General features: G+C 65.2%; 103 protein-coding genes, 1 tRNA gene, 3 pseudogenes and 1 riboswitch (1 of these 108 only partly in view). Of the genes and pseudogenes, 69 read left to right on the forward strand and 38 right to left on the reverse strand.

Translation table 11 applies throughout. The features are described 5' to 3' along the window. The 9 genes and pseudogenes from ACO07J_RS02265 to ACO07J_RS02305 all read left to right on the forward strand — a co-directional run. Positions 1-397: pseudogene (locus ACO07J_RS02265) on the forward strand (hypothetical protein); the annotation flags it as partial. Positions 398-402: 5 nt separating this feature from the next. Continuing rightward, entirely contained in the window at positions 403-1,317 is a 915-nt protein-coding gene (locus ACO07J_RS02270) for a polysaccharide deacetylase family protein (RefSeq protein ID WP_422025896.1), read from the forward strand. After that, positions 1,317-2,549 carry an ABC transporter substrate-binding protein gene (locus tag ACO07J_RS02275; protein WP_422025898.1) on the forward strand — a complete coding sequence of 411 codons (1,233 nt, stop codon included), beginning with the start codon at positions 1,317-1,319 and terminating at the stop codon, positions 2,547-2,549. The genes ACO07J_RS02270 and ACO07J_RS02275 overlap by 1 nt, the downstream gene beginning before the upstream one ends. A gap of 56 nt (positions 2,550-2,605) precedes the next feature. Then, positions 2,606-3,697, forward strand: coding sequence for a polyamine ABC transporter substrate-binding protein (locus ACO07J_RS02280; protein WP_422025900.1), 1,092 nt, complete (start codon positions 2,606-2,608; stop codon positions 3,695-3,697). A gap of 77 nt (positions 3,698-3,774) precedes the next feature. Beyond that, positions 3,775-4,704, forward strand: a complete 930-nt coding sequence (locus tag ACO07J_RS02285; RefSeq protein ID WP_422025902.1) for an ABC transporter permease — start codon at positions 3,775-3,777, stop codon at positions 4,702-4,704. Beyond that, entirely contained in the window at positions 4,701-5,516 is an 816-nt protein-coding gene (locus ACO07J_RS02290) for an ABC transporter permease (protein ID WP_422025904.1), read from the forward strand. Before ACO07J_RS02285 ends, ACO07J_RS02290 begins: the two co-directional genes overlap by 4 nt. Positions 5,517-5,528: 12 nt before the next feature. After that, on the forward strand, positions 5,529-6,629 hold the full coding sequence (locus tag ACO07J_RS02295) for an ABC transporter ATP-binding protein (protein WP_422025906.1): 1,101 nt from the start codon (positions 5,529-5,531) through the stop codon (positions 6,627-6,629). Continuing rightward, complete coding sequence (locus ACO07J_RS02300) at positions 6,622-7,329, forward strand: DUF1989 domain-containing protein (protein WP_422025908.1); 708 nt, start codon at positions 6,622-6,624, stop codon at positions 7,327-7,329. The genes ACO07J_RS02295 and ACO07J_RS02300 overlap by 8 nt, the downstream gene beginning before the upstream one ends. 142 nt (positions 7,330-7,471) lie before the next feature. Further along, positions 7,472-8,563 (forward strand): cache domain-containing protein, encoded by a 1,092-nt coding sequence (locus ACO07J_RS02305; protein WP_422025910.1) that lies wholly within the window; start codon positions 7,472-7,474, stop codon positions 8,561-8,563. Here ACO07J_RS02305 and ACO07J_RS02310 read toward each other — a convergent pair. Both ACO07J_RS02310 and ACO07J_RS02315 read right to left on the reverse strand, forming a co-directional pair. Then, the gene (locus ACO07J_RS02310) at positions 8,560-10,521 is read right to left on the reverse strand and encodes a glycosyltransferase (protein ID WP_422025912.1); all 1,962 of its coding nucleotides are present in this window, start codon (positions 10,519-10,521) and stop codon (positions 8,560-8,562) included. The genes ACO07J_RS02305 and ACO07J_RS02310 overlap by 4 nt on opposite strands. 3 nt (positions 10,522-10,524) lie before the next feature. Continuing rightward, positions 10,525-11,700, reverse strand: a complete 1,176-nt coding sequence (locus ACO07J_RS02315; RefSeq protein ID WP_422025914.1) for an HlyD family efflux transporter periplasmic adaptor subunit — start codon at positions 11,698-11,700, stop codon at positions 10,525-10,527. Between the two features lie 295 nt (positions 11,701-11,995). On the opposite strand from ACO07J_RS02315, the gene ACO07J_RS02320 reads away from it, so the two are divergent. The 14 genes and pseudogenes from ACO07J_RS02320 to ACO07J_RS02385 all read left to right on the forward strand — a co-directional run bounded on the left by ACO07J_RS02320 (position 11,996) and on the right by ACO07J_RS02385 (position 23,671). Then, entirely contained in the window at positions 11,996-12,574 is a 579-nt protein-coding gene (locus ACO07J_RS02320; protein ID WP_422025916.1) for a hypothetical protein, read from the forward strand. 129 nt (positions 12,575-12,703) lie between these two features. Next, a riboswitch (cobalamin riboswitch) is annotated at positions 12,704-12,912 on the forward strand. A gap of 152 nt (positions 12,913-13,064) precedes the next feature. Next, positions 13,065-14,087, forward strand: a complete 1,023-nt coding sequence (locus ACO07J_RS02325) for an ABC transporter substrate-binding protein (RefSeq protein ID WP_422025918.1) — start codon at positions 13,065-13,067, stop codon at positions 14,085-14,087. After that, positions 14,084-15,145: a FecCD family ABC transporter permease gene (locus ACO07J_RS02330; RefSeq protein WP_422025920.1), complete on the forward strand. Its 1,062-nt coding sequence runs from the start codon at positions 14,084-14,086 to the stop codon at positions 15,143-15,145. The genes ACO07J_RS02325 and ACO07J_RS02330 overlap by 4 nt, the downstream gene beginning before the upstream one ends. Beyond that, positions 15,142-15,906: an ABC transporter ATP-binding protein gene (locus tag ACO07J_RS02335; protein ID WP_422025922.1), complete on the forward strand. Its 765-nt coding sequence runs from the start codon at positions 15,142-15,144 to the stop codon at positions 15,904-15,906. The genes ACO07J_RS02330 and ACO07J_RS02335 overlap by 4 nt, the downstream gene beginning before the upstream one ends. Before the next feature lie 18 nt (positions 15,907-15,924). After that, positions 15,925-16,350: a pseudoazurin gene (locus tag ACO07J_RS02340; RefSeq protein ID WP_422025924.1), complete on the forward strand. Its 426-nt coding sequence runs from the start codon at positions 15,925-15,927 to the stop codon at positions 16,348-16,350. 286 nt (positions 16,351-16,636) lie between these two features. Beyond that, the gene (locus ACO07J_RS02345) at positions 16,637-17,743 is read left to right on the forward strand and encodes a CobW family GTP-binding protein (RefSeq protein ID WP_422025926.1); all 1,107 of its coding nucleotides are present in this window, start codon (positions 16,637-16,639) and stop codon (positions 17,741-17,743) included. Then, positions 17,740-18,948 (forward strand): annotated as a pseudogene (locus ACO07J_RS02350) (GTP-binding protein). The gene ACO07J_RS02345 and the pseudogene ACO07J_RS02350 overlap by 4 nt, the downstream one beginning before the upstream one ends. Continuing rightward, entirely contained in the window at positions 18,945-19,577 is a 633-nt protein-coding gene (locus ACO07J_RS02355; protein ID WP_422025928.1) for a DUF1826 domain-containing protein, read from the forward strand. The pseudogene ACO07J_RS02350 and the gene ACO07J_RS02355 overlap by 4 nt, the downstream one beginning before the upstream one ends. Next, complete coding sequence (locus ACO07J_RS02360) at positions 19,574-19,870, forward strand: DUF6525 family protein (RefSeq protein WP_422025930.1); 297 nt, start codon at positions 19,574-19,576, stop codon at positions 19,868-19,870. The genes ACO07J_RS02355 and ACO07J_RS02360 overlap by 4 nt, the downstream gene beginning before the upstream one ends. A gap of 172 nt (positions 19,871-20,042) precedes the next feature. After that, positions 20,043-20,717, forward strand: coding sequence for a zinc uptake protein ZrgA (gene zrgA / locus ACO07J_RS02365; protein WP_422025932.1), 675 nt, complete (start codon positions 20,043-20,045; stop codon positions 20,715-20,717). Next, positions 20,714-21,415, forward strand: a complete 702-nt coding sequence (locus tag ACO07J_RS02370; RefSeq protein WP_422025934.1) for an ABC transporter ATP-binding protein — start codon at positions 20,714-20,716, stop codon at positions 21,413-21,415. The genes zrgA and ACO07J_RS02370 overlap by 4 nt, the downstream gene beginning before the upstream one ends. Continuing rightward, complete coding sequence (locus tag ACO07J_RS02375; RefSeq protein ID WP_422025936.1) at positions 21,412-22,662, forward strand: ABC transporter permease; 1,251 nt, start codon at positions 21,412-21,414, stop codon at positions 22,660-22,662. The genes ACO07J_RS02370 and ACO07J_RS02375 overlap by 4 nt, the downstream gene beginning before the upstream one ends. Then, positions 22,659-23,171, forward strand: coding sequence for a DUF3299 domain-containing protein (locus ACO07J_RS02380; protein WP_422025938.1), 513 nt, complete (start codon positions 22,659-22,661; stop codon positions 23,169-23,171). The genes ACO07J_RS02375 and ACO07J_RS02380 overlap by 4 nt, the downstream gene beginning before the upstream one ends. 41 nt (positions 23,172-23,212) lie before the next feature. Continuing rightward, positions 23,213-23,671, forward strand: a complete 459-nt coding sequence (locus tag ACO07J_RS02385; RefSeq protein WP_422025940.1) for a DUF3299 domain-containing protein — start codon at positions 23,213-23,215, stop codon at positions 23,669-23,671. A gap of 63 nt (positions 23,672-23,734) precedes the next feature. Here ACO07J_RS02385 and ACO07J_RS02390 read toward each other — a convergent pair whose 3' ends face one another. The 3 genes from ACO07J_RS02390 to ACO07J_RS02400 are packed head-to-tail and all read right to left on the reverse strand — an operon-like array spanning position 23,735 to position 28,632. Further along, positions 23,735-24,376 carry a VOC family protein gene (locus ACO07J_RS02390; RefSeq protein ID WP_422025942.1) on the reverse strand — a complete coding sequence of 214 codons (642 nt, stop codon included), beginning with the start codon at positions 24,374-24,376 and terminating at the stop codon, positions 23,735-23,737. Beyond that, positions 24,373-28,071: an AAA family ATPase gene (locus ACO07J_RS02395; RefSeq protein WP_422025944.1), complete on the reverse strand. Its 3,699-nt coding sequence runs from the start codon at positions 28,069-28,071 to the stop codon at positions 24,373-24,375. Before ACO07J_RS02395 ends, ACO07J_RS02390 begins: the two co-directional genes overlap by 4 nt. Before the next feature lie 12 nt (positions 28,072-28,083). Beyond that, a complete protein-coding gene (locus tag ACO07J_RS02400; protein WP_422025946.1) occupies positions 28,084-28,632 on the reverse strand; it encodes a GNAT family N-acetyltransferase in 549 nt (182 codons plus the stop codon). Positions 28,633-28,816: 184 nt separating this feature from the next. On the opposite strand from ACO07J_RS02400, the gene ACO07J_RS02405 reads away from it, so the two are divergent. From ACO07J_RS02405 to ACO07J_RS02445, 9 genes are all read left to right on the forward strand, one after another. Continuing rightward, on the forward strand, positions 28,817-28,966 hold the full coding sequence (locus ACO07J_RS02405; protein WP_422025948.1) for a hypothetical protein: 150 nt from the start codon (positions 28,817-28,819) through the stop codon (positions 28,964-28,966). Further along, on the forward strand, positions 28,966-29,919 hold the full coding sequence (locus ACO07J_RS02410; protein ID WP_422025950.1) for a homocysteine S-methyltransferase family protein: 954 nt from the start codon (positions 28,966-28,968) through the stop codon (positions 29,917-29,919). The genes ACO07J_RS02405 and ACO07J_RS02410 overlap by 1 nt, the downstream gene beginning before the upstream one ends. A 114-nt stretch (positions 29,920-30,033) precedes the next feature. Then, a complete protein-coding gene (locus ACO07J_RS02415) occupies positions 30,034-31,170 on the forward strand; it encodes a hypothetical protein (protein WP_422025951.1) in 1,137 nt (378 codons plus the stop codon). A 66-nt stretch (positions 31,171-31,236) separates the two neighbouring features. Continuing rightward, entirely contained in the window at positions 31,237-31,866 is a 630-nt protein-coding gene (locus ACO07J_RS02420) for a GNAT family N-acetyltransferase (protein ID WP_422025953.1), read from the forward strand. A gap of 22 nt (positions 31,867-31,888) precedes the next feature. Beyond that, complete coding sequence (locus ACO07J_RS02425; protein WP_422025955.1) at positions 31,889-32,530, forward strand: GNAT family N-acetyltransferase; 642 nt, start codon at positions 31,889-31,891, stop codon at positions 32,528-32,530. Between the two features lie 25 nt (positions 32,531-32,555). After that, the gene (locus ACO07J_RS02430) at positions 32,556-33,455 is read left to right on the forward strand and encodes a PhzF family phenazine biosynthesis protein (protein ID WP_422025957.1); all 900 of its coding nucleotides are present in this window, start codon (positions 32,556-32,558) and stop codon (positions 33,453-33,455) included. After that, positions 33,452-34,372 carry a prephenate dehydrogenase/arogenate dehydrogenase family protein gene (locus ACO07J_RS02435; protein ID WP_422025959.1) on the forward strand — a complete coding sequence of 307 codons (921 nt, stop codon included), beginning with the start codon at positions 33,452-33,454 and terminating at the stop codon, positions 34,370-34,372. The genes ACO07J_RS02430 and ACO07J_RS02435 overlap by 4 nt, the downstream gene beginning before the upstream one ends. After that, positions 34,369-34,764 carry a hypothetical protein gene (locus ACO07J_RS02440; RefSeq protein WP_422025961.1) on the forward strand — a complete coding sequence of 132 codons (396 nt, stop codon included), beginning with the start codon at positions 34,369-34,371 and terminating at the stop codon, positions 34,762-34,764. The genes ACO07J_RS02435 and ACO07J_RS02440 overlap by 4 nt, the downstream gene beginning before the upstream one ends. A 202-nt stretch (positions 34,765-34,966) precedes the next feature. Next, positions 34,967-36,265 (forward strand): MFS transporter, encoded by a 1,299-nt coding sequence (locus ACO07J_RS02445; RefSeq protein WP_422026306.1) that lies wholly within the window; start codon positions 34,967-34,969, stop codon positions 36,263-36,265. Between the two features lie 180 nt (positions 36,266-36,445). On the opposite strand, the gene ACO07J_RS02450 is transcribed toward ACO07J_RS02445, so the two are convergent. From ACO07J_RS02450 to ACO07J_RS02460, 3 genes are all read right to left on the reverse strand, one after another. Beyond that, complete coding sequence (locus tag ACO07J_RS02450) at positions 36,446-37,279, reverse strand: alpha/beta fold hydrolase (protein ID WP_422025963.1); 834 nt, start codon at positions 37,277-37,279, stop codon at positions 36,446-36,448. A gap of 130 nt (positions 37,280-37,409) precedes the next feature. Next, positions 37,410-37,613 (reverse strand): hypothetical protein, encoded by a 204-nt coding sequence (locus ACO07J_RS02455; protein ID WP_422025965.1) that lies wholly within the window; start codon positions 37,611-37,613, stop codon positions 37,410-37,412. A gap of 104 nt (positions 37,614-37,717) precedes the next feature. Then, entirely contained in the window at positions 37,718-38,500 is a 783-nt protein-coding gene (locus ACO07J_RS02460; protein WP_422025966.1) for an alpha/beta fold hydrolase, read from the reverse strand. A 378-nt stretch (positions 38,501-38,878) separates the two neighbouring features. On the opposite strand from ACO07J_RS02460, the gene ACO07J_RS02465 reads away from it, so the two are divergent. Further along, positions 38,879-39,787 carry a LysR substrate-binding domain-containing protein gene (locus ACO07J_RS02465; protein WP_422025968.1) on the forward strand — a complete coding sequence of 303 codons (909 nt, stop codon included), beginning with the start codon at positions 38,879-38,881 and terminating at the stop codon, positions 39,785-39,787. Between the two features lie 11 nt (positions 39,788-39,798). Here the strand turns inward: ACO07J_RS02465 and ACO07J_RS02470 are convergent, their stop codons facing one another. Then, complete coding sequence (locus tag ACO07J_RS02470) at positions 39,799-40,704, reverse strand: LysR family transcriptional regulator (protein WP_422025970.1); 906 nt, start codon at positions 40,702-40,704, stop codon at positions 39,799-39,801. A gap of 100 nt (positions 40,705-40,804) precedes the next feature. Between ACO07J_RS02470 and wrbA the strand changes: the two genes are divergently transcribed. Next, positions 40,805-41,428, forward strand: a complete 624-nt coding sequence (gene wrbA, locus ACO07J_RS02475) for an NAD(P)H:quinone oxidoreductase (RefSeq protein ID WP_422025972.1) — start codon at positions 40,805-40,807, stop codon at positions 41,426-41,428. Positions 41,429-41,471: 43 nt separating this feature from the next. Here wrbA and ACO07J_RS02480 read toward each other — a convergent pair whose 3' ends face one another. The 3 genes from ACO07J_RS02480 to ACO07J_RS02490 all read right to left on the reverse strand — a co-directional run bounded on the left by ACO07J_RS02480 (position 41,472) and on the right by ACO07J_RS02490 (position 44,781). Then, entirely contained in the window at positions 41,472-41,951 is a 480-nt protein-coding gene (locus ACO07J_RS02480; protein ID WP_422025974.1) for an Lrp/AsnC family transcriptional regulator, read from the reverse strand. A gap of 217 nt (positions 41,952-42,168) precedes the next feature. Then, entirely contained in the window at positions 42,169-43,812 is a 1,644-nt protein-coding gene (locus tag ACO07J_RS02485; protein WP_422025976.1) for a GMC family oxidoreductase, read from the reverse strand. 189 nt (positions 43,813-44,001) lie between these two features. Next, entirely contained in the window at positions 44,002-44,781 is a 780-nt protein-coding gene (locus tag ACO07J_RS02490) for an SDR family oxidoreductase (protein WP_422025978.1), read from the reverse strand. A 264-nt stretch (positions 44,782-45,045) separates the two neighbouring features. On the opposite strand from ACO07J_RS02490, the gene ACO07J_RS02495 reads away from it, so the two are divergent. From ACO07J_RS02495 to ACO07J_RS02545, 11 genes are all read left to right on the forward strand, one after another. Further along, positions 45,046-45,375, forward strand: a complete 330-nt coding sequence (locus ACO07J_RS02495; RefSeq protein WP_422025980.1) for a nuclear transport factor 2 family protein — start codon at positions 45,046-45,048, stop codon at positions 45,373-45,375. Positions 45,376-45,506: 131 nt separating this feature from the next. Then, complete coding sequence (locus ACO07J_RS02500) at positions 45,507-46,421, forward strand: LysR substrate-binding domain-containing protein (protein WP_422025982.1); 915 nt, start codon at positions 45,507-45,509, stop codon at positions 46,419-46,421. A 68-nt stretch (positions 46,422-46,489) separates the two neighbouring features. Continuing rightward, positions 46,490-48,097 (forward strand): FAD-dependent oxidoreductase, encoded by a 1,608-nt coding sequence (locus ACO07J_RS02505; protein WP_422025983.1) that lies wholly within the window; start codon positions 46,490-46,492, stop codon positions 48,095-48,097. Next, positions 48,094-49,656 carry an ABC transporter substrate-binding protein gene (locus ACO07J_RS02510; RefSeq protein ID WP_422025985.1) on the forward strand — a complete coding sequence of 521 codons (1,563 nt, stop codon included), beginning with the start codon at positions 48,094-48,096 and terminating at the stop codon, positions 49,654-49,656. Before ACO07J_RS02505 ends, ACO07J_RS02510 begins: the two co-directional genes overlap by 4 nt. A gap of 67 nt (positions 49,657-49,723) precedes the next feature. Continuing rightward, a complete protein-coding gene (locus ACO07J_RS02515) occupies positions 49,724-50,680 on the forward strand; it encodes an ABC transporter permease (protein ID WP_422025987.1) in 957 nt (318 codons plus the stop codon). 5 nt (positions 50,681-50,685) lie between these two features. Continuing rightward, positions 50,686-51,516, forward strand: coding sequence for an ABC transporter permease (locus ACO07J_RS02520; protein ID WP_422025989.1), 831 nt, complete (start codon positions 50,686-50,688; stop codon positions 51,514-51,516). A 2-nt stretch (positions 51,517-51,518) separates the two neighbouring features. Beyond that, positions 51,519-52,514, forward strand: coding sequence for an ABC transporter ATP-binding protein (locus ACO07J_RS02525; RefSeq protein WP_422025991.1), 996 nt, complete (start codon positions 51,519-51,521; stop codon positions 52,512-52,514). Further along, positions 52,511-53,461: an ABC transporter ATP-binding protein gene (locus tag ACO07J_RS02530; protein WP_422025993.1), complete on the forward strand. Its 951-nt coding sequence runs from the start codon at positions 52,511-52,513 to the stop codon at positions 53,459-53,461. Before ACO07J_RS02525 ends, ACO07J_RS02530 begins: the two co-directional genes overlap by 4 nt. Beyond that, the gene (locus ACO07J_RS02535) at positions 53,458-54,204 is read left to right on the forward strand and encodes an SDR family NAD(P)-dependent oxidoreductase (RefSeq protein ID WP_422025995.1); all 747 of its coding nucleotides are present in this window, start codon (positions 53,458-53,460) and stop codon (positions 54,202-54,204) included. The genes ACO07J_RS02530 and ACO07J_RS02535 overlap by 4 nt, the downstream gene beginning before the upstream one ends. A gap of 45 nt (positions 54,205-54,249) precedes the next feature. Continuing rightward, positions 54,250-56,292, forward strand: coding sequence for an FAD-dependent oxidoreductase (locus ACO07J_RS02540; RefSeq protein ID WP_422025997.1), 2,043 nt, complete (start codon positions 54,250-54,252; stop codon positions 56,290-56,292). A 90-nt stretch (positions 56,293-56,382) separates the two neighbouring features. Then, positions 56,383-57,111, forward strand: a complete 729-nt coding sequence (locus ACO07J_RS02545; RefSeq protein ID WP_422025999.1) for a haloacid dehalogenase type II — start codon at positions 56,383-56,385, stop codon at positions 57,109-57,111. A 137-nt stretch (positions 57,112-57,248) separates the two neighbouring features. Here the strand turns inward: ACO07J_RS02545 and ACO07J_RS02550 are convergent, their stop codons facing one another. The 3 genes from ACO07J_RS02550 to ACO07J_RS02560 are packed head-to-tail and all read right to left on the reverse strand — an operon-like array spanning position 57,249 to position 60,246. Continuing rightward, a complete protein-coding gene (locus ACO07J_RS02550) occupies positions 57,249-58,025 on the reverse strand; it encodes an ABC transporter ATP-binding protein (RefSeq protein ID WP_422026001.1) in 777 nt (258 codons plus the stop codon). Beyond that, positions 58,019-59,074, reverse strand: a complete 1,056-nt coding sequence (locus ACO07J_RS02555; protein ID WP_422026003.1) for a FecCD family ABC transporter permease — start codon at positions 59,072-59,074, stop codon at positions 58,019-58,021. The genes ACO07J_RS02550 and ACO07J_RS02555 overlap by 7 nt, the downstream gene beginning before the upstream one ends. A gap of 41 nt (positions 59,075-59,115) precedes the next feature. After that, positions 59,116-60,246: an ABC transporter substrate-binding protein gene (locus tag ACO07J_RS02560; protein ID WP_422026005.1), complete on the reverse strand. Its 1,131-nt coding sequence runs from the start codon at positions 60,244-60,246 to the stop codon at positions 59,116-59,118. Positions 60,247-60,655: 409 nt separating this feature from the next. Between ACO07J_RS02560 and ACO07J_RS02565 the strand changes: the two genes are divergently transcribed. The 6 genes and pseudogenes from ACO07J_RS02565 to ACO07J_RS02590 all read left to right on the forward strand — a co-directional run bounded on the left by ACO07J_RS02565 (position 60,656) and on the right by ACO07J_RS02590 (position 65,843). After that, positions 60,656-61,753 (forward strand): tyrosine-type recombinase/integrase, encoded by a 1,098-nt coding sequence (locus ACO07J_RS02565; RefSeq protein ID WP_422026006.1) that lies wholly within the window; start codon positions 60,656-60,658, stop codon positions 61,751-61,753. Further along, complete coding sequence (locus tag ACO07J_RS02570) at positions 61,737-62,282, forward strand: hypothetical protein (RefSeq protein WP_422026008.1); 546 nt, start codon at positions 61,737-61,739, stop codon at positions 62,280-62,282. The genes ACO07J_RS02565 and ACO07J_RS02570 overlap by 17 nt, the downstream gene beginning before the upstream one ends. Further along, the gene (locus ACO07J_RS02575) at positions 62,269-62,736 is read left to right on the forward strand and encodes a hypothetical protein (protein ID WP_422026010.1); all 468 of its coding nucleotides are present in this window, start codon (positions 62,269-62,271) and stop codon (positions 62,734-62,736) included. The genes ACO07J_RS02570 and ACO07J_RS02575 overlap by 14 nt, the downstream gene beginning before the upstream one ends. A gap of 89 nt (positions 62,737-62,825) precedes the next feature. Then, on the forward strand, positions 62,826-63,020 hold the full coding sequence (locus ACO07J_RS02580) for a helix-turn-helix transcriptional regulator (protein WP_422026012.1): 195 nt from the start codon (positions 62,826-62,828) through the stop codon (positions 63,018-63,020). A gap of 3 nt (positions 63,021-63,023) precedes the next feature. After that, complete coding sequence (locus tag ACO07J_RS02585) at positions 63,024-63,674, forward strand: helix-turn-helix domain-containing protein (protein WP_422026014.1); 651 nt, start codon at positions 63,024-63,026, stop codon at positions 63,672-63,674. Between the two features lie 888 nt (positions 63,675-64,562). Beyond that, positions 64,563-65,843 (forward strand): annotated as a pseudogene (locus ACO07J_RS02590) (IS3 family transposase). Here ACO07J_RS02590 and ACO07J_RS02595 read toward each other — a convergent pair. The 3 genes from ACO07J_RS02595 to ACO07J_RS02605 all read right to left on the reverse strand — a co-directional run bounded on the left by ACO07J_RS02595 (position 65,788) and on the right by ACO07J_RS02605 (position 68,401). Next, entirely contained in the window at positions 65,788-66,189 is a 402-nt protein-coding gene (locus ACO07J_RS02595; protein WP_422026016.1) for a Rieske 2Fe-2S domain-containing protein, read from the reverse strand. The pseudogene ACO07J_RS02590 and the gene ACO07J_RS02595 sit on opposite strands and share 56 nt — an antisense overlap. Before the next feature lie 258 nt (positions 66,190-66,447). Then, positions 66,448-66,735 carry a hypothetical protein gene (locus tag ACO07J_RS02600; protein WP_422026018.1) on the reverse strand — a complete coding sequence of 96 codons (288 nt, stop codon included), beginning with the start codon at positions 66,733-66,735 and terminating at the stop codon, positions 66,448-66,450. Between the two features lie 493 nt (positions 66,736-67,228). After that, positions 67,229-68,401, reverse strand: a complete 1,173-nt coding sequence (locus tag ACO07J_RS02605; protein WP_422026020.1) for an MFS transporter — start codon at positions 68,399-68,401, stop codon at positions 67,229-67,231. A gap of 117 nt (positions 68,402-68,518) precedes the next feature. Between ACO07J_RS02605 and ACO07J_RS02610 the strand changes: the two genes are divergently transcribed. Then, entirely contained in the window at positions 68,519-69,001 is a 483-nt protein-coding gene (locus tag ACO07J_RS02610) for an Lrp/AsnC family transcriptional regulator (protein ID WP_422026021.1), read from the forward strand. Between the two features lie 12 nt (positions 69,002-69,013). Here ACO07J_RS02610 and ACO07J_RS02615 read toward each other — a convergent pair whose 3' ends face one another. After that, positions 69,014-69,925 (reverse strand): LysR family transcriptional regulator, encoded by a 912-nt coding sequence (locus tag ACO07J_RS02615; RefSeq protein ID WP_422026023.1) that lies wholly within the window; start codon positions 69,923-69,925, stop codon positions 69,014-69,016. A gap of 131 nt (positions 69,926-70,056) precedes the next feature. On the opposite strand from ACO07J_RS02615, the gene ACO07J_RS02620 reads away from it, so the two are divergent. Then, on the forward strand, positions 70,057-71,064 hold the full coding sequence (locus ACO07J_RS02620) for an NADP-dependent oxidoreductase (RefSeq protein WP_422026025.1): 1,008 nt from the start codon (positions 70,057-70,059) through the stop codon (positions 71,062-71,064). A gap of 12 nt (positions 71,065-71,076) precedes the next feature. After that, positions 71,077-72,081: an NAD(P)H-dependent flavin oxidoreductase gene (locus tag ACO07J_RS02625; RefSeq protein WP_422026027.1), complete on the forward strand. Its 1,005-nt coding sequence runs from the start codon at positions 71,077-71,079 to the stop codon at positions 72,079-72,081. Between the two features lie 166 nt (positions 72,082-72,247). Here ACO07J_RS02625 and ACO07J_RS02630 read toward each other — a convergent pair whose 3' ends face one another. The 4 genes from ACO07J_RS02630 to ACO07J_RS02645 form a co-directional block, all read right to left on the reverse strand. After that, positions 72,248-72,880 carry a tyrosine-type recombinase/integrase gene (locus ACO07J_RS02630; RefSeq protein WP_422026029.1) on the reverse strand — a complete coding sequence of 211 codons (633 nt, stop codon included), beginning with the start codon at positions 72,878-72,880 and terminating at the stop codon, positions 72,248-72,250. A gap of 248 nt (positions 72,881-73,128) precedes the next feature. After that, positions 73,129-73,530, reverse strand: coding sequence for an ester cyclase (locus tag ACO07J_RS02635; RefSeq protein ID WP_422026031.1), 402 nt, complete (start codon positions 73,528-73,530; stop codon positions 73,129-73,131). A gap of 3 nt (positions 73,531-73,533) precedes the next feature. Beyond that, on the reverse strand, positions 73,534-74,304 hold the full coding sequence (locus tag ACO07J_RS02640) for an MBL fold metallo-hydrolase (protein ID WP_422026033.1): 771 nt from the start codon (positions 74,302-74,304) through the stop codon (positions 73,534-73,536). 15 nt (positions 74,305-74,319) lie between these two features. Next, positions 74,320-74,862, reverse strand: a complete 543-nt coding sequence (locus ACO07J_RS02645) for a cysteine hydrolase family protein (protein WP_422026035.1) — start codon at positions 74,860-74,862, stop codon at positions 74,320-74,322. A 235-nt stretch (positions 74,863-75,097) separates the two neighbouring features. On the opposite strand from ACO07J_RS02645, the gene ACO07J_RS02650 reads away from it, so the two are divergent. Together ACO07J_RS02650 and ACO07J_RS02655 are read left to right on the forward strand one after the other, a co-directional pair. Continuing rightward, positions 75,098-75,904 carry a GlxA family transcriptional regulator gene (locus tag ACO07J_RS02650; protein WP_422026037.1) on the forward strand — a complete coding sequence of 269 codons (807 nt, stop codon included), beginning with the start codon at positions 75,098-75,100 and terminating at the stop codon, positions 75,902-75,904. A 68-nt stretch (positions 75,905-75,972) separates the two neighbouring features. Further along, entirely contained in the window at positions 75,973-76,743 is a 771-nt protein-coding gene (locus tag ACO07J_RS02655) for an SDR family NAD(P)-dependent oxidoreductase (protein ID WP_422026039.1), read from the forward strand. A 276-nt stretch (positions 76,744-77,019) separates the two neighbouring features. Here the strand turns inward: ACO07J_RS02655 and ACO07J_RS02660 are convergent, their stop codons facing one another. The 4 genes from ACO07J_RS02660 to ACO07J_RS02675 all read right to left on the reverse strand — a co-directional run bounded on the left by ACO07J_RS02660 (position 77,020) and on the right by ACO07J_RS02675 (position 83,164). After that, positions 77,020-77,349: a copper-binding protein gene (locus tag ACO07J_RS02660; protein WP_422026041.1), complete on the reverse strand. Its 330-nt coding sequence runs from the start codon at positions 77,347-77,349 to the stop codon at positions 77,020-77,022. A 33-nt stretch (positions 77,350-77,382) separates the two neighbouring features. Next, positions 77,383-80,562 carry an efflux RND transporter permease subunit gene (locus ACO07J_RS02665; protein ID WP_422026043.1) on the reverse strand — a complete coding sequence of 1,060 codons (3,180 nt, stop codon included), beginning with the start codon at positions 80,560-80,562 and terminating at the stop codon, positions 77,383-77,385. Next, the gene (locus ACO07J_RS02670) at positions 80,559-82,742 is read right to left on the reverse strand and encodes an efflux RND transporter periplasmic adaptor subunit (RefSeq protein WP_422026045.1); all 2,184 of its coding nucleotides are present in this window, start codon (positions 82,740-82,742) and stop codon (positions 80,559-80,561) included. The genes ACO07J_RS02665 and ACO07J_RS02670 overlap by 4 nt, the downstream gene beginning before the upstream one ends. A gap of 86 nt (positions 82,743-82,828) precedes the next feature. Then, complete coding sequence (locus ACO07J_RS02675; RefSeq protein WP_422026047.1) at positions 82,829-83,164, reverse strand: hypothetical protein; 336 nt, start codon at positions 83,162-83,164, stop codon at positions 82,829-82,831. A gap of 280 nt (positions 83,165-83,444) precedes the next feature. Between ACO07J_RS02675 and ACO07J_RS02680 the strand changes: the two genes are divergently transcribed. After that, positions 83,445-85,796 (forward strand): heavy metal translocating P-type ATPase, encoded by a 2,352-nt coding sequence (locus ACO07J_RS02680; RefSeq protein WP_422026049.1) that lies wholly within the window; start codon positions 83,445-83,447, stop codon positions 85,794-85,796. 96 nt (positions 85,797-85,892) lie between these two features. Here ACO07J_RS02680 and ACO07J_RS02685 read toward each other — a convergent pair whose 3' ends face one another. From ACO07J_RS02685 to ACO07J_RS02700, 4 genes are all read right to left on the reverse strand, one after another. Next, positions 85,893-86,198, reverse strand: a complete 306-nt coding sequence (locus ACO07J_RS02685) for an SHOCT domain-containing protein (protein WP_422026051.1) — start codon at positions 86,196-86,198, stop codon at positions 85,893-85,895. Between the two features lie 119 nt (positions 86,199-86,317). Continuing rightward, positions 86,318-87,223: a c-type cytochrome gene (locus ACO07J_RS02690; protein WP_422026053.1), complete on the reverse strand. Its 906-nt coding sequence runs from the start codon at positions 87,221-87,223 to the stop codon at positions 86,318-86,320. Positions 87,224-87,225: 2 nt separating this feature from the next. Next, on the reverse strand, positions 87,226-87,840 hold the full coding sequence (locus tag ACO07J_RS02695; RefSeq protein ID WP_422026055.1) for a c-type cytochrome: 615 nt from the start codon (positions 87,838-87,840) through the stop codon (positions 87,226-87,228). Positions 87,841-87,896: 56 nt separating this feature from the next. Beyond that, complete coding sequence (locus tag ACO07J_RS02700; protein WP_422026057.1) at positions 87,897-88,229, reverse strand: hypothetical protein; 333 nt, start codon at positions 88,227-88,229, stop codon at positions 87,897-87,899. Positions 88,230-88,428: 199 nt separating this feature from the next. Between ACO07J_RS02700 and ACO07J_RS02705 the strand changes: the two genes are divergently transcribed. From ACO07J_RS02705 to ACO07J_RS02715, 3 genes are all read left to right on the forward strand, one after another. Next, positions 88,429-88,502, forward strand: a tRNA-Gly gene (locus ACO07J_RS02705). A gap of 179 nt (positions 88,503-88,681) precedes the next feature. Then, positions 88,682-90,478 (forward strand): ABC transporter transmembrane domain-containing protein, encoded by a 1,797-nt coding sequence (locus ACO07J_RS02710; RefSeq protein ID WP_422026059.1) that lies wholly within the window; start codon positions 88,682-88,684, stop codon positions 90,476-90,478. Between the two features lie 96 nt (positions 90,479-90,574). Beyond that, positions 90,575-91,027, forward strand: a complete 453-nt coding sequence (locus tag ACO07J_RS02715; protein WP_422026061.1) for a YHS domain-containing (seleno)protein — start codon at positions 90,575-90,577, stop codon at positions 91,025-91,027. Between the two features lie 13 nt (positions 91,028-91,040). Here ACO07J_RS02715 and ACO07J_RS02720 read toward each other — a convergent pair whose 3' ends face one another. From ACO07J_RS02720 to ACO07J_RS02735, 4 genes are read right to left on the reverse strand one after another with little or no spacing between them, the layout of a single operon-like run. Beyond that, positions 91,041-92,351 carry an aspartate aminotransferase family protein gene (locus tag ACO07J_RS02720; protein WP_422026063.1) on the reverse strand — a complete coding sequence of 437 codons (1,311 nt, stop codon included), beginning with the start codon at positions 92,349-92,351 and terminating at the stop codon, positions 91,041-91,043. Between the two features lie 12 nt (positions 92,352-92,363). Continuing rightward, a complete protein-coding gene (locus ACO07J_RS02725) occupies positions 92,364-94,775 on the reverse strand; it encodes a GcvT family protein (RefSeq protein ID WP_422026065.1) in 2,412 nt (803 codons plus the stop codon). Next, complete coding sequence (locus tag ACO07J_RS02730) at positions 94,772-97,162, reverse strand: GcvT family protein (protein ID WP_422026067.1); 2,391 nt, start codon at positions 97,160-97,162, stop codon at positions 94,772-94,774. The genes ACO07J_RS02725 and ACO07J_RS02730 overlap by 4 nt, the downstream gene beginning before the upstream one ends. After that, entirely contained in the window at positions 97,146-98,663 is a 1,518-nt protein-coding gene (locus ACO07J_RS02735; RefSeq protein ID WP_422026069.1) for a trimethylamine methyltransferase family protein, read from the reverse strand. The genes ACO07J_RS02730 and ACO07J_RS02735 overlap by 17 nt, the downstream gene beginning before the upstream one ends. A gap of 82 nt (positions 98,664-98,745) precedes the next feature. Here ACO07J_RS02735 and ACO07J_RS02740 point away from each other — a divergent pair, with 82 nt between their 5' ends. From ACO07J_RS02740 to ACO07J_RS02775, 8 genes are all read left to right on the forward strand, one after another. Beyond that, complete coding sequence (locus ACO07J_RS02740) at positions 98,746-99,732, forward strand: LysR family transcriptional regulator (RefSeq protein WP_422026071.1); 987 nt, start codon at positions 98,746-98,748, stop codon at positions 99,730-99,732. A 26-nt stretch (positions 99,733-99,758) separates the two neighbouring features. Further along, positions 99,759-100,040 (forward strand): hypothetical protein, encoded by a 282-nt coding sequence (locus ACO07J_RS02745; protein ID WP_422026073.1) that lies wholly within the window; start codon positions 99,759-99,761, stop codon positions 100,038-100,040. 162 nt (positions 100,041-100,202) lie between these two features. Then, entirely contained in the window at positions 100,203-100,772 is a 570-nt protein-coding gene (gene rfbC / locus ACO07J_RS02750) for a dTDP-4-dehydrorhamnose 3,5-epimerase (RefSeq protein ID WP_422026308.1), read from the forward strand. Next, complete coding sequence (gene rfbB / locus ACO07J_RS02755; RefSeq protein ID WP_422026075.1) at positions 100,769-101,815, forward strand: dTDP-glucose 4,6-dehydratase; 1,047 nt, start codon at positions 100,769-100,771, stop codon at positions 101,813-101,815. The genes rfbC and rfbB overlap by 4 nt, the downstream gene beginning before the upstream one ends. A 2-nt stretch (positions 101,816-101,817) precedes the next feature. Then, on the forward strand, positions 101,818-102,672 hold the full coding sequence (gene rfbD / locus ACO07J_RS02760) for a dTDP-4-dehydrorhamnose reductase (protein WP_422026077.1): 855 nt from the start codon (positions 101,818-101,820) through the stop codon (positions 102,670-102,672). Further along, entirely contained in the window at positions 102,669-103,544 is an 876-nt protein-coding gene (rfbA, locus tag ACO07J_RS02765; protein WP_422026079.1) for a glucose-1-phosphate thymidylyltransferase RfbA, read from the forward strand. The genes rfbD and rfbA overlap by 4 nt, the downstream gene beginning before the upstream one ends. 28 nt (positions 103,545-103,572) lie before the next feature. Further along, the gene (locus ACO07J_RS02770) at positions 103,573-104,940 is read left to right on the forward strand and encodes a glycosyltransferase family protein (RefSeq protein WP_422026081.1); all 1,368 of its coding nucleotides are present in this window, start codon (positions 103,573-103,575) and stop codon (positions 104,938-104,940) included. 55 nt (positions 104,941-104,995) lie between these two features. Next, positions 104,996-106,819 carry a hypothetical protein gene (locus ACO07J_RS02775; RefSeq protein ID WP_422026082.1) on the forward strand — a complete coding sequence of 608 codons (1,824 nt, stop codon included), beginning with the start codon at positions 104,996-104,998 and terminating at the stop codon, positions 106,817-106,819. A gap of 337 nt (positions 106,820-107,156) precedes the next feature. On the opposite strand, the gene ACO07J_RS02780 is transcribed toward ACO07J_RS02775, so the two are convergent. The 3 genes from ACO07J_RS02780 to ACO07J_RS02790 all read right to left on the reverse strand — a co-directional run bounded on the left by ACO07J_RS02780 (position 107,157) and on the right by ACO07J_RS02790 (position 110,886). Then, the gene (locus ACO07J_RS02780) at positions 107,157-108,320 is read right to left on the reverse strand and encodes a hypothetical protein (protein WP_422026084.1); all 1,164 of its coding nucleotides are present in this window, start codon (positions 108,318-108,320) and stop codon (positions 107,157-107,159) included. A 225-nt stretch (positions 108,321-108,545) separates the two neighbouring features. Beyond that, positions 108,546-109,181 carry a response regulator transcription factor gene (locus ACO07J_RS02785; RefSeq protein WP_422026086.1) on the reverse strand — a complete coding sequence of 212 codons (636 nt, stop codon included), beginning with the start codon at positions 109,179-109,181 and terminating at the stop codon, positions 108,546-108,548. Positions 109,182-109,377: 196 nt separating this feature from the next. Beyond that, positions 109,378-110,886, reverse strand: a complete 1,509-nt coding sequence (locus tag ACO07J_RS02790; protein WP_422026088.1) for an ATP-binding protein — start codon at positions 110,884-110,886, stop codon at positions 109,378-109,380. A gap of 555 nt (positions 110,887-111,441) precedes the next feature. On the opposite strand from ACO07J_RS02790, the gene ACO07J_RS02795 reads away from it, so the two are divergent. Continuing rightward, positions 111,442-113,580, forward strand: partial view of a hypothetical protein gene (locus ACO07J_RS02795; RefSeq protein WP_422026090.1) — the 5' portion only. It continues 627 nt past the right edge of the window; 2,139 of the gene's 2,766 nt are visible here — the first part of the coding sequence; it begins with the start codon at positions 111,442-111,444; its stop codon lies off the right edge, out of view.

A 113,580-nucleotide genomic window follows, 5' to 3' on the forward strand; every position in this document is an offset into this window, starting at 1 on the left:
CGACCCGCGCGTCGACCGGCGGGTCCGTGCCCGGCTGGCGCAGGGGCGGGCCCAGGGAGCCGGGGCGCGCGCCGCGCTCGAGGCGGCCCGGGCGACGGCCCGCCTGACCCTTGCAGACGAGTTGGGCGATGCCTGCATGGTCTTCCCGACCGTGCCGATCCCTCCGCCGCGCCTGGCCGACATGCAGGCCGACGATGCGGCATTCGCGCGTTGCAACACGCTGGTTCTGCGCAACACCATGCTGGGCAGCCTGCTCGACACGCCGGCCATCTCGGTGCCGTTCCATGGCGGCGGGGATCATCCGATCGGCCTGCAGTTTTCGATGGGGGCGGGCCGCGACCGGCCGCTTCTTGCGCTGGCGCGGGGCGTCGAACGGCAATTCCAGGACATGAGGTGAGCCAGATGACCAAGGAAATTCTTGTATCCTACGGCGTGGATTTCGACGCGGTGGCCGGATGGCTCGGCTCCTACGGGGGCGAGGATTCGCCCTGTGACATCTCGCGCGGTGTCTTCGCCGCGGAGCGCGGCGTGCCCCGGCTGCTCGAACTGTTCCGCCGCGAGGGTATTCGGGCCACCTGGTTCGTGCCCGGCCATTCGGCCGAAAGCTTTCCGCGCCAGACGCACGAGATCATCGAGGCCGGCCATGAAATCGGGCTGCACGGGTACAGCCACGAGAACCCGCTCGACATGAGCCGCGATCAGGAAGAGGCGGTGATGGCGCGGGCGCTGGAGATCCTCGTCGGGTTGACCGGCGCGCGGCCCCGCGGCTACGTGGCCCCCTGGTGGGAGTTCAGCCCGCGCACCGCAGAGCTGCTGCTGGCGCATGGTGTGGATTACGACCACTCCATGATGCACCGCGATTTCGAGCCCTACTGGCTGCCGGTGGGCGAGGACTGGACGAAGATAGATTTCAGCCGTCCGGCCGAGGCATGGATGAAGCCCTACACGCCCGGCAAACCCTCGGGGCTGATCGAGATCCCGGCCAGCTGGCTGCTCGATGACATGCCGCCGCAGATGTTCATCAAGAGCTATCCGAACAGCCACGGCTACGTCACCCCGCGCCAGGTCGAGGAGCTCTGGCGGGAACAGTTCGACTGGGTTTACCGCGAATACGATCACGCCGTCTTTCCGATGACCATTCACCCCGACGTGTCGGGCCGTCCGCAGGCGCTTTTGATGCACGAGAGGCTGATCGCCTATTTCCGCAGCCATCCGGGCGTGCGGTTCGTCACGCTGGGCGAGGTCGCCGACGACTTTGCCGCGCGGGAGCGGGCGGGGCGCGGCGTCGGGCCGGTCAGCATCGGGGCGGGCCCGTGATGGGGGCGCCGCGCGACACCATGTCGGCCGGCCCGGCCGCCCCTGCGGTGCATCGCGGGCGGGCCATGCTGCGGGTGCTGGGCACCTCGGTCAGCCTGATCGAGCCGATCAGGCGGCGGTGCGAGGACGACCTGGGCATCGACGTGGAGTTCATCGTCGAAGATGGCAAGAACGCCCAGCGGATCGCGGCACTGCATCCCGAAACCTTCGATATCTACGACCAGTGGTTCCACAATATCGACCTGGTCTGGCCGGCCCGGTCGATGCAGCCGGTGCGGCTGGACCGGATCGAGCGGTGGGACGAGGTGAACGATCTGCCCAAGCTGGGCCGGATCGACGAAGGGGCCGCGCCCGCACCGGGCGGGAACCCGGCGCAGCGGCTGTATGTCCAGCCGAACGGCGAACTGGCGAGCCTGCCCACCGACGAAATCTCCATGCTGCCGACCGTTCACAACGCCGACAGTTTTGCCGTGGCGGCCGACGATCCGCAGGCCGAACGTCCCGATGCGGCGCGGTCCTGGGCCTCGCTGCTGGCGCCGAGGTTCGAAGGGCGCGTTTCCGTGCAGAGCGATGCCGCGATCGGGCTGGTGGACCTGATCCTTGCCGCCCGCGCCGCCGGCTGGGCCGAGTTCGCCGACCCCGGTAACCTGACGCTCGAGGAGATAGATTACCTGCTGGGGCGGCTTGTCCACCTCCGCCGCCGCGGTCATTTCGCCGAGTTCTGGACCACCGAAGCCGAGGCCAGCGCCCTGCTGGGCGCGCGCCGCGTCAGCGTGTCGAGCATGTGGTGGCAGGGCGCCATCGCCCTGCGCCGGCGGGGCATCGCGGTGCGCATGGCGGACCCGGCCGAGGGGTTTCGCGGATGGTATGGCGGGCTGGCCCTGTCGCGGGCGCTGAACGGCCGCCAGCGCGACGTGGCCTATGCCTATCTCAACTGGTGGCTGGACGGGTACGCCGGCGCGATGATGACGCGCAACAACGCGCATATCTCCAATCCCGGAAGGGCCCGCGCCCACCTCCGGAGTGCCGAGTGGGATTACTGGTACGCCGGGCTGCCTGCCCGCGAAGACCTGCGCTGTGCCCAGGGCCGCGTCATCGTGCGGCGGGGCGATCGCTATCCGGGTGGCAGCTATACCGACCGGATGCGCCGGATCGCGATGTGGAACGTCGTCATGGACGAGCACAACTACCTCGTCCGGCGCTGGAACAAACTTCTCAATCCAAAAGGGTGAAACACAGGGAGGACCCGAAAATGACGGAACGAAAAACCTTGACCCGCAGGGGTTTGATGAAAGGCGCGGCCGCGGCGATGCTGGCCACGACCGGGCTGACGGGCCTTGCGCCGCGAAGGGCCGATGCCGGCACGACCGAGCTCAACATGCTGTCTTGGTACGGCCATGCCGAGCCCGAGATGATCGCCGCCTTCGAGGAACGGCACAACGTCCGGATCAACAAGAAATACTATGTCGGCGGTGACCAGATGCTGGCGCTGCTGGCGCAGTCGCCGCCGGGCACCTATGACATCGTGCTGAGCGACCGGGAATACATCGAACAGCTTGCGGCGGCCGAGATGATCGAACCGCTCGACCCGGCCGATTACCCGTTCGACGATTTCTTCCCCGAGTTCCAGAAGATGCCCGGCCACTGGCAGGGCGATACGCTGCTGTCGGTGATGATCCGCTTCGGCTATCTCGGGCTCTCCTACAACGAGGAGGCGCTCAGCCCCGAGGACGTGCGCAGCTACGAGATCCTCTGGAACGAGCGGCTGGCCGGCAAGGTCGGTCATTTCGACTGGCACCTGCCGAATTTCGGCACGGTCAGCAAGGCCCTTGGCCATGATGCGCCGTTCGACCTCGATGCCGGCCAGTGGCAGGCGGTGCAGGACCGGACCTTTGCCCTGAGATCGCAGGCGGCGGGGTTCTTCGACTATGGTGGCGTGCTGTCGTCGCTGCGCTCGGGGCAGGTGCTGGCGATGCCCGGTATCGGCGACTGGATCACCGGCGTGCTGCGGCGCGACGGGGCGCCGGTCACCACCGTCATTCCCGACGAGGGCGGGCTGTTGTGGGCCGAGTCCCTGTCGATCGGGCGCGGGTCGCGGCACCCGGAGCTGGCGCGGGAATTCATCCGCTACGTGCTGTCGCCCGAAGGGCAGGTGAAGACCGCGACGCTCGAGGCCTACCCGGCGCTGCTGCCGACGAAATCGGGCTGGACGGCGCTGGCCGACCGGAACCCGGAGGAGGCCGAACGCCAGGGCATGGTGCTGAACGGCGCGAACGCGCTGGACGTGCTGCGCGACGGGCGGATCAGCCTGCGCGCCCTGCCAGTGCAACAGTCGCTCGAGGACTGGAACGAGGCCTGGTCGACCTACAAGAACCTGTGAAACCGGCGCGGCCCCCGTGCACCGCTGCGCCGGGGCCGCGCGATCCGCCAATACCTGCATCTGTCGAGGAGGGCATCATGCACGCAACCAACGCCACCCTGCCGCCGGAGGAGCGCACCGCCCCGCCAGGAGCAGACGGCGCCATCTTCGCCCGGCTGTTTCGTTCCGCCCGGCTCTATGCCGGCAGCTTCGCGCTGCCCGTCCTTGTCTGGCAGCTGATCTTCTTCGTGGCGCCCCTGTGCTTCCTCGTGGCGATGAGCTTCTGGGTGGTGCAGTCCTACCGGCTGGTTCCCGATTTCGACACCGGCAACTGGGCAAGGGTGCTGGGCATGAAGGTGTTCTGGGATGCCTATGCGCGCACCTTCGCCATGGCGGCGGGCGCGGCGGCCCTGATCAGCGTGCTGGCCTTTCCGGTCACCTGTTTCCTGGCGTTCCGCCTGTCGCCCGCCGCGCGGCGGCTGGCGATGCTGATGCTGGTGGTGCCGTTCTTCACCAGCTACCTGGTGCGGGCCTATACCTGGCAGGTGTTCCTGGCCGATGACGGGATCGTCAACGCGGCGCTGACCGCGATCGGCCTGCAGGACCTGGCGATGCTGAACACCGTCTTCGGCACCTTCGTGGGCTACGTCACCCTGTGCCTGCCGCTGGTCATCCTGTTGCAGCTGATGAGCGTGGCAAGCGTCGACCGCACCTTGATCGAGGCGGCACGGAACCTGCGCTGCTCGCCGATGCGCACGGTCTTCCGGGTGGTCATTCCGGCAAGCCGCGTGGGCCTGACCCTCGGCGCCACTTTCTGCTTCATCCTCGTCTTCGGCGATTTCGTCAGCCCGACCTACCTTGGCGGCGGCAACGCACCGACGCTGGGCATCCTGATCACCGACTTCACCAAGGCCGGCAACCAGTGGCCGCGCGCCGCGGTGGTGGCGATCACCATGATCGCAACCCTTCTGACCGTCGCGTTCCTCGCCGTGCGCTTCGCCTACAGGAAAACGGGAGAGACGGCATGAAAACCGCATCCGCATGGAATGTGACCGGCCGGGCGCTCGGGCTTTACACCGTCCTTGCCTACGGCTTCCTGTTCGCGCCGATCTTGGCAAGCTTCGTCTTCTCGCTCAATGCCGCGCGGTTTCCGACGCTGCCGCTCGCCGGGTTCTCGACCCAGTGGTACGCGGCGGTCTGGGCCGACACGGCGGTCTGGCAGGCCTTCGGCAACTCGGCCCGGATCGCGCTCACCACGGGTGTGCTTGCCACCCTGTTCGGCTTCGGCGCGGCCTATACCGACTACCGCTACAATTTCATCGGCAAGTCCGCCTACCTTGCGATTGCGCTGCTGCCGCCGACGGTGCCGGTGATCATCCTGGGGCTGGCCATGCTGAGCTTCCTGTCGCGCATCGCCCTGTCGGGGCAGGTGGTCTCGGTGATCATCGCGCATGTGGTGCTGGCCACGCCTTTTGCCATGGCGGTGATCCGGCTGCGGCTGTCGCAGATGGACACCGCGCTCGAGGCCGCGGCGTGGAACCTGGGCGCGTCGCCCTGGCAATCGCTGCGGCACGTGGTGCTGCCCTTCGTCTGGCCGGCGCTGGTCTCGGCGCTGTTCCTGACGATGGCGGTTTCGTTCGACGAATATGCCATCGCGTGGTTCGTCTCGGGCCTGAACGAGACGGTGCCGGTGCGGATCCTGTCGATCCTGCAGGGCAGCGTCAGCCCCGAGATCAACGCCATCGGCAGCATCGTCTTCACCACGTCCATCTGTCTCGTGGTGCTGGCGCAGGTGATCTACCTGCGGTCCGCGCCGGCGAAGACGCAAGACACCAACTGAGAGGAAGCGACCATGACCCCCGTCCTTCAAATCGAAAACGTCACCAAGACCTTCGGCAATTTCACCGCCGTCTCCGACGTCTCGCTCGATATCGAGCCGGGCGAGTTCCTGGCCATCATGGGTTCCAGCGGATCGGGGAAATCGACCCTGCTGCGCCTGATCGCGGGGCTGGAGCAGCCCAGCAAGGGGCGCATCCTGCTCAACGGGGCCCCGACCGAAAACCTTGCCGTGCACGAACGGGTCACGCCGATGGTCTGGCAGAGCCTCGCGCTTTTCCCCTTCCTGACGGCGGTGGAGAATGTCGAGTTCGGCCTGCGGATGCAGGGGATCGGCAAAGCCGAGCGCCGGGCGCGGGCGATGACCTGGCTGGACCGGATGGAGATCGCGCATCTCGCGCAGCGCAATGTCGACGCGCTGTCCGGCGGCCAGCGTCAGCGCGTGGCGCTGGCCCGTGCGCTGGTGACGGAGCCGCCCGTGCTGTTGCTCGACGAACCGCTCAGCGCCCTCGATGCGCACCTGACCGTGCGGATGCAGTCGGTGCTGACGAACCTGCAGCGCGAGCTGGGGATCACCTTCATCTACGTCACCCACAGCCATTCCGAAGCCTTCGCCATGGCCGACCGCGTGGTCATCATGCGCGACGGGAAAATCGAGCAGATCGGCGCCCCGAAGGAGCTTTACCTGCGCCCGTCCTCGCGGTTCGTGGCCGAATTCCTGGGGTCGAACAATATCTTCTCGGGCACGCTCGAGGTCGATGCGGCCGGGCGGCGGGTGCTGAACACCGGCGACGGTCCGATCCGCATCCCCGGCGAGGGCGCGACCGATTCAGGGGCGCCCGGCGGGCCGGCCGATCTGGTGGTCTCGTCCGACCGGATGGTGATCGGCGAGGGGGCGGCGCTGGGCAACCGGCTGACCGGCCGGGTCGTGGGAGAGGAGTTCGTCGGATCGGGGATCAACCTGTTCCTCGAAACCAGCGCCGGCAGCGAGATCATCGTGCAGGTGCCGCAGCGAGAGATGGACCGGGTGACGATCTCGCCCGGCGACGACCTGACAGTGGGCTGGCCGGTGGAGGACGGGCACCTAATCTTCAAGGGGGAAGCCGGCCATGCATGATGCGTCGTCACGGTTTGATCCGGCCCGCCCGGACGGGCAGAACGCCACGCTGACCCTTGCGATTTCGGCCCACGGGCGCCCCGAGATCGGCGAGACCTATGACATCCCTGCGCGCTGTGGCCGTGCCGTGCTGCTGGAGGCGGGGGAGACCCTGTCGATCGTCAATCCCGGCGGCAGCCAGGTCTGCGATTTCTGGGCGTTCCGCGCCGATGACATGCGCGAGTTCCTGTCGATGGAGCATCTGCGCACGGCGCTGGGCCGGACGATCCCGCGGGCGGGCGACGTGCTGGTCAGCAATCGTCGGGCGCCGCTGATGCGCCTGGAGGCGGACAGTTCCCCGGGCGTGCATGACACGATCATCGCCGCCTGCGATGCGGAACGGTACTGGCAGCTCGGCGCCGAGGGGTATCACGACAACTGCACCGACAACCTGCGCATGGCGTTGCTGGCGATCGGGCGCGAGGCGCCGGAGATCCCGTCGCCCTTCAATATCTGGATGAACGTACCGGTCTTGCCCGACGGCTCCTTCGAATGGAGCGCGCCTGTAAGTGCGCCCGGGGATGTCATCGAACTGCGCGCGCTGGCCCGCTGTGTCGCGGTGATGTCCGCCTGTCCGCAGGACATGACGGCGGTCAACGGCGCGGCCCCGCCGGGGCCGCTGGCTTTCACCGTCACCGCGACGGGGGACGCGGCCACATGAGGCGCCGGGGCGTGCCGAGAGTGAGCCAGCCACCCGGGGCCGCGCACCGGGGTTGACTAAGTTCCGCCCCGTGGAATGATGTACGGCATGAAACCCTGCGAGCGCGCCTCGCGGTTTCGTGACCGTATGGAAATGGTGCCCCATGTATCTCAGAAACGCTCTCTACACATGCATGTTTGCCGGTGTCGTGGCCCTGTCTGCCGCCATCCTCGTGGTCCTTCCGGATTTCGCGAAGACCACCCAGAGGCAATCGCTTGAACGCGCGCTGACGGCGCGCTCCGCCTCGATGGCGCTCGAACTGGGGCGGCGATTGCATGCGGAATGGGAGGAGCTTGGCGTTCTCGCCGAGCAGATTTCGGGGATCGACCCGCAACTGGGGCGCGCGTTTCTCGAGGGGGTGGCCGGCAGCAAGAACGTCTCGTGGGCAGGCTTCGCCGGAACCGACGGAATCGTCCGCTTTGCCGCGGACGGTCTGCTCGAGGGCGAGTCGGTGGCGCAGCGCCCCTGGTTCGCGGCCGGCCTCAACGGCAGCTATGCCGGTGACGTGCACGAGGCCAAGCTGCTGCAATCCATCCTGGCGCCCGACGCGACGGACCCGCTGCGCTTCATCGACCTTGCCCGCCCCGTGAAGGACGATGCCGGCCGGGTGCGCGGCGTTCTGGCGGTGCATATCGACGCGGGCTGGCTGCAATCCTACCTCGCCGAAGCGGCTGCGACGCGCGAGATGGATATCTTCCTGATCGGGCCGGAAGGGCAGGTTTCCGTCTCGACCGCGCCGCTCGACGGCGAGGCCATGTCGGTAAGCGCCATCCGCTCGGCCAGCGCGGGGGCGGCGATGATCGGCGTCGAGGAATGGCCGGACGGCAACACCTACATGTCGGTCGTGCTGCCCGAGATCGCCTACCAGGACCTGCCCAGCTTCGGCTGGCGGATGGTGGCGCGGATCGACGTTGCGGATTTCGCGTTCACCCGGCACACGATCATGACGCACGGCCTGGCGCTGGGCCTCGCCGCGGCCGCCATCTTCGCGATTGTCTGTTTCATGTTCTCGACCGTCTTCCTGCAACCCCTGATCCGGCTGACGGACGTGGCCGACCGCATCAGCCGCGGCGAGGACGCATATCCGGAGGAAACGCGCAGCTCGGCCGAGGCCGCGAAACTGGCGGCCTCCCTGTCGCGGCTGAGCGATGCCCGGGCGGGGGACAGGGCCGGGGGCGATGCCGGCCCCGCCTAGCGGGTGAAGGCCAGGCGGCGGGCCAGGTCCCGCAGCAGGAGCAGGCTGCGCGCGCCGGCGATGCCGGGCACGTTGTCTTCGGCATAGAGCTTGAGGTCGAGCGCATCCGCCTGCTCCGGCGTGGTCAGAAGCTGCAGCCGCGAGCCGTCATGGGCGGCGCCGAGGCTTACCGCCTCCAGCGTGCCCACCTCCTCGATCCGCAGGCTCACGACCTGGCCTGCCGGCAATTCGAGCCCGCGCAGCCGCACGTCGCCGGTGGTCAGGGCGGTGATCCAGACCTGCCGCGCCTTGCCGTCGATGACGAGATCGGCCCGCTCCGGCGCGTCGGCCACGTGGCGCTCCTTGCGGGGCAGCTCGATGCAGACGATGATCGTGAAGGCCAGCACGAAGATGTTGTAGAGCGTCCAGAACAGCACCACCGCCTTGCCGTCGCCGGCATCGAAGAAGGCGAACCGGTCGCTGACCATGCCCAGCGTCAGGCCGGCCAGGGTCAGCAGCAGGATGATCACGAAGGGCGCCATCAGCTGCCACTGCACCTGGATCTTTGCCCTGTCGCCGCCCTTGGCCGTAACCTTGAACGGGTGGCCGTGGGGGCGGAACAGCCCGACAAGCGCGGCCCGGCTGATCTGGAAGGCGCCGACAAGCTGGCTGACATCGTTGATGATGGGCACGACGTTGCCCCTCGAGACATGGTTGAGCGCGACCAGTGTCCAGAGGTAGTAGACGCCGAAGTAGCTCAGCACGTCGGGCACGCGGGCATCGACCACGACGACGTTGAAGTACCAGTAAAGCAGCGGATAGACGAGCGCCGCGATGCGAAAGGGGAAGGTGGTGAGCCAGTAGATGCCCGCGTCCAGCACGCTCCACCGGTCGCGCGGGCGGATCTTCGATCGCGACAGGGGGCCGACATGGCTGCGCGCGATCTGCATCATGCCGAGGCACCAGCGTCCGCGCTGGGTAATGTATTCCTTGAGCCCCTCGGGCGCGAGCCCTTCGGTCAGCGCCTCGTTGAGGTAGACGGTGCGCCATCCCGCGTTCTGCAGCACCACCGTGAGCATGAAATCCTCGGTCACGCTTTCGGTGGGGAAGCCGCCGATATCCTGGATGGCCTTCCACCGCACCACCGAGGACGTGCCGCAGCAGAAGGCGATGTCCCAGGCATCCCGGCAGGCCTGCATCGTGTCGAAGAAGAAGCGCTGCTCGTCCGGGTAGGAGCGCGAGAGGTTCAGGTTGTGCTGGATCGGGTCCGCGTTGAAGAAATGCTGCGGCGTCTGCACGAGGCCGACGGTCGGGTCATGGAACAGCGCGAGCGTCCGGCTGATGAAGCCGCGATGCGGTACGAAATCCGCATCCAGGACGGCGATGAAATCCGGCGGATCATCCGCCATGACTTTTAGCGCGTGGTTGATGTTGCCTGCCTTGGCATCGCGGTTGTCGGGGCGGCGGATATAGTCGATGCCGCGTTTCTCGCAGTAATCGCGCAGCCAGTCGCGCTTGCCGTCGTCGAGGATGTGGATGGTCTTGTTCTCGTGGCGCAGGCCGAGCGCGCCCACGACGGTGCGGTCGAGCACCTCCTCTTCCTCGTTGTAGGTGGCGATCATGATCGCCACGCGGGGCGCGGGGCCCTCGCCCCACCAGCCGAGGTTTTGGGTCGCCTCCTCCTTCCGGTCCTTGGTGCGCGACAGCATGACGAAGGCCGAGATCGAGCCGAAGACCGCGGCCATTTCCAGTGCCAGAAGCGACCAGCTTGCCGCCCAGTCCCATGTCAGGCCGAGGGGCGCGACCGTTTCCGTGGCCCGCCACCAGATATACCGCAGCGCAAGCAGGACCGAGACCGCCAGAAGCACCGAGCGGTGCAGCGTGCGGCCCGGATCCGCAAAGACCGGCACGAGCAACGCCAGCCCCGCCACGAGCAGCAGATGCATGTAGCTTGCGCCGGTTTCGCCCAGGTAGAGCATGGCTCAGAGCCCGATGTTGCGAAGCCAGTCGAGCGGCCGGCGGTCAAAGAAGACCCGGCCGGTTCGGCCCACCGCACAGCGCAGGGTTTCGTCCGCGTTGAGCCCCGGCACCGAGAGCGCCACATCGTAGCGCTGCAGGTGGCGCTCGCTGGGCGCCACGGCCAGGTGCCGATAGATCGTGGCGGCCCCCGCCCCGGCGAGCCGGATGACCGTGCCCTCGAAATTCGGCCCGCCGCCCGCGGGCCGGAACACCGCCTCCTGTCCGACGGTCAGGCTGTTGTAGACCGCCTCGGTGACCGAGGCGGTCACGATCACCGACCGGCAATCGAGCAGTTTCGCCACCGGGTCGCCGCGCTGCACGTTGGTGCCCGAGGCCTCGAGCACCTCCCACAGGCGCCCGGCCACCGGCGAGCGGACCTCCACCGTGCCTGCGCGGTTCGTCTTCAGCCGCTCGGACTCGAGCCGTGCCGCATAGGCACCCCGACGCGCCTCCGCCTCGGCCAGCAGCGCGGACTGCGCGGCCAGTTCGCTTTCCAGCTCGGTGATCCGCTGCTGGGCATTCGGGGCATCGTTGTAGCCATCGCCCAGGAACGCTCCGTCCTCGGCAGAGGCAAGTTCATTCTCCAGTACCGCGATCCGTTCCCGGACGGCATTGATCCAAAGCTCCTGCAGCCCGACGGCGTCGGGTTCGGCCTCGCGCTCGACGCCGGCCTCGGCCGGGGGCGCGATGTCGAAGGCCGGCGGAAAATTGCCGTCCTCCAGCAGGGTCAGCCGCTCCCGCGCGAAATCGAGCCGCAGGCGAAGTTCGGCGATTCGCCGGGTGCGGTATGTCTGCGCGCGCGCCTCGAGCCTCTCGATGATCTTCGCGGTCTCGTCCCGCAGGCTGGTATGGCGCGCAATCGCGGCCTCTGCAAAGCTCAGCTCCATCACCAGGTCGTCCTGCCGAACCGCGTCGACCCGTTGATCCCGCACCGTCCCGAGAACCTCGCCCCTGTCGAACGAGGCGCCAAGGGGCCGCGCGCTCAGCTCAAGATCGCCGGCGATTGGGGTGCGGACGGTGACGAGCCGCGCGTTGATCGTCGCATCCGCGCTCGCGCCCGTGATCTGCTCGCCCACGATGACCCAGAGCGCAAGCGCCACCATCGCCAGGCCCAGTAACAGTCTCCAGAATATTTTCATTGTCCTGCTCGCATCCAACCTTGCCGGCAGCCCGGCGTGAAATCGCACCGCACAGTCGCTCCACCCATCCTATCGATAGTGCATCTGATCCGCCCGGTCCATGTGGTTCGAGACAGGTCAAGCGGGAACCGGCTATACCTGAGCTTGCAAAGAAGCTATGCTTCGTGTCAACGAAATGGGACGTAATCCGGCTCGCGTGACGGACCAAACCGGGCATGGTCTGCCGGACCGCCTACCGCACGCGGAACGCGGCGCCCGTTGCGACACGAGGAACAGGCAGGACAGGGCCATCGAGGTGACATATCGAAAGCGGCGCGCCACGCTCGCCATTGCCGCCATACCCGTGATGTTCGCGGCGACCGAGCTGCGGGCGGATGGCGAGTTCTTCCAGTTCGACACCGGTCCGGACACCACGACCGCGGTCGTTTCGGTCGAGCGCGGGCCGTTGGCCTTCGGGCTCGTCTACAGCGATTATACCGGGCCCGAAGACCTCAATCTTTCGGTCACCTACAAGTTCAACCTAGGCACGCCAGTCACTTTCCGCGCCGGCCCGACGCTTCAGCACGAAGGGCTCGACACCCTCAAGGGCGGGTTGCGGCTCGTGGCGGAGCATTACCAGCCCACGAGTTTCGGCAGCGTCTTCCTGCTGGGCGAATTCTCGACCATCGACCGCAGCTACTTCGCCCTGGCCGCCTTCGGCCTGCGCAACCCCAAGGTGACCTTCGAGCTCAGCCATCTCGGCGACGACGACGGCTTTCGCGACACGGTCGCCGCCCTGGCATTCGGGATCCCCAACACCAAGGCCAGCCTGCGCCTCGGCCACAAGATCGAGACCGACGAAACCTTCGTCGGCATTTCGGTCAACACGTTCTGAGCGCCGGCATTCCCGGGCGCGGCCCGGGCAAGGCGGGCCGTCGGTCGTCCGCTCCTCGTTCGTTGTCGGACCGCTTCCGCCCAATGATCCGCCGGTCCGCCGAACCGTCTTGACCCGGCACCGCGTTCCATGCTCCATGGCGCCGTCGGTTTTCCGAGAGGAAATGAAAAGGGAACACGGTGAGGCGTAGCCATCAGGCACCGAGACCGTGACTGCCCCCGCAACTGTGAGCGGTTAGCGACGCCGGACAACGTCACTGTTGCGCCCAAGCGCGACGGGAAGACCCGGCCAAGCGATGACCCGCAAGTCAGGAGACCTGCCGGCATGTCAACCGTAACACCGGGCGGGGTTGCCCGGGGGAAGGACTGCCGATGGACCGCCCGAACCGCCAGCCGCGCGCAATGCGCATCGCCACGCGCCACCTGTCGCTCCACGACCGCACCTCACCTGCCAGCCCGATTGCCCGGATTTCACCAATCCGGAGATCATGATGAAACACCTCTGTCCTGCGGCCGTCTTCGCCGCATGCCTGGGCCTTGCCGTGTCGGCCGCCCATGCGCAATCCACCAGCTACCCGCTCACCGTCGAGAATTGCGGCCGGCCCATCACCTTCGATGCCGCCCCTGAAACCGCGGTGACGGTGGGGCAGTCGGCCACCGAAACGCTCTACTCGCTGGGCCTCGCCGACCGTGTCGTGGGCACCTCGGTCTGGTTCAACCCGGTCCTGCCCGAATACGCGCAGGTCAACGAGGCCATCGAACGCCTCGCCGACAACGACCCCAGCTTCGAAAGCGTCGTCAACAAGAAGCCCGACCTCGTCGCCGTGCAGTATGAATGGCATGTGGGCCCCTCCGGCATCGTCGCCACCCGCGACCAGTTCCACGAGCTGGGCATTCCCACCTACATCATGCCCGCCGACTGCGACACCAAGGACAACACCACCGGCGGCGACGGCACCCGCACCGGGGCCTTCTCGACCGACTCGGTCTACAAGGGCATCCGCGAGCTGGCCGCGATCCACGACGTGCAGGCCGCCGGCGAAGAGCTGGTGCGCAAGCTTCAGGCGCGCGAGACCGCCGCCATCGACCTGGCCCGGTCGCTCGACCTGCCCGACGGCATCTCGGCCGCCTTCTGGTTCTCCTCCGCCGACCTGGAAATCGACCCCTACGTCGCCGGGCGCAAGGGCGCGCCGGGCTACATGATGGACAAGCTCGGCATCGAGAACGTCATCCAGTCGGACGAGGAATGGCCCACCGTGGGGTGGGAGACCATCGCCCGCGCCGATCCCACCGTGCTGGTCATTGCCCGGATGGACCGCCGCCGCTTCCCCGCCGACGACATCGAGAAGAAGATGGAGTTCCTGCGCACCGACCCGGTCGCCAGCCAGATGACGGCGGTGCGCGAGAACCGCATCGTGGTGATGGACGCCCACGCCATGAGCGCCACCATGCGCACCATCTTCGGGCTTGAAACCGTGGCCGAGGCGCTGGCCGGGTTCGATTTCGGCCAATGAGCGAGGCGATCGAGATCACGGCGCGCGGGCCCTTTCGCGCGGCATGGCACTGGGGGTGGATCGCGCCCCCGGTGCTCTTCGTGGTGCTGATCCTGGGCGCGGCCATCGGCGAAACCGCGATTCCCGTCACGACCGTGCTGCAGGTGCTGGGCAACAAGCTCTTCGGCCTTGGCTACGCGGTCGACCGGATCGACGCCGGCATCGTCTGGGAGTACCGGCTCAGCCGCGCCATGGTGGCGGCCTGCTGCGGGGCGGGGCTGGCGCTGTCGGGCGTGGTTCTGCAGGCGCTCCTGCGCAACGCGCTGGCCGATCCCTACCTGCTGGGCATCTCGGCCGGGGCCTCGACCGGGGCGGTGGCCGTCACCATCGCGGGCCTGGGCGCGGGGGCGGTTTCGCTGTCGGCCGGGGCCTTCGCGGGGGCTGCGCTGGCCTTCGTGATGGTCGCGGCGCTGGCCCGTGCCGCCGGTGGCGGGGCAGGGGTGCGCGCGGCCGGCGTCATCGTGCTGGCCGGCATCGCCGGCTCGCAGCTCTTCAACGCGCTCACCGCCTTCATCATCGCCAAGTCGGCCAATGCCGAACAGGCCCGCGGCATCATGTTCTGGCTGATGGGCAACCTCTCCGGCGTGCGCTGGGACGACGTCATCGTCGCCATCCCGGCGGTCGCGCTGGCGGTGCTCACCTGCCTCTGGCATGTCCGCGCGCTCGACGCCTTCACCTTCGGCACCGATAGCGCGGCCTCCCTCGGCGTCGCGGTGCGCCGGGTGCAGGTCACCCTGATCGGCATCGCCGCGCTGGTGACGGCGGCGATGGTCTCGATGGTGGGCTCCATCGGCTTCGTCGGCCTCGTCATCCCCCACGCCATGCGTTTCGTCGTGGGCGTCCGTCACGGGCGACTGGTCCCGGCCTCGGCGCTGGCGGGTGCGGTGTTCCTCATCGCCTGCGACGTGATCTCGCGCATCCTCGTGCCGGGGCAGGTGCTGCCCATCGGGGTGATCACCGCGCTGGTCGGCGCCCCCGCCTTCGCCCTGATCCTGATCCGTGGAAGAACCTCCCGATGAGCCTGAGTTGCCAATCCCTCGGCTGGTCCGTCCGCCGCCAGCCCATCGTGCAGGACATCACCCTCGACGTGCGGCGGGGCGAAACCCTCGGCCTGATCGGTGCCAACGGCTCGGGCAAATCCACCCTGCTGAAGATGCTCGCCGGCATCCGCACCCCCACCGCCGGCCGCGTCACGCTGGACGGGCGCGACCTCGCCTCCTATCCGCGACGGCAGATCGCGCAAAGCATCGCGCTGGTCGAGCAACAGGCCGAAACCGGCGACCGCATCACCGTGCGTGACGCCGTCGAACTGGGCCGCACCCCGTGGCTCTCGGCGCTCCGCCCCTGGTCGGAGGAGGACGAGGCCACCGTCGCCCGCGCCATCGCCGCGGTCGAGATGCAGGGCTTCGAGACCCGCCACTGGACCACCCTCTCCGGCGGCGAGCGCCAGCGCGTCCACATCGCCCGGGCGCTGGCGCAGGAGCCGCAGATCCTCCTGCTGGACGAACCCACCAACCACCTCGACATCCACCACCAGCTGTCCATCCTGTCGCTGGTCGCGCGCCTTCCCGTCACCAGCATCGTCGCCCTGCACGACCTCAACCAGGCGATGGAATGCGACCGGCTGGCGCTGTTGCAGAAGGGCCGCCTCGTCACCCTCGGCCCGCCCGAAGAGGTGCTGACCTGCGATCGCCTTGCCGACAGCTTTGCCGTCACCGCCAGCATCCTGACCGACCCGGCCGACGGCGCCCGCGTGCTGCGCTTCCACAAGCCCGCCTGATCCTTTGAAAGGCCCCCGATGAAACCGCTCCTCGCCCTCCTCGTCGCTCTGCCGTCCCTCGCCATGGCCGAGCTGCACGAGGTGAAGATGCTCAACCGCAACGCCACCGGCGCCATGGTCTTCGAGCCCGATTTCGTCGCCGCCCGACCGGGCGACACCATCCGCTTCCTCGCCACCGACCCCGGCCACAACGCGGCCTCCATCGCCGGCATGCTGCCCGACGGGGCCGGGCGGTTCATCGGCAGGATCGACGAGGAGATCGAGATCACTCTCGAGGCGGAAGGCCTCTATGGCGTGAAATGCTCGCCCCACGTCATGATGGGGATGGTGATGCTGATCCGGGTGGGCAACGCGCCATTGTCGCCCGACGCCCTGCCCCAAGACCTGCCCACCCGCGCCCGCGACCGGTTTCAGGCGATCCTCGCCCGCCAAACCGCCGACTGAGCGGCGCGCCCGGCCGCCCTGAAGGTAGGCCGCGTTCTGCGTCGCCTAGACGGCATCGTCCGCGGTGTCACCGAATCCCTCGGTCGATTGCCCGCCTCGTCCGCCCGTACCGAAATTGCACCGACGTGATACCGACAAAATACCGACGTTATACCGACGTTGGTTTTCCGCCCAAAAGGCCGGGCCGGATCCGCCGTGTCGCCAGCTTTCGGATACCGGTGACTTGTCATGTTATTTCATATCATGTACATCGGCATGAATGTTATAAGATAACACGGAGGCCCGGATGCTACGGCACGCTGCGACCGACACTCGCGTACCCGTAACCCTTCTCACGGGTTTCCTCGGCGCGGGCAAGACGACCGTCCTGAACCAGCTGCTGGCCAAGCCCGGCGCCGCGCGTGTCGCGGTCATCGTCAACGAGTTCGGCGAGGCCGGGCTCGACCACGACCTGATCGAAGCGGTCGACGAAGAGATCGTTCTGATGCAATCCGGCTGCCTGTGCTGTTCAGTCCGCGGCGACCTCAGCCGCGTGATCGGCGATCTGTTGGCGCGGCGCGCGGCCGGCACGCTCGACTTCACCCGCGTGGTGATCGAGACGACCGGGCTCGCCGATCCGGGGCCGATCCTGCAGACTTTCAATGTCGATCCGGCCCTTGCCGGACAGGTGCGGATGGACGGGGTGGTGACGGTCGCGGATGCCGCGACGGGGCCGGGAACGCTCGACCGGCAGTTCGAGGCCGTGTCGCAGATCGCGATGGCCGATCTTGTCATTCTCAGCAAGGCAGACCTTGTCACGCCAGAGGCCGCCGCGCGTTTCGAGACGCGGATTGCCGGGCTCAAGCCGGCCGCGCGAATCCTGCGGGCGGTGCGGGGACAGGTGCCGGAAGGCTCGCTCTGGGGGCTGTCGGCGCTGAGGCCGGGGGCGAAGCCCGAGGATGCGATGGCGTGGCTGTCGCGGCCGGAGCCCGTGACGGACCCGCTGGCCAACCTGTCGGGCCTGACTCGCCGGATGGAAAGCAAGCCGCACCACTCACCGCACGATGACCGGATCGGCTCGGCCTCCGTTGTGCTGGACGAGCCGGTTCCCGACGTCGCCTTCGACCTCTGGCTCGAAAGCCTCGTCGCGCTGCGCGGGCCGGACATCCTGCGGATCAAGGGCATCGTGCATATCGAGGGCCTGCCGAAACCCTTCGTGTTCCACGGGGTCCAGCATGTCTTCGACCCGCCCGTGGCCGTCGAAAACTGGCCCGGCGGCGATACGCAATCCCGGATCGTGGTGATCGCCCGCGACATCACCCGGCCGGAGCTTCAGCAAAGCCTCGACAACCTGCGCTCGCGCTTGCCGCGCGTGGCTGGAACCGAAACCAAAGAAGAGGGCCTCATGCCATGACCGATACCAGACTTCCCGTGACCGTGCTTTCCGGCTTCCTCGGCGCCGGCAAGACCACGCTTCTGAACCGCGTGCTCAACAACCGCGAGGGGCGGCGCGTTGCCGTGATCGTCAACGACATGTCCGAGGTGAACATCGACGCCGATCTCGTGCGCGCCGATACCGAGCTGTCGCGGACGGACGAGACGCTGGTGGAGATGTCGAACGGCTGCATCTGCTGCACCCTGCGCGACGACCTGCTCGACGAGGTGCGCCGCCTCGCCGCCGCCGGGCGGTTCGACTACCTGCTCATCGAATCCACCGGCATATCCGAGCCGCTGCCCGTGGCCGCGACCTTCGACTTCCGCGACGAATACGGCGACAGCCTGTCCGACGTGGCCCGGCTCGACACGATGGTCACGGTGGTCGACGCGGTGAACCTGCTGAACGATTACGCCAGCCACGATTTCCTCCGCGACCGGGGCGAGACCATGGGAGAGGCCGACGAGCGCACGCTGGTGCACCTGCTGACTGACCAGATCGAGTTCGCCGACGTGGTGATCCTCAACAAGGTGGCCGATGCCGGGCCGGAGAAGACCGACGCCGCGCGCAAGATCATCCGCAGCCTGAACGCCGATGCGCGGATCATCGAGACGAACCACGCGAACGTGCCGGCGGGCGAGATCCTCGATACCGGGCTTTTCGATTTCGAGAAGGCGCACGAGCACCCGATGTGGGCCAAGGAGCTCTATGGCTTCGCCGACCACGTGCCCGAGACCGAGGAATACGGGGTCAGCTCCTACGTCTTCCGGGCGCGGCGGCCGTTCGATCCGCAGGGGATCCATGACGTGCTGAACGGGCCGCTGCCGGGGGTGATCCGCGCCAAGGGGCATTTCTGGATCGCCACCCGGCCCGAGTGGGTGGCCGAGTTCTCGCTGGCGGGCAGCCTGTCGACCGTCGCGCCGCTGGGCACATGGTGGGCCTCGGTGCCGAAGGAACGCTGACCCGATCACCCGCAGGCACGCAGCTACCTGGCGAACCACTGGCAGGAGCCATGGGGCGACCGGCGGCAGGAGATCGTCTTCATCGGCGCCGGGATCGACTGGCCGGCGCTGAAGCGGACACTGGAGTCGGTGCTGGTGCCGGAAGAGCGCGCGCCGGGCCCCGACGCGCTGCCCGACCTGGCCGATCCCTTCCCGCAATGGCGCCGGTCGGAGGCGGCATGACCCTGGTTCGGACCGTCGCGGAGCAGGTGGTTGCCGGGCTGGAAATCGTCCATCGGACCGAGGACCTCGAGGTCATCCGGCAGGACGGTGTGGCGGCCGCACTATGGCACCGCACGCCCTTGCCGACGTTCCAGACATGGCTCGACGGGCTGCATCCGGATCACCTGCCATCGGCCCGCGTCATCTTGCGCCCGGCTCAGGTGCGTGCCGCCGTGGCATCCCTCTGCGACGGCGCAGGCACACCGCCCGGGCCGGAGCGCGACCTGCTGGTCGACGACATCGCGGCACTGGCCGACATCTTCGCGCCCCTTGCGAAAGCCCCCTATCTGCGACTGCGGCTCGACTGGGTGAGCGGCAACGCCTGCGGCCGGTTCCATGTCGACGCGGTGACGACCCGGTTGATCTGCACCTATCGCGGGACGGGCACGGAATATGGCGAAGGGCAGGGGGGTGACGCGCCGCGCGAGGTTTTCAATGCGCCCACGGGGGCGCCGCTTCTCCTGCGCGGCAAGCTCTGGCCCTACGGTGGGGGCGGCGGTGTTCTGCACCGCTCCCCGCCGATCGACGGAACTGGCGAAACCCGGCTCGTGCTGGTGCTCGACCCGGTCGCTTGTCCGGAGGCGCGATGATGAGCAACCTCGGTGCCACATCCCTGAACCGCCAGCGGCGCGCCCGCGAACCGATGCGCGAGTTTGACCGGCTGCCCCCGCATCTGCGCCAATGGCTGGCACAGGCGGCCCTGCCGTGGTCGCCTGCCTCCTGCCGAAAGATCTGGCGCGCGGCGGAGGCGGAGGGGGCCAGTGTCGGCGACGTGCTTGCGAGGCTCGAACGGGCCGAGCAGAAGACACTGGCAAGAATTGGCCACCCTGAGTCCCGCCTGCCTCGCCAAGACCAATTGCGCCGCAGGAAAGATATGTTATAAGCTAACAAGATCGGGTTGGCAGGTGGAAAACGATGAATGTGGAAGGGGCGGGTCGCCAGGATCATAACCTGAAGCTGCACGGAAAAATCCACCGCCCGATGCTCGCTTGCGACACCCTGCGGGTGAGCGCCTGACCCCATAGCATCCCTGATCCCTATCAGAAGGACATGACATGAAACGCACGACGCTTGCCATCTTTGCCGCAACCATGGCCACCCCGGCGGTGGCGGAGGAGACACGCGGGATGGGGGCGCATGTGCATGGCGTCTCGACCGTCGAGATCGCCGTGGAGGATGGGGTGCTGGAACTCGACCTGCGCGCGCCGGGCATGGATATCGTGGGGTTCGAGCACGAGGCGACCTCGCCCGGGGACAAGGACGCCGTCGAGGACGCGATCCGGGTGTTCCTGTCGCCCGAGGATATCGTCACGCTTCCGGAAGGGGCAGGCTGTCGGTTGACGGAGGTACTGGCGCATTTGCATTCGGGCGGGGATGACCATGGGCATGATCACGGCCGTGCCGGGGAAGAGGGACATGATCACGACCATGGCGAGGGTGAAGATCACGATCATGAGCATGAGCATGAGGAGGGTGGGGATCACGACCACGACTCCGAGCACGTCCATGCCGACGGCGAGGATCACGCCCATGACCGTGGCGCGGGGCATAGCGAGTTCCATGTCCGCTACCGGTTCACCTGCGAGGACGGGGCGGCGCTGACCTCGGTCGGGTTCCCGATGTTCGGCCAGTTCGAGAATGCCGGGAAGATCGAGGTGCAATACGTGACCGGCACCGGTGCCGGGGCTGCGGAGCTGACCCGGGGGTCGGCGGTGCTGACCTTCGAATGACGCCCGAGGCGCCGGCGCTGTCCCTCAAGGACGTGCGGTTCCGCTGGCCGGGGCGCGCGTCGTTCGGGCTGTCGGTGGCCGAGTTCCGGGTGGCGCCGGGGGAAAGCGTGCTGCTGATCGGGGAGAGCGGATCGGGGAAGTCGACGCTGTTGTCGCTGATCTGCGGGATCGTGACGGCGGAGGCCGGGCAGGTATGTGTCGGGGGCACCGATATCGCCGCGTTGCGGGCCGGGGCGCGGGACCGTTTCCGGGCCGAGCGGATCGGGGTGATCTTCCAGCAGTTCAATCTTCTGCCATATGCCTCGGTGACCGACAACATCCTGTTGCCGCTGCGGTTCGCGCCAGAGCGGCGCAGGCGCGTCGCGGATACCCGCGCCGAGAGCGCGCGGCTGTGCGCGGCGCTGGGCTTGGCCGAGGATATTCCGGGCACCGCCGCCGGGCGGCTGTCGGTCGGGCAGCAGCAGCGGGTTGCCGTGGCGCGGGCGCTGATCGGGGAGCCGCCGCTGATCGTGGCGGACGAGCCGACATCGGCGCTGGATGCCGCCACGCAGGACAGTTTCCTCGGGCTCTTGTTCGGGCAGGTCGCGGCGACCGGGTCGTCGCTTCTGATGGTCAGCCATGACGAGCGGCTGGGCGGGCGGTTCGACCGGGTCGTGCCGCTGGCCGAGATCGCCCGGGCGGAGAGGCGGGCGGCATGATCCTGCGGCTGGCCATCGGCTCGCTTCTGGCGCGGGCGCTGACCGTGGGGATGACGGTGCTGGCGATTGCCCTGTCGGTGGCGCTGTTCCTCGGGGTCGAGAAGGTGCGCACCGGGGCGAAGGCGAGCTTTGCCGACACGATTTCGGGCACCGACCTGATCGTGGGGGCGCGGTCGGGGTCGGTGCAGTTGCTGCTGTACTCTGTCTTCCGGATCGGCAATGCGACCAACAACGTGACATGGGAAAGCTACCTGGATATCGCCGCGCGGCCCGAGGTGGACTGGATCGTGCCGATCTCTCTGGGTGACAGCCACCGGCAGTTCCGGGTGATGGGAACGACGCCGGCGTTCTTCGAGCATTACAAGTATCGCGGTGGGCGGTCGCTGGACCTGTCCGGGGGACACGGGCTGGAGGATCTCTATGACGCGGTGATCGGGGCCGAGGTGGCCGAGACACTGGGCTACGCGGCGGGCGACCCGATCGTGGTGTCGCACGGTCTGGCGTCCTTCACCGACCATGACGACCAGCCCTTCCGCGTGGCCGGCATCGTCGCGCGGACGGGCACGCCGGTCGACCGGACGGTGATCGTCAGCCTCGAGGCGATCGAGGCGATCCATGTCGACTGGCGTTCCGGCGCCAAGATCCCGGGGCGGACCACGCCGGTCGAGCAGATCCGGCAGATGGACCTGACACCCAAGGCGGTGACGGCGGCGCTGGTGGGGGTGGAATCGCGGCTGCAGGTCTTCGGGTTGCAGCGGTGGATCAACGAATATCCCGAGGAGCCGCTGCTGGCGGTTCTGCCGGGCGTGGCGCTGCAGGAGCTGTGGCAGATCGTGGGCGTGGCGGAGACCGCGCTGCTGGCGGTGTCGGCGATGGTGGTGGTGACGGCCCTGCTGGGGATGATGGCGATGATCTTCTCCTCGCTGAACGAGCGGCGGCGGGAAATGGCGATCTGGCGGGCGATGGGGGCGCGGCCGGCGACGATCCTGGGGCTGCTGGTGCTGGAGGCGGCGCTGATGGCGGCAGCGGGGGCGGTTCTGGGGCTGGGGCTGCTTTATGGCGGGCTTGTCATCGCGCAGCCGCTGGTCGACAGCGCCTTCGGCCTGTGGCTGCCGATCGGGCTGCCGGATGGGCGGGAACTGGCCGTTCTCGCAGGTGTGATCGTGGCGGCAGGGTTTGTAAGCCTGTTGCCGGCACTGAGGGCCTATCGCCTGTCGCTGGCCGATGGCATGATGGTGAGGATATGACGCAGAGCTTCCTTTCCCGCCGGGCGTATCTTGCGCTGATGGCCGCCGCTGCCGCCCTGCCGGGGCGGGCGGTGGCGAGCGGGTTTCGCGAGATCACCTGGGAAGACCTGATCCCGCCGGGCGTGCCCTATGGCGAGATCGTAGGCCTTGGCCAGATCGACGAGGCCAACGACACCTGGAACCCGGAATACGACGCCAACGGGAAGAAGGTGAACACGCGGCTCAACGGCAAGGCGGTGAAGCTGCCGGGGTTCATGATCCCCTTCGACGTGACCTCGGCGGGGGTGACCACCTTCATGCTGGTGCCATATGTCGGTGCTTGCATCCACACGCCGCCGCCGCCGCCCAACCAGCTTGTCTTCGTGACCACGGCGCGGCCGTGGCCGGGCGACCGGATGTGGGATCCGGTCTGGGTCTACGGGCGGTTGTCGGCGCAGCCGCTGACGACGCAGATCGCCGACGTGGGTTACCGGATGACGGCGCAGAAGATCGAGGCCTACGAATGGTAGCGTACCGTCCCACACGTCGCGCCATACTCGGGGGGCTGGCCGTGCTGGCCACTGCCGGCCCGGGCCTGGCGGAAACCATCGTCGACCTTGGCTGGAAAGACCTGCTGCCCGAAGGCGAAACCCCGGTGCCACCGGACCTTCAATCGCTTCTGCCGCACGACGAGAGCGCGATGGCGGCCGGCCAGCCGGCTTCCTCCGGCGTCAGGACTGACTGGAACGGGCAGATCGTGCGGATGTCGGGGTTCATCGTGCCCATTGACTTCGACGGCAGGGGCGTGACCGCCTTCATCCTCGTGCCTTATGTCGGCGCCTGCGTGCACGTGCCGCCGCCGCCCGCGAACCAGCTGGTGCTGGTCACGGCGAGCGAACCTTACCCGTCGGATCGCTTGTTCGAAGCGGTCACGGTGACAGGCATGTTCGGAACTGCGGCCACCTCCACGCAACTGGCCGATATCGGTTACGCGCTCTCGGCGGAAGACATCGAGCCTTTCCGGTATTGACCCCCTGATATCGCAACCTCTGCGAGGCGGTCGCCCTTTGCGCGGAGCATAGGGTAGCCCGACCTAGCAGATGTCGTCGAGATGCACAGGCGGCCCGCCCGATAGCCGCGTGATCGCGAGGCTCAATGACCATCGCGGCGCGGTCTCGACTGAAAGCATGGTGCGCCTGGCCAGTTCGGCAATGGCCGGCCCGGGCCGGTAGCCGGGCGGATGGCGCAGGATGATCCGCTCGACCCGGCCAAGCCCGGCGCTTCGCTGCAGCGCTCCGGCGCGGCCGTCCGTCCATTCGGAAGGGGGCCTGTCGCCGGGAGAGCGGAACACGAAGGGAACCGCCGGGTCATCGCTTTCGGTCGCGACGGCAATGGAGGCGCCGGCGGGCAGGAAGGGCGGCTCATAATCCCAGGTGTCGACCTCCATCGCTCCGTCCGCCGCGTCGCGCCAGGCGATGCCGACAGGGCAGACAGAGGCGTCGCCGGAGCCGCGCCGTATCAGCGCCGTGCGGGCCACGTGCGGATGCCGGTCTGCCGTGGCATCTTCGACCCGGAGGAGCTCGAGATAGGTATTCTCGAAGCAGTAGCAGACATTCGCGGTTCCCTGCCCTGGGTGGTTTCGCCGGAAAGAGGGTACAAGTCCCTCCATGTCCAGCCGCTGCTGCAACGCGGCGGGGTCGCGGGGGAAGACGAAGACGTGGTCGATCCGTGTCATCCGCCCATGCCGAGCGCGTCAATGAGGTCGGCCACGCGGGCATGCGCGGGCAGTTCCGCGGTCGCGTAACCCTCCTCTGCCTGGATGGCATCTGCCGCTTTCGTCGCGGCGGCGGCCTTGTCGTCATCGTGGCCTTTGAGACGGGCGGCCATTTCGCGGAGCAGCTTGATACGGATGATCGGCATGTCCGCCGCCTCGGCGTCCTGCAGAACGTCCTGCAGCTGCCGGACCGAGCCCTTGGCCTCGTTCCGGACCGCGCAGGCCACGGCGGCCCTGGCCTTGATCTGGGCGATCTGAAGCAGCGTCGCATCCGCGAGGGCCAGGAAGCCCTGCAACTCTTCCAGACCTTCCTCGAACGCGCCGGAGGCCAGCTTGAGCTCCGCCATATCCGCTTCGGCCCATGCCACGTAGGCCGGCGTGTCGGCGCGCTGCCCGATCTCCCGCGCGGCGGCATAGGCCTGCATGGCGGGCTCTGGCGCGTCGGAGAACACGCAGATATCGGCGAGCCCCCGCATGGCGATATAGCGATCCACCGGCCTGTTCGTCTCTGCCGCCGTTTCGGCTGCCAAGCGTATGTCGCGCCAAGCCGCTGCGCCGTCCCCCAGCGCCGCGTGGGCGCGTCCGGTGTGGAACTTCAGCATGACGTGCCGCGTCACCAGAAGACCGTCCTGCACGTGCCGGCGCTGATCCCAGGCCGTTTCGTGGGGGCGGATCGCCTGAAGGGCCGCGCGCATCCGGCCATGCAGCGCGTAGGTCTGGCACCGGGCGAGGACGGCCTCGGCCACGAGCCGGGCGTCTCCCATGCGGGAGGCCGCCGCTTCTGCCTTGCCGGCATATTCCAGGCCGGTCTGCGGCTGGCCATCGTCGGTGTGAATGTAGGCGCGGTGGATACAGACCTCGGCCAGTTTCCGGTCGTCGCCGAGCTGCCTTGCGATGGCTTCGGCCCTTTTCAGGCCTTCCACGGTGCGCGCCTTCTGGCCCAGCGGCCACAGCAGGGCCCGCCGCCAGGACAGGATGCCGGCTTCCTCGCGGAGGAGCTGGTCGCTTGGGGGAAGCTGTTCGATGGCCTGCAGGGCAAGGTCGGTCATGCGGTTTGCAAGCGCGTAGGCGGATCGCGTGGCCGCGTCTTTCGCGGCCCGCATCGCCAGGTCGAGCGCGCGGTCCGGCAGGTCGCCCCGAAGGGCGTGGCCGGCAAGAACGGTGTCATCCAGCCCGGACGTCTGCCCCGGGTCGTCGCGGAGGCGAACCACGCCCGCGTGAAGCGCCGTGCGCCGGCTGGCCGGTATGCCCTGGTAGGCGGCGTCCAGCACGAGGGCGTGCTTGAAGGCGTAGGACCGCTGCGGAAAGGTTCGAATGCGGTAGAGCAGGTCGGCATCGGCGAGGGTCGACAGGGCGGTTTCGTAGGCATCGGGGCGGAGGCCGCTGAGGCTTGCCAGCAGATCGTCCGTCGGGGCGGAGCCGAGGACCGCAGCAGCCTCGAGGGTCTGGCGAGCGGCGGCGGGCAGCGCGTCGATGCGGTAGGAGAGGATGCCGCGCAAAGCGATCGGTATCCCGGTGCTTGAGGTGTCTGGAATAGAGGAGGGCGGGGCCGCGTCGAACAGGTCCGGCGCCGCCGTGGCGGCCCGGGAGAGTTCCTCGAGAAACAGCGGCACGCCATCGCCGCGTTCGAGGATCGCGGTGCGGACGTTGCCGGGCAAGGCCGACCCTTCCAGAAGCGCCTCGGCTTCGTGACGGTCGAGGGGGCGCAGGGGCAGGCTTCGGACGGTTTCGTGCCCCAGCCAGCTTTCGGCCTTGCCGGGCCGCCGGGTGACGATCACCATCGGGCCCTCCACCCCCAGCGACAGGACCAGGCGCTCGACCAGGAGCTGCGCATCGTCGTCTGCCCAGTGCGTATCCTCGATCAGAAGCACGCTTTTCCGGTCGCAGAGCGCCGCGATGATCGTCAGGAGGGCATCGGCAAGGGATTGGAGCCTGCGGTTGCGCGACAGGTCGAGCCATGCCCGCTCTGGCCCGGCGAGCCCCAGCAGACCGGCGATGGGCGGCTGAAGCGTTTCGGCAAGCCCCGGGTCGCCCAGCCGTTCGCGCAGAATGCCCGGCAATGCCGCGGCCGACGGCTCCGACTCCATGCGCAGCAGGGCCCGCACCATGTCGCGGAAGCAGGCGATGCCGCCGCCCGCCTCGCCGCGCCCGAACTGGACGCGCATCAGAGTTGTCGGCTCGTACTGCCTGATGAACTCGTGGGCGAGGCGCGACTTGCCGATCCCGGCTTCGCCCATGATGGCCACGACGCGCGGGCCGTGATGGTCCGCGACCTCGGCCAGCGCCGAGAGTTCGCGCGCCCGCCCGCCGAACCGGCTGAGCCCGCGGGCCACACGGATATCGAAGCCGCTGCGCGCGGAGGTTTCGCGTTCGAGCCGCCAGGAGGGTGCGCCGTCGGGGCCCGGGGCCGGCGCGACATCGGAAAAGACGAACGCCCCCCGGCAGGCGGCCTCGACCTCCGGGGCGACGCGGACCTCGCCGGGTTGGGCCATGTCGGCGAGGGACTGCGCCACGTGCGCGAGCGGGTAGGTCGCCGATTGCGGGCCGACCAGCCCGGTGCCGGCGTTGATGCCGACGGCGCAGTCCTGCCGGGCGATCTCGAAACCGGCGAGCGCGGCGGAGAGGGCGGGGCTTTCGTCGGGGCGATGTGCGCCGAAGACGGCCGAGAGCTGGTGTCCGGCCCGGCCGATGATCTCTCCGCCCTCGCGCGCGACCGCGACCTCGATGTCTCGAATGGCCTTCTGGCTTCCGGCTTCGGCGTTTTCCGGATCGGGGTCGCGCAGGGCCGCGCGCAGCCGCTCTGAGCGGATGTGGATCACCGCGAGGTTGCGCAAGTGGGTGATGAAAGGGCTGCCGGGCGGGGGCGGCATTGGTTTCGCGCCCGTCTCCGGTTCGGCAGGGGCCGTGTCGTCCGGGCGGGTCTGCGGCGTGCGGGGGGGGGCCGACTCCTTTTCGCGTGCGGCGCGGATGGCCTGGTAGAGCGCGGTGGTCTGGTCTTCCACGGAAACGGAAAGGTCGTCACGGATCCTCTGGCTGATCTGGCGAAAGGCGGCAAGGCCCGCATTGCGCCGGCCTTGTCGCCAGAGCGCTGTCATCAGGTCCCGCAGCGCCGCCTCGTCGTAGGGTTCCACGGCAAGGCGGGCCCGCGCATGACCTTCCAGGTCGACGAATCGCCGCTCCGAAAGCGCCGTCGCCGCCGCGGCCTCGTGCCAGTCGCACAGGCGGCGGCGCAGTTCGGCGCGGGCCGTGTCGATCAGGTCTTCGATCTCGGGCTCGAAGCCCGAAAGCCCGTCGAGCGGAAGGCCGCTCGGGATGTCGGCCGCCGGGGCATCTTTGGCGTCGAGCGCATCCGCGTCGAGCACCACCGCAGCGCGCCTTAGCTTGACCCAGCCCGTCGTGGTCTCGATTGCCCCGGAATGTTCCGTGCCGAGCGCCCCGCGCAGCCGGAACAACGCCTGCCTAAGCGACGCCCGCGCCTGTGCGTCTTCCTGCTCGGGCCAGAGCAGCGCGGCGAGGTGGGACCGGCTGAACGCCTTTTCGGGCGAGAGTGCGAGAAGCGCCAGTATCAGTTCGACGCGGCGTGTCGGCATCCGGACGGGCACGTCGTGGATGCGGGCCTCGAACACGCCGAAAAGGTTGATCCTGAGTTCCTGCATGACCAGAGCCTATCACGCGGAGGTCGCCGGTTGGATCGGGTCCCTGAGCCGGGCCATGATCAGCGCGTCGCGATAGGCGCCGTCGACCACCACGAACCGTCGCAGGCGCCCCTCGACCTCGAAGCCGAAACGCTCGTAGAGCCGGATGGCGGCGTCGTTGCCCTCCCAGACATAGAGTTGCAGGCGTGTCAATTGCAGCCAGCGGTCGGACAGGTCGACCAGGGCCTCCAGCAGCGCGGGGCCCACGCCACGCCCGCGAAAATCCGGGTGGGTGGCGACCATGTCGACCTCTGCGCCGTGCCGCTGGCGGGGCCTGTCGGGCCAAGTCTCGAGCTCGGCATATCCGGCAACCGCGCCATCGATCTCGGCGACGAGCTTCACCTTATGGGGATCGTCGGCAATGCGCGCGGCGACCTGTGTGTCGGCGTGGAACGGCAGGCGCTGGGTTCCGAGGTTCACGTGGCGGGCATTGAGAATTTCCAGAACGGCATCGTGGTCGCTTGCACGCACATGCCGGATTCTCGGCGCGGCGCCGGTGCCGGGTGTCTGTTCATTTGCCATGGCCGAACCTTCTAGCTGGGGACAAAGCCGCTGCGTCGCACCGATTTATTGGCGCCTGCGCGTGAACCGGTAAAGCGTTTAATTCCCGCGGCCATCCGTTTTGACGCAGTTGTAACGCTTCGAAAACGCGAGGGGTCACGCGCATGGCCGACAGAGGGGTCGTCAACAAACAGAGAGACGATCCATGCGATTCCTTTTCAACCCGTTCCGGCACAGGAACAACGTCATCCTGCCGTTCAGCCCGCACCTGAGACGCGATATCGGGCTGTCCGAAATCGACCGATCCGACTGGCTGATCGGCCGTCAGATCTCTTCGGTGCGAGGGTGGTTGTAATGCTTGCCCTTCATCGCAATCGCCTGCCGCAGGCCGACGGCACGCCGCTGCTCACCGTTTCCGGCCTCGAGACGACGCTTATCTTCCTCGATGGGCTGGACCTGCCGTGCTTCGCCTCCTACCCGCTGCTCGACACCGTCGAGGGGCGCCGGACGCTGCGCGCCTATTTCGAACGGCACCTCGCCATCGCGGCGGATCACAACAGTGGTTTCCTGCTGGAATCGCCGACCTGGCGGGCCAGCCGGGATTGGGGGGCGCAACTGGGCCACGGTCCGGCTGACCTCGAACGGCTGAACAAGGCTGCCATTGCGCTGCTGGCCGAGATCCGGCGCGATGCGGGGGCCGTGGCCCCGATCGTCATCTCCGGCAATATCGGCCCGCGCGGCGACGGCTACCAGCCCGACACCGCGATGTCGGCGGACGAGGCCCAGGCCTTTCACGCCGAACAGATCGGGTGGTTCGCCGAGACCGCGGCCGACCTCGTGACCGCGGTCACGATCTGCACCGTGAACGAGGGCGCCGGGATCATCCGCGCCGCTGCGGCCGCCGAGATGCCGGTGGTTCTGTCCTATACGACCGAAACCGACGGCCGGTTGCCCGACGGCACCCCGCTGGGCGACGCCTTCGAGCAGACCGACATGATGACCGCCGGGGCCGCCGCCTATTACATGATCAACTGCGCCCATCCCGATCACTTCCGGGCCGCGCTCGAGACCGATGCGGCCTGGCTCAAGCGGGTCTGGGGCGTGCGCGCCAATGCCTCGCGGCTCAGCCATGCCGAGCTTGACGAGGCCGAGGAGCTTGATGCCGGCAACCCGGCGGAACTTGGGCGCGACTATGCCCAGCTCAAGCGCGTGCTGCCCAACCTGCGGGTCTATGGTGGCTGCTGCGGTACCGATCATCGCCACATCGAGGCGATGGCCGATTGCTGCTTCCAGCATCAGATCGCCTGACCGCTCGGAGGAGGCAGGTGCGCCGGCCCGAACAGCCTTCGCACCTGCCTCAGGCGTCGGGGGCAGAGCAACCTTTCCATTCTTCGATAAAGAAAATCCCGAAAGACACACCTCATGAAACATACTTTTCTCTCGACAGTGGCGCTTGCCGTCCTTCCCAGCGCCGGCCTGGCGGACCAGGTCTTTACCCAGGACGTGATCATCGACAGCAACCTGCTTTGTGTCGGCACCGCCTGCGGCGACGGCGAAGACTCCATCCCGTCCGCGCGTGCCGGCCTCAAGGTAAAGGATATCAACGGCGCCATTCGCTTCGAGGACACGACTGTCGCTGATAACTTCCCCAAGCGCAGCTGGCAGCTTTCGGCCAATGAAGAGGGATCCGAGGGCCAGGAGGCGTTTTTCCTGACCGACCTCACGGAGGGAACGACCCCGCTATGGGTGTCGGGCGCGGCACCGTCCAATGCCCTCTATATCAAGGATAACGGTTCCATCGGGCTCAATACCGGCATTCCGCAAGCCGACTTTCATCTCGTTTCGAACTTCAATGCCGCCAGGGTCCGGCTGGAAGAGCGGCACGGAACGCCCGGGCGCTGGGATCTGGTCGCAGGCAGCAGTGCGTTCGCCGTGATCAACGGCGATACTTCTCAAACGCCCTTCCGGATCCAGTACCAGGCGCCCAGCAGGTTGCTCGAGCTTGCGGCGAACGGCAACGTGGGGATCGGCACGGGCACCCCGCAGGCACCGCTCGAGATCAGCGATGACGAGACGTTCAGCTTCTTCCGCATCACCGCCACGGACGCGCCCATCAACCAGTCTGCCGACGTCGTCTTTACCGAAGGTCCCCTCCGCACCGGCGAGTTCCGATACAATATCGTCGACGGCGACGGGCCGGAAATGCGCCTGAACGCCGATGGCGACATGGTGTTGACGGGGACGCTGACAACGGCCGGGCCGACCTGTGCCGCGGGCTGCGATGCCGTGTTCGAACCGGATTACGACCGGCTGTCTATTACCGAGCACGCGTCGGAGATGTGGGAAAAGGGATACCTGCCCGCAGTGGGCCCCACCAGGCCCGGCGCGCCGTTGAACGTTGCGGAGAAGCTGGGCGCCGTCCTGAACGAGCTGGAACATGCGCATATCTACATCGAGCAAGTGCACGAGGATCTTGTCGACCAGCGGGCGCGCCTCGACCGGCAGGACAGGCTGATCTCCTCGCTTCTGCAGCGGTTGGAGACGGTCGAGCAAATGTAAGGCCCGGGCGGCGGCCCCGGGGCGGGGCCATCCCGATCAGAACACCATTCGACAAAGGACATACCCATGACCTCTTACGCCGAACCTCTCGAACGGCGGCCGGATAAGGCCGGCGACACCCGCTCGATAGCGAACCACGACGCCATCCTCGGCACGCTGACCGCGGCCTTCGAGACCGATCCCCCCGTGCGGTGGATGTATCCGGACCGGGCCGACTACCTGACACATTTCCCGGCTTTCGCAACGGCCTTCGCCGGCCCGGCCATGTCCGATGACACGCTCGTCAGGGTCGAAGGCGGGGTTGCGTTGTGGATCGCGCCGGGGGCCGAGCCCGACGAGGCCGCGCTCGTCGAGGTCGTCGAGCGCTCGATCCCCGGGCCGCGACAGGAGGAGGTCTTCGCCGTGTTCGAGGCGATGGGCAACGTCCACCCGCGTGAGCCGCACTGGTACCTGCCGATGATCGGTGTCCGGCCTGACCGGCAGGGCAGAGGCCTGGGCGGTGCGATGCTGCGGCCCGTTCTGGCGCGGTGCGATGCCGAGGATATTCCCGCCTATCTCGAGGCGACGACGGAACGCAATCGCGCCCTATACGCCCGTCACGGTTTCCAACTGACCGCAACGATCGAGGTCGCGGGCTGCCCGCCGCTCTACGCGATGCTGCGACAGCCGGCGCGCATCGCGGCGACACCCGTTTGAACACCACGATGGAGGGGAACCAATGATCCGGAGCACGTTCGACATTCGATGGGCAAGGCCCGTTGACGCAGCCGAAATCGCGCGGCTCTTCCTGATGTCGTCGGATGGTCTGGCGGCCTATATCTGGAGCCGGCACGCGCGGGAGGACGAACCGGTCGAAGCGGTCGGCGCGGCCCGCTATGCCCGGACGGGTGCGGCCTTTTCCTACGAGAACTGCCTGTTGGCGACACGCGGCGACGAGGTGCTGGGGATGGTCCACGCCTTCGAGATGCCGGAACCGGAAAACGAGGCCGCGGCGCCCGACAGAGTGCTGGCGCCCTATGCGGAGCTCGAGGATCCGGGGTCGCTTTATATCTCGGGGCTGGCCGTTCACGCGCCTTTCCGTGAGCATGGCGTCGGCGGCACGCTCCTCGATTACGTCGAGGCGCTGGCACTCACCCGGGCGCTGCCGCGGCTGTCGCTGATCTGTTTCGAGCAGAATGCCTTGGCGCGGGACTTCTACCTTCGTCGCGGCTTCAACGTGGCGGACCGCCGTCCGCTCGTTCCCCATCCCTGCCTTCATTACACGAAGGGGGACGCGCTGTTGATGGTGCGGCCCTTGATGGAGGCACCGCACACGCCCGAAACCCGCCTGCCTGATGCCGCCGTCGCGAATACAGATTGAACCGTAGAAGCAAGAGGATACGCAAATGACGTCCATCGAAACCACCGCGGCCGACATGACCGCCGACCTGCGCAACATCCGTCGATACGCCGCGTTCTCGGAGGGGGACCGGGGCGGCAACCCGGCCGGCGTGATGATCGCGGAGGAGCTGCCCGCAGCCGACGAGATGCAGCGGATCGCGGCGAAGGTCGGCTATTCCGAGACCGTCTTTGCCGCGCGCGAGGCGGATGGCCATTGGCGGGTGCGCTACTTTTCCCCCGAGGCCGAAGTTCCGTTCTGCGGCCATGCCACCATCGCGCTCGGTGCGGCTCTGGCGGAAACGGTTGGCGCCGGTGTCTTTCCGCTGCGGTTGAACAGTGCCCAAATCACCGTCGAGGCGTCGTCGGACGACACCGGGACGCAGGCGGCGCTTCAATCGCCTCCCACGCGCAGCCGGCCCGCCGCGGAGGACCTCGTGGCCGAGACGCTGTCGCTCCTGTCGATGGGGCACGACGATCTCGACCCGCGCATTCCGCCCGCCGTCGCGGAAGCGGGGGCGACCCACCTGGTGCTCGCGTTGATGACACGCGAGAGGCTGGCGGCAATGTCCTACGATTTCGAGCGCGGGAAAGACCTCATGCTCGCTTGGGAACTGGGCACGATCTGCCTCGTACACGCCGCCTCGAGGGCGGAATTCAACGCACGGAACATCTTCGCCTCGCACGGGGTCTACGAGGATCCGGCCACCGGGGCCGCGGCGGCGGCCTTTGCCGGGTACCTGCGCGATCTCGGATGGCCTCACCAGGGCGAGGTCGCGATCCGGCAGGGCGAAGACATGGGAGCTCCGTCCCGCATCACGGTCGGTATCCCGTCTGCCGCGGGGTCGTCGATACGCGTGTCGGGCCGGGCCCGGTCGATCGGGGCCGAGCCGGGCGGCAGACCGTGACCCGGAGACGCCCCACCGCCCTCGGGGGCTCGGGATTTCCCCAGCGCCCCGGTCAGGACTTTGGAAAGACCACGGTGGGTATCGTCGGGTTCGGAGCGTTCGGCCGGCTGATCGCCAGGCACCTCGCCGCGCATTTCGACCTCATGGCATACGATCCTGCACCGGGTTTTCGCGAAAGTGCGGTCAGCCTCGGCGTCACCCCCGTAGACCTCGAGACAGCGGCGCGGTGCGATGTCGTGGTCCTCGCGGCGCCTGTATCGTCCCTTGAACGGGTCGTTCGCGATATCGCCCCTTTCTGCCGGCCCGGTGCGCTCGTGATCGACGTGGCTTCGGTCAAGGTCTGGCCCGTCGCGGTGATGCGGGACACTCTTCCCGTACACGTCCGGATCATTGCGACGCACCCCCTGTTCGGCCCCGAAAGCGCTGGAGACGGCATTGCTGGGCTGAAAATCGCGGTGTGTCCCGTTCGCGGCCCCTGCCAGTGTCTCCTGTCTTTCCTGCGTGAGCGATTGCAGCTCGAGGTGATCGAGACAACGCCCGAGGCCCACGACAGGGAGGCGGCCACGGTCCAGGGGCTGACCCATTTCATCGCGAAGCTGTTGTCGGAGATGGGCCCCATGCCGACACGGTTGACGACCGCCAGCTTCGATCTTCTGGTACAGGCCATCGCGATGGTTCAGGAGGATTCGCCAGAGGTGTTCCAAGCGATTGAAACGATGAACCCTTACGCGCAAGGCGTTCGGCGCGAGTTCCTCGAACGTGCCGTGCAGCTCGATCGCTCCCTTTGCACCGGGACCAACCTGGCCGAGGATCGCCCCGGCCCGGCGGAAGACGGCGACGCGTGCCTTCAAGGCCGTGCCGTGCCGGACCGCTCTCGGCAACCTCTGCAAAATCAACGAAAGGATTCCGTGACATGACCCCCCGACGCCTTCAACTATGCCTCGCCGCCATTTTCCTGCTCCTCGGGATGTGGTGCCTTCTGTTCCCGGCCATGGTTGTGCGCGTCACCTTCCGGCCTGACCTGGCGACGGCCACCGAACAGGCGCGATTCCTTATGGGCTGCTTCGGCGCGCAGGCGGTGCTCTGCGGCACGATCATCGCGACGGCACGCTTCACGCCGATGACCTTCCTTACCTTCGGGCTTGTCGGCTCGGTTCCCTTCTTCGTCTTCAACATCTGGTTCTGGCTCGTCGAACCGGTGCTGAATTCGTGGATGCTGCTGGACCTCGCCGGCAATGTGGGGATCCTCGTGACCGGGGTCAGGGGGTGGCGCCTTTCCCGAAAGGAACAGGCGGCGGGCGCTGGGTGAAGGTCGCCCTTCGGCGCGGCCATCGAACGACGGCCCGGAACGACCCGCCTGGCCGGTATTCGCGTCGGAGCGTCGTTTCGTCAGCCAGGTGCATTTGATAAATGTGGATTGCATCGCGCTGTCATTGGTGCAGAGGGTGACACGGGCCGGCTCTCCCGGCTTTCAGATTTTCAATCGCCAACCGGAAAGTTATTGTGTCGCCGTGATTAAAAGCCTTCTGCCCTTGACTGCTCTCCTGATGGGCTCGGCGTTCCTCGTGTTCGCCGGGGGTGTCAATGGTCTGATCCTGCCGATCCGTGGCGAGGCGGAGGGGTTCACGGCGGCCTCACTGGGTTTGCTTGGCACAGGGTGGGCTGTCGGCTACGTGGCCGGGTGCCTGCGCACTCCCGTACTTGTTGCACGGGTCGGGCACATTCGGGCCTTTGGCGCGATGTGTTCGATTGCCGCGATCGCCGTGCTCCTGTCGCTGCTGCTTATCACGCCGTGGGTCTGGATTCCGGTCAGGGCATTGTCCGGCTTCTGCTTTGCGGGCGCGGCGATGATCGTGGAAAGCTGGCTGAATGAACGGTCAGACGCCAAGTCGCGCGGGCGCGTGTTCGGCATTTACACGATGGTCAACCTGGCGGCCACGACCGCCGGACAGATGGTGCTTACACTCGGCGATGCCACCGGTTTCCTGTTCTTCGTTCTCGCCGCGATGGTCTACTGCATGGCGCTGCTGCCTACCGCAATCAGCGCCACCACCACGCCCCGGCCACTGACAAAGGTCTCGCTTGACCTGCGAAAGCTCTGGCGAAACTCCCCAATCGCCGTGTTCGCCGTATTGATGGTCGGCGTTTCCAATGCGTCCTTCGGCACGTTGGCGGCGGTGTACGGGGCGCGTATCGGGTTGTCGCTTGCCGACATCGCGCTCTTTGCAAGCCTCCCGATATTGGCGGGTGCGGCGAGCCAGATCCCCGTCGGTATCGCGTCCGACCGGTTTGATCGCCGCAAGGTGCTGATTGCCGTCGCGGTGGTCGCCATCTTAACGGACTCGCTGTTTCTCTTCACGGGGCCGAGGCAACCGGGTGTCGTGCTTGCGCTTGCCGGGATGTTCGGGGCAACGGTGTTTGCGATGTATCCCCTGATCGTCGCCCATGCCAACGATCACGCTGAACCCGGGGCATTCATTCAGGTAAGCGGTGGGCTGTTGCTTGTCTACGGGATCGGTTCGATCTTCGGTCCGACGATGGCAGGGTTCGCGATGACGTCCTTTGATGAGACGATGCTCTTCGCCGTCACAGGCGGGGCGCATGTGTTGCTCGTGCTGTTCGCACTCCTCCGGCTGCGTATCGCGCCTGCTGTTTCATCCGCCGACAAGGTCGTGTTCCAGGCAAAACCGCTCGCCCGCGCCTCGACCCCCGAAACGGTGGCCCTTGCCGCAAACCAAGCCGTCCTCGATGCAGAACAGCCGCAAACGCGTTCGAAAGATCATGAACGTCTGCAAGAGGGCAGAGAGTGAGCGTGGTCGCCTAGGTCGCGTGGCGGATGCCGCTTCCCGCCGTGTCGATTGTCTTGCGTAAGGTCCATTGTTCAAATCTTCCGCGCCCCCCGTGCCAGAGGGGAGAACGTGCTGGCCAAGCCCGAAAGAGCTTCCCCCGCGGGAGCCGGGGGAAGCTTGGCAGGCAAAGCCCGCGCCTCGTCAAGCGGACTGCAGGAAATTCAGGATGTCCGCATTGATGGTTTCGGCCATCGTCGCCGCCATGCCATGAGAGGCGCCGTCATAGATCTTGAGTGTCGCGTTGGGCATGATTTCGACCGTCCTCGCGGCAGAGGCGTCGATGGGCACGACCTGGTCGTCGCTGCCATGCATCACCAGGGTCGGCAGAGGGATCGCCTTGAGGTCCTCGGTGAAGTCGGTTTCCGAGAAGGCCTTGATGCAGTCGTAATGCGCCTTGGCGCTGCCCTGCATCCCCTGACGCCACCAGTTGCGGATCAGGCCCTCGCTGACCTGTGTGCCGGGCCGGTTGAAGCCGTAGAACGGGCCCGATGCTACGTCGAGGTAGAACTGCGGCCGGTTCGCGACAAGCGCCTCGCGGAAGCCGTCGAACACCTCGAGCGGCGTGCCATCAGGGTTGCTGTCCTTCTTCACCATCACCGGCGGCACGGCGCCGATCAGGACCAGTTTCGAGACGCGCCCGGGCTTGGCGCGGGCGGCGTAATGCACGACCTCGCCACCACCGGTGGAATGGCCCACATGCACGGCCGCCTTAAGGTCCAGCGCGTCGGCCAGGGCGATGACATCGGCGGCGTAGGTGTCCATTTCGTTGCCGGTTTCCGTCTGGTCCGAGCGGCCGTGGCCGCGCCGGTCGAAGGCGATGACCCGGAAACCCTTGCCGAGGAAATAGAGCATCTGGGTGTCCCATTCGTCGGCCGTCAGGGGCCAGCCGTGGTGGAACACGATGGGTTGCGCATCGCGCGGGCCCCAATCGCGGTAAAAGATCCGTGTGCCGTCATTGGCGGAAATATAGGTCATGGTCTGTGGTCCTTTGATGGAGGGGGATGTTTCGGCCCGCAGGCCGGAGGCGGTCAGGAAAGGCGTCGATGCCGCGAACAGCAGGCCCGCGCCACCGGCAAGCGCAGTGCGCCGGGTCATGGGGGCATGTTCAGGTGCGGTCACGGCGTCGCTCCGTCACGATGGTTTCGCATGGATCGGAGCCGGGCATGGTGCAGGCCCGATCCGTGCGCATTTGAATGCTGGAAAAGCTGTCCACGTTGACGATGCAGGCGGCGACGAAAAACGCCGCGACCGAGATGAGGACGAGGATGACACTCCACGAGAATATGGCGGCCCCGCTTGTGTGGTACATGGTCTGGCTCCTTTGCCGGGGTTAAATTCCCGGCGTGACGTTTCCGGGTGAACAGGTTGCAGGTTCATGCGGCGAGGCCGGCCCCGCCGCATGAGCATTCGCCGTCAGTTGTTGCCGGCCGAACGGGCGGCCTCGTCGATCACGTCGGCGACTTCACCCGGTTTGGTCAGGAAGACGACGTGACTGCCGGACACTTCGACCGACACGGCGCCGATCCGGTCGGCGGTGTGGCGCAGAAGTTTCGGATCGATGGCCTTGTCCTCGGTCGCGATGACGGCCCAGCTCGGCTTGTCCTTCCATGCGGCGTGTTTCACCGGCGTTCCGAAGATATCCATGTTGATGGGCACCTGGCTGTCGCGGAGAAAGGCCGCGTCCGCATCGGAGGTGTCGCCGGCAAAGCCGGTCTTGAATTCGTCGAGATTGACGAAGCCGAAGCCGTCCTCGCCGGTTTCGATGATGAACTCGGGCGGGGCGGGGATGTCGGCGAACTGGCCGCCCGTGGTCTCGCCCACGTCGGGGGCCAGCGCGGAGACGTAGACGAGGCCCGCGACCTTGGGGTTGATGCCCGCCTCGGTGATGACCGTACCGCCGTAGGAATGCCCGACGAGGATCGAGGGGCCATCCTGACGGTCAAGGATGCGGTCAGTGGCGGCCACGTCATCTGCGAGGGAGGTCAGGGGGTTCTGGACGATGCTGACACGATAGCCGCGCGCGGTGAGGATGTCGTACACGCCGCGCCAGCCCGACCCGTCGGCGAAGGCGCCGTGAACGAGGACGACGGATTTGACCGGCTGTTCGGGCGGGATCGTTTCCTGTGCGCTTGCACTGGCGGTGAAGGTCGCGGCGGCGGCAGCAGCGGCGACGGCAGTCCTGAGTTTCTTGGACATATGAGGTTCCTAAGCTTGATATTGAGAGAGGTTCTTAAAGGCCGTGGGAGGGCGGCTTTCCGGATTAATTTCTGGATTCCACCCCGGTCGCGGGCGTCGGCATGGTAGCGTTTTGCCGCTGACATGTGCTTTCAAGTTTGCCGTATGATTTGGCTCAAACTCTGCGTAGCGATCGGAATTCGGTATGAAGAATGGCAAGGAATACGTCCGAGATGAAAGATTCCTTCATGTCCGGTTCTTCCGAATCGCGATCATCCGGGTAAGCGTCTGTGTGGTCTGCTCCTTTCGGTTCAATTGATGTGTGCCTGTAAATTATCCCTTTGACGCCGTTTATATAATCGGGATAAATTGGGATGTTGACTTGCGAAAATCGGGACAATGAAAAACTACAAGCTGACCGACTTCGATGCAGTGCTCGCGATCAGCCGCAGAGGATCGTTCCGGGCGGCGGCGCTCGATATGGGAATGTCGACGAGTGCGCTCAGCAACGCGATTTCGAAGCTGGAAGGGCAACTGGGCGTGCGCCTGTTCAATCGCACGACTCGCAGTGTCTCGCTGACCGAGGCGGGGCACAGGTTCGTCGATCAGGTCAGCCCGGCGGTGCGCGATATCCACCAGGCCCTGGACACGGTCCGGTCGCAACAGGAGACGCCGTCCGGCACCTTGCGTATCAACACCTTCGTCACCGCTGCGCAGGAGATACTTGCGCCGCTGATCCTCGAATTCCTGAAGCGGTTTCCCAAGGTACAGATCGATCTCGTGACGGAAGGCAACCTTGTGGACATCGTGGCGGACGGGTTCGATTTCGGGGTGCGCAGCAAGACCCTCGTGCCGTCGGACATGATTGCCATACCGCTTGGGCCCGCGCGGCGGCATGCCGTGGTGGCCGCGCCTTCCTATTTCGCGAACCGGGATGTGCCGCAGGTTCCGGCCGACCTGAAGGCGCATACCTGTATTCGCGTCCGCCTGCCGAACGGCGCCCTGTTTCGGTGGCAGTTCGAATCCGAAGGGCAGCCGGTGCATGTGGACGTGGACGGCCCGCTGACCCTGGACGAGGCCAGCCTGGCGCGCGCCGCGGTGCTGGATGGCGTTGGCATCGGGTATTTCATGGAGTCGAACGTGCGCGAGGATATCGCGGCGGGCCGACTGGTGCGGGTCCTTGAAGACTGGACACCGCCGATTGCGCCGCTCTGCCTGTATTACCCCAGTCGGCGCAACCCGCCAGCCGCGTTCAAGGTGTTCGTCGACCTTGCGCGCGAGTTGGCCCGAACGGCACGCTCGGGGTAAGAGCGGCCGGGCTATCGTCGGAATGGGGCGGTGCTGAAGGCCCGGGCCAGGTGGTCGATGAAGGCGCGAAGGGCCGATGACTTTGCGGTTTCGCGTGAGAATACGGCGTAGATGGTGCCCTCGACGGTGGAGACGTCCGGCAGCACGTGAACCAGCCGGCCGCTTGCGACATCCGGCAGGCAGGCGTGCTCGGGCAGCAGGGCCACGCCCAACCCCCTCATCGCGGCGTGGCGCAGGGTTGCGATGTCGCTGGTGACGAGCCGCGGAGAGACGGTGACGGTATGGGGCGCGCCGTCCGGGCCGAACAGGGTCCACACGTGGTTGTCGCCGGGCAGGGACAGGGTCGGAACCGTTTCCAGGTCCGCAGGCGACCGCAGGTCGCTTGTGCCGGCGAGCGACGAGGCGGCCACGAGGATCCCCCGCGAGCCGCCGAGGCGCCGCACGACGTGCGAGGCGCCGGCCTCGACCTGAGAGCGGGCGCGCAGCATGATGTCCACGTCGTCCCTGACGAGGTCGAGGGGGCCCGCCATCGCCACAAGCTCGATCCGGATTTTCGGGAGGTCGGTGAGGAAGTCGACAAGGACGTCATCGAGGAGATCGTCCAGCAGCCCCGGCGGACACCCGACGCGGAGACGGCCCGAGGGCCCGTCGCTGTCGCTGGCCGCGCGCCGTGCCGCATCGAACGCGTCGACCATCGTCTTGCTGTGGCCCGCCACGATGCGCCCGATCTCGGTGGGCCGCATGTTGCGCGTCGTCCGCTCCAGCAGGCGCACGCCGAGATCCTGCTCGAGCCGGGCGATGGCCTTGCTGAGCGTGCTTTTGGGAATGCAAAGGTCGCGGGCGGCGGCGGCGAAGGAGCCTTTCTCGATGACTTTTCGGAAGCGGGCCAGATCATCGAGGCTGGGCGTTTTCGACATGGGATTGTCCATCCGGGCAGACAGTGAAGCGCATTTCGACTCTATAGTGGCGGCGGACGGGCGCGCCTAGCTTTCCCCTCATCAATCAAAGGAGAGCGACATGACTGAACAGGAACCCGTCCGGCTGGCTATCGTCTATTACAGCAGTACCGGCAACACCTATACGATTGCACAGGAAATCGCCGCCGGCGCCGAAGCGCGCGGCGCCGAGGTCAGGATACGGCGGGTGGCGGAACTGGCCCCCGACGCGGCGATCGACGCGAACCCGGCGTGGAGGAAACACCTCGAGGCGACGCGCGAGGTTCCCGTGGCCACCCATGAGGACCTGGAATGGGCGGAGGGCTTCGTTTTCGGCACGCCGACACGGTTCGGGCTGCCGGCGGCGCAGTTGAAGCAGTTCCTGGACACCTGCGGCGGGCTGTGGATGAACGGCGCGTTGACGGACAAGGTCGTCAGTGCCTTCACCGGGGCCGGGAACGTTCATGGCGGACAGGAATCCACCCTGCTGGCGCTTCACAACGTGTTCTACCACTGGGGTGGGATCATGGTGCCGCCGGGATATACCGATCCGGCGATCCATGCGGCCGGCGGGAATCCCTACGGGACCAGCTTCACCGACGGGCAGGGCGCTGCGCTGCCCGAGGCGACTCTGCTTGCGGCAAGGCACCAGGGGGCGCGGACGGCCACCTGGGCGCAGGCGGCGCGATTGGTCAGGGCAGGGTGAGAGCAAAGGGGCGGTCCGGGGGGCGTGGCCCCCGGCCGCCCGGTCAGAAGGCGAGGGGCGCGTTGTCCTTGACTTCCTTCAGCACGAAAAAGGTGCGGATCTGGCGGACGCCCGGCAGGGTGATGAGTTTCCGGCTATGCAGCAGGTTGAACCCTTCCATGTCCCGCGTTCTGATCTTGAGCAGGTAGTCGAAATCCCCGGCGACAAGATTGCAGTCGAGCACCTCCTTCATGCCTTCGACGGCCTTTTCGAACTCGGAAAAGCTTTCCGGTGTGGACCTGTCCAGCACGACCCCCACCATCACGAGCGTTCCCAGCCCCACGCTCGCAGGCGCGATCTGGGCCCGGACGGAGGAGATGTACTTCTGTTCGATCAGGCGCTGGGTGCGGCGGTGGCATGTCGCGGCACTGACGTTCACCAGCCTCGCCAGATCGGAATTGGGCATGCGGGCGTCTTTCTGGAGCGCACGCAGGATGTTCCGGTCGATCCGGTCGAGGTCCGGGCTGACGGGATCTTCCGGCATTTGGGGCCCTTTCGCGGCTATCGGGCGATCTGACGCGCCTTTCCGATTTATCTAAGACACAGGTGAGGTGTGGAGGAAAGCGTGCTGTGGGTGCGTTGCCACGCCACGGGGAGTGGGCCCGGCGAACCGCCGACCGGTGCGGGCGGGATCCGTCCGATGCGGATGCGGCAGGTCATGCGGATCGAAGGCCCTGCCTCCGATCCGCGGCCCGCCTGGCTCAGGCCCCGGCGTCGACGAGCCGTTCGTCGCGGGCCAGACCGTGCTGCAGGCCGATCATGTCGGCCGCCCGCTCGCCGATCACCACGCAGGGGGCCATCGTGTTGCCGGTGGTGATGCGCGGCATGATCGAGGCATCGGCGATGCGCAGGTTGTCGATGCCGTGGACCTTGAGTTGAGGATCGACAACCGACACCTCGTCGCGTCCCATCCGGGCGGTGCAGGACTGGTGCCAATAGGTGACCGCCGAGTTGCGGATGAAATCGGCCAACGCCTTGCGATCCCGCCTGCCGGGCGCGACTTCCTGCCGGACGAGGGGTGTGAAGGACTGGTGGTTACCGAGCTCGCGGCACATCTCGACGGCGGCAAAGGCGGTCTCCAGGTCCTCGGGCTCGCTGAGGGCGTTGGGCTCGATCAGGAGCGGATCGTCGGCATTCGGCCCGGACAGCCGCAGGCGGCCCCGGCTTTTCGGCTGGGCCAGCCCGGCGAACATGGTCCAGCCATGCGGGGGCGTCTCGATCCCGGCTTCGGCGGGCGCGGGCACCGGGAATTCGAGCTGGCATTGCAGGATGTCCGGCTGTCGGAGGCGCGAGTCGCTCCGCCAATAGAGCGTCGCCTCGCATCCGCCGCCGCCGATGCCCTCGGGCTTGTGATAGGCCCAGGTGCAGCCGAAGGCGAGGTGGTCCTGGTGGTTGCGGCCGACGCCGGGAAGGTCGCGCACGATCGGGATGCCGTGGGCGGCGAGCTCTTCCCTGGGGCCGATGCCGGACTGCATCAGCACCTTTGGCGTCTGGATGGCGCCGAGCGACAGGATGGTCTCGCAGCGCGCCCGGATCTGCCGGGGCTTGCCGTCGAGCAGGAGTTCGACGCCGGTGGCGGAGGTGCCGTCCAGCAGGATGCGGGTGACCAGGGCGCCGGTCAGGACGGTCAGGTTGGGCTGGTGCATGACGCGGTGGGTGTAGGAGCGGAAGACCGACTGGCGCCGGCCGTCGCGGATGCGCAAGTCGGCGATGGCGGCGCCGCCGGGGCCTTCCATCATCGCCCCGTTCGGGCTGTCGAAGACCGGGATACCAATCTGGCCGGCGGCCTCGAGCATCGCACGGGCGACGGGCTGGGGCGAGGCGGGTTGTTCGACGTGGACGGGGCCGCCCGTGCCGCGCCGTTCGGCATCGGGGGTGCCGTGCCAGTCCTCGATGCGCCGGTAGTAGCCGAGGATGGACGTGTACCCCCAGCCGGGGTCGCCGGTTTCGGCGGCGAAGTGATCCCAGTCTTCCTTGTGACCACGGGCCCAGACCATGACATTGATGCTCGATCCGCCGCCCAGGCCCTTGCCCATGCTGAGCGGAAGCCTGCGACCGGCGAGGGCCGGGGCGGGTTGCCCCGAGAAGCCCCAGTCCCGCTCGGTTCCGAGGTTCAGGGGCCACATGGCGGGGTTGGTGACCGTGTCGGCCGTGTCGTCGCCACCGGCCTCCAGCAGCAGCACCGAGACATCCGGCTGTTCGGCCAGCCGGGCGGCGACGACCGAGCCGCTGGACCCGGCGCCGCAGACGATGAAATCGTATTCGGCGCGAAGGGCCCGGCGGAGGGCTTTCTGGTTGTCCGCAACGGCGCGGTCGTGCCGCGACTGGGTCGGATTGGTGTCCATGCAGGGATCTCCTTGGGGATGGCTGTGGTCTGGTCGAAAACGGTTCTGATCGCGATGACGTGGTTGTGGCGGGGCACCAGGAACAGGCCACCAGAGGTGGTTTCACCGTTCACCGGGATGGACGATGAAACGCCGCAACCATGCGGCCCGGAGCCGAGGTTTCGGGGCCGCTGGCCAAAGCGCAGGGGTTCAGACGGTCGGAACGGTTCCGCCGTCGATGGTGTGTTCGGTGCCCGTGATCGTGGCCGCGCGGTCCGACACCAGGAAGGCGATCAGGCTGGCGACCTCTTCGGGCTTGGTCGGGCGGCCTATGGGGATGCCGCCGAGCGACTGCATGATGATCTGCCTGCCGCTCTCGTAGTCGGTTCCCTGCTCCTCGGCGAGGCGTTTGGCCAAGCGCACCGATGCCTCGGTTTCGATCCAGCCGGGAGAGACCCGCACCACGCGGACGCCTTTCGGAGAGACTTCCTTGGAGAGACTCTTGCTGTAGGCCGAAAGCGCGGCCTTGGCCGCGGCATAGGCGGTCGTCGCCTCCGGAAGGGGAAGAATGCGCTGGATCGAGGTGACATGGACGACGACCCCATGACCCTGCGCCACCATGTCCGGCACCAGTGCGCGGTCGAGCCGGACAGACGGGAACAGGTTCAGGTCGAGTTCCCTTTGCCAGTGTTCGTCATCAAGTGCGGCGTGGCCGCCGCCCGGCGTGGAGGATCCTCCGACCATGTGGACGACGATGTCGACCCCGCCCAACTCCTTACGAACCGCATCGACAACTGCCTTGCAGCCGTTCACCGTTGTCAGATCCGCGGCAATGAATGCATCCGCGTTGAGGGTTTCCGGGCGAGAACGCGCCGTTGTCAGAACCTTGGCGCCAAGTGACCGCAGCAGTTCGACGGTTGCGGCGCCAGCACCCTGGGTGCCTCCGGTCACGAGGGCGCGCTTACCGGTCAGGTTGAGAAAATCGGCCATGATCCGTCCTCCGGGTTATTGCTGAATGTTGCTTGAGGCAGAACCTAGGGGACGTCGGATGTTTGGATAAGGAGGATAAGTTGATATGCGTTGTTACGGTTTCGGGGATAATTGCTTTCGGAGCAGGGCCCAAAGATCGTCCTGCTTTTCGAAACAAGACATGCTACTTTATCCCTATTCCCGTATTTCCCTCCGCCCTTAGGTTCACTCTTGTCACGGCTGGCGCGTGGTCGCGTCGCCCTGAACCGTAAGAGGAGATGAACCATGAAACCCGAACTACCGAACGTGATCGAGCAGTATTTCTCGGCCGACAAGAAGGGCAACGCGCAGGCGCTTTCGGAATGCTTTGCAGATGGCGCAATCGTTGTCGACGAGGGCAATACATACACGGGGCGGGAGGCGATCCGGCAGTGGATGGCCAACGCATCGACGCAATACAGTTATACCGTGGAACCATTCTCCGTGACCGAGGAAGGTGAGCGCACCATCGTAACCAGCCGTCTCGTCGGCAATTTTCCCGGAAGTCCGGTCGATCTGCGATATCTGTTCCTGCTCCAGGGGGACAAGATCGCCGAGTTGGAAATCGTGCCCTGACGCGCCTTTCTGCCTGGAACGGTGTCGACTGCACGCATTGGGTTATTTTTCAACCGGCCTGTCCGGCAATTTGAAACTACTCGTGCAATTCTTAAGGTGGCGGGTAGTGGAAATTTCTGAGGGGCTGGACCATGCGTTGGCGGCAATTGACTGCGTTTCGGGAAACGATGGTGACGGGCACGGCAAGCGGCGCGGCCGAGATCATGGGAATCTCGCAGCCCGCCGTGAGCCGGCTGATCGATGCGCTGGAAGAGTCGTTGAGCATTACCCTCTTTGACCGGCGCACCGGTCGCATGGTGCCCACGCTGGAGGCGCAGCTTTTCTACGCCGAACTGCAGAACGCCTTTGCCGGGTATGACAGGCTGGTGGCCGCGGCCGAGGATATCCGGCTGGGCCGCCGCGGGTCGCTGCACATCGCCTCGATGCCGGCACTGGGGCTGAATTTCCTGCCCGACGCGATCGCCCGGTTCCGCAAGGTCCAGCCCAACGTGAAGATCCGGTATGACCTGCAACTGTCGATGCGGGTCGAGGAATGGGTCTCGTCCCAGCAGGTCGATCTCGGCTTGGCGGAGTTCCCGTTCGAGCGGCCGGGGATCGAGCGGGAAAGTTTCTGCGAAACGCCCTACGTGATGGCGATGCCCGCCGATCACCGGCTGAGCGGCCGCTCGGTCGTGATGCCCGGAGACCTCGAGGGCGAGCGGATGGTCAGCCTGAGCCCGGAAACGGTCGCCCGCCGCCTGCTCGATACGTGCCTCGCCGAAGCCGGTGTCACCCCGCAATTCGTCTGCGAGACCACCTATGCGGCCGGGGTCTGCGCGCTGGTCATGCGCGGGCAGGGGATCGGGCTGACGGACATGTTCACGGCGACCGACTTTGCCGGGTCGGGAATCGTCTTCCGGCGGTTCGAGCCCGAGATCGTGTTTCGCGTGGGCGTCCTCTATCCGCGGCACCTTCCGCGGTCGCGCGCGACGGGGGAATTCATGACAACGTTGCGCGCGAAACGGAACGAATTGATGTCCGGGGCCCAGCATTTATTGGCCATATAACATTACGTCATACAGCGTGAACCGGACGTAATTTGATCGGTGGGCATGGCTCTGCAATCCTGCCCGCCATGCTTGAACACCGCTCACCCTCCGACCAGATCAAGGCCCTCGACGGGCAGGTTTTCGACGTTGTCGTCATCGGCGGCGGCGCCGTCGGATGCAGCGCCGCCCGCGAGGCCGCGGCGGCCGGCTACACGGTCCTGCTGGCCGAGAAGGGCGATTTCGCCTCCGGCTCGTCCAGCCGGTCGAGCCGACTTCTGCATTGCGGCCTGCGGTATTTCGAGGCGCCGAACCCGGTGCGCTATTTCGCCCGCCATCCGGGGCGTTTCCTGACGTCGCTGAGCATGGCCCGGCAGGGGATGCGCGAACGGCGGGAGATGGTGCTGACATCGCGCGAGCGGGTCACGCCGATCGACTTCTTCTTCCCGATCTACGCCGACGGCCCCTATCGCCCATGGCAGGTCGACATGGCCTTCAAGCTGCTGAAGCGGCTGGCGCCGGATGACGTGCCGCTGGGCTACAACCGGCTGAAGACGCCCGAGGCGCTACAAAAGCCGATGGTCGCGGCGCTGGGCAACCGGGACAGGCTGGAAGGGGCGGCCCAGTTCACCGAGTACCAGTTCAACTGGCCCGAGCGCATCTGTGTCGATGCCGTGCTCGATGCCGAGGAGGCGGGCGCGGTGGCGCTCAACTATACCGAGGCCCGGATGGGCGACATGCAGAACGGCACCCGCAAGGTCACGCTTACCGGTCAGGACGGCGCGCGCGCCACCGTGCGGGGCTGCCGGGTGATGGCCATGTCGGGGATCTGGATCGACAAGGTCCTGTCGGGCACCGGCAAGCCCGCCGCGCGCAAGATCTTCGGCACCAAGGGCGGCCATATCGTCATCCGCCTGCCGGAGAAATACCGCGGGCAGGGGGTATCCACGATCAACAGCTGGGGCGAGCCGTTCTACTGTATCCCGTGGCATGACCTGCATTACATCGGGCCGACCGAAACGCCCTATGAAGGCGATCTCGACGATATCCATGTCGACGAGACCGACCTGGAGTTCCTGCTGTCCGAGACGGCGTCGTTGTTTCCCGGGCTGAACGTGACGCGGGACAAGGTGATCCGCACCTGGGCCGGAGTCCGGCCGCTGACCTACGATCCGGCGCATCCCAAGGGCAGCCGGGCGCGCGAATTGCACGACCTGGGCCGCGAGGGGCTGGAGGGCGTCTACGCGATGACGGCCGCCCCGGTGATGAGCCACCGCGACTCGGGCCGGAAGATCACGGAGGTGCTGCGCAAGGCGTTCGCCCCCTCGGGCGCGCCGAGCGCGCTGTCCTATCGCCCGCGGATGCCGATCGAGAATTCCAACGCGCAGCCCATCGCCGAGGGCGCCGGCTACACGATGGCCGATGTCCGCCACGCGGTTCGGCACGAACATGCGCGTACGCTTCTGGACGTGCTGTTCCGGCGCAGCGGTGTCGGCCTGCGGCACTGGTTCGGCGATGCCGAGATCGCCCGCGTCGCCGAGGAGATGGGCGCCGAGCTGGGCTGGACCGAGGCCGAGCGCCAGACAGAGATCGACCGGTACAAGCGGGAGGTTTCCCGCCTGTACGGCGTCCCAAACCGCCGGGACAAGGCGGATATCAACCACGATGCAACTATCCAACAAGGAGAAAGAGCATGACACGCTCCACTACGATTTCCCGCCGCTCGCTGCTCAAGTCCGGGGCGGCCGCGACGACCGTGGCGATGGTGCCCTTCTGGGCCGGCGCCGCGCAGGCCTCCTGTTCCACGCTGCGGGCGGGGATCACCGGCTACAACGTCATCAACACGCTCGACCCGGGCCAGATGACGCTGATCCCCGAGGCCTACATGGTCTGGGGCATCTTCAACTGCCTGCTGAAGTTCGACGAGGAGATGAACATCGTTCCCGACCTTGCCGAAAGCTACGAGTCGGTCAGCCCGACCGTGCTGCGCTTCAAGCTGCGCGAGGGGGTCAAGTTCCACGATGGCGAGGAGATGACCTCGGAAGACGTCAAGTTCACCTTCGACCGACTTCGCGACGAGTCGTTCGGCTCTCCGCACCGCTCGAAATTCAGCGCCATCACCGAGATCCGGACGCCGGACGACTATACCGTCGAGATCGAGACGGAGGAGCCCTTCGCGCCGATGCTGAGCTACCTGACGAACACCCGCACCGGCAGCCAGATCGTGCCGAAGCACATCCTCGAGAACGGCTCGAACGAGGAGTTCGCCTCGAACCCGGTGGGCACCGGCCCGTTCAAGCTGGTGAGCCACGAGCCGGGCGCGTCGCTCGAGCTGGCGGCGCACGGGGAGTATTTCGAGGAAGGCCTGCCCAAGGTGCAGACCGTGGAAGTGCCGCTCATCGCCGAGGAATCCGCCGGCGTGACCGCGCTTCTGGGCGGCAGCATCGACGTGACCAGCACCGCGCCCTTCGCCGACGTGCCGGAGCTGGAAGAGGATGACCGTGTGCAGGTGCTCAAGCAGGCGGGCACGAGCACCCGTTTCGTGAGCCTCAACAACTCGGTCGCGCCGTTCGACGACGTGCATTTCCGCCGGGCGCTGTCCTATGCGTTCGACCGGCAGGCGATGGTCAACGTGGTGCTGTTCGGCGAGGGCCGGGCCGCGAACGGGATCATCCCCAGCTCGATCTCCTGGGCCGCGACGCAGGAGACGCCGGAGCTGGTGACGCTGAACCAGGAGAAGGCACTGGCCGAGCTGGAGAAATCCCAGTACGGCCCCGGCACCGAGGCCACTGTGCTGACCTGGGGGTCGAGCTGGTGGAAGCGGTTCGCCGAGGTGTTCGTGCTGCAGGTGAACCAGGTGCTGGGCGTGAACTTCAAGGTGGAAGTGTCGGATTCCGGCACGGTCTACCAGCGGATGCAGACCGGGGACGTGCAGGCGTCGATCTGGGGCTGGCTGGGGCTGGTGGACCCGGATGAGTATGCCTACGAGATCTATCACACGGACGGGGCGCGCAATTTCGAGCATTATTCCAACCCCGAGGTGGACAAGCTGCTCGAAGCGGCCCGGCGGGAGACCGACCTCGAGGCGCGCGGGGCGCTGTATCGCGAGGCGGAGGCGCTGGCGATCGAGGATTGCCCGGTGCTGCCGTGTTTCGAGAGCAACGTGCACAACCTGCTGGCGCCCGACGTGGACGGGTTCGTGCAGCTGCCGTACTCGGCCTTCGGGGCGCAGCTTGCGGCGGTTGGAAACTGCTGAGCCATTCGCCTGACAAGGCCCCCCGCGCACCTGTCGCGGGGGGCCGCTGATCGACGGACCAAGCCAGATGCCCTCTAGCCTGAAATATTTCCTAACCCGCCTGTCGGGGTCGCTTGTCACGATGCTGGTCGGCACGATCGTCGTCTTCCTCGTGATGAAGGCCGCGCCGGGCGACCCGGCGCTGATCGTGCTGGGCGACTACGCGACCGACGAGACCGTGGCGGAGTTCAACCGCAAACACGGGCTCGACGCGCCGCTGACGGCCCAATATCTCGACTGGCTGGGCGGGCTGGTGCGGTTCGATTTCGGCCAGTCCCTGTCGGTCTCGGCGGGCGAGAATATTGGCGAGCTGCTGATCTACCGCCTGCCCAACACGATCTTCGTGGGCGTCTATGCCATCCTGATCGCCGTCACCCTGTCGCTGATCCTGGGCACGCTGGCCGCGCTGAACCGGGGCACGTCGGTCGACACCTCGGCCACGTCGCTGGCGGTGCTGGGCGTGTCGATGCCGGATTTCTGGTTCGGTTACATGCTGATCCTTGGCCTGTCGATCGGGCTGGGATGGTTTCCCTCCTACGGGTTCACACCGCCGTCGGACTCGCTGGCCGGGGCCTTCTACTCGGGCTTCCTGCCGGCGCTGGCGATCGCCGCGCCGATGGCGGCCGTCTTCACCCGCACCTTGCGCACCGCGCTGATCGAGAACCTCGACCGCGAGCACGTGATGGTGGCCAAGGCGATGGGGCATTCCGGGCGGTTCCGCTTCCTGCACCATGTCTTCCGCAATTCGCTGATCCCCTACATCACCGTCGTCGGCCTGCAGATCCGCTACCTGCTGGGCGGCGTGGTCATCATCGAGCGCATCTTCGGCATCAACGGCGTGGGGTCGCTGATGGTCGAGGCGGCCTTTGCCCGCGACTTCTTCGTGGTGCAGGCCTGTGCGGTCGTGTTCCTCGGCATCGTGCTGGCGGTCAATTACGTGGTCGACCTGATCTGCGCCATGCTTGACCCGAGACGCGTGAGGTAATCCCGATGAAACTCAAGCATTTCCTTCACAACCGCACCGCGCTGGCCGGGCTGACCATCACCACGCTGTTCCTGCTGGGGGTGTTCTTCGGGCCGATGCTGTCGAAATGGAGCAGCAACCAGCACGATTTCATGAATGCCCTGCAGCCGCCGTCCTGGGCGCATCCGTTCGGCACCGACAGCCTGGGGCGCGACGTGATCACCCGGGTCCTGGAAGGCGCGCGCATCTCGCTTCTGATCAGCGTCTCGGGCGTGTTCGCGGCGATGGTGTTCGGGATCACGGCGGGGCTCTACTCGGGTTTCCACGGCGGCTGGATGGACGTGATCGTCATGCGCGTCGTCGACCTGCTGTTCGCCTTTCCGGCCTTCGTGCTGGCGCTGTTCCTGATGGTGGCCCTTGGCTATGGCGTGACCAACGTGGCGCTCGCGATCATGCTGGTCTACCTGCCCATCTTCGCCCGGATCACCCGCAACATGACCGAGACGGTGCGCAACGACGCCTACGTGCAGGCAGCGCAGGTGATGGGGCAGGGCACCCCGCGCATCCTCTTCCGCGAAATTCTCCCCAACATCTCGGCGCCGATCCTTGTGCAGGCCACCATTGCCGTCGCCTTCGGCATCGTGATCGAAAGCGGGCTGTCCTTCATCGGGCTGGGCGTGCAGCCGCCGACCCCGTCGCTGGGCGTGATCATGGCCGACGGGCAGGAATATTTCCGCCGCTCGCCCTGGGTTCTGACGCTGAGCGGGCTGTCGGTGACGGTGGCGCTGCTGGGGCTCAACCTGCTGGGCGACGGCATCCGCGACCTGTCCGACCCCCGGCTGAAAGTGAGGGAATGACGATGACCGAGACATTGCTCGAAGTGAACGACCTGAACGTGGCGTTCCGGCTGGCCAGTGCCAACCTGACGGTATCGTCCGACGTGTCCTTCTCGGTCGACCGGGGCAAGGTGCTGGGCCTGATCGGGGAATCCGGCTCGGGCAAGACGGTGACGTCGAAGGCGATCCTGCGGCTTCTGCCGAAGAACGCCAGCCTCGAGGCCAGGGAAATCCGGTTCAAGGGCCGGGACATCAGCACGCTCACCGAGGCCGAGTTCAACCGCCTGCGCGGCACCGAGCTGGCGATGATCTTCCAGGACCCGGTGGGCTCGTTCAACCCGGTCAAGACGATCGGCTGGCATTTTCGCACGGTGGGCAAGCTGCACCGCGGCGCCGGCGCCCCGCGCGGCGAGATCATGAAGGAGGCGAAGGAGGTGCTGGCCAAGGCCGACATCGCCGATCCGGAGAACGCGCTGCGGAAGTACCCCCACCAGATGAGCGGCGGGATGCTGCAACGCTGCCTGATCGCGCTGGTGATGTTCTCCAAGCCCTCGCTGATCGTGGCGGACGAGCCGACGACCAACCTCGACAACCTCGTCGAGCGCCAGATCCTCGACCTGTTCGACAAGCTGCGGCGCGAGACCGATGCCTCGTTCATCTTCATCACCCACGACATGACCATCGCCGAGATGATTAGCGACAGCGTGATCGTCATGTATGCCGGCCAGATCGTCGAACAGGGCCCGACCGAGGCGCTGATGCGTCGCCCGCAGCACCCCTATACGCAAGGGCTGGTGCGGACGGCCCGCGAGCTTGAGGGCGAGGTCGAGACGCTGACGGAAATCTCGGGCGAGATCGGCACCGGCGTGCACCCGGAGAACCGCTGCCGCTTCGCGCCGCGCTGCCCGCTTTACGAAAAGGCCTGCGACCATGCCATCGCGTTGCGGCCGGTCGAGGGGCACGGGCTGGTCCGTTGCATCAAGGCCGGGCAGGGCGCAGAACACGAGGTGACGCCATGAGCGGATTGCTGGATTTCGACGACGTGGTCGTGACTTTCGGGGCCTCTGCCGGGATGATGTCGCGCCTGCGCGGCAGGACGACCAGCTTCAACGCGGTCGACCACGTGAACCTGTCGGTCGCGCGGGGCGAGATCCTTGGCATCGTGGGCGAGTCGGGCAGCGGCAAGACGACGATCTGCAAGGCCGCGCTGGGGCTGCATCCGGTGGCCGGCGGCGCGGTGACGCTGGACGGCAAGCCCGCGCGCCTCAGCGACGGGACGCTGCAGATGGTGTTCCAGGACCCGCTTTCCTCGCTCAACCCGCGCCAGACGATTGCCGAGGCCATCGCCATCCCCCTGCGCCTGCACGGGCGCGCCGGGCGGGGCAACATGGCCGAGGCGATCGACGGGCTGTTGAAGGATGTGGGCCTTGGCGCACAGTTCCGGAACCGGTTTCCGCATGAACTCTCCGGCGGGCAGCTTCAGCGGGCGGCCATCGCCCGGGCGCTGGCCACCAACCCCAGGGTGCTGTTCGCCGACGAGGCGGTGTCGAAGCTGGATGTCTCGGTGAGGGCGCAGATCCTCAACCTGCTGAAGCGGCTGCGGGACAGCCACGACCTGACCATCGTGTTCGTGACCCATGACCTGCATGTGGCGCGGTTCCTGTGCGACCGGATCGCCATCATGTATTTCGGCAAGCTGCTGGAGTTCGGGCCGACTAGGGCGGTCTATGCCGATCCGAAGCACCCGTATACGCAGGAGCTTCTGGGCACGCTCGACCACGAGCGCAAGAGCGTGGCCAGCACGCGCGACGTGTTCAACCCGCTGACCGACGACCGGCGCGCCTGCCGTTATCTCAACCGCTGTCCGCACGCCATGGCGGCCTGTGCCGAGCGCCACCCGGATTTCCGCAGCACCGGGCCGGGCCATGCCACGGCGTGCTACCTGTATGACGAGGCCACGACATGACCAAGGGGAAACGCACCGCGCTCATTACCGGGGCCGGCAAGGGGATCGGGGCCGCCATCGCCGCCGAGCTTCGCGCGGCGGGCTGTGCCTGCACGATCACCGGGCGGTCGGCCGAACGGCCGGAGGGGCTTGACGGGGCGATCGGCTACCTGCCGCTGGACTTTCTCGATCCGGCCAGCCGGGCGGCGGCGATCGGGCATGTGGAAACGGTGCTGCGGCCCGATATCCTGATCAACAATGCCGGCATCAACCTGAAGGGGGCGATGACCGAGACGGATGACGACCGGCTGGGGCAGATCCTGGGCACCAATCTCGAGGGGCCCTACGCCCTGACGCGGGCCTGCCTGCCGCACATGATGGAAAGGGGATGGGGACGGATTGTCAACATCACCTCGATCTGGAGCGTGGCGGGCAACCCGCTGAACACCGCCTATTGCGCCTCGAAATTCGGGCTGGACGGGCTGAATGCCGCGCTTGCGGCGGAGGTCGCGGGGAAGGGCATCCTGGTGAACGCGGTGTCGCCCGGCTATACGCTGAGCGAGACGATGCGCGGCAAGTACAGCCAGGAACAGATCGACCAGGCGTCGCAGCATATCCCCGCCGGACGGCCCGGCCGCCCCGAGGAGGTGGCCAGGCTGGTCGCCTTCCTGGCGAGCGACGCCAACAGTTACATCGTCGGCCAGAACATTTGTGTCGACGGCGGCCTGACGCGCACCTCCCACCCGTTCAACCGGCTTGGGTAAGGCGTTGAAATCTTGAACAGTACGAATTCTTCCATGGAGAGCCACATGCTACAGGGTGATGTACCCGTCGCCGCACGGCGGACCGATCCGCTGCTGACCCCGCTGAAGATCAGGGGGCTGGAACTGCGCAACCGGATCATGTCGACCAGCCACGCCTGCGGGCTGCAGGTCGACGGGTATCCGCAGGACGCCTACCAGGCCTATCACGAGGAAAAGGCGCGGGGCGGGATCGCGCTGTCGATGTTCGGCGGCTCGTCGAACGTGGCGCCGGACAGCCCGAACATCTTCAACCAGCTCAACGTGGGCGTCGACGGGATCATCCCGCACCTGCAGCGCTTTTCCGAGCGGATGCACGCGCAGGGGGCGGCGCTGATGTGCCAGATCACGCATCTCGGCCGCCGGGCGCAGCCCTATGACCAGGACTGGCTGCCCGCCATCGGCCCCTCGCCGCTGCGCGAGACCCTGCACCGGGCGATCCCGCGGGAGATGGACCGGCACGATATCGACCGGGTCGTGAAGGCCTATGCCGCGGCGGCGAAGCGCTGCGAGGAGGGCGGGCTCGACGGGATCGAGACGCTGTCGGGCGGGCACATGATCGGGCAGTTCCTGTCGCCCAAGACCAACCTGCGCACCGACGGGTTCGGCGGGTCGCTGGAGAACCGGATGCGCTTTGCCCTGATGGTGCACGAGGCGATGCGCGAGGCGACGAGCAGCGATTTCATCATCGGCATCCGCTGGGTCGTCGATGAGGGGATCGACGGCGCGCTGACCCCGGAGGAAAGCCTCGAGGCCGCGCGGCGGCTTCAGGAAACCGGTACGATCGACTTCTTCAACGCCATCTATGGCTCGATGGATACGCTGCGCGCGCTCACGGTCGAGAACATGCCGGGCATGGGCTCGCCGATTGCGCCATGGGTCGAAACCGTCGGCCGCTTCAAGCGCGAGGTGAAGTTGCCGGTCTTCCATGCCGCGCGGATCTCCGACCTTGCCTCGGCCCGGCACGCGGTGGCCGAGGGGCATATCGACATGGCGGGCATGACCCGCGCCCAGATCGCCGATCCGCATCTGGTGGCGAAACTGGCGGCCGGGGAGGAGGAGCGCGTGCGCCCCTGCGTCGGTGCCCAGCACTGCCAGTCGCAATACCGGCCGAAATGCCTGCACAACGCCGTGACCGGGCGCGAGACATTCCTGTCGCACAAGGTGGAACCGGCGGCGAAGAAGCGCCGGGCGGTGGTGGTCGGCGCCGGGCCGGGCGGGCTGGAAGCCGCGCGGGTGCTGGCGCTGCGCGGCCACGAGGTGACGGTGCACGAGGCCGCGCCGCGCGCCGGGGGGCAGGTGATCCTGGCCTCGGAAGGCTGGCGCCGCGACCTGACCGGCATCATCGACTGGCGGCTGGCCGAGCTGGAGCGGCACGGCGTCGAGATCCGGTACAACGATTTCATGGACGAGGCTTGCGTGGCGGCGCTGGATCCCGACCTTGTCATCCTTGCCACCGGCGCGCTGCCGCAGACCGATTTCGGCACTGGCGCCGATCTGGTGGTCAGTGCGTGGGACATCATCGGCCGGCAGACCCAGCCCGCCGAGAGCGTCCTCGTCTGGGACGGCACTGGCCGCCATCCGGCGCCGATGGCCGCGCGCATCGCCAAAGAGGCCGGCGCCGAGGTGACCTTTGCGACGATCGACGGCGGGCTGGGGCAGGATCTGACCTATGCCGAGACGACGCGCTGGAAGACCGAGTTCGCCAAACTGGGGATCGAGCCGAAAATCGACCAGCGGCTGATTTCGGTGGAGCGCAAGGACAACCGGCTTGCCGTGACGATTCTCAACGAGCTGACCCGGCAGGAGCTGCACCACGTGGTTGACCAGGTGATCGTCGACATGGGCACGATCCCCGACAACGACATGTTCGAGGCGCTGCGCGGGCAGGCGGGCAACGAGGGGGTAACGGATATCGATGCCCTGCTGGCCAGCCAACCGCAGCCGCGGGCCCGCAAGGGGTACGAACTGCACCGGATCGGCGACGCGCTGACCAGCCGGAACGTCCATGCCGCGATTTACGACGCGTTCCGGCTTTGCCACGTTGCATAGGCCTCGGATCGCGTGCACCTTCGGGCGGACATGGCGGAACATCTGGGCGGCGGGACCGCGGCCCCACGGCCCGAACAGGAAGGGAAGAACATGAAACTGAGCGATTTCAAGGTATTGACCTTTGACGTCTACGGCACGCTGATCGACTGGGAAAGCGGCATGGTCGAGGGGCTGAAGCCGCTCACCGACAAGGTCAGCCGCCACCTGACGCGCGACGACATCCTCGAGGCGCATGCCTATTACGAGTCGACCACCCAGCGCTGGACGCCCGCCAAGAAGTATTACGAGTTGCTGGCCGTGGTCTATCGGCGGCTGGCCGAGGAATGGGGGGTCGAGGTCACGTGGGAGGAATGCGCCGCCTACGGCACCTCCGTCCGGCACTGGCCCGCTTTCGACGACAGCCGCGAGGCGCTGGCCTATCTCAAGCAGCATTACAAGCTGGTGGTGCTGACCAATACCGACAACCTCAGCTTTTCCGGCTCGAACGCCCGGCTCGGCGTGCATTTCGACGGGGTCTATACCGCCGAGGACGTGGGCAGCTACAAGCCGTCCGACCGGAATTTCGACTACATGCTGGAGACACTGGCCCGGCAGGGGATCGGCAAGGGCGACATCCTGCACACCGCCGAAAGCATGTTCCACGATCACCAGTCCGCCAACAAGTACGGTCTGGCCAATTGCTGGATCTACCGGCGCCACGACAAGGAAGGCTTCGGGGCGACGATGAACCCGGGCGAGTTGCCGCGCTACGATTTCCGCTTCGACAGCATGATGGACATGGTCCGCGCGCATCAGGCGGAGTTGGCCAAGCCAGGTTGAGGTCCGTAGACAAGAGACCAGGGCGGCGCGTTATGTAACCAAGTGAACAGGCCGGATCTTGTCTTCGGGCCGGTCCCGTCTGGCCCGGGCGATAGTGTCGGAATGTTGTGCGGTGATTTGAGAACGCCGCTGGAGTGTCAGGCGATTGCCGCCCGCGCTGCTGATTGTGTCGGCCCGTCGACGATCATCACGGGGCAGCCGCGTGAACACCGCTCGATGCGGCTGTCGATGCCGTAAAGTTGGGCGATCAGGGCGGGGGTCAGCACCTCCAGCGTTGGCCCGGTGGCAAGGATATGCCCGTCGGCCAGCGCCATCACGGTTGTGCAGGCGCGCATCACCTGGTTGAGGTCGTGCAGCGCCAGGATCAGCACCGCGCCGGTTTCATCCGCGTAGCGGCGCAGCGCGTCTAGCACCTCGTATTGGCGATAGAGGTCCAGCGCCGAAGTCGGCTCGTCCATCAGCACCACCTTGGGGCGCGTGACCAGCGTCTGGGCGATGCTGACCGCCTGTCGCTGGCCGCCCGACAGCTCCGGCAACTGCCGATCGGCCAGATGCGCAATGCCAAATCGGTGCAGCACATCCTCGGCCGCTGCCAGTTCTGTGCTCGACAAGCGCCAGCCGCCGCCGCCCTGTTTCAGTGCGAGGATGACGGATTCATAGACGGTCAGCGCGGCGCTCATGGCGGTATCCTGCGGCATGTAGCGCAGGTCATCTTCGGTTGTGCCGTCAAGGCGGACTGCACCGGTGCCGCGCAATTGCCCGGCGATGCGGCGGAACAGGGTCGATTTCCCGGCGGCGTTGGCACCGACCAAGGCGGTCAGCACTCCGCCCTCGATCTCAGGGGTCGAGACGTCGCTCAGGATCTGGTGGCGACCGTAACGCGCGCCGATCCGGTCGAGTGCAAGGCTTACCATGACTTGCGTCCCTTCGTCAGGACCAGCGCGGCAAAGAACGGCACGCCCACCAGCGCGGTGATGATGCCGATGGGCAGAACCGCGCCGGGCAGGATGGCCTTGGACAGGACCGAGGTCGACGACAGGATCAACGCGCCCGACAACATCGCGCCGGGCAGGAAAAACCGCTGATCCTCGCCCAGCAGCAACCGCGCGACGTGCGGGCCGACGATGCCGATGAAACCGATGGTGCCGACGAAGCTGACGGGCACGGCGGCCAGCAGCGAGACAAGGAACAGCGCCTCCAGCCGGAGGCGTTTCACCGGCACGCCCATAGCGGCGGCGCGGGTTTCCCCCAGCCGGATCGCGGTCAGCGCCCAGGCCCGGCGGGCAAAGAGGGGCGTGCAGACCAAGAGGATCGTGGCGGTGACGGCGACCTTGGCCCAGGTCGCCTTGGTCAAGCTGCCCATCGTCCAGAAGACCACTGCCGACAGAGCCTGTTCCGACGCGAAGTACTGCAGAAGCGCGAGCGCCGCATTGAAGCTGAAGACCAGCGCGATGCCCAGAAGCACGATGGTTTCCACCGTCACGCCCCGCAAAGTCGACAGGCCGAACACCAAGAGCGACGCGGCCATCGCCATTGCAAAGGCGTTGATCGGGACCATCAGACCGATCGCCGCCGGAAACAGTGCCACGCCCAGCACCATCGCCAGCGCTGCGCCAAAGCTGGCCGCTGCCGAAAGACCCAGCGTGAAGGGGCTCGCCAATGGGTTGGCGAGAACCGTCTGCATCTGTGCGCCCGCCAGTGACAGGCTGGCCCCCACCGTGATCGCCAGCAGGGCCATCGGCATGCGGATATCCCAGATCACCACGCGCATCTGCAAGTCCGAGGCCCCCGGCGCAAAGATCGTGCGCAGAACGTCCCACAGCGGATAGCGGGCGGGGCCCAGCGACACATCGACGGCCAACGACAGCCCCAGCAGCAGGGTCAGGCCGCTCAGGATCGCGATCCGCCGCGCGACGAGGCCGAGATAGGCGGTGGCTAGGGTATTCGTCGTGACAGCAGCCATGGGGGCTCCGGAGGTCGGGGGCGGCACGAGGATCGCCCGGTTCAGTCGGTCGCGGTGTCCAGCGAGACCCAATAGCCGGGCTGGTACTGCACCGGCAGGAAGCGGTCGTGCAGTTCGGCCAGCGTCGCCTCGGGGTCGAGATCAGGGAAGAGGTCCGGGTGCAGCCAGGTCGCCAGCCGCTGCACGGCCACAAAGCTGTAGGGATTGTTGTAGAACTGGTGCCAGATGGCGTGGACGTTGCCCTTTTCCACCGCTGCGACGCCGGTAAAGCCGGGGCGTTCCATCAGTGCGGCGAGCTTTGTGCGCGCCTCGAATTCATCCGCACCCGGCCCGACCCCGATCCACGCACCACCCGGTACATAGGCGTCCCAGTTGCCACCCGTCACGACGATCTGATCGGGGTCGCTGGCGATCACTTGCTCGGCGTTGATGGTGCCGAAAGTTCCGGGGATAAACGGCTTGGCCATGTTCTCGCCCCCCGCCAACTCGACGAATGTACCGAAGTTGCCGTCGCCAAAGGACATGCAGCATTCCTCGGTATAACCGCCGGCGCGCTCGACAAAGACCAGCGGGCGGTCGAGGTCCGGCTGCGTCTCGATCACGTCTGTCACGCGGGCGATCTGTTTCTCGTAGAAGGCGTTGAATTCGGCGGCGCGGTCTTCCTTGCCAAAGAGCTGTCCGATGATCTGCATTGACTGGGCGGTGTGCTCGAACGGCTTCTCGCGAAAGTCCACATAGACGATCGGGATGCCGACCTTGGCCAGCTTGTCCTCGTATCCAGCCTCGTCCGTGGCGGCCTTGGCCTCGAGATTCAGGATCATCACGTCGGGGTTCAGTGCGACCGCTTGTTCGATGTCGAACGTGCCATCCTTGAAACCGCCGAAGGTGGGAATGTCGGCGATCTGCGGGAACTTCTCGGCGTATTGCGCATAGCTCTCGGGGGCCGCTTGCAGCAGGTCATCGCGCCACCCGACCACGCGCCTGAAGGGGTCTTCGCCATCCAGGACGGCGGCAAAGAAGATCTGCCGTCCCTCGCCAAGGATCACCCGGTCGGCGGGGCCGTCCAGGGTGACCTCGCGCCCGGTGATGTCGGTGACGGTGATCGGACCGGCAAGCGCCAGTGTCGGCAGAATGGCCAGCGCCATGGCGCAAAGCAAACGGGTAGGAGTCATGTGCGTGTCCTCTGCTCGTGTCTGGGCGTGGCATAGCGATGGTCGACAAAATGAGTCAAGATATAAGTTGACTAAAACAGTCAGCTAAAAAATGCCTAAACCGGGCAATGTATTGGGCCACCCATGACCGTTCCGCATCCGAAGAGCCGCGGCACGACGGCCCGTGGAAGAACGGCCGGTTGGCCGTACTCGACGCGGCCCTTGACCCTGTTATCTGCATGAAATATTGGTCACCAGTGTTGAGCGGGCGTTGTGTAATGGTAAGACCTCAGCCTTCCAAGGAAGCGTTGTGAGCTTCTCCTAGTCGCGCATACTTGCTATCTATTTCATTTAATTTCAGAATGTTTTGCATCGAGTATCACCTCGTATCGCCAGATTGCATCTAGTTACCTACAAAAAACCGACAAACATGCCCAAGCTTACAGAGACCTACGCCCGCAAAATTCCCCAGACAAAAACGGGTACCGACAAGTACTGGGACAACGAACTCAAGGGCCTCGTTCTGTTCGTCGGAAAGAGATCGAAAACGTGGTATTTCCAGAAGGATGTTGGCGGGCAGACCAAACGCGTATTAATCGGTCGCTTCCCCTTGATTTCGGCGCAGGCGGCAAGGCAGACTGCTCTGGGTTTGGCGCTCGAAATGGGACGCGGGGCAGGGAAGGCCATTCAGATCGGTCCTCCGACACTGGAGCAGGCCATGGAAGTCTATCTCGCCCGTCCCAAGCTTCGGTCCGACGACTACAAGAAGGGTGTCCGTGATTGCCTCAACAAGCACATGAAGGACTGGCTCCGATTGCCGCTGGATGAGATCACCAAGCAGATGGTCGTTCGCCGGCACCAGGAGCTCTCATCCCATCCGGTCGGCGCCAACCGAACATTGCGCATGCTGAGGTCCATCTGGAACCATACCCGGCGCACGTATGATCTGCCGGAGTGTCCGACGATGGCAATCGAGTGGAATCCGGAGCCCCCGAACGGCACGGTCATCGATGACCTCAGCCGGTGGCGGCGAGAGGTAGATGCACGTTACAATCCCATCCACCAAACGTTCTACGAGCTGCTTCTGTTCAGCGACCTGCGAAAAACCGAGGCGCTGACCCTTGAATGGAAGAACGTCCACGACGGGCACATTCACGTGCCAATGACCAAGAATGGTCGAAGCTTCGATCTGCCGATCCTGCAAGTTCATCATGAGATCATGGCGCCGTTGCGTGGTCTGAGCCGGCGTTGGGTGTTTCCGTCGCCCAAGGGGCCGGACGGCCGATTGGCCGCGCCGCAAAGGTTCAGGTGGAACCCGCACACGCACCGCCGCACCTTTGCGACTGTCGCAATGGAAGCGGGTGTGTTGGAGGAGATCGTTGGGCGTTTGCTGAACCACACGCCGCTATCAATAACGGGGCAACGCTACGCCCGTCCGAGCCTTGATGCACTTCGGCCTTCGATGGAAGCTACGTGTGTGGAATTGCAGAGACGAACTGGAGGTGGGGCTGTTGATCCTGAAGCATAGGTTTCGCGAGAGCTCCGATCCGCGCCCCAAGTCGAATACGTTCACTGGGGAAGAAGGCATTGGTATGCTAACCAGTGGTGAGTACGTCCTTGAGCCAAGGCAGACCGAACCGCCCTTCGAGCTTCTCACGGAACTCAACTCTCGGGTTGGCCGCCGCGATCTATTCGGCCCTCCGATTGATGATCCCAAGGTCCTTGAAAAGGTTTCCAGCAAAGTCTTTGCCTACGGTACCAGGCATTCCGTGGTAGAAGGGTTGCCCATCACTTGGTTCGATAACGCCAGGCAACTGAGGAGCGGGGCAGAGGTCATCTTGAGCCAGTGTGATGGCGACCAAACCAATCTCTTTGAGCAGGCACGTGCGACTCTAAAATTTTACATCAGGGAGAATGCCCAAACCATTAGCTGGCGAGGGACACCATCAGAACAAGAGCGCGTTGAGAACCGCTTAATTAGGTTGCGATCCAGGAACTTCATGCGTGGCACCTGCGACTACGCGCAGCTCCGGGAAGAGTGGTTTGATTTTCCATGAGCAGATCGCGGAGCTGGGGAGGGTGCTCGACCAGATGCTCTTCGTGGCGCTAGCAGAAGGCCGCATTATCTGCTCAGAAGAGCACGCTGGGGGACCTCACCTGCTTCCGCCTCAGCATATCGGCGCGTTGATTGAAAAGAGTTTCTCAAAGAAGGGCTACAGTTACTGCTTCACTCGAGACTTGCCCGCTGATTGGTTTGAGGCATCGGACTCGCTGCCTGCTAGACGGCGCAAAGCTCGCGCGTGGATGGAGAGCACGTTCAAACACTTCAGGAGTGAGGGGCGCCGAGCCAGCGCAAAAGACTTGATCTTTGTCGCACAGGAAAAATTCCACATTACGGACCACGCAGCGAAAGGCGCGTGGGAGGAAGCAAAAACAAAACTCGACGTCAAGGCCGGTAATATTGCAGGCAAAAATAGAGTAAAAATAAGCGAAATCAGTGCTTTAAAATAATGCAGGGGTAAAGCTTGGCCCCCCAGAATTTTATCCCTTCCGAAAGTAAATGAAACTGGATCGTACGAAAAGACGTACGGAGAAACTTCATGGAACTTGATGCAGGTGATCGGCTTTTGGACCGAAAAGAAGTCGAGCAACACTTCGGAATCCCGAAACGATATCTCGAACTTGCTGTGATGCGGGGCGACGGCCCCCGCATCGTGCGTGTTGGCAGGCTTGTTCGGTATCGCGTCAGCGATGTGCGCCTCTGGATTGAGGCAAACGCAAGTGCGGAGGGCTGAGACATGAACACGAGAGCAAACGTTGGTTACGGCAAGCTGCGATTTAGGTGGAAAGAGCAAGTGTTCGCGTCTGCGACGCTTGGCAGAGGCGCCAAACTTCTAGCTGTCTGTCTTTGCGATACATACGTCAACAGGGATACAGGTCAGTGCTTTCCCAGCAATCGGGCGTTAGCTGATCGAATGAACACCTGCACACGGACAGTGCAACGGCACCTCAAAGAATTGCTGGATGGTGGTTGGTTAAGGCCGGTCCAAAAACGAAGCGTTCGGCGAGCGTTTCAGCTTGCCTTCCCGAATGGAAAGGTCGCTCCGCCTGAAAATGACAGGGCTGTCGCACCAAAGGTGACAATTACGTCCCCTGAACATGACAAAAGTGACGCGCCCTATAAGAACCAAAGGAATAACCAAGTAAATGAGCGCTCCGTCTCACGGCCACTGAAGTTTCATCTCTACTCTCACGACGCCGTGCGTCCAGAGTGGAAGAACTGGATCCGGACAAACACGGATCAGGATCCCGATGACGTGTTGGGCTGGCTGAGAAATGGCACAAACGTTTGCCTGCCATCGAAGTATCCGCCAACAGGATATGACCCAACCTACTCGGCCTTCTTCCAGGCTGTGATTTCCACCAAGGGGGCGTGCTTGAGATTATGAAGGAGCAGCGAGGGGAAAATTGCATCCGGGCTCTCGAATGGGAATGCGTGTGCGCAGTCTACTAGCGCGGGGAACGGCGCGAGATCAGGCTGGTTCTAAATTGGGTCTGGTACAGCCCGTACGCTTACGGGTCCTTCTGGAGCCGGGCGATTACGGTGCGGCGGAGGGTGCGGATCTTTCTGTTGCCAATTCTGCCAAGGGTGCAACATATTTAAAGCGTGCAACACATCGGGCAACGAACCAGCGTTCACTCAGCTATCTGCTTAATGCCAGTTACCTGCAATGTTTTGCGTCATTGGTAGCGTGGGTCCTTCCCCGGAAACTTTCACACGGGGGTAATTCGCACCCCGGGGAAGGGGTGTATGTGGTTGTCAAACCAGGGTGAGATTGGGGTTGGTGTTGTTGTTTCGTCGCTCCGGTCAAGATAGGAACGATGCACATTTTTGATGAAGGACTACTATCAGCACTATCTTAGTGCCGCGCAATAAATACGAATGTATTGGAGCATGTACTGCCCAACCTGCTTGCGAGCCGTTTACGTTGGGGACCCTATTGCATCGGTTTAGGCGGCTCCAATTAGACCTGAGTTCTGTGCAAACCGATGATAATCAGAAGCCATCTGAAAGAGGCATGGGAAAATAGGAGAGAGGATTGACGGAAACGTTCTCGTCCAGGTCCCGCGCCCACCGGTGGCCAGCATGCACTGCGGCGGCGATGATCGACGGGGCTTCGCAGTCGCCGATGCGGCTGACCGACTTGATGCCGGCCTCTTCCAGCGCGGGGCCGAGGGACGACAGTTGATGTGTCTAACGTCAGCACCTACCGTACAGATTTAGGTGTTTGAGGAACGGAGGATTTCTGGTTCATCGAAGCCATAATGGAGCGAAGATGAACAAGAGATCCGGAACATCCAAGGATGCTGCTGACAAGCTTGTCAGGGGTATCAAGCGTAAGACCCGTAAGCACTACTCGGCGGAGGAGAAGATCCGCATCGTGCTTGCCGGGATGCGGGGCGAAGAAAGCATAGCGGCCCTGTGCCGTCGTGAAGGGATCGCCGAGAGCCTTTATTACAGCTGGTCGAAGGAATTTCTTGAGGCTGGGAAGAACCGGCTGGCGGGTGACACGGCCCGTCAGGCGACAGCTCCCGAGGTCAAGGGACTGCGCTCTGAGGCAGCCGCGCTGAAAGAAGTGGTCGCGGATCTGACACTGGAGAACAGGCTGCTCAAAAAAAGCACGTTCGGGGATGGGGAGGACGACGCATGAGATACCCAGCCTCGGAGAAGCTCGAGATCATTCGGACAGTCGAAGCCTCGCATTTGCCGGTCAGGCGGACCCTGACCATGCTCGGCATTCCCAGCAGCACCTATTACCAGTGGTATGCGCGGTGGGCCGATGGCGGCATTGACGCTTTGCGTGACATCTCCCCGCGGCCTCGGTCCGTGTGGAACCGTATCTCGGACGAGATCCGATGAGAAACGGTATTTTGTATCTGAGTCCTCGGCATACCGCATTCTCAAGGCCGAGGACCTGATCACGGCTCCGGCCCATGTGGTGATCCGTGCCGCCGATGAGTTCCGGGACAAGACAACTCGGCCCAACGAACTCTGGCAAACCGACTTCACCTATCTCAAGGTCATCGGTTGGGGCTGGTTCTATCTCAGCACGATCCTCGACGATTACAGCCGCTACATCATCGCGTGGAAGCTCTGCACGACAATGAAGGCCGTGGATGTGACGGACACGCTGGATCAGGCGCTGGAGGCCTCGGGCTGTGCTCATACGACAGTCGTTCACAAGCCCCGGCTGCTCAGCGACAACGGCTCGTCCTATGTTGCGGCCGACTTGGCCGACTACCTCGATACCAAGGGTATGGATCACGTCCGCGGAGCGCCGCACCACCCACAGACCCAGGGCAAGATCGAACGCTGGCACCAGACCATGAAGAACCGGGTTCTGCTGGAGAACTACTATCTGCCGGGGGATCTTGAACGCCAGATCGGCGACTTCGTCGGATACTACAACACTCGGCGATACCACGAGAGCCTGGATAACCTGACGCCGGCTGACGTCTACCACGGTCGGGGTCAGACGATCCTGAAAACGAGAAAGGAGATCAAGAAACAGACAATCCGAAAGCGCCGGTTGCAGCACAAAGCCGCGGCCGCCTAAACTCAAACAGAAACCGAGCCAGAGCCTCCGTTACCAAAACAAACGACGTGTCCGAAAAACTCTGAAGACGGACAATCTGCGAGCCTCTGTGCCGGCACAGATTGTAGTGGGCATGAATGTCACCGTCACGGCCGCGGATCACGATCACGGAGTCCCCGAAAAGGTTCAGCGTGAAGTAGTCACCAGCATCGGGAATGCGGGATCCGTGATCGATCAATAGCCAGTTCCGAGGCAATAAGCGGCTGACTTCATGGTCGAACACGGAGGTGCATGCGTAGAAACCGCGATCCAGTGTATAGCCGGGGCGCTGCGCCTCGATTGCTTTAAAGATATCAGGTTTTTGCATTTGGTGCCTCCGAAGCGACGTGTTCAACTTGCGAAAGCGATCCTGGTAACCAGCGGCCCTCTTGTGGGTGGGAATGCTGGTCCTGCCGCGTGGCCTGAAGTTTGTTCTGTTCGGCACTGACAGCGGCCGGGATTCGCTTGTGCGCGTGTGTTGTCATTCTAGAAGCTCGGTTCCGGTCTACAGCGCAGATTGCGACCTCAACGAACGCCGGAACGCCGCGGCTTTGGTGAATGACAGGGAACTGGCCGCGACGAGTTCTTACACATCGATGGTCCACGGCAGGTTGGTCTTCGCCTCAAAACAGAGGTTGGTCTTAATGCGATCCATCACAATGGATAAAAACAGACTACCAGTAAGTCGGTCGATGTCTCCCCCCTTCGTCAGGCCAGCCCAGGCCATACGTGCCATCTTGTTAGACATGGCGACCGCAGCGACGTTAACATGCGGGCGCGCCGTCAGCCCGTCTGCCCATGCCGTTATCGGCGACGCCCTGTAACGCAAGAGATGTTGCACCGTTCGAGGTCCGCGGATGAAGAGCTTGCGCAAGTATCGATCTGCCGCAGCACCAAGTCGAACGATGAGGCGAGATCACGCCCCTTGCCAAAGCTACTGCCGCTGAAATGAAGGGAATCTTCTTTCCAAAGTGGATTCAAAAGTAAGACAAAAGGAGGAGGAAACGAACTTTACAACTTGGTGCCCGCCGACCCAGTTCCGATAATGTCCATAATTATGTAAATGTTCCGTCCGCGCCCTTCGCTGCCGTGCTAGATCGGGCGGACAGCGGTCTTTCGCTGCGCAGGCGGCCAATGTCGGCAATGCTGAAATTAAGCCATGTTGCTTCGATCAGAAGTCCGAATTGCTTTTTGAAGTACTGCAGCTTCGAGGTCTCCGCCCACTTTCATCGGTAAGGCCCGAAATGCAGGGTCGCATACCATTTTCACTCCGATGCGCCAAAGGTTGAGCCGCCCCCCACCGACAGAAAGGTCGGCTCAACTTTTTGCATCATCTGATAATTCCGATTGATGGCGGTTCGGCTTGCTTACTCGGCAGGTGCCATATCATAAGCTCGACGATTGCTCGTCCACGCAATCACAGCCAGCCCGAATGCGATGAGGGACAGAATTGCGCCCGCCCAGTTCGGCGAGGCAAGCCCGAGGCCGACCGCGATGGTTGCACCACCGACCCAGGCGCCAATGGCATTCCCAAGATTGAACATGCCGATGTTCACGGATGCAGCCATCGTCGGCGCTCCCGCTCTGCTGGCTCGGTCCATGACAAGCTTCTGAATCGGGGACACGGTGGCAAATCCGAACGCTGCCATCAGGAAGACGGACGCCGAGGCGATGACGCCACTGCCCACGCCAAGCCAGAAGATCAAGAGGACCGCGGCCTGCGCTGCCAGGGTGACGAAGAGCGTTCCGAACAGGGATTTGTCCGCAAACCGTCCGCCAAGCCAATTTCCGACCGCCAGCCCAAGTCCAAAGAGGATCATGATCCGCGCGATACCGGCGTCTGAAAACCCGGCCTCCTCCGCCATCATGGGGGCGATATAGGTGATGGATGTGAAGAATGCGGCCGGGCCGAACACCGTGATCCCCATGGCGAGCAGAACCTGCGGATCGACGAACGCGCGCAGCTCGGCCCTGAGTGCGATGGCCTTGCCCGGCTCGATGCGAGGGACCAGGGTGGCGACGCTGGCCACGGTCACAAGGCCGATCGCTGCGATCAGCCAGAAGACGAGGCGCCAGTCGAACACCTGCGCCAACCATGTTCCGGCGGGTACGCCAAAGAGGTTTGCCAGCGTCAAGCCCGAGAACATGAAGGCGATGGCGCTCGCCTGCTTGTCTGTCGCGACCAGCGACGCTGCGATGATCGACCCGATGCCGAAAAAGGTGCCGTGGTTGAAGGCCGTGAGAACCCGTCCCACAAGCGCGAGTGTGAGGTTCGGCGCAAGGGCGGTCACGATATTGCCGAGCGTGAAGATCAGGGCCAAGCCGATCAACATCGTCTTGCGGGGGATCTTCGCGCCGAACACCGTCAGGATCGGCGCGCCGACAAAAACGCCGAGGGCATAGGTGGTTGCCATGAGCCCGGCTGCCGGGATCTCGACCCGGAAGTCCCGGGCGATCTGGGGAAGGATGCCGGCGACGACGAATTCGGTAAGGCCGATACCGAATGCGCCAATCGCCAGCGCGAAAAGTGCGACCGGCATGAGGATCTCTCCGATTTTCTGCGTGTTGCGTTCGAATGAAATTCGATTACATGGCGCATATGAGACATGAGGTTCGGAGATAAACCCGCCATGGCGATTTTCAGGAAAGAAACAGATGTGGTTCGGCAAACCAGGCACCAGCCTGCCGAACTCGACAATATCGACCGAAAGATATTAGGCGCGCTTTCGGAAGACTCGTCTCGGAGCTACGCCGAACTCAGCGAGATAGCCAATCTTTCGGCGCCCGCGGTTCACGACCGGGTCAAACGGTTGAAGCGCGACGGGGTGATCAAGGGCACCGTGGCTGTCCTCGACGGGTGCAAGCTTGGCCGCACGCTGCTGACATTCCTCGTGGTGGACACGAGCAGCTACAGCGCCACGCGCGAGCTGTTGAAATTCGCCGAAAGACCCGAGGTGGAGGAGCTGCACACTGTCGCCGGCGACGGCTGCGTGCTGGTCAAGGTGCGCGCCATCGACACCGAGGCGCTTGAGAGTTTCCTGATGGAGATACAGAGCCTCGAGGGGGTCCGGGCTGTCCGCAGCTACATCACCCTGTCGACATTCATCGAGCGGGGACCGGCGCCGATCCCGGCGGCGTGACGAGACGCCATTTCACCTAGGGCTCTTGCCGCGTCCCTGCGGTTGCCTGAACTCGGCCTTGAGGAAGTCGATGAAGGCCCGCACCTTGCGAGGCACGTAACGTCGGTGGGCGAAGAGGGCGTAGACGGGCTGCTCGACCGGCTCGTAGTCCGGCAGAAGCCGGATCAGTCGCCCATCTTCGAGTTCCCTGGCCACGGAAAAGTCACTCAGAAGGCTGTAGCCATAATCCGACATGACGGCGTTCTTGGTCGCGACCGTCGAACTCATCGTCACGTTCCGGGGGACGTCGAAAGAGATGCGATCCTCACCAAGCCGAAAGTGATGGGTCTTGCCCCATTCGCCGGAGACCTGCATTGCGGATGGTAGTCCTTCGAGGTCTTCGAGTGTCTTCGGCGTGCCGTATCTCTGGCAGAATGCCGGGGTGGCGACGAATAGAATCTTCTGCGTCGCGATATGCACCGAAATGAGCGAGGATGAGGGCAAAGGCCCGACACGGATCGCCACATCGACGTGGTCTTCCAGGAGGTCCACCTTGCGGTTCTCAAGCTCCAGTTCGACCTGAAGGTCGGGGAAACGTTCCAGGAAAACGGGAAGGACCGGTGACAGACAGTCATTTCCGAAGCCTGTGACGCAGGATATCCGCAACCGGCCATGCGGGGTATCGTGGCGGTCCTTTATCGCGTCGCGAAGCTCCTCCACCTCTTCGAGCAGCGACGACGAGCGCAGGACGAATTCCTCCCCCGCATCCGTCAGGTTCAATTGCCGGGTCGTGCGGTTGATGAGCCTCACGCTCAGGTCGGCTTCGAGATCTGCCACGATGCGGCTCACCGATGCCGCCGACATCGACAGCTTGCGGCTGGCCGCCACGAAACTGCCCGACCGGGCGACCTCGTTCAGAACTTGCATGGCGGTGATCATATCCATCGCGGCATTATTCCACATTTCGAAATGGTTTCAATTACGCATCGCCCATTATCACGAAATTCGAAATGGATTAACCTGTCCGCAATGTCTCACACGCGTCTGCAAGCTGCGCAAATGAAGGGGTCGCCGTCATGAAAGAGAATCCGACATGGTTCCTGAAATCTCATCCCTCGGGAATGCCGCAAACCGACAACTGGGACCTTCGGGATATGCCGATACCCGATATCGAAGGCGACCAGCTTCTCGTTCGAACGCAATGGCTCAGCGTCGACCCATACATGCGCGGCAGGATCAGCCCGGCGAAAAACTATGCCGCCGGGCTCGCCCCCGGAGACATGATGCGCGGTGGCGGCGTGGGCGAAGTGGTCTCCTCGAACTCACCTCACTTCGCCCCCGGTGACATCGTGACGAGCGATCATTTCGGCTGGCAGTCCTACACGGTCCTGCCGGCGCAATCCGCCACCCGGGTCGATGACACCGACGCACCGGTTCAGTCCTGCCTCAGCTACCTCGGCATGCCCGGCATGACAGCCTACTTTTCCTTGCTCCGCTCCGGCGCGCCGAAGAAGGGGGAGACGGTGCTGATCAGCGCGGCTTCCGGCGCCGTCGGCCAGATCGCCGGCCAGATCGCGCGGATCAAGGGGCTCGATCCCGTTGCCATCGCCGGCACGGATGAGAAGATCGCGTGGTGCAGGGAGCTTGGGTATCGCACAGGTATCAATCACCGGACCACGCAGGACATCGTCGCCGACGTGGCAGAGGCCTGTCCTGACGGTGTCGACGTATTTCTCGACAACACGGCCGGGCCCGCCCACGACGCCGCCATGCTGAACCTGAACGTCAACGGCCGCGTTGTCGTCGTGGGGACAATCGCCCTGGCCGACCGTTTCGACGAGCCGGATATCGGCATGCGGCACCTGCGCCAGATCATGATCAAGCGTGCCTGCATCCAGGGCTTTCTGCTCGATGATTTCGAGGCGGACTACACGACAGCCAAGGCGGACCTGCTGTCGTGGTACAGGCAAGGCCTGTTGAAGACCCGCGAGGATGTTTCGGAGGGCATCGAAACCGTGCCGGAAGCGTTCACCCGAATGCTGCGGGGCGAGAACTTCGGAAAGCAACTGGTCAGGCTGGATTGAGGAGCCGATGAGATGAGCACCAATGATGCGAGCAAGATCGACTTTGATACGTGGGTCACCCGCGAACTGGGCGTCCGCTATCCGGTCCTTGTGGGTGGCATGATGTGGCTCGGCCGTGCAGAACTTGTGGCGCCGGTCGTTCACGCTGGGGCGACCGGTTTTCTCTCCGCGCTGACCTTCCCGGATCCGGGCCAACTCAGGGACGAGATCATGAAATGCCGCGAGCTCGCGGGCAGCGACCGGTTTGGCGTCAATCTCTATATTTCCAGCCAGGAGGACCGGTCACAGGATCTCATGCGGCTTGTGGACGTGGTCTGCAACATGGGTGTGCCCTTCGTCGAAACGTCGGGCGGACGGCCGGATTCTCTCCTGCCTCCCCTCAGGGAGGCAGGCGTGAAAATTCTTCACAAGGTTCCGACCGTACGACACGGCAAATCGGCGGCAAGGATGGGCGTGGACGCGGTGATCCTTGTCGGCGCTGAATGCGGCGGTCATCCAGGGCCGAAGATGGTGGGCAGCTTCGTGCAAGGCGCGCACGGCGCACAGGAAATTCCCGTTCCCGTGATCTTGGGTGGCGGTATCGGACATGGCAGCCAGCTGGCCGCAGCTCTTGCGATGGGCTGCGAGGGAGTGCTGATGGGAACGCGTATGATGGCCGCGGCGCAGGCGGTTCCACATGAAAATCTCAAGGCCAGGATCGTCGAAAGCGACGGCACCGATACCGAGATCGTGCAGTCGATCTTCAATCATCACCACAGAGTGCTTTCGAACGAAGCCACCGGGAAAGTTCTCGCGCTCGAGCGGGAAGGTATCACCGATTTTGAGCAGTATCGCCCCTTGGTCGCCGGGGGCACGACGTGGCAGGCAATTCAATCCGGCGACTACCGTCAAGGCATGATCGATATGGGGCAATCCGCCTGTTTCGTGAGACGGGTCGAGTCTGCGGAACAGATTATCGAAGGCCTCTTGGTGGAAGCCCTGGAAGCATCGGCGTGCCTTGCGTCGAAGCTTGGATGATTGATTTGAGAGAAGTTAGATTTCCAGGTGTCACTTGGACACATGGTAGTTTAACGTTCGTGGGTTTGATGATTTAATTGACCAGAAATCGCTGCAGAGCGGACTTCCACTGCGTTCTGCTTGAATGTCCGCAATGGGCCGGCCGCGACCGACCGGCCCGTATCGTTCAGATCTCCACTGCTTCCGCAATTGCGAGCGCATCTTCAAGCTCAACCCCGAGATATCGGACGGTGCTGTCCATCTTAGTGTGACCGAGCAGGAGCTGCACGGCACGCAGGTTCCCGGTCTTCTTGTAGATTTGTGCAACCTTGGTCCGGCGCATCGAGTGCGTGCCGTAGGACGTGGCATCCAATCCAATAGAAATCACCCAGTCCCGCACGAGGCGGGCGTATTGCCGCGTCGATATGTGGAGGCGCTCATGAAACCGGCCGGGCCAGAGAAATTCTGAGCCAACCATTAGCGGTTCATCCATCCATCGCGCGAGCGACTTGCGTGTGCCCTCTGTGATCTCGAAACGCACCGAACTCTGCGTCTTGCTTTGGACAACCGAAGCGCGCTCCTTCACTTGGCCGGAAGCATAGACGTCGGTCACCTTGAGCTTTACCAGATCACACCCTCGCAGTTTGCTGTCGATGGCGAGGTTGAAAAGAGCTAAGTCCCGGTGTTTCTCGGCGATCTCAAGACGAACGCGAATTGCCCAGACGTGCTTAGGCAGCAAGGGTCGCTTCTGGCCGATAACACGGCCTTTGTTCCAAGCTGGTCTGCCGGCTCGAATGGCAGGTAAGTTCGCAATTGTCATGGCGGTTACTCCGATCCGCCACTCCCTGCCTCAACGCCAACCCGACGTTGGCAGTAGTTCATATCATTGAAAGTTGCGCCTGCAGAGACGGTCTGGAAGGAGCCCTGTTGCGACATCCGTGATTCACGCAGCGATGCTACCGATCCTCGAAAATGAGCGGTGCTGTCATAAAAAGCCGTGAATCTTTTGGCAGAACGAAAAACTTGAAACCGGGCCTCGAACAAGCGGGGCCCGGCACCGCTGAGGACTTAGTCAGTCAGCTGCGCACGGATATCCGCGCGGTCGAAATGCGCGCGCTTCTCGATGATCAGTCCGTCCTTGAGCGTCAGCTTCATGAAGAGCGAGAAGCGCAGCTTGCGTCCCGAAGCGGGGATGCCGGCCCAGTCGCGGGCATGGATGCCTTCGAAGACGAGGTAGGCGGCCACCTGGTTGCCTTCCGCGATCATGTCGATCAGCGGCATCTGCCACTCGTCGTAGGCGGCGAGGTTCTTTTCTTCGGAGGCGCGGAAACCCGCGACGCCCGGGTGGGGCGTGTCCACTTGATGGTAGAACACGAAATCCGGGTGGCAGTATTGCGCCAGATCGTCGAACCGGCGGTCGTTCAGCGCCTCGTAGAAGGCGCGAACGGTTGCCTTGTTGGTCTCGCTCATCGCTCAGAACTCCAGCACGGCGTCGTCTGCCGGGATCGACAGGCGCGCGGTCATGCCGTTTGTATCGGCGAAGGATGCCAGTTCGGCTCGGCTGAGAACGCAGTGGTTCACGGATTCCATGTGGCTGGCGATGATCTGCGCTTCGGGTGCCGCGTCGTGAACTGCCTTGATATCGGCCGTGCCCATGATGATGGAGCCGAGGCCCGGCACTTGTGCATCGCCGGCGGCCAGCACGATCACGTCGGGTTTGAACATCTCCAGGTTCGTCGCAACCATCTGGTTCCAGACCGTGTCACCGGCGAGATAGAGCGTCTTTTCGCCCTCGGCCCGGAACACCACGCCCATCACGTTGCCCAGCAGTTCGGCACCGTAGACATAGGCCTGATCCGAGCCGTGCTGACCACGGGTACGCGACAGGGTGACGCCTTCGAATGTGGTCTCGATCCCGAGGGGGCGGACATCGGTGAAACCCATGGACTTGATCAGCTCCGCATCCGAATAATCCTGCACGAAGACCGGCGTGTCGCGCGGCAGCAGCTTCATGGCGGCCTCGTCGAAGTGGTCGGCGTGCAGGTGCGTCAGGATCAGGGCGTCAAAGTCGAGGATGGTTTCCATCGGCGTGCTCAGGTCGACGCGCGGGTTGCGGATCTCGCTGTTCACAGTGCCCTCGAAGCCAGGATAGGCATCCTTTTCGGCCAGGTAGGGATCGACGAGGAAGCGCTTACCGCCGAAGGTGACGATCAGGGTGGCATTGCGGATCTGGTGGATTTTCATAGCAGGATCTCCGGCTTAGCGAGCGATGAAGGCGTCGGTCGAGATGACCTCGCCGTAGAAGAAGGCCAGCGCGGACATCATCGCGGTCTGGACATGGGCGGCCGGAACGGTGGCGCCGTTGAATTCCAGCTCGCGGGTCGCGCAGGCGTCATGGATGGTGGTGGTCGTGTAGCCGAAGTCATTGGCTGCGCGGACGGTGGCGTCGACGCACATGTGGCTCATGGCGCCGACCACGACGACCTCCTCATTGCCCTTCTCGTCCAGCAGCGCCTTCAGGACGGTTTCGCGGAAGGAGTTCGGGAAGTTCTTGGTGATCACCGGCTCGCCCTCGGCGGGGGCGACGATCTCGTTGATGTCCACCCCATCCGAGCCTGGCACGAAGATTGGCGCGCCGGGCATCTCGTGGCGGATGTTGACGATCAGGTCGCCTTGATTGCGGCCATGAGCGATGACGCGCGCGGCGTTGGCGGCCGCGGCGTCGATGCCTTCCAGCGGCAGGTTGCCGCCCGGCCAGTATTCGTTCTGCAGGTCGATGACGACGATAGCACGGTTCGACATGGGATTTCCTTCCTTCGTTTGACTTGACGCCAATGTGGTGGATCCCCAGATTGCCCACCATTGGCGCAATCGACATAAAGAGGGGCGATATCGACAAGTGTCAGAAATCCGGATTGGTATCGTCCTCTATCCTGGCGCTCAGCGCTCGGCCGCCATGGGTCTGGAGGACCTCTTTCACATAGCGGTCCGCCTGACGCCGGCTGCGGGCGCAGGCGTGCACGTGCTTCGGACAAGGATGATCGAGGCGGGCGCAGGCAAGTTGCAGGATATGCCGGGGGCTGCCGATGAACCCTGCCATGTCCTGATCCTGCCGTCCTCGCTGGAGGCGCCGATCAGCGCCGAGACTGCCGCGCCGATCGCGGCCTGGCTCCGGGAGCGCCACGGCGAGGGGGCCGTGCTGGCCTCCGTCTGCGGCGGAGCGTTCCTGCTGGCCGAGACGGGGCTTCTGGCCGGGCGCTCAGCCACGACGCACTGGGCTTATGCCGATGCGTTCGCTGAACGGTTTCCGGAGGTCGATCTGGACCCGGATCGCCTCATCATCGATGGCGGCGACATTCTCTCGGCGGGCGGCTTGATGTCCTGGACCGACCTGGGGCTCAAGCTGGTCGACCGGTTCCTGGGCCCGGTGGTCATGGCCGCGACAGCGCGGATGATGCTGGTCGACCCTCCGGGACGCGAACAGCGGTATTACAGCGGGTTCTCGCCCCGTCTAAGCCATGGCGACGCGGCGATCCTGAAGGTCCAGCACTTCCTGCAGCGGCAGGAGGGCAAGGAGGCGCGGCTTGCGACCCTGGCGGAAGAAGCCGGGTTGGAGGAACGCACCTTGCTCCGTCGGTTCCAGAGGGCCACTGGCTTGACTACCACGGAATACGCACAGCGGCTGCGGGTCGCGAAGGCCCAAGAGTTGCTGCAGTTCGGTCGTCTGCCGGTTGAGCGCATCTCGTGGGAGGTTGGCTATTCCGACGTTGGCGCCTTCCGCAAGATCTTCCACAGGATTGTCGGACTGACGCCGGGAGAATACCGCCAGCGCTTCCATGCGTGAGACCGCTCAAGCTATCCTTGATGAAAACCAGGCAATCTTCTGAAAACGTAAACCCTATGAGTATACTGATGACAGGAAATACTGATCCCTACATAAATGCCTATTCCAGACGCCTCGTCGGCAAAGTTGCACTCGTGACCGGAGGGCGGTCCGGGATGGGGCTTGCTATTGCTATGAGGTTACAAAAAGAGGGAGCTTCCGTAGTTACGGCACAACGAGGAGAAGCCTCCGATTTCGAATCCATCTCTGCCGACTTCACCGATCCGGAGGCTCCGGCCCGCGTCGTGGACGCTGTCATCAAGCTTGCAGGCCGGTTGGATATCCTTGTCAACAATGCCGGAGTCATGCAGGAAGCCACCGCTGAGGAGATGAAGCTTGAAGACTGGCAAAAAACGCTTTTCGTCAATCTGACGGCCCCCTTCCTTATGATCAGGGCCGCGCTGCCGCATCTGCGCGCAACACGGGGCAGCATCATCAACACCGGCTCCATTGAGGGTCTGGCCGCGAATCCCGGTCACGCTGCATATTGTGCGTCGAAGTCCGGGCTGCACGGCCTGACACGCGCCGTCGCTGTCGATCACGGCCAAGAAGGCATACGCTGCAACGCTATTGCCCCGGGATGGATCGACACGGATCTCAACCAGACCATGATTGATAGCAGGCGGGACCCCGAAACCTTTCGCAAGGAGATCGGGCGCATTCATCCTCTTCGGCGCACGGGGTCGCCGGAAGAGGTGGCCGCACTCGTTGCCTTCCTTGCTTCAGCAGATGCAAGTTTCATCACTGGCCAGGTTTTCACTGTCGATGGCGGGCGAATGGCGCAGCTAAGTCTTCCCTGACTGAATGGCAGCTCTGTCCGCAGAGCCGACCTTGAGGATCGCACAGATCTTGCGGTTGTAGCGAATGGCCGGTTCGGTGAAGCTGCATTGCAGCGTAGCCTGGTCCGATGAATGGCAGGTATGGGCCGAATTTGCATGATCGGACGGTCGGGGCGGTTTCCTGACCTTCGCTGCGTTTCAGCCCAACGTCCGCTTTTTGGCGTTCACCCGATTTCGGTTGCTCAAGCGCGACCGACCGTTTCCGGGCACGGGCGCGCTCTCCGCGACGAGCCCGCCTTACTCTTTCGGCATTAGCGCGCGGATGGCGTACATGCCGTCATCGCCCTTTTCGAGCATCATCATCACGTCGTCGCCGGCCTCGACGCCGTCGGTTTCGGCGCCTTCGAGCAGGGTCAGGTCCATCGTCATCGCGGGCCAGCCGATCTCGGCGATGGGGCCGTGCGTGACGTTCGCCTTGTCACCGTCGATGCTGTTGACGGTGGCCTCGGCGTGAATGCCCGCCATGCCCTCGTGCGAGGACATGTCGTGCCCGGTATGATCCTCGCTGGCCAGCGCCAGGGCCGGGGCTGTCGCGGCGAAGGCAAGCGAAAGCAGGAATTTACGCATGTTGGGTCTCCTTTTTGCGTTTGATGGACCCGGTCATTCGCCGGGCTGGGTTGAGTGGAAAGGGCGGACGGGCTGCCACATCTGGCTGTTGACGCGCCGGAGCGCGAAGCGCTTCCAGATCACGAAGATCGCCGGGATGACGAACAGCGTCAGGATCGTGGCCGTGGCCATCCCGCCCAGCATCGGCGCCGCGATCCGCTGCATCACTTCCGAGCCGGTCGCGTCGCCATACATGATGGGGATGAGGCCGGCGAAGATGGTCGCAACCGTCATCAGCTTGGGCCTCAGCCGTAATAGTGCGCCCTCGAACACGGCTGTCTCGATATCCTCGCGGTTCACCTGCCGGCCCTGTTCCTTGGCGGCCAGCACGCGCCGGTCCCAGGCGAGGTTGAGATAGAGCAGCATGACGATGGCCGTTTCCACGGCCACGCCCGCGAGCGCAATGAAGCCCACCAGTACGGCGACCGACACAGCATAGCCGAGGTAGAAGATCAGCCACACGCCCCCGGCCAGCGCCACCGGAAGCGCCAGCAGGATGATTGCCACCTCGGTGACCCGGTTGAAGGCCATGAACAGCATCAGCGTGATGATCAACAGCGTCGCCGGCGCCACCAACCCCAGCCGCTCCTGCACCCGCTCGATATATTCGTACTGCCCCGACCACGCGATGGCGTAGCCCGGTGGCAGATCGACCTTTTCGGCCACCACCCGCTGCGCCTCAGACACGTAGCTGCCAAGGTCGCGCCCGGCGATGTCGATGAAGACGAAGCCGGTGCGCCGGGCGTTCTCGGACCGGATCATGCCCGGCCCGTCGACCAGCTTGACCTCGGCCACCGCCCCCAGCGGGATATGCGCCCCAGAGGGCGTGACGATTGGCAGATCCTCCAGCCGGTCGGGGCTGTCGCGCCAGTCGCGCGGATAGCGCAGGTTGATTGGAAAACGCTCCAGCCCCTCGACGGATTCCGCGATGGTCTGGCCGCCGATGGCGGTCTGAACCACCTGCTGCACATCCTCGATCGACAACAGGTAGCGCGCGGCGGCAGCCCGGTCGATGTCGATTTCGATGAACCGCCCGCCCACGGGCCGTTCGGCATAGGCCGAGGTGGTGCCGGGAATATCCGCCACAGCCTGTTCCACAGCCACCGCGATTTCCTCGATCACGCTCAGATCAGCGCCGGACACTTTCACCCCCACCGGTGTTTTTACCCCCGTGGCCAGCATGTCGATCCGGTTCTTGATGGGCTGGATCCACACGTTGGTTACGCCCGGCACCTGCACCCGACGGTCAAGCTCGGCCCGGATGTCGTCCATCGTCACGCCGGGCCGCCATGCCTCTTTCGGTTTCAGCTGGATCGTCGTCTCGATCATGGTCAGTGGCGCGGGGTCGGTGGCCGTATCGGCGCGGCCCAGCTTGCCGTGGACGGTGTCCACCTCGGGCACCTGTGCGATCATCCGGTTGGTCTGTTGCAGCACCTCCCGCGCCTTGCCGATCGACACGCCGGGATAAAGCGACGGCATGTAGAGGAAATCGCCCTCGTTCAGTTCCGGCATGAACTCCGTACCCAGCCGCTGCAACGGGTGCCACATCGACACCACCAGCGCCGCCGCCAGAAGCGTCGTCGCCCAGGGCCACGCCACGGCGGCATCGAGGAACGGCCGGTAGATCCACTGGCACAGTACATTGAGCGGGTTGCGCCGTTCGGCTACGATCCTGCCGCGGATGAAATACCCCATCAGCACCGGCACCAGTGTCACCGACAGGATCGCCGCCCCGGCCATGGCATAGGTCTTGGTGAAGGCCAGCGGCTTGAAGAGCCGGCCCTCCTGCGCCTCCAGCACAAAGACCGGCAGGAAGCTCACCGTGATGATCGCCAGCGAGTAGAAGAGCGCCGGCCCCACCTCGGCGGCGGCATCTCTGGCGGCCTGCCAACGCTCGTCGGACGACAGGCGCTTGCCCTCCATCTTCCGGTGCATCGCCTCGATCATAACCACGGCGGCATCCACCATCGCCCCGATGGCGATGGCGATCCCGCCCAGCGACATGATATTCGCGTTCACCCCCTGCAGGCGCATCACCGCGAAGGCCGCAAGGACCCCCAGCGGCAGGAACAGCACGATCACCAGCGACGAGCGCAAGTGTAACAGGAACGCCCCGCAGACGAGCACCACGACGAGGAGCTCCTCCCCGAGCTTTTTTTTGAGGTTGTCGATCGCCCGTTCGATCACGCCCGACCGGTCATAAGTGGTGACGATCTCCACACCCTCAGGCAGGGACTCGCGCAGGATATTGAGTTTCTCCTCCACCGCCTTGATCGTGGCGAGGGCATTTTCGCCCCAGCGCATGACGACCACCGCGCCCACCGCGTCGCCCTCGCCGTTGAACTCGCCCACGCCGCGCCGCATCTGCGGCCCGAGCCTGATCTCTGCCACGTCGCCCAGCGTCACCGCGGCGCCGCGGTCGTTCACCATCAGCGGTATCTCGGCGAGATCCTCGATACTGTCGACGTAGCCCGTGGCGCGCACCATGTACTCGGACTCGGCCATCTCGATCACGCTGCCGCCGCTCTCGCGGTTGGCCGCCCCGATCGCCGCCCGCAGCTTGGCCAGAGGGATGTCGAACGCCCGCAGCTTGTTGGGGTCGACCACCACCTGGTACTGCTTGACCATGCCCCCGATCGTGGCCACCTCCGACACGCCCTCGACCGTTTGCAGCTCGAATTTCAGGAACCAGTCCTGCAAGGTCCGGAGCTGTGACAGGTCATGCCCGCCCGTCCGGTCGACCAGGACGTACTGGTAGATCCAGCCGACCCCGGTGGCATCCGGCCCGAGTTCGGGGTTCACCCCCGCGGGCAGGCGCGACTGGACCTGTGCGAGATACTCCAGCACTCGCGAGCGCGCCCAGTAGAGATCGGTGCCATCCTCGAAGACGACATAGACATAGCTGTCGCCAAAGAACGAAAACCCGCGCACGTCAACCGCGCCCGGCACCGACAGCATGGCCGTGGTGATCGGATAGGTGACCTGATCCTCCACCACCTGCGGCGCCTGGCCAGCATAGGGCGTCTTGATGATCACCTGCACGTCCGAGAGGTCAGGGATCGCATCGACCGGGGTGCTTCTCAGGGCCCAGACCCCGGCCGCGCCGAGAAACAGCGCCAGCACGATCACGATGAACCGGTTCCCGACCGACCAGCGGATCAGCGCGGGGATCATTGGCCCAGCTCCACGGTTCCGGCCAGCGAAAGGCTCATGTCTGACCCCTGAACCAGCAGCAAGCCGGTTTCCCGGCCCACTGGCAGGGTTACGGGGTCAACGCTGCTGTCCAGCGTGAAATCCATGGTCATTCCGGGCATGCCGATCTCGGTGATCGGGCCATGGGTGATATTGGCCATGCCGCTGGCAGCATCAACGCTGTTGATCGTCCCGGTGACCGTCATCGGCGCAGGCTTTGCCTCGAAACCGTCAAGCACCATGGTCATGCCGTCTGGCCGGATGAAGCTCAGCGTCAGCTCTTCCCCGACCGGCAGAGCCGCCGCGTCCAGGGTTTCGGACAGGGCGAACTCCATGGTCATCCCGGGCATCCCGATTTCCTTGATTGGCCCGTGGGCGATGGTGGCCGTCCGCGTTTCCACGTCGACGGTTTCGATGCGGCCATCCACGGTAAGCGGCGCCGCGGCCGGCTCTTCCGTTGTGTCCGAGGCCGGTGGCATGTCCATCCCGTCCGCCGCGCGCACGGCCACGATGGCCACCATGCCATCTTCGCCGAAGGCAAGGTCGAATGTCACCGGCTCCCCCAGCGGAATGGACGCGGTATCAACCCCGTTCACGTCGAGATCCATCTTCATCGCCGGCCACCCAAGCGCCGGGATCGGGTCATGGCTGACGGTCAGCTTGCCCTCGGGCGTCACAGCGTTAACGATGCCTTTCCCGGTAGCGTCGACCCCGTCATCGCGGCCCAGCTTCGTCAGCGCGATCAGCCCGTCCGCCCCGCGGACAGCCTCGAACTCGACCTCCTGGCCTTCCTCAAGATCGTCGAGATACACGTCGCTGCGGATCGCGAACACCGTCTCCATCGCCGGCCATCCCAGCGGCTCGATCGCCGCGTGCGCGATCCGTGCCTGCCGTTGCCCGGCCTCCAGTGACACCAACACACCCTTGCCGGTGACAGGCTCCGCCTCGGTCGGCGCGAACCGCATCATCCCGGCATTGAGTGCGCTCTCGCTGTCGATCAGGAACTGCGCCGAGGCGACCACCTCGTCGCCCGGGGCCAACCCCTGCACGATCTCGGTCCGCTGGCCCGCGCCGAATCCGCCCCGCAGGCCGGTCGTCACGAGGCGCGGCCGAAAACTGCCATCCGCCAGACGCAGGATAACCCGTTCCGCCCGTCCGGTACGGATGACCGCCTCCGACGGCACCGTCAGCGCCTCACGGCCCTGAGACGGCACGAGCGCCACGTTGGCGAACATGTTGGGCCGCAGCAGACCGTCGGCATTGTCGAACCGCAGCCGCACCCGAAGTGTGCGTGTCTCGGCGTCGAGCTCGGGGAAGATGTAGTCGATCTCACCGGCGAACAGCCGCCCCGGCAGGTGATCGAATCGCGCCTCGGCCGTCATATCCTCGGTCAACAGCCCCATGTCACGTTCGAACACGTCGACCAGTAGCCATACCGAAGACGTATCGGCCAGGGACATCGCTCGCGTGTCGGGCTGCAGATACATCCCGTCGGCGGCGTTGAGCGCATAGACCACGCCATCCTGCGGCGCGTAGAACCGGATGCGCTGGGCCGGGCGGTCGGCGGTTGCCATCTCCTCGATCTGTTGCGCGCTCACGCCGAAATTCATCAGCTTCGTGCGCGCGATGGAAATCTCGGCGGCGTTCCCCGCCTGCGTGGCGCGCATCAGCTCCGAACTCGCGATGGTGATCTCGGGCGCGTAGAGGTCGAACAGCAGGTCGCCCTCGGCCACCTCGTCGCCCACCGCCCGCAGTTCCAGCCGCTCGATCCAGCCTTCCACCCGGGTATGGATGTGGCTCGTGGCGTGCTCGTCGTAATCCACGAAGCCCACCGTCTCGATGCGTCGCGAGATTTCCTCGACCCGGGCCACCGCGCTGCGCACGCCGATCGTGTTCACCTCGGCCGCCGACAGCGTCACCTCTTCCGGGTCTCCCGACGGCTCTTCGCCCTCGTAAACCGGGATCAGATCCATTCCCATGGGGGATTTTCCCGGCCCGTCCTTGCGGAAATTTGGGTCCATCGGTGCCACCCAGTAAAGGATCTGCGGCCCCTCGTCGCCGGCTTCCGCCGCCTGTGCCAGCCGCTGGCGCTCGTACCAGACACCGCCTGCAGCCCCCGCCGCCAGCGCCATCAGCGCCAGCGCGAAATATCGTCCACGCATCGCAAATTACCTGTCTCTTGACGTCCCGCGGGTGCACCGCGGCGACAGATCCGCCCGGGCTCACCCGGGTCGCCGAAGTCAGAAGATCAGGTCAGTCTCGGGGGTTTCTTCGCCCGTTCCGGCTCCGCCTGGGTCAGGCGCGGTTCGGCCGAAAGCACGTGGCGGGCCGGCACCAACACGAAGTCCGGCGTCACGACTCCAACGTGCGAGCCTTCCGGGAAACAGCAGACAGTCATTGGGCAGGCCCCGTGGCCCTTCTGCATCTGGGCGCCTGTCTTCGCGGAATCGTTGCAGTCATGTCCCGGCGCCATGGTCGCTTGCGCAACATGGGCGGCCACATTCGACGACTCCGCGGCCATTCCGGCCCCGGACGCGCCCATGCCAATGGCGCCCATGACGAAACCCGCCACGAGCCAGACCATCAGGAACCGTGCAAGTGCGGGCCGCAGCTGTCTCATGCGCGTGACAATACGCGGGTTTCCGTCACTGTCCAGCCGAACCCGAACCGGAACGCCGGGAAAGGCCCCAATTTTTCGTGAAGCCGTCCATGGCAGAGGGATGGATGCCGGGCATGTCGCGCCTGATATCGATCAACTGACGGAAATAATTCACCTTTTTCTTTTAGGCGTGGATCCGGCGCAATGCCTTGACCTTCCAGTCACTGGAAGCCCTATATGCTTTTGCACGGACAAGGAGACAGCCATGACTGGGCACGCACATCACTCCCCTCACCACCATTCCAACGGCCCCGACTTCCCACCGGATGTCGAAACCGCGACCGATCCGATCTGCGGCATGACCGTGCAGGTCACGACGGACACACGGACCGAAGAATATGACGGTCAGAGTTTCCATTTCTGCTCCGATGGGTGCCGGGAAAGCTTTCGCGAGGATCCCTATTTCTATGCCTCCGGCAACGCCAAAAAGGCAAAGACCAACGTCGCCGCCGGTACGCAATGGACCTGCCCGATGCACCCCGAAATCATTCGCGAGGAGGCCGGATCCTGCCCGATCTGCGGAATGGCGCTGGAACCCATGGTGCCCAGCGACGAGCCCAGCGAAGAACTGACCGATTTCACCCGCCGCCTCTGGGTCAGCGCGGGGGCCGCCGTGCCGCTCATGATTCTCACGATGGGCGAGATGGTGGGTCTGAACCTCCGCCACTGGCTTGGTCACGAGCTTTCTGTCTATATCGAGTTTGCGCTGGCCACGCCCATCGTCCTGTGGGCCGCGCGGCCCTTCTTCAGTCGTGGGCTCGACTCGATCCGCAATGCCTCCCCCAACATGTGGACGCTGATCTCGCTGGGCGTTGGTGCGGCCTATACCTACTCTCTCTTCGCCACATTCCTTCCCGGCCTCTTCCCCGACGAATATCGCATGGGCGCGGGTGTGGGCACGTATTACGAGGCGGCGGTCGTGATCGTCGCGCTGATCTTTGTAGGGCAGGTTCTCGAACTGCGCGCCCGGGAGCGCACTGGCGACGCCATCCGCGCCCTGATGGATCTTGCGCCCAAGACCGCACGGCGCATCCTGCCCGACGGCACCGAATACGACGCGCCGCTTGAAAACGTGGTCGAGGGCGACATGCTCCGCGTGCGCCCAGGCGATTCCATCCCGGTCGATGCCGCGGTTGTCGAGGGGCATTCCTCGGTCGATGAAAGCATGATCACGGGCGAACCCGTCCCGGTGGAAAAGACCGAGGGCGACCGCGTCACCGGCGGCACGATCAACAAGAACGGCACGCTGGCGATCCGCGCCACCCAAGTCGGCGCCGATACGGTTCTGGCCCAGATCGTCGACATGGTCGCCGGCGCCCGCCGGTCCAAGGCGCCGATCCAGGGCCTTGCCGACAAGGTGTCGGAGATCTTCGTGCCGACGGTCGTCGCGATTGCCCTTATCGCCTTCGGCACGTGGCTGGCTGTCGGTCCCGATCCGGCGCTGGCCTTTGCCATCGTTTCGGCGGTGTCGGTGCTGATCATCGCGTGCCCCTGTGCGCTTGGCCTTGCCACGCCCATTTCGATCACCACCGCCGCCGGGCGCGGGGCGCAGGCGGGCGTGCTCATCAAGGATGCCGAGGCGCTGGAACGCATGGCCAAGGTCGATACGCTTATCGTCGACAAGACCGGCACCCTGACCGAGGGCCGCCCGCGGCTGACGGATGTCATTCCCCTCACCGGCCTGGGCGAGGAAGACGTGCTCACCGTCGCCGCTGCTCTGGAAACTGGTTCCGAACATCCACTGGCCGAGGCCATCGTCAACGGCGCCCGCGACCGCGGCCTGAAACCCGCCCGCGCCACCGACTTCGAGGCTATCACCGGCAAGGGCGTCAAGGGCGAGGTCGACGGTAAGAGCGTGGCCCTAGGTAACCCTGCCATGATGCAGGCGCTCGCGCTGGAGACCGGCCCGGCCGAGGCGCAGGCCGACACGTTGCGCGCCGAGGGCAAGACCGCGATGTTCATCGCCATCGACGGCGCGATCGCCGGCATCGTCGCCGTGGCCGATCCGATCAAGGACACGACCGAAGGGGCGATCCGGGAACTGCACGCGCAGGGACTTCGCGTCATCATGGCGACCGGTGACAACCGGCGCACCGCCGAGGCGGTGGCCGGACAGCTTGGCATCGACGAGGTGCGCGCCGGTGTGCTGCCAGAGGACAAAAAGGCGCTGGTCGACGAGTTGCACGCAGCCGGCGCCTTCGTCGCCATGGCCGGCGACGGGGTGAACGACGCTCCCGCGCTGGCCGCGGCCGATGTGGGCATAGCCATGGGGACAGGTGCCGACGTGGCTGTGGAGAGCGCGGGCATCACCTTGCTGGGTGGCGATCTCACCGGCATCGTCCGTGCCCGCAAGCTGGCCCGGGCGACGCTACGAAACATCAAGCAGAACCTGTTCTTCGCGTTCGTCTACAACGCGGCGGGTGTGCCGGTGGCGGCGGGCATCCTCTACCCGGTCTTCGGATTGCTCCTGTCGCCGATGATCGCGGCAGCGGCGATGTCACTATCATCGGTATCGGTGATCGGCAACGCCCTGCGCCTGCGCGGCCTTAAACTCTGAGGGAAGGCCCATGGCACGGGCCGGAGTTCTGTCTTCGGTCCTAGTCCTTGTCTATGGGGCAACCTTCTCGTGCGCACGGTCACACGCGCCCGGCGATCAACTGTTGCTGAGCAGCTTCTTGCGCGCGGAATAATCCTCGGCGTCGATCTCGCCGCGGGCAAGCCGCATGTCCAGTTCCTTCATGGCATTCGACGCGCCTTGCTCCGGCATGCCGTGATCCAATCTGCGCACAAGCCAAATAATACCGGCCACGACGAGTCCCAGTATCAGGATCCACAGCACCGGCCCGAAGAACATGCCCATGCCATAGCCATAACCCCAGTCCATCATGTGGCCATACCGCTCGGTGTCGGCCATGGCCGGGGTTGCGAATAGGACGGTGGCGAGTGCGTAGCCCAGCATGAGGGCCTCCTGCATTGAAACAAGAAACGCGTTCGATGATCGGCGTGGCGACGCCGGGATGCATTGACGCAGGTCAAGACGTCTGACCGCGGCAATCACGTTCCCGCGAGGTTCACGCCTCAGCCCCCGTCTCCGGCCGTGTCCTCGTCCAACAGGTAGGCGGCGATCGCCTCTCTGTCGGCCTGCGACAGCCACGCGGTGCCATGCCGCACGACCTCGCCCATGCCGCTGCCGAACGTGTCGCCATCCGGCATCGCGCCCGATTTCAGCCCGAACGCGAGCGACGACACGGTCCAGCCGGCCTCGCGCAGATCCCCGGGCCGGATGGGCGGCGCCTTGCCGCGATCCGGCAGGTCGTCGCTTCCGGCAAGATAGGCATCGGCCCGCCGTCCGCCGGCGAGGTTCCGGTCGGTGTGACAGGCCCCGCAATGCCCCAGTCCGTTGACCAGCCACCGCCCCCGGTTCCAGGTCTCCGACCGCCCGTCCATAGGGTCTGTCGGCGGGCCGCCCCCGTAGATCGCGCGCCATATCTTCAGCCCGAAGCGCAGGTTGAAGGGGAAGGTCAAGTCATTTGCCCCGGCCGTGACCTCCTGTGCCTTCACACCCCGAAAGGCCGCCCAGAGATCGGCAATGTCCTGATCGCTCAGGTGACCGTAGAAGGCATAGGGAAAGGCCGGGTAATAGGGCGAGCCGTCCGGCGCCACGCCCTGCCGCACGGCTCGGGCGAAATCGTCGATCGTCCACGCCCCGATCCCCGCCGTGGGGTGGGTGGTCAGGTTCGGCGGCACGAAGGTACCGAAGGCGGTTGTGAACTGCGCCCCGCCGGTCAGCGCCGGGCGGCCCGAGCCCGGGTCGGAATGACAGGCGATACACCCGCCGGCCCGCGCCAGGTAACCGCCACGCTGCGGGTCTCCCGTGCGCTCGGCCAACTCGGGGGGCTCTCCAATCGGCCAAACCGCCAGCGAAACCCCGCCCACCCCAACCACTGCGGCAAGGGCAAGCAGAACACTCAGTATGCGGCGCATGATCAGTCCTCGTCCTTCCGATACCGGTCATGACAGGCCGAACAGGTCTGGGTGACCATCATGAAGGCACCGTCAGCCGGCATCTGGCCGATATGCTCCGCAGTCATCCCGTCGGGAAATGCGCCGTCGCCCATCATCATGCCATTGCCCATCATGCCCGACGCGTTTCCCATCATGGACTCGCCCATCATGTTCTCACCCATCATGCCGGACTGGCCGCCCATCATGTGACCGTCGCCATGCAGCCCGTTGCCCGAGGCCAGCGCAAGCCCGTCGGCCGCCATCTCGAGCTGCGCGGAAAGGGCGGTGAAGCGGTCCCATTCCTCCCATGCGCGCGGCAGGACTTCCGAGGGGGCATCGGTCGAGCCTTCGGGGAACTTGTTCGTCATCGCCGCGCCCGCCTCGGCGGCAATTGTCTCGGCCGCCTTTTTCACCGCGGCCGCGTCGTATTCGGACTCGCCTGACATCATCGGCTTGATCCGTTTGATCGCCTCGCCCATGGATTTCATCGCCTCCATGCGTTCCTTGACCACACCGGTGGCCCCTGAATGCGCGAAGGCAGCGGCGGACAGGCCGGCGATGGCGGCCCCGCCAAGTAGCAGTCGTCTGAAAGTCATTCCTTGTCTCCCTTGATCCGATAGAGTTCAGCCCCCGTGAGGGCAGGGTCCATCGGTCAGGCGCGCGGCGGGGGCGGGTCCTTCGCCGAGGCTAGGGATGCGTGGCGCACCGGGGCGAACCCGTGCTCCAAGGCGGTGGCCTCGGCATCGAGGGGCGTCATGGCCGGGCTGACGGGCAGGAAAGTCACCACACACGTGCCGGCCTTGTGGCAGCATGTGTCGGCAACAAACGCCTCTGCATCCTTGCTGTCCTGCTGGATTGAGAACGCTGTCTCATTCGGCCCACCGGTATGGGCGGATGCAGGCGAGCCCATAACTGCGAGCAGCACCGCGAAAGCAATCATGAAACGTGCAGCCAGATATGCAATCCGGCAGGTCATACCAGTCATGCCGCAAAACATGAGGGGGCATCGGCACCTTTGTCAACATGGCTTGGCGAAACATCGGGAAGCCGGCAAGATCAGGCGCTGTATTGCTGGGAACCAATAGCTGCCATTCATCGCGGAGCGAATGAAAGGCAGGCATGGGCCGTTCAATACGCGGCACTTGACCCTTTTATCTGCATGAAATATTGGTCTGCAGTGTTGAGCGGGCGTTGTGTAATGGTAAGACCTCAGCCTTCCAAGCTGATGATACGGGTTCGATTCCCGTCGCCCGCTCCAGGCTATCCTTTATCGACGATCTTGGTACCTTTCGCGCCGCGGTGAACCGGGGTTCGTGGGAACATGCCGCCTGACGGCATTCCTGCGGGTGCGGCCCATTGGCCGGTTACGGGAACGGGCCTTGACCCGTCTGCACAGGGCGTTCAAGAAGCCGGGACAGCAAGAGGCGAGGGCGAAATATGGTGCGCAGGGCCGAAAACGGCGCGGATCGGATCGAACGGGACAAATCCAGAAGTGTGGGCCCGCTGGCCGATTTGTGGCCCTTCATCAGGCCCTACCGGATGCTGGCCGGGGCGGCCATCCTGGCGCTGATCCTGACGGCGACGGTGTCGCTTGTCCTGCCGATGGCGGTGCGCCGGGTGATCGACAATTTCCGGGTCGAGGATGGTGCCCTGCTCGACAGGTATTTCGTGGCAGCGATCGTCATCGCCGGCCTTCTGGCGATCGGAACGGGGCTGCGCTATGCGCTGGTTTCCAGGCTGGGCGAGCGCGTGGTGGCCGACATTCGCAAGGCGGTGTTCGGCCGCGTGATCGGCATGAGTCCGGCCTATTTCGAAAACATCATGACCGGAGAGGTGCTGAGCCGGATCACCACGGATACCACGCTGATCCTGTCGGTCATCGGCTCCTCGGTGTCGATTGCGCTGCGCAACCTCCTGATCTTTGCGGGCGGGCTGGCGTTGATGCTGTTTACGTCGACCAAGCTCACTCTGATGGTGCTGCTGATCGTGCCGGTGATCATCGTGCCGATCCTGACGCTGGGCCGGCGGCTGCGGCAGCTCAGCCGCGAGAACCAGGACTGGATCGCGCGGAGTTCCGGGAACGCGTCCGAGGCGCTGACCAGCGTCCAGACGGTCCAGGCCTTCACGCACGAGGGTGCGAGCCGCGACCGGTTCGGCGAGGTGACCGAAGAGAGTTACACCTCGGCCCGCCGCCGCATTTCGACCCGGGCGCTGATGACCATTATCGTCATTTTCCTCGTCTTTACCGGCGTGGTCTGCGTGCTGTGGATCGGCGCGCGCGACGTGCGGGCAGGGGGCATGAGCGTGGGCATGCTGGTGCAGTTCGTGATCTACTCGATCATGGTGGCCGGGGCGGTCGCCGCCCTGTCGGAGATCTGGGGCGAGCTGCAGCGCGCGGCCGGGGCGACCGAGCGGCTGGTCGAGCTCCTGCGGGCCGAGGACGCGGTGCAGGACCCGGCCGAGCCACGGCGCCTGCCGGAAAAGGTGCAGGGGGCGATCGGCTTTCACGACGTGAGTTTCACCTATCCGTCGCGCCCGCAGACCGCGGCGCTCGACCATCTCAGCCTGTCGATTGCGCCGGGCGAGACGGTGGCCATCGTCGGCCCGTCTGGGGCGGGGAAGACCACGATCATCCAGATGATCCTGCGCTTCTACGATCCGGAGTCGGGCACCGTTACCCTCGACGGCGTGCCGCTGAATGAAATGGCCCGACCGGAATTCCGCAAGGCGCTGGCGCTGGTGCCGCAGGACCCGGTGATCTTTGCCGCCTCGGCGCGCGAGAACATCCGGTTCGGCCGTCTGGATGCCACGGACGAGGAGGTCGAGGCCGCCGCGAAGGCCGCAGCCGCCCATGACTTCATTGCCGCGCTGCCCGAGGGCTACGACACCTATGTCGGGGAGCGGGGCGTGATGCTGTCGGGCGGCCAGAAACAGCGCATCGCCATCGCCCGCGCCATTCTGCGCGACGCCCCTGTTCTGCTTCTGGACGAGGCGACCAGCGCGCTGGATGCCGAGAGCGAGCGGGCAGTGCAGGAGGCGGTGGACCGGATGTCGCGCCGCTGTACCACGATCATCGTGGCCCACAGGCTGGCCACGGTGAAGAAGGCCGACCGGATCATCGTGATGGACCAGGGCCGTATCGCCGCCGAGGGCACGCATGACAGTCTCGTGGCCGAGGACGGTCTTTACGCCCGGCTGGCCCGGCTGCAGTTCACCGACGGGCAGGCCGCGTAGGCCGCTCACGCGGGGTCACGTTCGCGTAGCGGGGCTATCGCGACGGGTCGCTCTGCGCGTAAACCGGTGAAGCCTGTCCCAACGCCGGAGCCCGCGATGCCGACCCGCCGCTTCTTCCTGATTGCCGCCGCCGCGGCGCTGCTTGTCCTTCCGCGCCTCGCCCGGGCGTCGGAACCGGAAATCTATTCCGTGGACGGCGCGGCCATCGGCGGCTACGACCCGGTCACGTATTTCACCGAAGGCGCACCGGTCATGGGCAACCCCGCGCATGCCGTCACGTGGCAGGGTGCGGAATGGCGTTTCTCCACCGCCGCCAACCGCGAGAGGTTCGAGGCGAACCCCGGCGCCTACGCCCCGCAATACGGCGGCTATTGCGCCTACGCGGCGTCGAAAGGTGCCGTCGCGCCCACGGCGCCCGACGCTTGGACGGTGCATGACGGCAAGCTGTATCTCAACTACAGCCAAGAGGTTCGAGACATCTGGTCCGAGGATATTCCGGGCAATGTCGCCCGGGCAGACGCCACCTGGCCCGAGCCCCTGACGAAATAGGGTCTCCGCAGGCTCAGCCCAGGGCCGAGAAGGCCCGGTCGAGCCCGTCGGCCACCTCGTCGACATCGTTGAGCGACAGGCACATCGGCGGCACCATGCGAAGAACCGACTGGGTCGGCCCCGATTTCGACAGGATCAGCCGGCTTTCGCGGCAGGCCTCGAAGACGGCCGAGGTCGTTTCGCGGTCGGGCTCCTTTGTCTTGCGGTCCTTGACCATCTCGATGGCCAGCATCAGCCCGCGGCCGCGGACGTCGCCGATGGCCTCGTGCTTCTGCTTCAGGTCCTGCAGCCGTTCGAGAAGGGCCGCGCCGACGGTGCGGGCGTTGAGCCGCACCTTCTCCTCGCGCATCACCTGAAGAACCGCGCGGCCCGCCGCGCAGCTTGTCGGGTTGGCGCCGTAGGTGTGGAACAGGAACTTTTCCGCCATCGGTTCGGCGATCTCGCGCTTCGTCACCACGGCGGCGAGGGGGAAGCCGTTGCCGATGCCCTTGGCCATGACGATGATGTCGGGGATCACGCCGTCGGCCTCGAACCCCCACATGTTGTCGCCGGTGCGGCCGAAGCCCGACTGGACCTCGTCGGCGATGTAGAGCCCGCCGGCCGCGCGCACCCGCTCGGCCGCGCCGGACATGTAGCCCTCGGGCATCGGGATGATCCCGCCATAGCCCTGCACCGATTCCACCAGCATGCCGGCCAGCCGCCCGTTGGTGGCGGTGGCGATGGTGCGCTCGATCTCGTCGAGATAGGGCGCGGCGCCCGCGTTCTCGCCGAAGATGCCGCGATACTGGTTGGGATCGGCCACGAAGGCCACGTTGCCGGGCATGCCGGGGTGGCGCCAGCCGGAAATGCCGGTGACCGATTGTGCTGCCGCGGTGGGACCGTGATAGGCGGTACGCAGCGCCAGCAGGTCGAGATTGCCGGTATGGGTGCGGGCGATGGTCATGGCGAGGTCTATCGCCTCGGCGCCGGAATTGCAGAAATGCACGACCCAGTCGGGCCCCTGCGGAAGGGTTTCCACGAGTTCCTCGGCCAGGTGGGCGGGCACCGGGTGGTAAAACATCGTGGTGCAATGGGTGAGCTCGGCCGCCTGTGCCTGGGCCGCCTTCACCACCGTGGGGTGGGAATGGCCGACCGAGATGCAGACATTCATGCCGAGCAGGTCGATATACTTGTTGTCCTCGGCGTCCCACAGGTATTGCATCGAGCCCTTGCGGAAGACGATCGGGTCGCGGAAGGGCACGAATTTCTTCAGCGTCGCGGCATAGTAGGTGTCGCGGCGGCGGGCGGTGCCTTGCGTGCTCCAGTCGGTGGCAAGCTCTTTCATGTCATCTCTCCTTCAGGATCGCAGTCGGGTGTTGTCCGGGTCGAAGGGCGGGCGGTCGAGCACGGTGGCGTCGAAGCGCTGGCCCAGGATGTCGAGGGTCAGGCCCTCGCGCAGGCCGCGGGTGCGCAGGTAGGCCAGCGCCAGCGTCAGACCGGTGCGGTGGCTGTGGGCGCCGGAAGTGACGATGCCGACGGGCCGGCCCTCGTGCCGGACGGTATGGGCGTAGAACGGGTCGAGCGTGCCGCTGTCGAGGGAGAGCAACACCATCTCCCAGCGGTCGGGGCTGTCCATCCGTCGCAGCAGGGCGTCGCGTCCGGGGAAGTCGCGGTCCTCGGTGCGGATCAGGGAGCCGAGGCCCGACTCGTCCGGCGTGCGCTCGGTCGTGAGGTCGCCGCCCCAGGCGCGGTAGCCCTTCTCGAGCCGCATCGCGTTGGCCGCATAGGCGCCATACAGGCCGATGCCGTGAGGTTGGCCGGCCGCTTCCAGTGCGTCGAACAGCCGGGGCAGGTCGGCGGCGCGGGCGTGAAGTTCCCAGCCCAGCTCGCCGACATAGGAGACCCGGAGCGCGCGCAGGGTGATGTCGGCCACCGTGATCTCACGGAAGCTGAGCCAGGGGAAGCCGTAGGTGAGGTCGGCCTCGCAGACCGAGGCCAGAACCGTGCGGGAGTGCGGGCCCATCAGGCCGATCACGCCGATCTCTTCGGTCACGTTGCGCAGGCGGACATCGTGGAAGGCGGCGTAAGCCCTGAGCAGGTCGTGATCCATCTCTTCCGCCGCGGCGGCGCTGGTCAGGTAGGCCGCGTCCTCGGCCAGCCGCGCGACGGTGAATTCCGAGGCGACGCCGCCCGCCGGCGTCAGCGCATGGATCAGCCCGACACGGCCCGGGGCAGGGGGACGGTTGGCGCCGAGCGTGTCTAGGAAGTCAGGCGTGCCCGGGCCGGTGACCTCGAACTTGGAGAACACCGACAGGTCGGCCAGGGCCACCCGGTTGGTGACGCCTTCGACCTCGCGGGCGACCGGGTCGAACCAGTTGGTGCGCTGGAAACTTTCCTGCGCCACGTCGCCGGGCGTCTCGGAGAACCAGTTGGGTCGTTCCCACCCGTGCGCCGCGCCCATCACCGCGCCGCGGGCCAGCATTCGATCATGCAGCGGCGACAGGCGCAGGTTTCGGCCGGCGGGGCGTTCCTCGAACGGGTAATGCACGCCGAATTGCAGGCCGAAACACTCGATGGCCTTGGCGACGCGGTACTCCCGGTCGGCCCATGGCCCGAAGCGGCGCGAATCCACGGCCAGCGCATCCATCGGCGGCGCGCCGTGGGTCATCCAGTGGGCCAGGAACCAGCCCGCGCCGCCGCCTTCCATCACCCCCATCGAGGAACCGGTCAGCAGCCAGCCATTCTCGATCCCGTGCGCCGGGCCGATCAGCGGGTTGGCGTCGGGCGTGAAGGTGATCGGGCCGTTGATGACCGATTTGACCCCGCCGGTTTCCAGCGCCGGGACCCGGGCCATGGCGGCCTCGATGATATGCTCCACCCGGTCAAGGTCGGGCGGCATCAGGTCGGCGCCGAACTCGGGCGGGACGCCGTCGACCGACCAGACCTGGGCCTCCTTCTCGTAGGGGCCGAGGATCAGCCCGTCACGCTCCTGCCGGACGTACCAGCTTTCCTCGGGGTCGCGGATGATCGGCAGCTCGGGCAGGCCTTGCGCGAGGCGGCCGGCGATGGCGGGCACCGTGTCGGTGACGAGATACTGGTGCAGGACCGGGACAGAGGGGATGTTGAGCCCCATCATGTGGCCGATATCCCACCCCCATGTGCCGGCGGCGTTGACGAGGTGACGGGCGCGGAAGGTCTCTTTCGGCGTCTCCACGCGCCAGCGCCCGTCCTCGCGGGTGATCGAGAGCACCGGGTTCTGCCGCATGATCCTGACGCCGCGCGCCTTGGCGCCTTCGGCCATGGCCTGTGTCGCGAGGGTCGGATCGACATGACCGTCCTCGGGTTCGTATATCCCGCCCAGAAGCCCGTCGAGCCGCGCCAGCGGGTGCAGTTCGGCGATGCGCTCGGGCGAGAGCACCTCCAGCGGGTAGCCGGTGAAATCCGACAGGCCGGCGACATGGCGGAACTCGTCCATCCGGTCGGGGTTGCGGGTGACGCGCATGGCGCCGGAGCGGTGAAAGCCGCAGGACTGGCCCGTCTCCTCGGGCAGGATGTCGCGGTAGAGGCGCACGGAGGTGGCGCGCAGCTCCTGGATGGTCGGATTGTGGGCGAAGTGGGTGCAGAGCCCGGCGGCATGCCAGGTGGAGCCGTGGGTCAGGTCGTTCTTCTCGGTCAGTACCACGTCGGACCAGCCAGCCTTGCCCAGGTGATAGGCCAGCGAGACGCCCATCGCGCCGCCGCCGATGATGAGAACCTGCACGTCGGTCATGCGCGCATCCTTTTGCCGTCAGGGTCATGGGGCGGGCGGCCCAACGGTCTGGCCGCGTACCGTTTCCCCGCGATTTCGATCTCGAAGCGCCGGTCGGGCAGGGTCGTGTCGGTCACGTCGACCATGGCGAAGGCCAGCGTCAGCCCGGTGCGCGGCCCGCGTGCGCCGGAGGTGGTGAGACCGACGACGCGGCCGCCTTCCCACACGGGTTCGTCATGCAGCACGAGCGGGCCGCCCTCGACCTGGCAGAGCACGAGGCGGCGGGCGAGTTGCCCGCGCTGCGCTTCCAGCGCGGGTTTGCCGGTGAAGTCCTTCGACCAGTCGATGTTGAATCCCAGCCCCGCCTCGAGCGGGGTGATCTCGGGGCCCACATCGTGGCCCCAGTGGACGAACCCCTTCTCGATCCGGCAGCCGTCGAGCGCGTAATGGCCCATCGGGCGGGCGCCGGTTGCGATGAGGGCATCGAAGAGGGGCGGGGCGTCGTCATTGGAGACGCGCAGCTCCCAGCCCAGTTCGCCAACGAAGCTCAGCCGGGTGGCGAAGGCCTCGACACCGGCGACGGTGACGGTGCGGGCATGGCCGAAGGGCATGTCGGGCCACTCCGGAGCAAGCGCGCGCAGGGTGTCGCGGCTGCCGGCACCCATCACGCCGATCACGCAGAAATCCTCGGTCATGTCGGTCAGCGCCACGCCATCGAGCGCGCGGCGGAAAAAGGCAAGGTCTCGCCAGCGGGTTGCGGCGGCGGTGGTGATGTCGAACCGGTCGGGCGCGCGCCGGGTCACGGTCGCCTCGACCTCGATGCCGCCGCGCGGGTTGAGGAACTGGGTATAGACGGCCCGTCCCTCGGCCATGTCCAGTTGCGCCGGGCAGAGCCGGTTGAGCTGGTCCAGCGCGCCGTCGCCCTCGGCCCGCAGCTTGGTGAACGGCGTGAGGTCCAGGAGCACCGTGCCGCTGTCCATCCGCGCCGCCTCGCGCACGGCGAGGGGCCACCACGGCTGATCGCCGGTGGCATAGGGCAAGGCGCGTTCTTCGTCGGTCTCGGCATAATACAGCCCGCGCTCCCACCCGGCGGTCAGGCCGAACACCGCGCCCTGCGCCTGCCATCGGTCGTGCAGGGGCGAGCGGCGCAGATCGCGGCCGGCCTTCGGCTGCTTGTAGGGCCAGTGCAGGGTGAAGAGGTCGGCCACGGCCTCGGCCATCCGGTCCGCCATGTGGGCGGGCGTGGCCGCCAGCGGATCGGCCCGGGCGACATCCACCTCCCACGCGTCCATCGGCGGGTGCCCGTCCTCCATCCAGTCGGCCAGAAGCCGGCCCACGCCGGCCGAGGACATCACCCCGACCGAGTTCATCCCGGCCGCCACGTAGAGCCCGTCCACCCCCGGCGCGGCGCCGATCAGCGGGCGGGTGTCGGCGGTGAAGCTTTCGGGCCCGTTCATGAAGTGCTGGATGCCGGTGTGTTCCAGCGCCGGGACCAGATTGAGCGCGGCCTCCATGAAGGGGGTGAACTGCTCCCAGTCCTCGGGCAATTCGAGGAAGGGGCGGTTGCCCTCGGGACCGTCGGGGTTCCAGCACTTCGCGTCGGGCTCGAACCCGCCGATCACCAGCTTGCCGGTATCGCCCTTGATGTATACGCCCGAGTCGAGGTCGCGCAGCACCGGGAAGCCCTCGAACTCGGGGCGGGGTTCAGTGACCACGTACATGTGTTCGACCGGCTGCAGGGGCAGGACGAGGCCGGCCGTTTCCGCCAGCCGCTTGGACCACGCGCCGCAGCAGAGGGCGACCTGGCCTGCGCGGATTTCGGTGCCGTCGTCCAGCACCACCCCGCACACCCGGGCCCCTTCCGTCACAAGCCGGCGCACACCGGTGGTCTCGCGAATCTCAACGCCGTTCGACCGGGCGGCCCGGGCGTAGGCCATGCACAAGTCGACCGGGTTGACGCTGGCATCCTCGGCCACGGCCATGACGCCGTGCAAATGGTCGGTCGACAGGCAAGGGAGGGCGGCGCCGAGGGCGTCGGGCGTGATCATGTCCGGCGACAGCCCGAAATGGCGCCCGAGCGCGGCGATGCGGTGCAACTCATCCATCCGCTCGGGTACCTGCGCCAGCCAGTAGCCGCCGGTCACCCGGTAGCCCGTGGACAGGCCCGTCTCTGCCTCCAGCCTCGGAAAAAGCTCTCCTGCATACATCGCCAGCCGGGTCATGTTGGGCGTGGCCCTGAGCGGCCCGACGATGCCGGCGGCGTGCCAGCTCGTGCCGGAGGTGAGCTGGTTGCGTTCCAGCAGCAGCACGTCCTCGGCCCCGCGCCGGGCCAGGTGATAGGCCAGAGAAAGGCCAACCGCCCCGCCGCCGATGATGACGGTGCGCCGCGCCTCAGAAGTAGTCGGCATCCGCGACCTCCAGCTTGCGCCGCGCGATGTAATCTTTCAGCGCATGGTCGATGTCGGGATCGAGGCCGGGGTCTTCATAGGCCTCAAGCCGCGCCTTCCACAGCGCGTTGGCGCGCTGGGCGATGTCGAGACCGCCCGCCGCCTGCCATTGTTCGTAGGAGTTGTTGTCGGGCAGGTCGGGGCGGAAGAGGGCCGAAAGGAAATTGGCCTGCGTGTGCTCGGAGCCGAGGAAATGCTGCCCCGGGCCGGTGGCGGCGATGGCGGCCATGGCCTGTGCGTTCTCGGACAAGTCGATGCCGGCGAAGAACCGCATCATCTTGCCGCAGAGGTCGGCGTCGATCATCGTCTTCTCGAACCCGGTCACCAGCCCGCCTTCCAGCCAGCCTGTGGCGTGGTTGACCACGTTGACGCCTGCGAAGAGCGCCATCATCAGGCCCCAGGTCGCCTCCTGCTGGCTTTGGGCGTCGGGCAGTTTCGAGGCCGACAGGGTGCCGACCGAATGGAGCGGCACGCCGAGGCGGCGGGCGAGCTGCCCCGCGGCGAGGATCATCTGGCCCGCTTCCGGGGTGCCGAAGGTGGGCGCGCCCGACTGCATCGACATGGTCGAGGCGAAGGAGCCCATCAGGCAGGGTGCACCGGGGTTGATGAGTTGCACCAGGGCGAGGCTCGCCAGCGCCTCGGCGAGCACCTGCGCCAGCGTGCCGGCCACGGTCGAGGGGCTCATCGCGCCGGTCAGTGTCCATGGCGTGCAGGCGACGGGCTGGCCGGCGCGGGCATAGGTCTTGAGCGCGCCGGACATGTGCGAATCCATCACCAGCGGCGCGTTGGTGTTGGAGACGCAGTAGAGCACCGCGTTTTCTGCCACGTAGGCCTCGCCAAAGAGGATGCGCGCCATGTCGATCGCGTGGCCGGCGCGCTCGGCCCCGAGGAAGGCGCCCATGAAGGGCCGGTCGGACCAGCGGATATGGGCGTAGAGCATGTCGAGATGCCGCTTGTTGGCGGGCAGGTCGACCGGCTCGCAGACCACGCCGCCGGAATGGTGCAGCCATGGAATGGTCTGGTGCAGTTTCACGAGGTTGACGAAATCGGGATAGGTCGCATAGCGGCGCCCGTTGTCGAGGTCATGCACGAAGGGCGGCCCCCAAGACGGGCAGAGCACCGAGGCACTGCCGCCGATCTGGACAGTGTTGTCGGGGTTCCTGGCGTGTTGCGCGAACTGCGCCGGCGCGGTCGCCTGTATCGTGCTGCGGCAGAAGCCCGGGGCGAAGCGGACGCGCTCGCCGTCGACGTCGCAGCCGGCCTTTGCGAATATCCCGAGGATCTCGGGGTCGTCGCGGAATTCCATGCCGGTCTCGGCAAGGATCCGGTCGGCATTGGCCTCGATGATCTGCAGGCCTTCCTCGGACAGGATCGGAAGCGGCCCGACATGGCGGAGGAGATATGGCGCGCGGGGCGCTCCCGCCCTTGCCTCTTCGCTGCGCCGCTTGCCTCTTCGTGTCACGACAACCTCCCTGATGGTGAAAGGAGGATGGACAAAACCGGCCCTCTCGGGCAATGAAAACGCGACAGTATTAGGAACTCTAATGAAGCCGCCGAAAATCACCACCCGGCTCGCCTCCGACAAGAACCTGCTCACCGCGCTGGAAGTCTTTGTAGCGATTGCGGAAACCCGGCAGTTTACCCAGGCCGCGCGGCTGATGGGGATGACGCAATCGGCCGCGTCCCAGCAACTCGCTTCGCTGGAGGCCGCCTGTGACGCGCGGCTGATCGACCGCACCGTGCGCCCCGTGCGCCTGACACAGGCGGGCGAGCTTTGCCTGCGGCATGCGCAGCGCATCCTCAACTCGGTCGAGGATCTCGCCACCTCGATGCGGCACGAAGGGCCGCAGCCGATCAACGTGCTGCGGATGGGCATGCTGGCCTCCATTGCCACAACGCTGACCCCGCCGCTGGTGCGGCTGCTGAAATCCGAGATCGCGGTCGAGGACCTGACCCTTCACGCGGGCCAGAGCGGCGATCACGAAACGCTGCTGCGTACCAAGCGGGCCGACCTGGTGATCACGTCGAACCCGTTCTACGACATGGACGGGCTCGAGCGGCATGACGTGCTGACCGAGAACTTTCTTCTGGTCCTGCCGCAGACCTATGACGGCCCGTCGCGCCGGTTGCAGGATATCCTCACCCATCTTCCGCTGGTCCGGTTCGCGGCGACCACCAGCGTTGGTCGCCGCACGGAACAGCATCTGCGCCGCCTGAAACTGACGGCGCCGCGGGTGATCCAGGCCGACCGCTCCAGCATGGTCACGGCCTGCGTGGCGGAAGGGCTGGGGTTCACCATCCTCACGCCCAGCCTGCTGATCGACGGTTTTGTCGAGCAGATGCCACTGGTGGTGCGGCCGCTGCCGGGGCCGGGATTTTCCCGGTCGATCAAGGTTGTGGCGCGGTCGGGCGATCTTGATACCCTGCCCGAGCGGATCGCCACTCTCGCATCGCGCGAGCTTGCGGCGCAGATCGATCAGCAGATGGGGCAGGTGGGGCGCGAGGCGGTCACGCTGGCCGACCAGGATTGAATCGTGGGGAGGATTCCGCCGAGGACGTGGCCAGCTACAAGCCGTCCGACCGGAATTTCGACTCCATGCTCGAGACATTGGCCCGGCAGGGGATCGGGAAGGGCGACATTTTGCCCACCGCCGAAAGCATGTTCCACGATCACCAGTCGGCGAACAAGTACGGGCTGGCCAATTGCTGGATCTACCGGCGCCATGACAAGGAAGGCTTCGGCGCGACGATGAACCCCGGCGAGATGCCGCGCTACGATTTCCGCTTTAACTGTATGATGGACATGGTCCGTGCCCACCAGGCGGAACTGGCAATTTGACAGGGCAGCGCCCGTTTTTGACGGTTTTTTGCATGACCACCCGTCTTCGTGCGCGTGATATCCCGCTTGCGCCGCCCTCGCCGGGCATCCCGCTTGCATTTCAGGGAAACACAAAATAGGCGTCTAACAGGCGAGGCTCCCTGTGTGATGGTGGAGAACAAAATTCAGGTTGAGACGACGAAGCTTGGGGGTGTCCTGATCCTGACGCCGCAGCGACACGGGGATGCGCGGGGGTTCTTTTCGGAGAGCTGGAACCGGCGCCGTCTTGAGGAGGCCGGGGTTTCGGTCGAATTTGTCCAGGACAACCATTCGCTGTCGGCGAAGGCGGGAACGGTGCGGGGGCTGCATTTCCAGGCACCGCCGCACGCGCAGGCCAAGCTGGTGCGCTGCGGACGGGGAAGCCTGTATGACGTGGCGGTGGATATCCGCCAAGGCAGCCCGACTTTCGGACAATGGACGGGGGTCGAACTGAGCTTCGAGAATGGCAAGCAGCTGTTCATTCCCGAGGGTTTCCTGCACGGCTTCGCCACGCGGGAGCCCGACACTGAAATTCTGTACAAGTGCACCGACTACTACGCGCCCGAGTGCGATGGGGCGGTGCGGTTCGACGACCCCGATATCGGGGTCGATTGGGGGGTCGATACGGGCGCGGCGGTGTTGTCGGAGAAGGACGCGGCGGCGCCCCTGTTCCGGGAGTTCGACAGCCCCTTCACCTGGGAGGGGGCGGCATGAAGCTTCTTGTGACGGGCGGGGCCGGGTTCATCGGCTCGGCGGTGGTGCGTCTGGCGGTCTCGCGCGGACACGGAGTGGTCAACCTCGACGCGCTGACCTACGCGGCCTGCCTTGAGAACGTGGCGGAGGCGGCCGAGAGCCCGCTCTACGCCTTCGAGGAGGCGGATATCCGCGATTCGGCGGCGCTTGACCGGATCTTCGACGCGCACAAACCGGATGCGGTGATGCACCTGGCGGCGGAAAGCCACGTGGACCGGTCGATCGATGGGCCGGGCACCTTCATCGAGACTAACGTTACGGGGACCTACACCCTTCTGGAGGCGGCACGGAAGTACTGGACCACCCAGGGCAAGCCCGCGGGCTTCCGGTTCCACCACATTTCGACCGACGAGGTGTTCGGTTCGCTGGGGCCGACCGGCAAGTTTACCGAGGAAACCCCCTACGACCCGCGTTCGCCCTATTCGGCGTCGAAAGCGGCCTCGGACCATCTGGTGCGGGCGTGGCACGAGACCTATGGCCTGCCGGTGGTCCTGTCGAACTGTTCGAACAATTACGGGCCGTATCACTTCCCCGAAAAGCTCATTCCGGTAATCATCCTGAACGCGCTCGCCGGCAAGCCGCTGCCGATCTACGGCAAGGGCGAGAACGTGCGCGACTGGCTCTATGTCGAGGATCACGCAGACGCGCTGCTTACGGTGCTCGAGAAGGGAGCGCTCGGCAGGTCCTACAATATCGGGGGCGAGAACGAGGCGACGAATATCGAGATCGTGCGCCGGATTTGCGCCATCCTGGATGAAAAGCGCCCGCGTGAGGGCGGGGGAGGCTATGCCGAGCTGATCACCTTCGTCGAAGACCGGCCGGGGCATGACCTGCGCTATGCGATCGACCCGGCGCGCATTCGCAAGGAGCTGGGCTGGCGACCGTCGGTCACGCTTGAGCAGGGGCTTGAGCGGACAGTTCAATGGTATCTCGACAACGAGGACTGGTGGCGGGCCCTGCAGAACCGGGCCGGCGTCGGCGAGCGTCTGGGCAAGGCGGGCTAGGCATGACGGTGCTGGTCTTCGGCAAGACGGGGCAGGTGGCCACCGAACTGGCACGGGTCGGTGGCGATGATGCCCTATGCCTTGGCCGGGACGAGGCGGACTTGTCGGATCCCGCGGCCTGCGCGGCAATGATCCGCGAAACCCGGGCGAGGGCCGTGATCAATGTCGCCGCCTATACGGCGGTCGACAAGGCCGAGGACGAGGAAGCGCTGGCAAGCGTGGTGAACGGCGACACGCCGGGCGCAATGGCGCGGGCAGCGGCCGACCGGGGCCTGCCATTCCTGCATGTCTCGACCGATTACGTGTTCGACGGCACCGGTGACGTGCCGTGGCGCGAGGCCGATCCCGTGGCGCCGCTCAACGCCTACGGACGCAGCAAGCTGCGCGGCGAGGAGCTGATCGCGGCGGCCGGTGGCCAATACGCCATCCTGCGCACGGCCTGGGTGTTCTCGGCGCATGGCAACAATTTCGTCAAGACCATGCTTCGGCTTTCGGCCGAGCGCGACAGCCTGCGGGTGGTGGATGACCAGATCGGCTGTCCGACACCGGCGCGGGCGATAGCGGATGCATTGTGGCGGATGGCGAGCGTTATGGCCGATGGCCATCCTGGCGGCCTCTATCATTTCGGCGGTCAGCCGCCGGTCAGCTGGTGCGCCTTCGCGGCGGCGATCTTCGAACGCGCCGGGCGCGACGTGGCACTGGAAGGGATACCGACATCGGCGTTCCCGACACCGGCCAGTCGGCCTGCGAATTCGCGGCTGGAGTGCCGGGCGCTTGAAGCGGATTTCGGGATTGCGCCGCCGGACTGGCGCGCAGGGCTCGACGATGTTCTGAGGGAATTGGGAGAGATGGGATGACGAAGCGCAAGGGCATCATCCTGGCCGGCGGGTCGGGCACGCGGCTGTGGCCAATCACCATGGGCGTGTCGAAGCAACTTCTGCCGATCTACGACAAGCCGATGATCTATTACCCGCTGTCGGTTCTGATGCTGGCCGGTATCCGCGAGATCGCGGTGATCACCACACCGCACGACCAGGAGCAGTTCAAGCGCATGCTAGGCGATGGCAAGCAGTGGGGCGTGGAGCTGACCTATATCGAACAGCCCAGCCCGGACGGGCTGGCCCAGGCCTATATCCTGGCTGAAGAGTTCCTGGCGGGCGCGCCCTCGGCGATGATCCTGGGTGACAACATCTTCTTCGGCCACGGTTTGCCGACCATCCTGGCCGCGGCCGACCAAAAATCCAAAGGGGGCACGGTCTTCGGCTACCATGTCTCGGACCCGGAGCGTTACGGCGTGGTGGATTTCGACAAGGACGGCCGGGCGAAAGCGATCATCGAAAAGCCGGAGGTTCCGCCCTCGAGCTATGCGGTCACCGGGCTTTACTTCCTCGACGCCACTGCACCGGAGCGGGCGAAGAAGGTCGAGCCTTCGGCGCGGGGCGAGCTGGAAATTACCACGCTGCTGGAAAGCTACCTGCACGACCGGCAACTGTCGGTCGAGTTGATGGGCCGCGGCTATGCCTGGCTCGATACCGGAACCCATGCCAGCCTGCTCGACGCCGGCAATTTCGTGCGCACGCTGGAAACCCGCCAGGGCCTTCAGACCGGCAGCCCGGACGAGATCGCCTACTCGCTCGGCTGGATCAGCCGCGAGGACCTGAGTGCGCGGGCGAAGCAGTTCGGGAAAAACGGCTATGGCAGGTATCTTCTGAAGCGTCTGGAGGACTGACAGGCGACGATCGGCCACCGGGGATCTGGTGCCGACATTCTCGGACAGCGACAGCCTGACCGGGGTTCTCAAATACTGGCTCGACAACGAGGCGGAGCGAAAGGAACGCGCGGCGGCCATGCAGAAGGTCATCCGCGAAAACCATACCTATGCCCACCGGGCCGGCACCGTGCTGCGCGCCCTTGCCGAAACGCCACCGGTGCGGATCGCCATCAAGTGCGCTGCCGTCCACAAACATCGCGAGGAATGGGGCGATTACCACTTCGCCCAGGGTCTGGCTGCGGCGCTGCGCCGGTCGGGTTACGTGGTCCGGGTCGATTGCCGGGATAACTGGTACGGCGGTATCTGTGATTCCGACGACCTGGTGATCGTCCTGCGCGGCCTCGTGGCCTATCAGCCAAAACCCCATCAGCGGAACCTCCTGTGGATGATCAGCCATCCCGACAAGACCACGGTTCAAGAGATCGAAGGCTACGACCACACCTTCGTGGCGTCTGCCTATCATGCCGAAATCCTGAACCGGCTCGTTCCGGGCCGGATTGAATTCATGCCGCAATGTACCGATGTCGAACGGTTCTATTTCGACGAAAGCGAAATCGGCACGCGGCCCAACAGCAACCTCTACGTCGCCAACTCGCGCGGGGTCTTCCGTGATCCGGTGCGGTGGGCGATGGGCCACGAGCTCGACCTCGACATATACGGAGCCGGCTGGGAGCCGTTCATCGAAGATCGCAGGCTCAAGGGTGGCGTCATTTCCAACTCGGTGCTGGGCGGGGTCTATGCATCAAGCCGCCTCGTGATATGCGATCACTGGGATTACATGCGCGAGATGGGCTACGTCTCGAACCGGGTGTTCGACGTGCTGGCCTCCGGTGGGCGGCTGGTCGTCGACGCGGTCCGGGGCCTCGAAGACCTGGTGCCGCGGAAATTCTACGATCGCTTCCGCAATGAAACGGAATTCGTGAAGATCCTGCGCGGGCCTGACGCCATGAACATCAGGCGCCGCCGGGCCGCCGCCGAATGGGTCGCCCGCCACCATTCCTTCGACGCCCGCGCCGCGAGCGGCTTTCCCGATGACCGGTTTCTCTTCATGAAGTTCGACGATCTCGTAGAGGACCCCAAGGCCTTTGTCCGGCAGGCCACGGATTTTCTCGGCATCGACCCGATGAACTCTGTCCCTGCGGGTCAGATAAACGCGGGCCTGCCGCTCTCTTTCGACGGGGAAAGCCTGACGGTGCGCAACACGGGGGATCTGCCGAGTGCCGACCTTCCCCGGTTCACGATGCGCGAACTCAGTGATCTGCAGGACACGTTCAATTACGACCTGAAGCGCACCGAACTGTTGACGGGACTTGACCTGAAAAGCTGGTACAACCTTCCCGAGTTTGCCGATTGATCCTTTTTGGTCGGGCGAGGGGTGCAGGGACCGATAGACGTCACATGAGGTTTGAATGAGCGTGAAACCCGCAAAATCTCCGCGAAAGGCGGTGCTGGTTCTCGAAATGCACCGGTCCGGCACCTCTGCGCTGGCCGGCACCCTGTCGATCCTCGGATGCGATCTGCCCGGGAGCCAGCTCAAGGCGGACGATAACAATTCGAAAGGGTATTTCGAATCGTCGCGGTTTTACGCGCTGCACACCCAGCTCCTCCAGTCCGCCGGTTCGAGCTGGGACGACTGGCTGCCGATCAACCCCGGCTGGTTCGAGAGCGCCCGGGCAGAGGAATATCGCGATCGGATCGTCGCCGCGATGCGGGAAGAATACGGCAAGTCGCGGCTCTTCGTTGTGAAAGACCCCAGGATCTGCCGCATGCTGCCGTTCTGGTTCGACGTCCTCGAATACGAGGAATGCACGCCTCTGATCGTACACACTCACCGGCATCCGCTCGAAGTCGCCCGGTCGCTGGAGCGGCGCGACGGGATCGGCATCGACCTTGGCATTCTCCTGTGGTTGCGACACGTCCTGGACGCCGAGCACGGATCACGTGGCAGGCCGCGCTTCTTCACATCCTATCACCGGCTGATGAACAACTGGGGCGAGATGGCCCAGGGGTTCAGTGACACGCTAGGCCTCCCGCTGCCGCGGATGTCACGGAACGCCGCCATCGAGGTCGACGAGTTCCTCGCGCCCGAGCTCAAACATTTTACCGACTCGCCGGACAAGGTTCTGCGCAGCCCGATGATCTCGGACTGGGTGCGCGATCTGTACCGCATCCTTGAAAGCTGGGCCGAAGATGGCGAAAACGATAAAGACCTGCCGACGCTCGACCGCATCCGCAGCGAGTTCGATGCTGCCGCCCCGGCGTTTCACCGACTGGTCGAGATCGGTCAGCAGACCTCCACCGCGCTTCGCGACACTACCGGAAAGGTAACCAGGCTCAGCGACGAGAATTCGGAACTGCAATCGAAACTGGTTGCATCCGACGCGACTGTGAACGAACTGCAGGAGGAAATCACCAAGCAACACTACGCGGTCGGCACGTTGACGCGGAAGCTCGACCAGGTCGAAACCGAGAAACTCGGCGAACTGACCCGGAAACTCGATGAGATCGAAACCGAGCGCGCGGCCGAACGCGAACTTTCCCGCCAGCTCGAGACCGAGTTGGAGCAGGCCAAATCAGAACTCGCGACACTGAACGACGATCTGTCCCGGACCAAAAGTCATCTTGAACAGCGCAGCCACGAAGCGGACGAGACATCCCGCGACCTCGCCGACGCAAATGCCGAAATTGCCGAGAAAGTCGGCAAGATCGAGACCCTGCGCGCCGAGATCGGCCGCCAGGAACACGAACTGGCCTCGCACGAGGAGTCCGCGCGGCAGCATGCCGCCGACCTGGCGAACATGTCGACGCTTCTTTCGGAACGGGAAGGGAACCTCGAGGCCAGCCGCGAAGAGATCGCGCAGCTGAAGCAGAACGTCAAATCGCTGACCGACAAACTTGACGAGGAGCAGCGCGCCCATGCAGCCGCAGTCGCGCGTGACGCTGAGCAGTTGCGAGAACTGGAGCACAACGTGGAATCCCAGGTGCGCGAACTTACCCAGGTCACGCAGATTCTCCTCGATACGGAAGCCAAGCTCGAACGCGCGCAGATCAAGTCGAGCCAGGAGAACGAGGAGATGCGCAAGCGTCAGGCCGAGTTGGAAGGCAAACTGAACTGGCTGCGGGAAAAATCGAAGAGAGCGGAGGACAGCGTCGCCGCGATGAAGGCCAGCACGTCCTGGCGGATCACCGGCCCGCTCAGACATCTGCGCCGGGCCTTGACCTTCAGGCGCTGAAACGCCCGGCGATATCCTGGTTGGGGAAAGGTCCGGTCAACCGCATGGAAGTGGACCTAGGATCGTTCGCTCAGAGCCTCCAGGCGGTCGATCCAGATCCAGTACTCCCGGAACTGCCGGAAGGTCGCGTGGCCAATGAACAAACTCACAGACGCCACTGCAAAAAATACTTCAAACGCCATATCTCGACTCCTCGTCACGCATCCTCAAGCGAATACATACTTAAGTATGGCGTCAACATACTTAATATCTCAAGCGGGGAATCGTGTCGGCTTGGAATAACTGCGTCCCTGATCCGTGAACAATGCGGGGTACCTGCTCCGTGGCGCCGGCGCCTTCAGGCGGCACGCCAGTGTTTCATCGACTTCACGGCCCCGCCCACGTGGATCATGCCCGGCAACCTGTACTCTCCGGGAAAATCACGTCCGTCGGGGAAGGCGTAAACGCTATCGTGGACAAACAACTCGGGTTTGATCATCGGCCAGACAACGTCCATCAGGAAAGCCTGGTCGCCGAAGCGGTTCTCGAAATACTCGGTGGCGCTTCCAAGGGTTTCGCCCATGTTTGGTAGCACGCCGGAAACGCCGCCCCACATGCCTGCAAGGATGAGTTCCATGTGGTAGACATGATCGCGCATGACATGGAACCTTTTGCCCGACCTGACCCATTCGTCGACCGCCAGGAACTCCTGCACGTTCAAGCGCGAGTCCGCGTCACGGCAGACGAAAAAATCCGTGTCGGGATCGTCCGACGCAAGAAACCGCCACATCGGCCGGAATTTTCTGAATTCCGGTTCGCGCAGAAGCACCACCTGCGCGCCGTATTTCTGTAACTCGGCGAGCGCATCGGCCGGGACTGTTTCGTCGCAATAGAAACGCGCCGTCCAGCCCACATAGATGTGGGGGGCGATCTGTGCGTTCACGATGGCCCCCGTGACGTATGTCGGGTCGTCGCCCCACAGTGAGAATGAGATGATGTTCCGCGTCGGGCGACTCGGATCGAAACTCGGCCGTCGGTCGTTCAGCTCGCCCCCCTTGAAAGGGGACGCCTCGAACCGCTCGAAGGCGATCTTGTCTTTCAGCTTCAGGTTTACCATCCCTTCCCGGGTGGCCTTCTCATGCTGGCCCGTCCGCCACAGAGAGGTGACGAACGCATTGCGCGCCGCCGGGTCTTCCTTCAGCGCCAGCGCCCGCTCGAACGCCGATACGGCTTCTTGGAATTGCTCGTTCTGCTTCATGGTGACGCCATAGCTGCACCATGCGTCGAAATGATCAGGTTTCGTCTGAAGAAACGCCTTGTAAACGGAAGCGGCCTTTTCGATCTCGCCGGCATATTTCAACTGGATCGCCTGGAACAAGCGGGCATCACTTTCCGGCCGCAGACGAGCGGCCAGTTCATAGGCGACGGCCGCTTTCAGATGCTCGCCTTCGGCGGCGTATGCTCGCGCACGGACCTTCAGAACGTCAAAGGACAGCGCCTCCAGTTCATCCCTGCTAGTCATGGCGGCCTCTCAACCTGCTGTCGTCGCCGACAAGGAACAGCAAATAGAAAGGGCGCACAAGTTCATGATCGCCGGGCAAATCGACCCACGGGGGCAGGGGGCGCAGGGCGGCAATTCCAATAGGGCGCGGGTATGGCCTACAGAGCCACCCGGCGAGCGTGAAGAACGGGCGACCGATCGCCGGGCGATGCGCGGGCAAGTCTCCGGCGTCGGGCTTTCGCCTGCTCAGTACAAGCCAAGCTCTTTCGCCCGGAGAACGGCTTGCGTCCGGTTCTTCGCCTCGAGCTTGCCGCAGATCGAGCGGACATGCATCTTGATCGTTGGCTCCGCCAGTTGAAGCGCCTCGCCGATCTCCCGGTTCGACATCCCCTCGACCAGATGGGACAGGACCTGGCTTTCCTTCTTGGATAACAGCGCGTTCGCGTCATCCACTTCCTGTTCCCGGTCGATCGTGATCTGGCGGGGAAGGTACAGCTCGCCCGCCGCCATGAACCGCAAGGCATTGGCGAGCGTTCGCATCGGCGTGGTCTTCAGCACGATGCCGGCCGCACCGGCGTTGACGATGTCAGTCACGTTTCTGCCGGACGGGCTTCCCGTGATGATGCCAACTGGCTTGCCGCCATTCGACTGTATCGCCGTCTTGAGACCGGCAACGCCCTTCATTCCAGGCATTACGAAATCAAGAAGGACAATGTCGAAGGGTCCGTTCTTCTTGATCTGCTCGATGGCATCCTTCAGCGATCTGGCGGTCCAAACTTCGAAATCTCCCGTCTGCGACAAAAACAATTCTATCATCTCGAGAATCATCTCATGGTCGTCAGCGACGAGGACTCGAACCTTTCCGTTTTGGTTATCATTCATTCCAGAGACTCTGTTCCGCTATTCCAGTTACCAAGCTACCGTCGTTACCAGTGGTTAAGATTCATTAAGAAGGACTTAACTCGAATGCTAAACTGGGCAATAATCAATTTTTCTTGGCAAAGTTCCGCAGAAATGGTCTTCACCTGGCACATATCCTCCCTACCTGAATTCGGGGCATTGTACCGAGTGTCGGGCATTAATCCAGTGCCCCATCCGTTTCGGCGATCGTGTCGCCCAGCAGGCCGAGGGCCGCGGAAAACGCGGCGGTGCCCGCCGGGCGGAACTTCGACACGGCCTGCACGATCCTGAGAGCGTGATCCAGTCGCGCAAGGCCAGTCATCCCGGCCGATCCGATGGCCGAATGTATCAGGTTCCTGTCTTGAAACACGCCCTTGGCTTGCGCCAGGCTCGCATGCACGCGAGACGCCTCGTCAAGCGCGCGCCGCATCATCGTTTTTGCCACCTCCTGCCCCAGCTCCTCGCCGAGTTCGCTTGTCACGCTCGCGTCGAGTACCTCTTCCGGCATCGCGGTACGCGTGCCATGGGCGGCACCGATAATGCTCCCGATACGTTTGCGAAGGTCCTGCGGGCTCACGGGTTTCCGAATGACCGCCACCATGCCGAGCGCCTTGCAGGTCTCGAGGCAGCTATCGTCGGCTTCGGCGGTCAGGGCCGCGATCCGCGGGGGCGACGAGATCTTCGAGCGGATCAGGTCAATGGCAAGGGCAACGCCATCGGTGCCGGGCATGTTCAGGTCCGTCAGGACAAGGTCATAGCCGGCAGTCGCCGACCTCAGGCACTCCAGCGCAGCGTCGCCGCTTTTCGCCGGCGTTACGGTTTCCGCTTCCGAAGACAGCGCCTTCACAAACAGGTCGAGGTTGACCTCGTTGTCGTCCACCACCAGCAATCTTGCCGTCCGGGTGGCGCGGTCCCGGCCCTGGTCGGTGGGCTCTTCCGTGGCCATGCCGGCGGATTCCTGCGCAAGGGGCAGGGAAAAGGTCGCCGTGAAGCGCGAGCCGATGCCGGGCTTGCTGTCGACCTTGATGTCTCCGCCCATCGCCTTGACGGCTTCTGCCACCGCGTATGTTCCGATGCCAAATCCGGACGCATCGCCATCCCTGGCCGAACCAGTCTCGTAGGGCAGGAAAAGGCGTTGCAGCTTTTCTTCCGCAATTCCCTCTCCGGTATCCTCGACGGATAACGTCACCTGGCAATCCCGACCATCGGGGGCGACATGCTGGTCGATCGTCAGGCAGATGCGTCCCCTGTGGGTGAACTTGTTCGCATTGCTGAGCAGGTTGAGAATGACCGTATCGACGAGCCGGGGATCGCTGGACACCGGACTATCGAAAGTATTGGCAACGATCGTGAGCTCGTTCCCCTTCTTGACGGCCAGGGCTTGCATGCGCTCGACGATCTCGGTCGCGCGGGCGCCCAGATGAAAGGCCGAATTGTCCTGTCTGGATTGATCATGCTCGGCGCGGGCGGATGTGAGGATACCGTTGACCAGGTCGAGGGCCCTTTCCGCGGCTTTCCGGATGTTTACGGCAGATTGCCGGGCCGAGGCGCCGTCGCCGGCACCTTCGGCGAACAGGTCGACGGTCGATAGTATGGTCTGGAGCTCGTTTCGAATGTCGTGGGCGCTGACGGCCTGCCTGTGCGCCTTCTCGGCAGAACCCGAGCCATTCCCCTGATTTTCCATCATTTAAACCGGTTCCTGTGCCGTGTTCAGGTTTCCTCGATGTCACTTTGGCCGGACAAGGGGAATCTGCATGCGTGGTGTGTTCGCACGCATGTCACGCGCACAGTCGCACAGATTCGTTTCTCGGGCACCTATCAACGACACTTAAAAGGTTAATGGAAGCTTAATTTCCTTCGATAGTTTTCGAATTGTAACCAGTTGTCCATTTTGGCGCGAAATGTTGCCTGGCTTCCCCAGAGTGAGCTTCCGTTAGTTGCATTAATGTTGGTGCAAAATCAATCACTTGTGAGGTTTGTCGCGGAAACCGCCCGGCAGACGACGCTGTTTCGTTGACATGCATAGCCAAAAGTCGGCAATACATACTTAAGATTGTAATTCATCACCAAAGTATCTTTGGCGACTGAATACTGGGCTGTCGGCGGGTGGCTGGCGGAACGTGAGGGGGCGACGCGAGGTGAAAGCCTGAAGGACCAACAAATCACTTGGCCGGATCGGCCGGCAATGCCTGGCCCGATGTCCTGCCGTTAGGGAACAAATATAGACGAGGTATCAAGAGAGATGGCTAGACTTGTGTTGACGGCCGAACGGCCAAAGGAATTTAACCTCAGCCTGACCAGGGAAGAGGTTGCAAGGTTCGTACGCGTTGGTGACGACCTGATCGTGAAGAAAGTCGATGGCGACGAGGTCGTCATCCGCGACTTCTTCGTCAAGGGCGCGGACGGCAAGATGAGTACGGTCACCCTGATTGACGGGCCGTACAGCTTCGGCGATTCCACGTCGGGCGAAGGGACGGTGGCGTCCGAGGAAGGTGACTCGGGCGTCGGCGCCGTTCTGGGCGGCGAGGAAGAGGCTCTCATCGCGGGGGCCGCGGCCCTGCTTGGCGGTGGCCTGCTCCTGTCCGGTGGCGGCGGCAGCAGCAGCGGCGGCTCCGGCTTCCCCTTCCCGACACTGCCGACCGATCCGACCGACCCGACCGATCCGACCGATCCCACGGACCCGACCGATCCGACTGATCCTACGGACCCGACGGACCCGACCGATCCCACGGACCCGACTGATCCGACCGATCCTACGGACCCGACCGATCCGACCGATCCCACGGACCCGACCGATCCTACGGACCCGACCGATCCGACCGATCCCACGGACCCGACCGATCCCACGGACCCGACTGATCCGACCGATCCCACGGACCCGACCGATCCCACGGACCCGACCGATCCGACCGATCCCACGGACCCGACCGATCCGACCGATCCCACGGACCCGACGGACCCGACCGATCCCACGGACCCGACCGATCCGACCGATCCCACGGACCCGACCGATCCGACTGATCCCACGGACCCGACCGATCCGACCGATCCTACGGACCCGACGGACCCGACCGATCCGACTGATCCCACGGACCCGACCGATCCGACTGATCCCACGGACCCGACCGATCCGACTGATCCCACGGACCCGACCGATCCGACTGATCCTACGGACCCGACCGATCCGACTGATCCTACGGACCCGACCGATCCGACCGATCCTACGGACCCGACGGACCCGACCGATCCGACCGATCCCACGGACCCGACCGATCCCACGGACCCGACTGATCCGACCGATCCCACGGACCCGACCGATCCGACCGATCCTACGGACCCGACTGATCCGACCGATCCTACGGACCCGACCGATCCCACGGACCCGACGGACCCGACCGATCCGACGGACCCGACCGATCCCACGGACAATGCCAGCGTGCTCGGCGAGGCCATTGACGGGCTCGGTGGCACCACCGGCACCCTGGGCGAGGGCATCGATCAGGCGATCGCCGACCTGGAAAACCAGGACGTCGCGGCGGCCATCGATACGGTCCTGACCACGGTGATCGAGGCCCTGACCGGGGATGAAAGCATCGTCACCGGCCTGGGCGAGGGCACCGAGATCCTCGTGAACAGCCTTGAAGACGGCATGCAGGGTCTGATGGACGGTCTCGAGAACGGCACCCCGCTGGCCGGAGCCGGCGATCTGCTCGGATCGCTCATCGAAGGGCTGCTCGTCGGCGACGGCGTGTCCGACGGCGGCGCCCTGGGCGAGACCGATGCCGGCACCACCCAGGCGGGGGCAGCCCTGGCCGAAGGTGTGGCGGCAAGCCTCGCGGCGCTCGACGATCTCGATGTCGAGACCGCGCTGGAGACGCTGCTTGCCTCGCTCGAGGAGGCGCTGCTGGCCGAGAACACGCTGGTCGACGGCGCGCTGGACGGGGTGATCGAGCTGCTCGACGCCGTGGCCCAGGGCCTCGACGGGGCCGTGACCGGTCTGAGTTCCGGTGACGTGCTGGGCGGCGTAAACGCGCTGGTGCAGGATGTGCTGGGCGGCCTCTACGGCGGCACCCAGGACGGCGGCGGCGGTGCCGATGGCGGCCTGCTGAGCGGCCTGCTGGACGGCATCCTGGGCGACGACGGCCTGCTGGGCGGTCTGCTGGGCGGCGAAGACGGCCTGCTCGGTGACCTGCTGGGCGAGGATGCCGGCCTGCTCGACGGGCTGCTGGGCGACGACGGCCTGCTGGCCAGCCTGCTGGGCGAGGACGGTCTTCTCGGCGGCCTGCTGGGCGGCGACGGCGGCCTGCTCGACCCGCTCTTCGGCGAAGATGGCCTGCTCGGCGGTCTTCTCGGAGGCGAGGGCGGCCTGCTCGACGGCGTG

This window comes from Roseovarius sp. (genome assembly GCF_965228755.1).
GTDB lineage: Bacteria > Pseudomonadota > Alphaproteobacteria > Rhodobacterales > Rhodobacteraceae > Roseovarius.

What these genes read in the sequence shown, in the direction of transcription:
- ACO07J_RS02270 (WP_422025896.1), top strand. Translation starts at nt 403, where the DNA reads ATGACCAAGGAAATTCTTGTATCCTACGGCGTGGATTTCGACGCGGTG.
- ACO07J_RS02275 (WP_422025898.1), top strand. Translation starts at nt 1,317, where the DNA reads ATGGGGGCGCCGCGCGACACCATGTCGGCCGGCCCGGCCGCCCCTGCG.
- ACO07J_RS02280 (WP_422025900.1), top strand. Translation starts at nt 2,606, where the DNA reads ATGAAAGGCGCGGCCGCGGCGATGCTGGCCACGACCGGGCTGACGGGC.
- ACO07J_RS02285 (WP_422025902.1), top strand. Translation starts at nt 3,775, where the DNA reads ATGCACGCAACCAACGCCACCCTGCCGCCGGAGGAGCGCACCGCCCCG.
- ACO07J_RS02290 (WP_422025904.1), top strand. Translation starts at nt 4,701, where the DNA reads ATGAAAACCGCATCCGCATGGAATGTGACCGGCCGGGCGCTCGGGCTT.
- ACO07J_RS02295 (WP_422025906.1), top strand. Translation starts at nt 5,529, where the DNA reads ATGACCCCCGTCCTTCAAATCGAAAACGTCACCAAGACCTTCGGCAAT.
- ACO07J_RS02300 (WP_422025908.1), top strand. Translation starts at nt 6,622, where the DNA reads ATGCATGATGCGTCGTCACGGTTTGATCCGGCCCGCCCGGACGGGCAG.
- ACO07J_RS02305 (WP_422025910.1), top strand. Translation starts at nt 7,472, where the DNA reads ATGTATCTCAGAAACGCTCTCTACACATGCATGTTTGCCGGTGTCGTG.
- ACO07J_RS02310 (WP_422025912.1), bottom strand. Translation starts at nt 10,521, where the DNA reads ATGCTCTACCTGGGCGAAACCGGCGCAAGCTACATGCATCTGCTGCTC.
- ACO07J_RS02315 (WP_422025914.1), bottom strand. Translation starts at nt 11,700, where the DNA reads ATGAAAATATTCTGGAGACTGTTACTGGGCCTGGCGATGGTGGCGCTT.
- ACO07J_RS02325 (WP_422025918.1), top strand. Translation starts at nt 13,065, where the DNA reads ATGAAACACCTCTGTCCTGCGGCCGTCTTCGCCGCATGCCTGGGCCTT.
- ACO07J_RS02330 (WP_422025920.1), top strand. Translation starts at nt 14,084, where the DNA reads ATGAGCGAGGCGATCGAGATCACGGCGCGCGGGCCCTTTCGCGCGGCA.
- ACO07J_RS02335 (WP_422025922.1), top strand. Translation starts at nt 15,142, where the DNA reads ATGAGCCTGAGTTGCCAATCCCTCGGCTGGTCCGTCCGCCGCCAGCCC.
- ACO07J_RS02340 (WP_422025924.1), top strand. Translation starts at nt 15,925, where the DNA reads ATGAAACCGCTCCTCGCCCTCCTCGTCGCTCTGCCGTCCCTCGCCATG.
- ACO07J_RS02345 (WP_422025926.1), top strand. Translation starts at nt 16,637, where the DNA reads ATGCTACGGCACGCTGCGACCGACACTCGCGTACCCGTAACCCTTCTC.
- ACO07J_RS02355 (WP_422025928.1), top strand. Translation starts at nt 18,945, where the DNA reads ATGACCCTGGTTCGGACCGTCGCGGAGCAGGTGGTTGCCGGGCTGGAA.
- ACO07J_RS02360 (WP_422025930.1), top strand. Translation starts at nt 19,574, where the DNA reads ATGATGAGCAACCTCGGTGCCACATCCCTGAACCGCCAGCGGCGCGCC.
- zrgA (WP_422025932.1), top strand. Translation starts at nt 20,043, where the DNA reads ATGAAACGCACGACGCTTGCCATCTTTGCCGCAACCATGGCCACCCCG.
- ACO07J_RS02370 (WP_422025934.1), top strand. Translation starts at nt 20,714, where the DNA reads ATGACGCCCGAGGCGCCGGCGCTGTCCCTCAAGGACGTGCGGTTCCGC.
- ACO07J_RS02375 (WP_422025936.1), top strand. Translation starts at nt 21,412, where the DNA reads ATGATCCTGCGGCTGGCCATCGGCTCGCTTCTGGCGCGGGCGCTGACC.
- ACO07J_RS02380 (WP_422025938.1), top strand. Translation starts at nt 22,659, where the DNA reads ATGACGCAGAGCTTCCTTTCCCGCCGGGCGTATCTTGCGCTGATGGCC.
- ACO07J_RS02390 (WP_422025942.1), bottom strand. Translation starts at nt 24,376, where the DNA reads ATGACACGGATCGACCACGTCTTCGTCTTCCCCCGCGACCCCGCCGCG.
- ACO07J_RS02395 (WP_422025944.1), bottom strand. Translation starts at nt 28,071, where the DNA reads ATGCAGGAACTCAGGATCAACCTTTTCGGCGTGTTCGAGGCCCGCATC.
- ACO07J_RS02400 (WP_422025946.1), bottom strand. Translation starts at nt 28,632, where the DNA reads ATGGCAAATGAACAGACACCCGGCACCGGCGCCGCGCCGAGAATCCGG.
- ACO07J_RS02405 (WP_422025948.1), top strand. Translation starts at nt 28,817, where the DNA reads ATGCGATTCCTTTTCAACCCGTTCCGGCACAGGAACAACGTCATCCTG.
- ACO07J_RS02410 (WP_422025950.1), top strand. Translation starts at nt 28,966, where the DNA reads ATGCTTGCCCTTCATCGCAATCGCCTGCCGCAGGCCGACGGCACGCCG.
- ACO07J_RS02415 (WP_422025951.1), top strand. Translation starts at nt 30,034, where the DNA reads ATGAAACATACTTTTCTCTCGACAGTGGCGCTTGCCGTCCTTCCCAGC.
- ACO07J_RS02420 (WP_422025953.1), top strand. Translation starts at nt 31,237, where the DNA reads ATGACCTCTTACGCCGAACCTCTCGAACGGCGGCCGGATAAGGCCGGC.
- ACO07J_RS02425 (WP_422025955.1), top strand. Translation starts at nt 31,889, where the DNA reads ATGATCCGGAGCACGTTCGACATTCGATGGGCAAGGCCCGTTGACGCA.
- ACO07J_RS02430 (WP_422025957.1), top strand. Translation starts at nt 32,556, where the DNA reads ATGACGTCCATCGAAACCACCGCGGCCGACATGACCGCCGACCTGCGC.
- ACO07J_RS02440 (WP_422025961.1), top strand. Translation starts at nt 34,369, where the DNA reads ATGACCCCCCGACGCCTTCAACTATGCCTCGCCGCCATTTTCCTGCTC.
- ACO07J_RS02450 (WP_422025963.1), bottom strand. Translation starts at nt 37,279, where the DNA reads ATGACCTATATTTCCGCCAATGACGGCACACGGATCTTTTACCGCGAT.
- ACO07J_RS02455 (WP_422025965.1), bottom strand. Translation starts at nt 37,613, where the DNA reads ATGTACCACACAAGCGGGGCCGCCATATTCTCGTGGAGTGTCATCCTC.
- ACO07J_RS02460 (WP_422025966.1), bottom strand. Translation starts at nt 38,500, where the DNA reads ATGTCCAAGAAACTCAGGACTGCCGTCGCCGCTGCTGCCGCCGCCGCG.
- ACO07J_RS02465 (WP_422025968.1), top strand. Translation starts at nt 38,879, where the DNA reads ATGAAAAACTACAAGCTGACCGACTTCGATGCAGTGCTCGCGATCAGC.
- ACO07J_RS02470 (WP_422025970.1), bottom strand. Translation starts at nt 40,704, where the DNA reads ATGTCGAAAACGCCCAGCCTCGATGATCTGGCCCGCTTCCGAAAAGTC.
- wrbA (WP_422025972.1), top strand. Translation starts at nt 40,805, where the DNA reads ATGACTGAACAGGAACCCGTCCGGCTGGCTATCGTCTATTACAGCAGT.
- ACO07J_RS02480 (WP_422025974.1), bottom strand. Translation starts at nt 41,951, where the DNA reads ATGCCGGAAGATCCCGTCAGCCCGGACCTCGACCGGATCGACCGGAAC.
- ACO07J_RS02485 (WP_422025976.1), bottom strand. Translation starts at nt 43,812, where the DNA reads ATGGACACCAATCCGACCCAGTCGCGGCACGACCGCGCCGTTGCGGAC.
- ACO07J_RS02490 (WP_422025978.1), bottom strand. Translation starts at nt 44,781, where the DNA reads ATGGCCGATTTTCTCAACCTGACCGGTAAGCGCGCCCTCGTGACCGGA.
- ACO07J_RS02495 (WP_422025980.1), top strand. Translation starts at nt 45,046, where the DNA reads ATGAAACCCGAACTACCGAACGTGATCGAGCAGTATTTCTCGGCCGAC.
- ACO07J_RS02500 (WP_422025982.1), top strand. Translation starts at nt 45,507, where the DNA reads ATGCGTTGGCGGCAATTGACTGCGTTTCGGGAAACGATGGTGACGGGC.
- ACO07J_RS02505 (WP_422025983.1), top strand. Translation starts at nt 46,490, where the DNA reads ATGCTTGAACACCGCTCACCCTCCGACCAGATCAAGGCCCTCGACGGG.
- ACO07J_RS02510 (WP_422025985.1), top strand. Translation starts at nt 48,094, where the DNA reads ATGACACGCTCCACTACGATTTCCCGCCGCTCGCTGCTCAAGTCCGGG.
- ACO07J_RS02515 (WP_422025987.1), top strand. Translation starts at nt 49,724, where the DNA reads ATGCCCTCTAGCCTGAAATATTTCCTAACCCGCCTGTCGGGGTCGCTT.
- ACO07J_RS02520 (WP_422025989.1), top strand. Translation starts at nt 50,686, where the DNA reads ATGAAACTCAAGCATTTCCTTCACAACCGCACCGCGCTGGCCGGGCTG.
- ACO07J_RS02525 (WP_422025991.1), top strand. Translation starts at nt 51,519, where the DNA reads ATGACCGAGACATTGCTCGAAGTGAACGACCTGAACGTGGCGTTCCGG.
- ACO07J_RS02530 (WP_422025993.1), top strand. Translation starts at nt 52,511, where the DNA reads ATGAGCGGATTGCTGGATTTCGACGACGTGGTCGTGACTTTCGGGGCC.
- ACO07J_RS02535 (WP_422025995.1), top strand. Translation starts at nt 53,458, where the DNA reads ATGACCAAGGGGAAACGCACCGCGCTCATTACCGGGGCCGGCAAGGGG.
- ACO07J_RS02540 (WP_422025997.1), top strand. Translation starts at nt 54,250, where the DNA reads ATGCTACAGGGTGATGTACCCGTCGCCGCACGGCGGACCGATCCGCTG.
- ACO07J_RS02545 (WP_422025999.1), top strand. Translation starts at nt 56,383, where the DNA reads ATGAAACTGAGCGATTTCAAGGTATTGACCTTTGACGTCTACGGCACG.
- ACO07J_RS02550 (WP_422026001.1), bottom strand. Translation starts at nt 58,025, where the DNA reads ATGGTAAGCCTTGCACTCGACCGGATCGGCGCGCGTTACGGTCGCCAC.
- ACO07J_RS02555 (WP_422026003.1), bottom strand. Translation starts at nt 59,074, where the DNA reads ATGGCTGCTGTCACGACGAATACCCTAGCCACCGCCTATCTCGGCCTC.
- ACO07J_RS02560 (WP_422026005.1), bottom strand. Translation starts at nt 60,246, where the DNA reads ATGACTCCTACCCGTTTGCTTTGCGCCATGGCGCTGGCCATTCTGCCG.
- ACO07J_RS02565 (WP_422026006.1), top strand. Translation starts at nt 60,656, where the DNA reads ATGCCCAAGCTTACAGAGACCTACGCCCGCAAAATTCCCCAGACAAAA.
- ACO07J_RS02580 (WP_422026012.1), top strand. Translation starts at nt 62,826, where the DNA reads ATGGAACTTGATGCAGGTGATCGGCTTTTGGACCGAAAAGAAGTCGAG.
- ACO07J_RS02585 (WP_422026014.1), top strand. Translation starts at nt 63,024, where the DNA reads ATGAACACGAGAGCAAACGTTGGTTACGGCAAGCTGCGATTTAGGTGG.
- ACO07J_RS02595 (WP_422026016.1), bottom strand. Translation starts at nt 66,189, where the DNA reads ATGCAAAAACCTGATATCTTTAAAGCAATCGAGGCGCAGCGCCCCGGC.
- ACO07J_RS02605 (WP_422026020.1), bottom strand. Translation starts at nt 68,401, where the DNA reads ATGCCGGTCGCACTTTTCGCGCTGGCGATTGGCGCATTCGGTATCGGC.
- ACO07J_RS02615 (WP_422026023.1), bottom strand. Translation starts at nt 69,925, where the DNA reads ATGGATATGATCACCGCCATGCAAGTTCTGAACGAGGTCGCCCGGTCG.
- ACO07J_RS02620 (WP_422026025.1), top strand. Translation starts at nt 70,057, where the DNA reads ATGAAAGAGAATCCGACATGGTTCCTGAAATCTCATCCCTCGGGAATG.
- ACO07J_RS02625 (WP_422026027.1), top strand. Translation starts at nt 71,077, where the DNA reads ATGAGCACCAATGATGCGAGCAAGATCGACTTTGATACGTGGGTCACC.
- ACO07J_RS02630 (WP_422026029.1), bottom strand. Translation starts at nt 72,880, where the DNA reads ATGACAATTGCGAACTTACCTGCCATTCGAGCCGGCAGACCAGCTTGG.
- ACO07J_RS02635 (WP_422026031.1), bottom strand. Translation starts at nt 73,530, where the DNA reads ATGAGCGAGACCAACAAGGCAACCGTTCGCGCCTTCTACGAGGCGCTG.
- ACO07J_RS02640 (WP_422026033.1), bottom strand. Translation starts at nt 74,304, where the DNA reads ATGAAAATCCACCAGATCCGCAATGCCACCCTGATCGTCACCTTCGGC.
- ACO07J_RS02645 (WP_422026035.1), bottom strand. Translation starts at nt 74,862, where the DNA reads ATGTCGAACCGTGCTATCGTCGTCATCGACCTGCAGAACGAATACTGG.
- ACO07J_RS02650 (WP_422026037.1), top strand. Translation starts at nt 75,098, where the DNA reads ATGATCGAGGCGGGCGCAGGCAAGTTGCAGGATATGCCGGGGGCTGCC.
- ACO07J_RS02655 (WP_422026039.1), top strand. Translation starts at nt 75,973, where the DNA reads ATGACAGGAAATACTGATCCCTACATAAATGCCTATTCCAGACGCCTC.
- ACO07J_RS02660 (WP_422026041.1), bottom strand. Translation starts at nt 77,349, where the DNA reads ATGCGTAAATTCCTGCTTTCGCTTGCCTTCGCCGCGACAGCCCCGGCC.
- ACO07J_RS02665 (WP_422026043.1), bottom strand. Translation starts at nt 80,562, where the DNA reads ATGATCCCCGCGCTGATCCGCTGGTCGGTCGGGAACCGGTTCATCGTG.
- ACO07J_RS02670 (WP_422026045.1), bottom strand. Translation starts at nt 82,742, where the DNA reads ATGCGTGGACGATATTTCGCGCTGGCGCTGATGGCGCTGGCGGCGGGG.
- ACO07J_RS02675 (WP_422026047.1), bottom strand. Translation starts at nt 83,164, where the DNA reads ATGGTCTGGCTCGTGGCGGGTTTCGTCATGGGCGCCATTGGCATGGGC.
- ACO07J_RS02680 (WP_422026049.1), top strand. Translation starts at nt 83,445, where the DNA reads ATGACTGGGCACGCACATCACTCCCCTCACCACCATTCCAACGGCCCC.
- ACO07J_RS02685 (WP_422026051.1), bottom strand. Translation starts at nt 86,198, where the DNA reads ATGCTGGGCTACGCACTCGCCACCGTCCTATTCGCAACCCCGGCCATG.
- ACO07J_RS02690 (WP_422026053.1), bottom strand. Translation starts at nt 87,223, where the DNA reads ATGCGCCGCATACTGAGTGTTCTGCTTGCCCTTGCCGCAGTGGTTGGG.
- ACO07J_RS02695 (WP_422026055.1), bottom strand. Translation starts at nt 87,840, where the DNA reads ATGACTTTCAGACGACTGCTACTTGGCGGGGCCGCCATCGCCGGCCTG.
- ACO07J_RS02700 (WP_422026057.1), bottom strand. Translation starts at nt 88,229, where the DNA reads ATGACTGGTATGACCTGCCGGATTGCATATCTGGCTGCACGTTTCATG.
- ACO07J_RS02710 (WP_422026059.1), top strand. Translation starts at nt 88,682, where the DNA reads ATGGTGCGCAGGGCCGAAAACGGCGCGGATCGGATCGAACGGGACAAA.
- ACO07J_RS02715 (WP_422026061.1), top strand. Translation starts at nt 90,575, where the DNA reads ATGCCGACCCGCCGCTTCTTCCTGATTGCCGCCGCCGCGGCGCTGCTT.
- ACO07J_RS02720 (WP_422026063.1), bottom strand. Translation starts at nt 92,351, where the DNA reads ATGAAAGAGCTTGCCACCGACTGGAGCACGCAAGGCACCGCCCGCCGC.
- ACO07J_RS02725 (WP_422026065.1), bottom strand. Translation starts at nt 94,775, where the DNA reads ATGACCGACGTGCAGGTTCTCATCATCGGCGGCGGCGCGATGGGCGTC.
- ACO07J_RS02730 (WP_422026067.1), bottom strand. Translation starts at nt 97,162, where the DNA reads ATGCCGACTACTTCTGAGGCGCGGCGCACCGTCATCATCGGCGGCGGG.
- ACO07J_RS02740 (WP_422026071.1), top strand. Translation starts at nt 98,746, where the DNA reads ATGAAGCCGCCGAAAATCACCACCCGGCTCGCCTCCGACAAGAACCTG.
- rfbB (WP_422026075.1), top strand. Translation starts at nt 100,769, where the DNA reads ATGAAGCTTCTTGTGACGGGCGGGGCCGGGTTCATCGGCTCGGCGGTG.
- rfbD (WP_422026077.1), top strand. Translation starts at nt 101,818, where the DNA reads ATGACGGTGCTGGTCTTCGGCAAGACGGGGCAGGTGGCCACCGAACTG.
- rfbA (WP_422026079.1), top strand. Translation starts at nt 102,669, where the DNA reads ATGACGAAGCGCAAGGGCATCATCCTGGCCGGCGGGTCGGGCACGCGG.
- ACO07J_RS02775 (WP_422026082.1), top strand. Translation starts at nt 104,996, where the DNA reads ATGAGCGTGAAACCCGCAAAATCTCCGCGAAAGGCGGTGCTGGTTCTC.
- ACO07J_RS02780 (WP_422026084.1), bottom strand. Translation starts at nt 108,320, where the DNA reads ATGACTAGCAGGGATGAACTGGAGGCGCTGTCCTTTGACGTTCTGAAG.
- ACO07J_RS02785 (WP_422026086.1), bottom strand. Translation starts at nt 109,181, where the DNA reads ATGAATGATAACCAAAACGGAAAGGTTCGAGTCCTCGTCGCTGACGAC.
- ACO07J_RS02790 (WP_422026088.1), bottom strand. Translation starts at nt 110,886, where the DNA reads ATGATGGAAAATCAGGGGAATGGCTCGGGTTCTGCCGAGAAGGCGCAC.